We start from the raw sequence: 111,178 nt of genomic DNA, 5'->3' as shown, positions 1-111,178 counted from the left end.
CTTCTCGGCCATCAGCAAGTTCGAGTCGGGTGCACTGCCGGTCCGTGAACCCGAGGTTCTCGCCCTGATGGACCTTTACGGGGTGGAGGGCGAGCAGCAGCGCGCCTCGTTGCTCCGGCTCTCCAAGGAGATCAGCAGGACCGGATGGTGGGAGAAGTACTCCTCCGAGGTCGCTGACTGGTTCATCGACTACATGTGGTTGGAGAGCCGCGCTGATCGCATCCGCACATTCGACATCACGCCCGTCAACGGGCTCGTGCAGACGGCGGCGTACGCGGAGGCATTGTTCCGTGCTGCCAACCCGCATGATTCATCCGCTCAGATCGAACGAGGCGTCGAACTCAGGATGTCACGGCAGGCCATCCTCGACGGTGAGAACGCCGTACAACTCGACATCGTCATGGAGGAGGCCGCCCTTCGGAGGATGGTCGGCGGTCGCGAGGTCATGAAGGACCAGCTCCGGCACCTTTTGGGCTCTTCAGAACGGCCGAATGTCGGGATCAGGGTCGTCCCGTTCGAGGCTGGCGCTCTGGTGAGCCCCGACGGGGGCTTTCGGCTCATCGATATGGAGGACCCCTTCCCTCTGATCGCCTATTCCGTGAGCCCAGCAGGCGGTTTCTACCTGGAATCCGAAGAAGCCGGGCATCTGGCGGCCTTGTACGATCGCTTGCAGGGGATGAGCTTGAGCCCCGAGGACTCGGTCGCGTTCATCGCGGCCTTGGAGAGGAACCTGTAATGAACCGGGACACGTCGGCTGTCACGAACTGGCGCACCAGCAGTTACAGCGCCGATGGCGGCGGGCGATGCGTGGAGGTCGGCTGGCACATCAGCAGCCACAGCCCTGACGGGGGACGCAGCTGCGTCGAGGCGGGTCCCTTCCTGGACGAACCCCAGCGGTTCGCGGTGCGCGACTCCACCCAGCGCGATCTGGGCTACCTCTCCTTCCCCTCCTCGGAATGGTCCGCGCTGCTGCGCGTCTCCTCTTTCTAAGGCCTGCCCCGGGCTCTGACCACGGTCAGAGCCTTCCCCCCACGTCGGCCCGAGAGCCGATCCGCGCCGCCCCATAACCCGAACACGCGCGATCCCGTTCCCGGGAGAGCCATACATCCCTCCCGGGAACGGCAGATGAGGGGTATGGCGGTCATACGTCCGACTGGGCGAACCACGAGAGCACCGACCGCTTGTATCCCTCCGGCATCGTCAGTCGGGGCACCTCGTCCTCGGTGAACAGCCCGGCTTTCTTGTGCTCACTGGAGACCACGACCGGGGCGTCCGAGTCCACGCGACAGCCGTAGGTGACGATGAAGACGCGTTTGTCGACCTGGGTGATGTGGTACATCCACGAATCGAGGATCTGGGCCACCGTGACCGGCCAGCCCGTCTCCTCCTCGATCTCCCGCGCCAGGCACTCCTCCGGGGTCTCCCCCAGTTCGATCTTTCCTCCGGGGAGCTCCCACTCGTCACGCTCGTTGCGCAACAGGAGTACCCGCCCGTCACGGATGACGACACCCTTGACTGAGACGGGGAACGTGCGCGGTGCGTAGGGGGCGTCGGACACGGGAGGGCTCGCTTTCGACATACGGGCTCGATGGTGGTGAAGCTAGCAGGCCTCAGAGATTGCCACGGGCCGCATCGCCTGGCACACGTGAATCTGGGTGGCGCGTACGTGACGACACCTCCCTTCCAGTCGAGATCGATGATCCCTTCGGGCGGCTCCGAGCCGCCCGGCCTCCTGGCGCTGGCAGAGGAGGGCTGAGCCGGACACCCGGGGGAAACACTCGGACCTCCGAACGAAACCGGATGTCCGAGATCTCGGACGCTTTCTCCTCTCAGACCCGGGTGTCCCGCGTCACTTTCTGCTTCGATTCCGGGAATACTCCCATTTCAGAGGCAGGAGGAGCCCCCCGTGAGCGACAACGCGACCGCTTCGAAGGCGGCCGGGACGTGGCGCCTGGTCGTCTACAGCGGTATCGGCATCTTCATGTTCTTCGTCCCCGTGACCGTCGGGGACCGGAACGCCATCCCCCTCGACCATCTGGTCACCCTCCTCCAAGCCGGACTCGGGCCCGCCCTTCCCTACGTGATCTGGTTGGTCATCGCGGCTGGAACCGTGGTCCCGTTCGTCACCGGAGCGTGGCGGCACAGCAGGGTGAAGCTGGTGTTCGCCCTCCTGAACATCGTGGGCCTGGCCGTGGCCTCCATGGTCGTCCTGGACATCGGCCCCGCGTGGTTCATGGGCGACGACCTCGCCCCCTTCCTGTTCAACGCCGTCGCCGTCAACGTCGGACTCCTGGTCCCGGTCGGCGCGGTCTTCCTGGCCATGCTGGTCGGCTACGGGCTCATGGAGTTCGTCGGCGTGCTGCTGCAACGCGTGATGCGGCCCGTGTGGCGCGTCCCCGGGCGCTCGGCCGTGGACGCCGCCGCCTCCTTCGTGGGCAGCTACTCGCTGGGCCTGCTCATCACCGACCGCGTCTACCAGTCCGGGCGGTACACGGGCCGCGAGGCGGCGATCATCGCGATCGGGTTCTCCACGGTCTCGGTCACGTTCATGGTGGTCATCGCCAACACCCTCGACCTGATGGGGATCTGGCTGACCTACTTCTTCCTGACGTTCTTCGTCACCTACGCGGTCACCGCGATCCTCGTGCGCGTCCCACCACTGAGCCGTATCCCGGACGCCCCCTTCCCTGGGGCGACACCGCAGCCCGAGGAGGAGGTCACCGGGAACCGCGTCGGTCACGCCTGGCGGGAGGCGAGGAAGGCCCTGATCGCGGCGCCCTCCCTGCCGCGCAACATGTGGGTGAACTTCGTCGACGGGGTCCGGATGAGCATGTCCATCCTCCCGTCGATCATGTCCGTGGGCACCATCGGCCTGGTCGTGGCGCACTCCACCCCGGTCTTCGACCTGCTGGCCTACGTGTTCGTCCCCTTCACCTGGGTGGTGGGGCTCTCCGACCCCATGCTGGCCGCCAAGGCGCTCTCGGTGGGGATCGCGGAGGTGTTCCTGCCCGCGACCGTGGCCGCCGGTTCCGAGGACCTCGTGCTGCGGCTGGTGGTGGGGGTCGTGTCGGTGTCGTCGATCATCTTCTTCTCCGCGCTCGTCCCCTGTGTCCTGGCCACGCGCATCCCGTTGACGGTGGGGCAGCTCGTGGTGATCTGGTTCCAGCGGGTGGTCCTCAGCGTCCTCATCGCGGGCCCGCTGGCCTACCTACTAGTCGGTCTCTGACCGCAGGAGAGCGGGTTCCCTGACCGCGAGGGCACCGGGTCTTCTGGTGGAATTCGCTCGGTTTCGGCACCACCTGTGATGATCCCGTGCCCATCGCGGTTGGGGCACCCCTCCCCGTCCGCGACCGAGGCTGTCTCCCCTGAGGACCTAGGACGAAGGTCGGCGAGGGGCTTCGGCCTGCGCCTGGATTTCGGACCGTCGCGCCCCCGCCGCTGGCCCGGGGAACGACTGGAGCAACCCCAAGGCCTCACCGCGGCGTTCCCCCGCCTCGTCGAAGTTCCCCTGCCTCGTGAGCGCTGTCGCGAGGTGGGCCAGGGAGAGGGCCTGGGACCACTGATCTCCCCTACCGTGAAAGACCGCGATCGCCTGACGGTGGAACGTCTCGGCGTCCTCCGCACGGCCGAGCGACAGGTAGGCCTCGCCGGTAGCGCCCCAGGCGGCGGCCTGAAGATCCGGGCGGCCCGCCCGTGGGAACAGAACGGCGGCCTGCTGAAGGTGACCGAGCGCTTCGGTTCCCTGCCCACGTGCCAGAAGAATCCGCCCCAGTTCCAGGAGAGCGAGTCCTTCGAAGAGTTTCCCGTCCGCCGTCCCCGCGATGGCCAACGCCCGCTCCACCGTCTCCTGAGCCGAGGCGTGGCGCCCCGCCTGTCGATGGACCGCCGCCAGAAGGGTCAGTGCCTCGGCCTGTTCCAGGGGTTCGTTCGCTTCGGCCAGAACAGTGGCAGCGCGGTTCAGTAGCTCCTCGGCCCGGCTGAGCCCTTCAGGAGCCCCGTGTTCGAGGAGCACCCAGCCGAGGTTACGGGTGAAGGCCCCCACGTACACCGGATCGTCGAGTTGGACCGCCTGTTCCAGCGCCTGCTCGAAGCAGGATTCGGCTTCTTCGAAGCGGTGCGCGAACAGATGGACCACACCCAGCCCGTTGGCCGCCCTGGCCTGGCCGAAGGCGTCACCCCGTTCTCGGAAGGCCACCAACGCGGCGGAGAAGCACTCGACGGCCTCATCCAGGCGATACAGGTGCCGGAAGGCGATCCCCAGGTTGTCGAGGGTGATCGCCTCGCCGTACCGATCACCCGCCGAGCGTGCGGAGGACAGGGCCTGCCGTTGGGCGGGCAGCCACGTGTCCGCCGGTTCCCGGTCGGCGATGAGCATGGTCACGGTCGCGGGGATCTGCCAGGCGATCCTGTGCATGCCGTGACTGTCGGCGATTCGTACGGAGCTGATGAGGTTGTCTCGTTCGGCTTCGTACCAGGCGATCGCCGCCTTGGCCTCGTGGAACTCCACCGCCTCGACCAGCTCGCCCCGGGGTCCGGAAGCCAGGGGTTCGAGGTCCAGGGCCATGCTGTAGGCGGCTGATCCGGTGCGGGCGGCCGCGGCGGCCGAGTGCAGGTACCAACCCAGGACGCGCCGCAGCGCTTCCTTTCGGGCGTCCTCCGGTTCCCCGTTCCTGGCCTGGTCAGCGGCGTAGGCACGCAGCAGGTCGTGGAACTGGTAGCGGTCGTGACCGCACTCCTCCAACAGGTGCGCCCCGGTCAGGACGTCGAGGTACCTTCGCGCGCGTACCGGAGTGGTGGCTGTCAGGGCCGCGGCGGCCTCGACGGAGAACTCGGGGCCCGGATGCAATCCCAGCAGATGGAACATGCGGGCAACAGGTGGCGAGAGTGCGCGGTAGGACCAGGCGAAGACCGTGCGCACCGCGTCCGCCTCATCGGCCTCACCCTCTCCGGGCACCGACAGCGCGTCCCAGAGCCCGGACTCGTCGCGCAGCTCGGTGATCAGGTCGCGCAGTGGCATGTACGGTCGTGCGGCGGCCCGCTCGGCCACGATTCTCAGGGCCAGTGGCAGTCCGGCACACAGCTGGGCGAGTTCGACGAGGTCGGATTCGTCTTCGTCGTTGCGGTGTCCGGCGATGACGGTGCGTAGTAACCGCACCGACTCTGCTGGTGACAACGTCTCCACACTCACGCGGTGCGCCCCTTCTCGTATGACCAAACCAGACATGCGCGTACGGCTCGTGATCGCGACCAGGCAGTTCGCGGATCCGGGGAGGAGCGGTCTGACGTCCTCGACTCCCGCGGCGTTGTCCAGGACGATGAGCACGTGCCGGTCCGCCGTCACGGAGCGGAACAGTTCGGCGCGCGGTTCCTCTCCTACGGGGATGCGATCCAGCGGCACGTCCAGGGCCCGCAGGAAGCGGCCGAGTACGTCCGAGGTCGCGACTCGTGGTCCCGGATCGTATCCGTGCAGGTTGACGTATAACTGACCGTCGGGAAAGTGGTCCCTGATCCGATGCGCCCAGTGAACGGCGAGAGATGACTTACCCGCTCCCGGCGTACCCACGACGAGAGCGATCCGCAGAGCTCCACGCCCCGGGGCCGCGGTGGAGGCGTCCCCCAACAGGGAATCCAGACGCCGTACCTCATCGGTTCGGTTGACGAATCCGCGCAGCTCACCGGGGAGTTGGGCCGGACGAAGCGCGGAGGCCGGTGCCGAGGTGTGGAAGTGCACGCCGCCGCCGATGTCACGCGCTTGAACCACACCGCTACCGGTCGATTTGAAAAGCGCGTTACGGACTTTCGGATCAGGCACCGGATCATGGTCGTGGTGGCTCTGCCCTTGAGTCACATCCGCTCCTGTTTCGCCTCCGCCTGAACCGCCTGGCAGACCTACCCTGACCCCCCAGGCCGAAACCCGCAAGCCGAATCTTCCAATTCTTCAGATACAATCACCATACGCCCCATTATGCCCATCAGGAACGAGCGCTACGAAACTTCTCCTTAGGACCCACTGCGGATGCTATTATCCTTGCGACTGATCGAGCATTCCCCCAGGTTCATGACGTTGAGATATGCGAGGCCTCATGAGAATCGAGTTCGTCGGTGGCACGACCGGGCAGGGCGGTTCACCCCGGTTGTACCGGGATGAGGAGAGCGGCGATTTCATCGTTCAGGGATACGTCATCAGTGATCCGAACGATGTGGATCAGATGAAGATCCCCAGCGGCGAAACTGTTGTCCGGGTCCCGGCCAGCCTGTTCGACCACCTGCCGAAGGACGGTACGAGTGGAGTCTCTTGACGCTGCGGGTTGGGCACGGATCTTCGATGAGTGCCGGGAATCCGCCTACCACCTGGAGATGCGCGACCACTACGCGGTGGCGGAGGAGCAGGCCGACGTCGAGAGGTGGCGGGCCGGCGACTGGGGTCCGGAACAGGACGCGCGGAGCAAAGCCGGCTGGCTCGACCTGATGCGGGCCACCGCCGCGCGGAACGTGCGCCTGCGTCGAGTGCGCGTCGTCTCCGAACCGGTGAGCGAGTACATCCGTTTCGAGCACGAGGGCACACCCCAGAACCTCGGAGCCGGAGAGGATATTCGCTGGCTGCCGCGCACGCGCGCCTCCGGATTGGCGCTACCCGGAAACGACTGCTGGATCTTCGACGGAACAAAGGTTCTGTTCAACCATTTCACCGGGGACGGTGGATGGGTGGGCAACGAGGTCAGCACCGACCAGGACGTGGTGAAGCTGTGCGCTCAGGCGTTCGATTCAGCCTGGAATTGCGCTGTCCCACACGCTGAGTTCATCCTGAAGTGACCGCACATCAGATGACCAGATTCGCCATTCAAGAAGAAACAGGGAGATGTCGACCTCTCTCCGCATTTGCGTGATCTCGTCCGGAGCCGACGAGTTCCGGACCATTCACGCTGCCTGCGCGGACTCAGGCCACCTTTCGGTCGCCTACTTCTACGGACGTTCTCTGCGCTCCGGCGGCCCCAACCTCGACGACGCCGGAGAAACGACCACGGCGATCCTCGGCGCCCTTCCACGGGGAATGGACCTGCTTCTCCCAGGCAGTGTCGAGGGCCTGACTCGGGCGCTGGAAAGCTACCGTCCCGACCTGGTGATCGTCTTCGGTTTCGCGTGGAAACTTCCCCGTTCCGTGCTGGATATCCCCCGACACGGCGTGATCAACGTCCACGTGTCGATGCTGCCGAAGTACCGAGGTCCGGCGCCGCTGCTCTGGGCCATTCGCAACGGCGATCGCACCGGGGGTGTCACCGTGCACCGGATGGACGAGGAGTTCGACACGGGCAACGTCCTCGCCCAAAAGGACGGCGTGCCCTTGGCCGACGACATCACCTGGACGAACTACTGCGCGGACGCCATGCCGGTGACCTACGCGTTGCTTCGCACGGCTCTGGCCCGCGTCGTGTCCGGGGACCCCGGTGATCCACAAGAGCACTCCCTGGCCTCCTACGCGGGGTTCATGGAGGAGGATTTCGCCCGCATCCGCTGGTCCGGCGATGCCCGCACGATTCACGACCAGGTCAGAACCCACCGCTTCATGCGCTCGCGCGAGCACCCGGTAGCCGAGGTCGCCGGTGCTCGGCTCGTGGTGAAGCGCACCAGTATGGAGCCCGCCGAGGGGACGCGGGTCGTGTGCGGAGACGGCGAACCGCTCTGGATCACCGAGTCCCACGAGGCCCCGCCCGTTCCGTGACGCGACGGACCCGTGGATGATCGGGACGAGGTTGGGTTCGGGGATCGCGGAGGCCTCCCCCGGTGGGAAGCGCTGGAGGCACCGCACCTCGCACGTACCCGGGGGCCTGTGCGCGGCAGCACGTTCAGCAACGGATGGCGGGAGCCAACTACAAGTCAGCGGGGGTCGCGCCCCAGGAGGAGCACCGGAAAGCAGTGTCCCGAACCTCCCCTGTGGTGTCGCCGTCCGCGCACCCCCCACGCCCCCGAAGGCAGGCGCTCGCCTTTCCCGCGTCCGAGTGAGCCGGTTCCTCCGAACCGCCCTCCGGTGACTGCCCGGGGCTCTGCCTGCGGTGGGTGCTTCCCCCACCGCAGGCACGTCCTGGAAGGGCTGGTCCTTGAGAACCTCCGTCCGGGCAGCCCTTCCACGGTGTCGTCCACCGTCTCCGGACTCACCGTCACGATCCGCCCCGGGAGGTCGCCAACGTAGCGGGCTCCTCCGACCAGTCATTCTCCGCAAGCACGAGCCCGCGCCTTCCCTGGTCCCGTTCAGTCGTCCCGGTGGACGGCCTGATCCGGGGCGGGCTGGCGTCCCCAGGCCATCCGGCACCAGGGCGGCGACAGCTCCTTGAGATCACCGACCTCCCGGGGAGCGAGGTCGGTGACGTCGGCGGCCTCCTCGTGCCGCGCGAAGACCGTGTCCACGTACCGGTGTCCGGTGTCGGGGGCCACGAACACCACCCGCCGGTCCGGGGCGGCCGCCGCCTCCCAGCGCGCCACCAGGTAGGCGGCGCCCGTGGAGAGCCCCGCGAAGACCGCGTGGCGGCGGAGCAGGTCCGTGCTCCCGGCCAGGGCCGCGTCGAAACCGGTCCAGTGCACCGTGTCGTACAGGGTGTGGTCGACGTTGCCGAAGGGGATGGAGCTCCCGATCCCCGCGATGATGATCTGCGGGTCGGTGACGTGGTCGCTGCCGAAGGTGACGCTGCCGAACGGCTGGACCCCCACGAGCGGGGTGTCCGGGGCGCTCTCCCGCAGGTAGCGGGCGAGCGCCCCGGTGGAGGCTCCCGAGCCGACCCCGCCCACCAGGGTGAGCGGGCCGTCACCGGTCTCCTTGCGGATCTGGTCGGCCACCGCCCGGTAGCCGAGACCGTGGACGACGTCGTGGTACTGCCGCATCCAGTGGTAGTCCGGGTGCTCGCGGAGCACCTGGCCGACCCGCCGCACCCGGCGGTCCTGGTCCAGTCGGAGGTCGTCCGAGGGCGGCATCTGCTCCAGGGTGGCGCCCAGGACCGCCAGCTGGATGCGGAGGGGTTCGTCGATGGTGGTGGAACCGATGATGTGGCAGCGCAGGCCGAACCGGTGGGCGGCCAGGGCCAGCCCGTAGGCGTAGATGCCGCTGGAGCTGTCCATCAGGGTGTCACCGGGGCGGACCACCCCGGTGTCGAGCAGGTGGCGTACGGCCGCGAGTGCGGAGGCCACCTTCATCGACTCGAAGCGCAGGCACAGCAGGCCCCCGCCGAGGTCGATCAGGTCGGGTCTGGCGATGGCTTCGGAAACGTGCTCGTCCAAGGGGGCTCCGCGGTGGTCGAGGGTGGAGGGGCCGGAGTGGGAGGGGTCGAGGCGACCCCGGTGAGGACGGGCCGCGCGGAGGGGACCAGCGGGGTGCCGGACCGCGTGGACGTGGAGAACACGCGGTGGGGGGTGAGCCCCGCCGCGTCGAGGCGGTCGTTGGCGGCCTCAAGGCGTTCCGCGAGGCCGGGGACGGCCGCGTCGAAGAGCACACCGGCCACGTTGCCGCTGTGCGCCACCTGGATGCCCACCGCCCCGCACTCGCGGGCGACCTCCCGCAGCGTGCCCAGCTCCTCCTTGGGCAGCACACGCTGGTTGAGGATGGCGCTCTCGGTGCTGACGTGCCCGACCCCGGCCACGTCCTCCTCGGTGATCGCGGTACGCAGCGCGGCACGCAACCTCTCGTAGACGGCGATGTCCCCCCGTCGTGCGTTCCCCCTCAGGGAGAGGGTGTCGACGGGTTGGCCACTTCCGGTCAGACAGCCCACGACCGCCATCTCCGGTAGCGCGGGGCCCAGCTCCTCCAGGACGCGCCCCTCACGCTGGGCGAACAGCAGGGGGCGGTCACCGAACATCACCGGGTCGCTGGCGCCCTCCGCCGCGACCGCGACGCGGGCCACGGACTCCGGGGACAGCTCCACACCGAGCCCCGCCGCGACCGCGCGCACCGCCGCCGTCACGTCGCTGGTGGACGACCCCATGCCGAGGCCGGGCCAGGCCCCGCCCCGGACGCTGAGGTAGCCGCCCACCGGCGGTACCCCGGCCACGCGCGCGCACTCCTCCACGGCGAGTTCGGCGGCGCGGGCCGCCTTCGCCCGGTCGGGAGGGTCGACGACGACGTGGCGGGGCACCTTCGCGGAGAACGGGGTGAACAGCGCGCGGGTGCGGGGCTCGGCCATCGGCAGGGTGACCAGACCACGGGTGGGGCGTCCCCGCTCGTCCAGGAACACGCCCTGGAGGATCTCGCCGTGGTGGCAGGTCGCCTGTCCAGTTCCTACGGTCACTCTCGGGTTCCTTCTCGGTAGCGGTAGAGGTGGGTGGGTTCGGCGCTGAACTGCGAGAACGGGAAGGGTTCGGCGGAGACCGCGGTGACGCCGGAGCCGAGGAAGGCCCGGGCGACCGCGCTGCCGCTCTGGGCGTAGAGGACCAGCGGCAGGTCCCGTTCGCGGCAGCGCTCCAGGATGCGGTCGAAGCTGCCGTTGCCCAGGGTCATGCCGGTGGCCACGACCGCGTCGGCCTCGGCCAGGACCTCCTCCATATCCGGGCTGACCTCGTCGCCCCACTGGGTGCGGCGGAGGTTGAGGTCGCAGGGCAGGCACCGGCCGCCCCGCTCCCGGATCGCGGCCACGAGGGGGTTGACCACGCCGATCAGGGCGATCCGCCGCCCGTCGGGGTCGGGGAGGAGCCCGGCGATGGCGCGGTCGCGGGCGACGGCGCGCTCCTCGGGGGTGCCGTACGGGAGGGTGACGCGTTCGGCGCGGGGGTCCTCGGAGTGGGGGTGGGCCTGGCCCAGGTAGGCGTCCAACGCGGCGAGCCGTACCGGGGCCGGGCCTCTCAGGAGGTCGGCCAGGGGTCTACCGGACAGGTCCGCGCACACGTCGGGGTCCAGCTGGCCCGGCTCGAAGGAGCAGGCGCCGAAGGCCCGGCCGATCCGGACCAGGACGTACTGGTTGAGGTAGGTGACGTCGCCCCCGGCCAGGCGGGTGCCGTGGTGCACCCAGAACACGCTGGTGGCGACGGGGAGGTCGGGGGTGTCGAGCACCGACTGGTGGAGGGTCGCGAGGTCGAGGGGCTGGGGGTGGCTCACTTGGCGTTCTCCCGGGTGAGGCGGAACAGGTAGGTCAGGACTCCGTCGTTCCAGTCGTGCAGGTGGTGGACGTGCGCGGTGAACCCCTGGTCGACGGCGTGGCCGATGATCCCCCGCAGGTCGGCGGTGTTGGAGGCGACGAAGTAGACCTGACCGCCGGGGGCCAGGAGGTCGCGTTCGGCGAGCTGGGTGAAGAAGGCGTCGGTGACGGGTCGGCCCGCGCAGACGTTGCGGACGATGTCGGGGTCGTCGCTGACGGGCTGGCTGACCGCCGGAGGGTTGAAGGTGACGACGTCGAGGCGCGGCTCGGGTGGGAACCCGGTGAACAGGTCGGAGACCAGCGGGACGAACTCGGTCCCCTCCCCCGCGCCGACGACGCGCCGGTAGTTGTGCTCGGTGGCCGCCACGCTGGCGGGGTGGACGTCGGCCGCGATGATCCGGGCGGCGCCGCGCAGTCCGGCCACGGCCGCCTCGACTCCGAGCCCGACGCCCATGGCGGCGTAGACGCGTCCCCGCACGTCGATGTCGTCGTCGAGGACGCGCTGGTGGATCATGCGGCTGGTCGCACCGGGGAGGAACACCTCGGGCGGGACGTCGAACTCCCACCCGTTCCAGGCGTAGGAGCGCAGGGTGTGCAGGTCGACCTTGGGTTGGTTGAGGCCGATGATCCGTTCGGCCGGCAGGGGCGGGGGCAGCTGGGCGATCCGTGAGGGGTCCACGCGTGGCCTTTCGGGGCAGGGGGCGGCGGTCGGTACGCCCTGGGGGCGCCGGTTCCGACGACCATAGCGAAAACGATTATCGTTGTCACGAGAAGCTCTTCACTCCACGGAGTCGCTGCCCCCTCGGCGCGAGCGCCAACCCCCGCAGAAGCGGACATCCGCCCCGCCGCAGGCCAACCACCCCCAACCCTGGGACCCAGTTTCGCGAAGAGCGGCGCAACTGATAATCGTTTTCAATAGAGTGAGACCCTACACACCCCGAACCGAGATGAGTACTCCTCGTGTCCACGACGCCGAACACGACCCGCCCCCAGGAGCACCGTGGCGCACCGCTGCTCCGGCCGACCTTCGTCCGCCTGTGGTGCGCGACCACCGCGTCCGGCCTGGCCACCTGGGCCATGCCGTTCATCCTGGGTCTCGCGGTCCTACACGGAACGCTGAGCGCGGTGGGGCTCGGACTGGTCCTGGCCGCCCGCACCGCCGGGTTCCTGGTCGCGGTCCCCCTGGGCGGCCTGTACGCCGACCGCCACTCGCGTCGGGCGGTGGTCCTGTGGTCCGGGCTGGCGGCGGCCGCCGCCAGCCCCGTCCTCGCCGCGGGTCTGGGCGGCTCGGTGGCCCTGATGACCGCGGCCGCCACCGTCGTGGGCGTCGGCCAGGGGGCCTGCCGCCCCGCCTTCCAGGCGCTCACCGCCGAGGTGGTGCCCACCGAGGACCGCCAGCAGGCCAATGCGGCCCTGACCTTCTCGGTGCGCGGGGTGACGTTCCTGGCCCCCGGGCTGACCGCCCTGCTGGCCACCGTGACCGGACCCCAGGTGCTCCTGCTGGTCACGGCGGCCCTCTGGCTGGTGGCGGCCCTGCTGCCCCGTGGCGGCGACGTCGCCCCCGCCGAGCGCCCCGCCCGGGCGCCCTTTCACGTGGAGTTCACCGAGGGGCTCACCGAGGCGCGCCGCCACACCTGGTTCCTCGCGGGTCTGGGCGCCCTGACCGTGGTCATCGCCCTGGGCTACTCCGCGACCAACGTCCTGCTCCCCCTGGCCAGCCGCGACCACTACGGGACCGAGGCCGTGCTGGCCGGAGCGCTGACCGCGTACACCGCCGGGGCCCTGGTCGGGGCGGTGCTGGTGGCCCGCTGGAAGCCGCGCGCCCAGGGCTGGTGGGCCCTGTTCGGGCTGGGCCTGTACGCCCTCGCCCCGCTGAGTCTGGTGTTCCCCGTCGGCGGGCTGTGGGTGTTCGCCGCCTACGCCGTGGTGGGCCTCGGCGTGGAGCTGTTCAACGTCCCGTGGTTCACCGCAGCCCAGCGCGAGGTCGCCCCGGACAAGCTGGCGAGGGTGTCGTCGCTGGACTTCCTGTTCGCCTACGGGTTCGCCCCGGTGGGTCTGGCGCTGATCGCCCCCGCCGCCCAGGCCTTCGGGGCGCAGAACGTCCTGCTCACCTGCGCGGTCCTGTGCGTCCTGGCCCCGGCCCTGGCCGCCCTGGCCCCCGGCTCCCGCGACTTCCGCACCCCCCGCCCCTGACCGCGAGACCCGAGACGGGGCGGGGCCCGGGGCACCTCACGACCGCCTCGGCGGGTCGGCGCTCCGTCAGCGACGGCACCAGGTGGCCCAGAGTCGTCCCGGCGTCAAGGCAGACGGTGTGGCCGTCCTCGACCAGGGCGGCGGCGGCCTGGGCCATGGCGCGCTTCTCGTCGGCGGTCACTCGCGCGGTTCCGGGCACCGGGGGCTTGGCGGACCGCCGTTCCGTGACCGGGCCCGGGCCGTCCAGAAGGGCCGTCCCGGCCCCCGTGCGGGCCCGTCCGGTCACCCGCGCGGACCGGGGGCCGGGAGGCGCGGTGGCCGTCCTCGCCGTGGCCGGGGCGGGCGGCGGGCCGTTGTCGCCGTGGCCGGGGCGGGCGGCGGGCCGTTGTCGCCGTGGCCGGGGGTGTTCCCCCGGCCACGGCGGGGGTCAGACGGTGGGGTCGAGCCGCGCCATCTCGTCGGGGACGCTCTGGGGGATCACGATCTCCAGGCTGACCCCGACCTCCTGTATGGCGCGCGCGGACGACTCGGCCAGACGGTCGTCGGTGATCACCGTGGAGAAGCTCTCCAGCGCGGCGACCTTGAAGGTGCCGAACGCACCGTACTTGTCGGCCCCGGCGACCAGAACCGACGAGGACGCGGCCGCCATCGCGGCGCGTTTGACGGCGACCTTGGACCGTGAGGGCGTGGTCGATCCGCGCCCGATGTCCCAGGAACTGGTCGACATGAAGGCCACGTCGATGTTGAACTCCGCGACGGTCGCGGCGGCCATGTCGCCCACCGCCGAACGGTTCTCACGGTCGATCTGCCCTCCGACGAAGTACAGGGACAGGTCGGGGTGGTCGGACAGGGAGGCCGCCGTGGTGAGGTCGTTCGTGATGACGGTGAGGCCGGTGACGCCCCACAGCGACGGCACCAGGTGGCCCAGGGTCGTCCCGGCGTCGAGGTAGACGGTGTGGCCGTCCTCGACCAGGGCGGCGGCGGCCTGGGCCATGGCGCGCTTCTCGTCCAGGTCCACACGGGACTTGTCCAGGTAGGAGGGCTCGGTGCGGACCTGGGAGGCGAGCTCCACGCCGCCGGGGACCGACCGGACCCGCCCCTCCTCCTCCAGGTTCATGATGTCGCGGCGGACCGTCATGTGCGAGACACCGAGGATGTCGCAGAGCTCCTTCACGCTCAGCACACCCGTGCCGCGCAGTTCTCTCAGGAGCAGTTCGCGCCGTTGCGCCGGGATCATCGTCCTCCTTCGAGTGCGTTCACAGGACCATGGTAGCGAGTGTTACCAGATGATACGAGGCGTGATAATTGTTGACTCGCATGTTCCTCTCCTGTTAAACAGGGCGTGTTGCCGTTACGGATGAGGACAGCGTGTCCACCGTGACGTGAGAGAAGGAGAACCATGCAAGCCACCAGCACCACGGGTCCGCCCCCGCCGACCGTGCGCTACGCGATCACCGGGGCACGGGGCGGCTTCGCCCGCACACTGCTCGCCCAGACGCCGCGCATGGACCGGCTGCGTCCCTCGGTCCTGTGCGACCTGGACACCGAGGGGACCGTCGCCCTGTGCGTCGAACTCGGGTACCCGGCCTCCGCGTTGAGGGCGTGTTCCACCCCCGGCGACCTGGCCGCGCTGTCCGGTGACGAGATCGCCGTCATCGACGACGCCGCCCTGCTCGAACACGCCGACTACGACGTGCTCGTCGAGGCCACCGGCAGCCCGGCGGCGGGCACCGACGCCGCACGGCTGGCCATCAGGACCGGACGCCACGTGGTGATGGTCTCCAAGGAGGTCGACTCCGTCTCCGGCGTCGCCCTGGCCGAACTGGCCGCCGAGCGGGGCGTGGTCTACACGCCCGGCATCGGCGACCAGCCCGCCAACCTCATCGAGTGGTACGAGCGCACACGGCTCCTCGGGCTCGACGTCGTCGCCATCGGCAAGTCCGGCGAGTACGACCTCGTCTTCGACCCCGCCACCGGCCGCGTACGCCAGCTGGACCAGGAGGTCCACGCTCCCGAGATGGCCTCCCTGCTCACCCTGGGCGAGGACGTGCCCGCCACCCTCGCCTCCCGGGCCCTGGCCGTCTCCGACATCAAGCGCTCGGCCGCCGCCGACTACTGCGAGATGGGCGTGGTCGCCAACTTCACCGGCCTGGTGCCCGACGTGGAGGCCCTGCACTACCCCGTCGCCCGCACGGCCGAGCTGGCCGACATCTACGCACTCGCGGAGGACGGGGGCATCCTGACCCGGTCGGGTGTCGTGGACGTCTTCAGTGTCCTGCGGCTGCCGGAGGAGGCCTCCTTCGCGGGCGGCGTCTTCGCCGTGGTCCGCACCGGTGACGACGTGTCCTGGTCACTCCTGGCGCAGAAGGGCCACGTCGTCTCGCGTTCGGGACGCTACGCCTGCCTGTACCTGCCCTACCACCTCATGGGCGTGGAGACCCCGCTGAGCGTGCTGGCCGCCGCGGACCACCACCGGGCCGCCGGTTCGCGCCCTCCGGCCCCGCACGCGGTCCTGGCCGGACGGGCCCGCACCGCGCTCCGCGCCGGAACCCGGCTCGACATGGGCGGGCACCACCACGACGTGACCGGCGTGGACCCCGTCCTGCTGGACTCCGCCGACGCCCCCGGCGACGTCGCGCCCCTTTACCTGGCGGCGCACACCACCCTGGCCCGCGACGTGGCCGCCGGTGAGCTGCTGCGCCTGGGCGACCTGGCCGACCCCGAGGACACGCTCCTCGACACCTGGAACCAGGCGCGCACACGCTCGCCCCTGAACACCGGAGAGCAGTGACATGTCAGACGTCTTCACCCTCCTCGCGTTCCTGGGCGCCATCGTCGTCCTCGTGGTCTTCATCGCGCGGTTCAAGGTCCACCCCGTGGCCACGCTGTTCATCGTGGTCGTCGCCCTGGGACTCGTCCTGGGCATGGGCGGCACCGGAACCATCGAACTCGTCAAGGACGGGTTCGGGAACACCCTGGCCAACGTCGGCCTCCTGGTCATCTTCGGCTGCGTCCTGGGCAAGATGCTCGAACTGAGCGGCGCGGCCATGAAGATCACCGAGACGGCCCTGCGGCTGTTCTCGGAGAACAAGGTGCCCTGGGCGATCGCCCTGGCCTCCACGGTGCTCGGCATCCCGCTCATCGCGGACACCGCCGTCGTCATGCTCATCCCCATCGTCTCCGCCCTGGCCTACCGCACGGGCATCTCGATGATGAAGCTCGGCCCGATCCTCTACATCGGCGCCTACGTCATGACCTCGGTCATCCCGCCGGGCCCCGGCCCGCTCGCCTCGGCGTCCCTGCTGGACGTGAGCATGGGCGAGGCCATCCTCTACGGCCTGGCCGTGGGTGTCCCCGGTGTCCTGGCGGCCACCCTCTACCTCTCGCGGATCAAGACGTACGTTCCGCCCAAGCCCGAGTTCGTCGCGCACCTGGCCGACGCCTCCGAGGGCGGGGCCTCGGGGTCGACCGGGTCCGCCGGGACGTCCTCCGACGCCGCCACCGGTGCTCCCGAAGCGCCCCAGGTGGGCCTCTTCGGCTCCCTGCTCCCGATCCTGGCGCCCATCGTCCTCATCGTGGTCGCCTCCCTGACCGCCCCGGTCCTGACGGAGGGCAACTGGTTCACCGCGGTCGTGCTCTTCGTCGGTGAGCCGACGGTGGCACTGTTCCTCGCCTGCGTCCTGGCCCTGCCCCTCTTCCGGGGGCGCTGGCGGGACAAGGCCACGCTCAACGACCTGTTCGAGTCCGGACTGCGCATCGCCGCGATGCCCCTGGCACTGACCGGTGTCGGCGGCGCCCTGGCCACCATCGTCCGGGAGACCGGGGTGGCCGAGAACGTCGCGACGGCCATCGAGAGCACGGGGATGTCCGCGGTCATCATCCCGTTCCTCATCGCGGCGGCCGTGTGCACCATCACCGGCTCCAACATCCTGGGGGTCATGACCTCGGCCGCGATCATGCAGCCGCTCCTGCCCGCTCTCGACCTCTCACCGTTGGTGGTGTACCTGGCCTGCGCGACCGGCGCGCAGATCATGAAGCACGCGAACTCCTCCGGTTTCTGGGTCACCACGACGCTGTCGAACATGACCGTCGGGCAGGGCATCCGCTCCATCGGGGTGGCCTCGGTCATCTCCGGTCTCACCGGGTTCGCCGTCCTGAACGTCATGATCGCGACCGGTCTCGTCTAGAGGGGTGTTCCGTGGGGTCCCCTCCACGGAACACCCTTCCCCGCCGTCTCCCCCCGTCCGTCCACCACCATCGATCCACAGGAGAACCCATGGCGACCCTCGGCGCGATCGCCGACGATCTCACCGGAGCCACCGACCTCGCCATCACGCTCACGTCCGCGGGCTTCCGAACCACCGTCGTCCTGGGAGCGGACGACCACGGTGAGCGGCACACGCTCGACGCCGCGAACGGCGCCGACGCCGTGGTCGTGGCCCTGAAGTCGCGCACGATGCCCGTCGACGAGGCCGTCGCGGTGTCGCTGGACGCGCTGGCGTGGCTGCGCCGGGCCGGGTGTGAACGGTTCTACGTCAAGTACTGCTCCACCTTCGACTCCACCCCGGAGGGGAACATCGGTCCGGTCTCCGAGGCGGTCCTGGAGGCCCTGGGCGAGGAGGTCACGGTCATCGCCCCGGCCTTCCCCGCGAACCGGCGCACCGTCTACCGGGGCCACCTGTTCGTCGGCGACGAACCGCTCGACGAGTCGCCCATGCGCCACCACCCGCTCACGCCCATGACCGACTCGAACCTGCTCCGTCTGCTCGAACCCCAGCTCAGCCGGGGCGCGGACGACGTGGCCCTGGTGCCGTGGCCGGTGGTGTCCCAGGGTGCCGACGCGGTGCGCGCCGCCATCGGCGCGGCCCGGGAGGCCGGCGCCCGGTTCGTGGTCGTGGACGCCCTGCGCGACGCCGACCTCCGGGTACTGGCCGCCGCGACGGACGACCTGCGTCTGCTGACCGGCGGCAGCGCGCTCGCCCAGGGCCTCTCCGGCCCCCGGGCCGACGAGCGCTCGGACTTCACCTTGCCCGACGGTCCGCGCGTGGTGCTCTCGGGCAGCGCCTCCCGGGCCACCCAGGGGCAGGTGCGGCACGCCCTCTCCTCGGGCGCCGGGGTCCGGATCCGCGCCGCCGAGCTGCGGTCGGACTTCGAGGCCGTGGTGTCCGACGCCGTCGCGGAGGCGCTGGCCAGCGAGGCCACCCCGTTCGTCGTGTACGCGACCGCGTCGCCGGAGGACGTCGTGGACACGGCGGACGCTCCGGTGATCGAGCGGGCCCTCGCGGAGATCGCGGAACGCCTGGTGGCCGCCGGGACGCGCGCGCTCCTGGTGGCGGGCGGTGAGACCAGCGGAGCGGTGGTGCGTCGGCTCGGCGTCGGCTCGCTGACCCTGGGCCCCGAGGTCGACCCCGGGGTGGCGTGGATGCTCGGTCACCGCGACGGTGAGGACATCCACCTGATGCTGAAGTCCGGGAACTTCGGCGCCGAGGACCTGTTCGTGCGGGCGTGGGAGGAGGGCGCGTGAACGAGCAGACACGGCGCGCCGCCGAAGAGCTGTGCGCGGCGGGACGCCGAGCCGTGGACCTGGGGCTGAGCCCGGGGTCCTCGGGCAACGTCTCGGTCCGGATCGGCGGCACCGTCCTGATGAGCCCGACCGGGGTCTCCCTGGGGGATCTGGAGCCCGAGGGCCTGTCCGTGCTGGACGACGCGGGGACGCACACCGACGGCCCCGCCCCGTCGAAGGAGTTCCCGCTCCATCTGGAGATGTACCGCAGGTCCGGGTCGGCGCGCGCCGTCGTGCACCTGCACTCGCCGCACTCCACGGCGGCCTCCTGCCTGCCCGCGTGGTCGGCCTCGTCGGCGCTGCCGCCCATCACGCCCTACCTGGTGATGCGTGTGGGACAGGCTCCCCTGGTCCCCTACGCCGCGCCCGGGAGCCACCGGCTGGCCGAGAACCTCGCGAAGCTGCCGGGGAGGTTCGACGCGGCGCTGCTCGCCAACCACGGTTCCCTGGTGGCGGGCGCGGACCCGGGGACCGCCCTGGCCGGGGCGATCGAACTGGAGGAGGCGGCGCGCGTCGTCGTCGCCCTCAGGGGGAGCACGTTCTCGGTGCTCTCCCCCGAGGAGGTCCGGGAACTCACCGACCGCTACGGGACCACCTGGGACGTGTGAGCCCCGGGACGACGGCGGGACGCCCTCGGGGGCGTCCCGCCGTGTCAGGGCTGGACGAGGACCTTGAGGACCTCGCGCCGGTCCATCAGCCGGTAGCCCTCCGGGAGGGCGTCGAGGTCGGAGCCGTGGTCGAAGACCAGGCCCGGGTGGACGTTGCCCTCCAGGATGTCGGGAAGCAGTTCCTCGATGTAGGCGCGCACAGGAGCGGGGCCGCCGGTGAGGGTGACGTTCGCGGCGAACATGGCCGACATCCCGATCGGCCCCTGTTCGTACTGGGGCAGGCCCACGCGGCTGACGGTGCCGCCGGGGCGGACCGCGCCCAGTGCCGTCTCGTAGGCGTCCAGGTGGCCGACGGCCTCGATCACCGTGTGGGTGCCCTCGCCCCGGGTCAGTTCCCGGACCCGCTCCACCCCCTCCTCGCCGCGCTCCGCGACCACCTCGACGGCCCCGAACTCACGGCCCAGGTCGGTACGGTCCTTGTGGCGCCCCATGAGGATGATCTCCTCCGCGCCCCTCCTCCGCGCGGCGAGCACGGACAGCAGGCCCACCGCGCCGTCACCGACGACGGTGACCGAGGTGCCGGGGCCGACCCCGGCGGTCACGGCGGCGTGGTGTCCGGTGGGGTAGACGTCGGCCAGGGTCAGCAGCGAGGGCAGCAGGGCGGACTCCTCCCGCACCGGCAGCCGGACCAGCGTGCCCTGGGCCCGCGGGACGCGGACCACCTCGGCCTGGGCCCCGCTGAGCAGCCCCCCGTCCGCGCAGGAGGTGTGCAGTCCCTCCCGGCACAGTCCGCAGGTGTGGTCGGCGTAGGAGAACGGGGACACCACGAGGTCGCCGGGCCTGACCCAGGTGACCTCGGCGCCGGTCTCCTCCACCACGCCGACGAACTCGTGCCCGGCCCGGACCCCCTCCTCGGAGGCGGCCATGCCCCGGTAGGCGTGCAGGTCGCTGCCGCACACGCAGGTGCGCACCACGCGCACCAGGGCGTCGGTCGGATCGACCAGCTCCGGATCGGGCACGTCCTCCACCCGTACGTCACCGGCGCCGTACATCAGGGCCGCTCGCATCGGTTGCCTCCTTCGGGGTCCGACCCCCTCGGCCGTGACCCATCGTGATCCACTGGTTACGACTGGCAAGATAGCGTGTCGGGGCCCGCCTCGGGGCGGCTTCGGCGGGGTCGGGACGCCCGTGCCGCCGGGTCGTCTGGAGTCCGTCGTCCCCCCGTGGCACGATGAGTCGCGTGACCAGTAGATCCACCTCCGAGCAGCACCTGAGCGACCTCGCGCGCCTGCGCCGTGTCCGGGACCGGATCGACCGGGAGTACGCGCGGCCGCTCAACGTCGAGCAGCTGGCCCGGGACGTCCACATGTCGGCGGGACACCTCAGCCGCGCGTTCAGGCGCGCCTACGGCGACTCGCCGTACTCGTACCTCATGACCCGGCGCATCGAGCGCGCCATGGCGCTGCTGCGGCGCGGCGACCTCAGCGTCACCGACGTGTGCTTCGAGGTCGGCTGCTCGTCCCTGGGCACCTTCAGCACCCGCTTCACCGAACTGGTCGGGATGCCGCCCAGCGCCTACCGGAGGCACGCCGTGGGCGAGGCGGAGGGCATGCCCTCGTGCGTGGTCCGTCAGGTCACCAGACCGATCAGGAATCAAGAAGCGCGGCGGCCCGGCCAGTCGTAGTGTGACCAGCATGGACATCAAGATCAACGCCAGTTTCCTGCCGCACACCGACCCGGAGGCCTCGCTGGCCTTCTACCGGGACGTCCTCGGCTTCGAGGTCCGCCTGGACGTCGGGTACGAGGGCATGCGCTGGATCACGGTGGGCCCGGTGGGTCAGCCGGACACCTCCGTGGTCCTGGAGCCCCCGGTGTCCGACCCCGGGGTCACCGACGAGGAGCGCCGGGTCATCTCGGAGATGATGGCCAAGGGCACCTACGCGTTCCTGAACCTGGCCACCCCGGACCTGGACGACGCCTTCGAGCGGATCGTGGCCGCGGGGGCCGAGGTCGTGCAGGAGCCCACCGACCAGCCCTACGGCGTCCGTGACTGCGCCTTCCGCGACCCGGCCGGGAACCTGGTCCGGATCAAGGAGGACCGGTGACCGGGGAACACCCCGACGCACCGCATCCGGCTGACGTCCACGAACTGATCCGGGTGCACGGGGCCCGGGAGAACAACCTCCGGGACGTCGGCATCGAGATCCCCAAGCGCCGCCTGACGGTGTTCACCGGGGTCTCCGGTTCTGGCAAGAGCTCGCTGGTGTTCAGCACGATCGCCGCAGAGTCGCAGCGGATGATCAACGAGACCTACAGCAGCTTCGCCCAGGGGTTCATGCCGTCGATGCCCCGGCCCGACGTGGACGTGCTCGACGGGCTGACCACCGCGATCATCGTCGACCAGGAACGGCTGGGCGCCGACCCGCGCTCCACGGTGGGCACCGCCACCGACGCCAACGCGATGCTGCGCATCCTGTTCAGTCGCCTGGGCCAGCCGCACGTCGGTTCCCCGCAGGCGTTCTCCTTCAACGTCGCCTCGGTCAGGGCCAGCGGCGCCATCACGGTGGAACGCGGTGACCGCAAGACGGTGAAGCAGACCTTCACCCGCACCGGCGGCATGTGCACCCACTGCGAGGGCCGGGGCAAGGTCACCGACTTCGACCTGCGTGAGCTCTACGACGACTCCAGGTCGCTGTCGGAGGGGGCGTTCACCATCCCCGGCTGGAAGTCGGACGACTGGTGGACCGTGCGGACCTACAAGGCGTCGGGGTTCTTCGACCCGGACAAGCCGATCCGCGAGTACACCGAGCAGGAGATGCGGGACTTCCTGTACCACGAGCCGGTCAAGGTGAAGGTCGAGAAGTCGAACCTGACCTTCGAGGGTCTGATCCCCAAGCTGCGCAAGTCGTTCCTGTCGAAGGACAAGGAGGCGATGCAGCCGCACATCCGGGCGTTCGTGGAGCGCGCGGTGACCTTCACCGACTGTCCCGTGTGCGGCGGGACCCGCCTCAGCGAGGCGGCCCGGTCGTCGAGGATCGGGGGCGTGAACATCGCCGAGGTGTGCGCGATGCAGATCAGCGACCTCGCCGCGTGGGTGCGGGACCTGGACGAACCGTCCGCCGCTCCCCTGCTGGAGGCGCTGCGGCGCACCCTGGACTCGTTCGTGGAGATCGGGCTGGGCTACCTCTCGCTCGACCGGGCCGCCGGAACGCTGTCGGGCGGTGAGGCCCAGCGCACCAAGATGATCCGCCACCTGGGGTCCTCGCTCACCGACACCACGTACGTCTTCGACGAACCCACCGCCGGGCTGCACCCGCACGACGTGGAGCGGATGAACCGGCTGCTGCTGCGGCTGCGCGACAAGGGCAACACCGTGCTGGTCGTGGAACACGAGCCGGACACCATCGCGATCGCGGACCACGTCGTGGACCTCGGCCCGGGTGCCGGAGCCGCGGGCGGCACCGTCTGCTTCGAGGGCACGGTCGAGGGGTTGCGGAGCAGCGACACCACCACCGGGCGCCACCTCGACGACCGTGCCGCCCTCAAGGAGGAGGTGCGCGTCCCCACCGGCCGCTTCGAGGTCCGTGGCGCGGACACGCACAACCTGCGCGACGTGGACGTGGACATCCCGCTGGGGGTGCTCACGGTGGTCACCGGGGTGGCGGGGTCGGGCAAGAGCTCACTCGTGCAGGGGTCGCTGGTCGAGGCGGCCTCGGCCGTGGCGGCGGGGGTGGTGGCCGTCGACCAGAGCCCCATCCGCGGCTCGCGGCGCAGCAACCCGGCGACCTACACCGGGCTGCTCGAACCGGTCCGCAAGGCGTTCGCGAAGGCCAACGGGGTCAAACCCGCGCTGTTCAGCGCCAACTCCGAGGGCGCCTGCCCGGTCTGCAAGGGCGTCGGGGTGGTCTACACCGACCTCGGGTTCATGGCCAGCATCGCCTCCACCTGCGAGGAGTGCGACGGCAGGCGGTTCGACACCTCGGTGCTGGAGTACCGCCTGGGCGGGCGCGACATCAGCGAGGTGCTCGCGATGTCGGTGTCCGAGGCGGCCGTGTTCCTCAGTGAGGGCGAGGCGCGGACCCCGGCCGCGCAGAGGATCCTGGACCGGCTGACCGACGTGGGGCTGGGGTACCTGAGCCTGGGCCAGCCGCTCACCACGCTGTCCGGCGGCGAGCGCCAGCGACTCAAACTGGCCGTGCACATGGCGGAGAAGGGCGGGGTGTACGTCCTGGACGAGCCGACCACCGGCCTGCACCTGGCCGACGTCGAGCACCTGCTGGGCCTGCTGGACCGGCTGGTGGAGTCCGGGAAGTCGGTGATCGTGATCGAGCACCACCAGGCGGTGATGGCGCACGCCGACTGGATCATCGACCTCGGCCCGGGGGCGGGCCAGGACGGCGGCCGGGTGGTCTTCGAGGGCACTCCGGCGGAGATCGTCGCGGACCGCTCGACGCTCACCGGCCAGCACCTGGCGGACTTCGTCGGGGGCTGACGGCGGGGCCGGGACCGGCGGCGCGCCGGTCCCGGCCTCACGCGGTGACCTCCAGGACGCCCATCATGCCCAGGTCCTCGTGGTTCAGGATGTGGCAGTGGTAGACGGTCCGGCCCGCGCCGTGCCGGAGGGGCACGAGCAGGCGGACGGTCGACCCGGCCGGGACGTTCACGGTGTCCCGCCAGGCCCGGAAGGGCTCGGGCGCCCCGTCGCGGTCCAGCACCTGCACCGGGTAGCTGTGCAGGTGGAAGGGGTGGTCACTGCCGTGGTCGTTGACCACCTCCCAGATCTCCAGGGTGTCCAGCCGCGCCTCGGCGTCCACCCGGTCCATGTCGAAGATCCGACCGTCGATCGTGAAGGAGCCGTCGGGGGTGGCGCCGAAGACCACCTCCCTGGTCCGGACCGCGTCCTCCGGGTCCAGCTCCTCGATCGGCAGCAGGTGGTCCGGCAGGGCCACCGGTTCGTGCCCGGCGGGCACCTCCACGACCAGCAGGGTCCGCTGCTCGTTGGCCTCCCCTCCCGGTCCGTAGACCGAGTAGGGGAGGCGGACCAGGGCGAGGCGCCCCTCCCCCAACGTGTCCACGAGGACCTCGGCGCGCTCGCCTGGGGCGAGCAGGACCTCCTCGACCTCCCGGGGGCGTTCGACGGGGCCGACGTCGGTGGTGACCAGGTGCGTCGGCACCGCGGTGCCGTCCTCACGCCGGCATCCCAGGAGCAGGTGGTCGCCGGCGGTGGCGTTGAGCAGCCGCAGCCGGGTGAGCCCCGAGCGCGCGGTGACCCGGGGCTGGTCCACGCCGTTGGCCACGACCTCACGTCCCGACCGGGTGAACATCACCAGTCGGTCGTCGGCCGCGTCCAGCGCGGGGACCTCCCGGTCCAGGGGTCCCTCCACGACGATCGGCCCGGCCAGCCCGGCCAGGGTCTGGCGTTCCACGTCTCCGTGGGCGTGCGGGTGGTACCAGTGCGTGCCCGCGCAGCCCTCCGCGACCCGGAACTCCTGGGCGTGGGACTCTCCCGGCAGCACGTGGTGCAGCGGCTGGTCGACCTCGGGGGTGAGCGGCAGTCCGTGCAGGTGCAGACTGCTGGGCGCGTCGATGGTGTTCTCGAACTCCACCCGAACGGTGTCGCCCTCGCGCACCCTCAGCAGCGGGCCCGGGCTCATGCCGTTGTAGGCCAGTCCGATGCCGGTCGACTCCGCGGCCAGCCGGGCGACCCGGACCCCGTCGGCGCCGGTGGTCAGGGGGACCTCGGGCAGGTCCGGGAGTTCGGGTCGGTCGGAGGGCAGGTCCGGGCCTTCCGCCCGGAGCAGGACGGGCAGGGCGGCCGCCCCGGCGACCGCCGCCCCGGCGGCGGCGAGGAAGGCCCGGCGGGCGAGCGGGGAGGTCCGGGAGACGGGCTCAGTGCTCATGGCCGGTCCCCCGCGCCTGCTCGGTGTCCGCCGCGTCCTCGCCGTCGGTGGCGTTCCCGCCCGGGCCGACCACGATCAGGCTCCCGACCATCCCGTTCTCCTCGTGGTCGCCCACGGTGCAGACGAAGGGATAGGTACCGGCGTCGGCCTCGACGACCACCGTACGGGTCCGGCCGCTGGGGACGGTGGTGTCGATCCCCAACGCTTCGACAGCGAAGCTGTGCGACTTGTCGGTGTCGTTGGTGAAGCGGAAGGCGACGGGCTGGCCCTCCGCCACCCGGAGCTGGCCGGGCTCGAAGCGGAAGTTCACCATGTCGACGGTGGGCAGGGCGGCGACCTCCGCGTCGGTGAGGTCGCCGGTGTCGTCGGCCTGCGGGCTGGCCAGGACCATGCCGAGTCCGAGCACGGCGCCCAGTGCCGCGCCGAGGAGGACACCGATCGCGGACCGGCGGCGTGAGGGGCTTCCGGTGCGTTCGGACCGGTACAGCACGGCGGTGGTCAGGGCGGTTCCGGCGGCGAGGACGGTCAGCGCGGCCACCGCGAAGGGGACGGCGTCGCCGGGTCGTGTCAGGTCGAAGGAGAGTTCGACCGCACGCGTCGGGAGCAGCGCGAGGACGGCCAGGACGGCGGCGACCGGAGCCCATCGCGCGCCGCGCCAGTAGCCCAGGGCCGCGGCCAGGGGCAGGAGGGCCAGCGAGGCCTGCACCGGGTTGACTCCCCCGGCGGTGACCAGGGTGGCGACGAGGGTCGTGGTGGTCAGCACCAGGGTGGAGACGAGAGCCGTCCCCGTGGTGGGTCCGGTCCCGCCGGATGCGTCGGCGCGGGTTTCGGGGGTCGCTGTCATGGCGTCGCCTCTCTGGGTCGGGGGTCGTGCACGGGGTTGCGGACCGCTGCGGGGCGAGGCGACGGTGTCGGGAACAGCTATTGTGTGAGCACTCACTCACACACATGAGCCGAATATGTGCCCGCCTCTCAGCGGGCACGAACGAGGAGGGGACGGCTCAGGCGGACGTCAGGGGACGGACCGCTCCGGCCGCGTCACCCCGTGGATCGGGGGTGGTGGGTCATGCCGTTGGCCAGGGTGCGCGCCCACGGGGCGTCCACCTCGTCCAGGTCGAGGGCGGTGATCAGGTGGCACATCAGGCCCATGGCGAAGAAGTACTGGACCTGGTCGCGGGTGCCTCCCGAGAGCGAGTGCGCCAGGGTGACCGCCGAGGCGTAGCCCTTCCTGAACGCCTCGCGGATCTCCGGGACGTCGGTGGCGCTCTGCGCGTGCACCTGGATCATGAGCAGGTCCCGGTCGGCGATCAGCGCGGCGTAGGCGTCGCCCATCCCCTCCAGGACCTGGGCGGCCGAGCCCCCGAGGGAGCCCTCCGCCCCTTCGCGCAGGGCCTGTTCGACGCGCTCGAAGCACAGCTCCAGCGTCGCCGTGAACAGCCCCAGCTTGCTGCCGAACAGGCGGAAGACATAGGCCTGGGAGATCCCGGCCGCGTCAGCGATGTCGGTCACCGGGGTCGCGTGGTAGCCGCTCTTCGCGAAGGCGGACACCGCGTGTTTCAGGATCAGGACCCGGCGCGCCTCCGCCGTGGAACGCCCTCCGTCTTTCGGACTCATGATTGTGAGTACACACTCACATCCGACTTCTGTCAACCCCCACCCCACCACGGCGGGGTCGGCGCGCCCGCGCGGGGCCCGCCGACCCCTGGCCGGATTCGGTCGCTCAGCCGAGCTTGAGGCAGGCCTGGACCCCCTGGTGGACCGGGAGCCGCAGGGACAGGTACCCGCTGGCCGGGTCGTCGACGTGGTCGAGGAAGTCCTTGTTGATGTCCCGGCCGACGTCGAGGTCGATGTCGTCGACGACCACCAGGGAACCGGGCCGCAGCCGGGGCTGGACCAGGTCGAGGACGGGCAGCCTCAGGGTGGGCCACCCGTCCAGGTGCAGGAGGTCGACCTCGTCGGGCAGGTCCGCCAGCGTCTCCAACGCGTCACCGACCCGGAGCTCGACGATGTCGTCCAGTCCTGCGGCGGCGAAGTTCTCGTTCGCCAGCCGTGCCTTGTCCCGCTGGAGTTCGGTCGTGATCACCCGCCCGCCGCCGTTGTCGCGCACGGCGGAGGCCAGGTAGAGCGCCGAGACGCCGAACGACGCGCCGAACTCCACCACGGTGCGGGCCCCGGCCGCCCGGGCGAACAGGTACAGCAGATCCCCGGCCTCCCCGGACACCGGCATGATGATGTCCTTCGCCCGTTCCGCGAGCTCGGCGGGGCTCAGGTCGAGGGGGAAGTCGGCGGTGACGTCCACCCCGGCCTCCGCGAAGGCCTCCGCCATGTTCTGTCGCCCCTCTGCGGCCCGCAGCCGTTCCAGGGTCGAGACGACCGGTTCCGAGTACAGCGTCGATGACATGGGGACACTCCTTGGGTCGTTGGGTCTCCCGGCACCGACCGGTCACGGAACAGTGAGGGAGGGCTCGGTTCAGGGGATGAGGATGGTCCGCCCCTCCAGCTCCCCGTCGTAGGCGAGGTCGTGGACGGCGGCCAGGTCGGAGATCGGCCGCCGCTCGGCGACGTCGATCCGCAGTTCTCCGGCGTCGACGCGCCGGACCAGCTCGGCGAGCTGGTCGGCGTCGTTGCGCGCGAACACCTGCACCGCGCGGACGCCACGGCCGAGGTCCTCCGGCGGTGCGACCGTGGTGCTGACGAAGGCGCCGCCGTCGGCGACCAGTTCCGCCAGCGCCGCCGTCTCCTCGGGGCCGGTGCGCACCAGGTGCAGCACGATGTCGAACCGCTCCCCGGCCGCCGCCTCCGGAACCGGGGTGGCGGTGTAGTCGATGACGCGCTTCGCGCCGTAGGAACCGACGCGGTGACGACTGCGGGCGCTGGCGGTGGCGGTGACGATGGCTCCGGCACGCGAGGCGAGCTGGACGGCGTACCGACCCACCCCGCCGCCCGCGCCGTTGATCAGGATGTTCTGCCCCGGCTTCAGGTCGGCGTGCTCGAAGAGCGACTGCCAGGCGGTCACCCCGACCGAGGGCAGCGCCGCGGCCTCGGCCAGGTCACCGGTCGTATGGGGCGCCGCGGCCAACGTGTCGGCGGGCACGGCCACGTACTCGGCGGCGGCGCCGGGCGCGGTCATCGGCAGGAACGCCACCACGGGGTCCCCGACCTCCCAGCCGACCACGCCCTCGCCCACCTCGTCGACGACTCCGGCGACGTCGTAGTTGGGGATGTGCGGGAACGCCACCGGGAAGACCTCCTTCACCACCCCGGCGCGGATCGGGACGTCCACCGGGTTGAAGGCGGTCGCGGCCACCTGGACCACCACCTGCCCCCGAGCCGCCACGGGGCGTTCCGCCTCTTCGAGGACCAGGACGTCGCTGTCTCCGTAGGAGTGGAAGCGCATCGCCTTCATGATCTCTCTCCTTCTCTCGCGTTACTTCCCGCCAAGCATGGTCAGGCACCTTTATAAGCGACCCTAATCAAACAAGTCAACCAACCTGACTATTCTGTGCGAGGGAGTCCGGGAACGGACCGGTCCCCGCCCCGGTCCGCCCCGAGCGGTCAGTGGAGCGTGCGGGGCCGCAGTGCCAGGCCACCGGTCGCGTCGATGACCTGACCGGTGATCCAGCGCGCGCGGTCGGAGGCGAGGAAGGCGACCACGTCCGCGATGTCGTCGGGCCGCCCGACCCTCCCCAGGGCGGTCGCCGCGCGGACCCCGGCCTGCGCCTCGGGGGACTCCCGGAGTGAGGCGAACACGTCGGTGTCGGTGATCCCCGGGGCCACGGTGTTCACGGTGACGCCCCGGTGACCCAGTTCCACCGCGAGGCTGCGCCCCATGATGTCCAGGGCGCCCTTGCTCATGACGTAGGCGACCGCGGGCACCGCCGTACGGGCCGCCAGGGTCGAGACGCTGACGATCCGACCTCCGTCGGACAGGACCGGCAGCAGCCGCTTGACGAGGAACAGCGGGGCCTTGGTGTTGACGGCGACGAGTCGGTCGAACTCGGCGGGCGTCAGCTGCTCCAGGGTGCTGAAGCTGACCGTCGCCGCGTTGTTGACCAGGACGTCCAACCGGTCGCGTCCGGCGTGCTCCCGCAGCCCGGAGAGCAGCCCGGCCGCCAGCGTCTCCACGTCGCCGTCCGTCCCGAACTCGGCTCGGACCGCGAACGCCCTACCCCCGTCCTTCTCGATCGCCGTGACCGTCTCCCGCGCGGCCTCGGAGTTGGATCCGTAGTGCACGGCGACGACGGCGCCCTCACCGGCGAGCCGCTGGGCGATGGCTCGCCCGATGCCACGCGAGGCGCCGGTCACCAGCGCCGTCTTCCCGTCGAGTTCCACAGGGGTCCTCCCGTTCGTCATGGGGTCGGGCGCGTGAGGCGCACGGGCAGTCCGGCGTGGGCGTTCATGATGAACGACCCCCGGGGTTCGAGCTCGTCGGGCGCCACGGCCAGGCTCAGGTCCGGGAAGCGCTCGAACAGGGCGGGAAGGGCGATGCCCGCCTCCAGCCGAGCCAGGGAGGAGCCCATACAGAAGTGGGTTCCGAGGCCGAACGAGAGGTGGTCCTTGCGCTCCCGGGTGATGTCGAACGCGTCGGCCGTGGGGCCGTGCAGGTCCGGGTCCCGTCCGGCGGCGGCGTAGGCGATGAGGATGGGCTCCCCGCGAGGGACGACCACGCCGTCGAGTTCGACGTCCTCGACCGCGAACCGGAACGGCAGCTGGGCGATGGGCGACTGGTTCCTGAGCGTCTCCTCCACGACGTCCTCCCAGCCGCGCCGCCCCGTACGGACCAGCTCGTACTGGTCGGGGTGGGTGAGCAGGGCGACGATCGCGTTGCAGAGCAGGTTGGTCACCGTCCCCGAGCCCGCGCTGAGGATCAGGTTCAGCGTGCCGAGCAGTTCGTCCTGGCTGAGCCGGGAGCCGTCCTCCTCGCGTGCCCGGATGAGCGCGCTGGTCAGGTCATCGCCGGGCTCGCGGCGCCTGGCCTCGATGAGGTCCCCGATCGCCCGCTGCCACTGCTCGACGTTGCGCCTGGCCTCCTCGCCGCCGATCCGAGTGTCGGTGTTGGCCTCGCCGCCGCGCAGCACCGCGTCACGGGACTCCTCGGGCACCCCGAAGAGCTCGCACACGACCCGGCCCGGAAGCGGGGTGCCGTACCCGGCCTTGAGGTCGACCGCCTCACCGGCGGGGACGGCGGCGAGGTCGTCCAGGAGGGCGCGGGTGATGCGCTCGACGCGCGGTCGCATGTCCTCGACGCGGCGCCGCGTGAACGCCCGGGAGATCAGGCCGCGCAGCCTGGTGTGGTCGGCGCCGTACGCGGTGGTCATGTTGTCGCCCGCCCAGTCGAGCAGCGGCCAGTCGGGGTCGAGTTGCCCGTTGGCGAAGGCGGTCCAGTGCCGACGCGGGTCCTTGGAGATCCGGGGGTCGGTGAGCACCCGCCGCACGAGGTCGTGGCCGGTGACCGACCATGCCCGGACGTCCCCCGGCAGCACCACCGGGGTCACCGGACCGTGCGACCGGAGCCGCGCCGCCTCCGCGTGGACGTCGGCTCCGGTGCGGTCCAGGACGACGGGGCACCGTCCGGTCGTCTCGGTCGTCATGCCTGCCTCCGGTCAGCTCGCGTCGGCGGTCTTGGTCCCGGAGATCACGATGTGATCCACCAGGTTGCTCACGTAGAAGCGCACGGAGGGCGTGAAACCGGCCTCGGCCATCCAGCCCTCGTACTCCCTCGGGGTGTAGACCATGCCCTCACCGGACGCGACGGCGTGGAAGTAGGCCGACAGTTCGGCGGCGTGCCGGGGACCGGTCTCGTCGTCGTCCTGGAACGGGGTCACCACGAAGATCCCGGCGTTCGGGCCGACCGCCCGCGCGGCCTTCCGCACGACCGCGCGGATCCGCTCCACGGACCAGATCTCCAGGAAGTGCGCGAAGAGCACGCAGTCGAAGTCACCCTCGGGGAACTCGTCCTCGAAGGCGTCCAGGCCCACCGCGCGCACCCGCTCGTCGAGCCCGGCCTCCGCGACACGCTCGTTGGCCTCCTTCGCCACCGTGGGAAGGTCGACGATGGTGATCCGCAGGTGCGGCCACTTGCGGGCGAGCTTGGTCGCGTTGACACCGGTGCCGCCCCCGATGTCCAGCACGTGGTTGAAGGAGGACAGGTCGAGGCTCTCCGCGAGCTCGTCGGACACCTTCTGGCTGAACCCGCCCATGGCGTTGTGGAAGGCGCGCTCCAGAGCCGGGTCGGTGGTCAGCCGCTCGTAGAGGCTCTTCGTGTCCTCACCGAACTCCCGGCGCAGACCCACGTTGCTGTTCTGCCGCAGCGACTCCAGGAACCAGCCCATGGGGCGGTAGGTGATGTGCTGGTGGTACGGGATGAACGCGGCCGGAACCTGGTCGGTGTCGGTCGTGAGCGGCTCGGTGATCTCGCTGTTGCGGTAGCGGTCGCCGTCCTTGCGCACCAGACCGAAGGCGGTGCAGCCGAGCAGCAGGATGCGGGTCGGTTGGTCCTGCATCTCCAGTCGGCGCGCGATCTCGGCCCTGGTCGCGCCGGGCCGCTCGGCCAGGTACGAGAACAGGCCGGACTCGAAGGCGGCGCTCAGGTACTGGAAACGGTAGTGCGCGATGTAGATCGCGCGGAGTTCGTCCTGCGGGTCGACCGTCGGTGCGTCCTGCGTCTGGGTCATCTCGTGCTTCCTCCTGGGTGCGCTGCCGCCTCGGGTGTCGCGAGTGCGACGGATCGGATGGAACGTTGTCAGCCCCCTCTCAAACTTCGATCGAACGCCGCTAGCGGGGCCCAGGGCGCCGCTCGGGTTCGCGGCGTGTGGGCGGGACGCCCTTTCGGTCCCGGAAGCGAACTGTTCGGGCGCCACCGAACGGCCACAATCGGCCAGTTCGCCATTGACCTCCGCTGCGGGGACACGGAACGGCGCATTTCGTCAGGCCAGGGGCGCTCCGGTGTTGTCACACAACTCCGCAGGAGGCTCGTTTCCATTCCGAGAACAGGGACGAGCTGGGAAAACTCATTTTGTTGACAGGTTCGCGGAAACACTTTTAGTCTCTACCAACTGAGCTGGTAGCCAATTCTTGATCCCGCAGTCACCGGAGAGTCTCTTTTTGTGACGTGGAGGTTACTCAAAGTGGTCAATTCCGCACCCGCCGGGACCGAACCCCCGACGGCACCCGCTCCACGACAGCCCCTCCCCCGGTGACGTTCGACGCCGTCGAACGCCTCCCGGTGCACACGGTGCCGATCGGCTCCCTTCTCGACGGGAACTCACCACGGTCGTCCGGACCGAACCGGCAGCATGTCCGGGCACTCTCCCAGGCAGAGGACCCCCTGCCCCCGATCCTGGTCCACCGCCCCACCATGCGGGTCATCGACGGAGCGCACCGCATGGCGGCGGCGCGGCTGCGCGGCGACGAGGAGATCCGGGCGCGCCTGTTCGACGGGCCGGAGGAGGCCGCCTTCGTCATCGCCGTGCACGCCAACACCACCCACGGACTGCCGCTGTCCCTCGCGGACCGCACCGTGGCGGCCGTGCGCATCCTGGCCCTGCACCCCGAGTGGTCGGACCGGGCCATCGCGCGGACCGCCGGACTCTCCGCGTCCACCGTGGGCTCCCTCCGACAGCGTGCGACTGTCGGCTCCGAGCAGTCGAACACCCGCCTGGGCCGCGACGGCAGGCGGCGGCCGGTCAACGCCGCGCTGGCCCGACGCCGGGCGGCCCGGTTCATCAGGGACCACCCGGACTCCTCGCTCCGGGGCATCGCCGACGCGGCCGGGACTTCCACCGCGACCGCCCGGGACGTGCGGCAACGGCTCAGTGCCGGGATCGACCCCGTTCCACCCCGGCTCCAGAGGGCGGAACAGAAGGCGAAGGTGAGCGCGACGACGGCCAGAGACCGGCCCGGGCGCACCCGACCCGATCGGGCCGCCGACCGGCCTCCCGAGGTGATCGTGCCGCTGCTCCGGCGGGATCCCGCGCTGCGCTCCACTGAGACCGGGCGAGCCCTGCTCCGCAGCTTCACCTCCCACATCCGCTACGCCGGGGCCTCCAGCGCCCACGTCGATCGGCTGCCACCGCACTCGCTCCTGCTCGCGCTGGAGGCCGCGCGCGGACTCGCGCAGCTCTGGAACCGCTTCGCCGACGAACTGGAGGAGCGCGCGCTCGGGCACGGGGAGACGGACGCCGTGAGGACGGAGAGCCCTGCGGCGAATTTACCTGAATTAAGGACTCCTTAACACCGACACAACTTTGGCCACGAATCAACAGGGGAATACCACTAACCTTCATAAAGCCCCTTGACGACTTTTCTCAAGGAGCTTGACCACCCTGTGGCCAACGAATACAATGAGCCATGACCAGGTGGCGGAGCAAGAATGGAATCCCCTTGGACACGCCTCCGCTACAAGGACTTCACTCGGAGGCAAAGTGGACATCAAGGTACTTGGACCACTCTCCATCAACCATTCTTCCGGAGAGATTTCACCCAGCGCCCAGAAACCGCGCAAGATGCTCTCCCTGTTACTCCTGAATTATTCTCGGATGGTGCCCAGCGCCTCCCTGATGCGGGAGTTATGGAAGGACTGCCCGCCCAAGACCGCTCCGGCGACCCTCCAGACCTACGTCTTCCGGCTCCGCAAGAAGCTGGCCGAGGCCACGGGCCTGACACCGGCCGAGGTCGCCAACGACGTCCTCCAGACCACCCCGAACGGCTACCGGTTCGTCGCCGCCCTCGGAGACTTCGACCTGCACGCCTACCACCGACTCGGTCAGGCGGGCATCCGGGCCATTGAGGAGCACGACCTCCACGCGGCGGCCGAGGACTTCCGCCTGGCCCTGCGGCTCTGGCGCGGGCCCGCGGTGGCCGACGTGGTGCCGGGTCCGCTGATCCGAGCCGAGGTGGCCGGACTGGAACAGTCCCGGCTGACGATGCTCGACCAGCGCATCGAACTGGAGCTCAGGCTGGGTCGGCACCACGAACTGCTCGGTGAACTGGCGGCCCTGGTGTCCCGCCATCCCTTCCGCGAGGACATGCACGCCCAGTTCATGATCGCGCTGTATCGCTCGGGATACCGCACACGCGCCCTGGAGACCTTCCAGCAGCTCCGTCAGAACATGATCACGGAGCTCGGACTCGAACCCTCCAGCAGGCTCCAGGCCGCCCACCAGGCCGTACTGGCCTCCGACTCCGACCTCGACGGAATGACCGTGATCGCGCTGCCGTGTTCCAACGGACTGCCGGAGCTTCCGGCGATGGCCAGTTCCTTCTGACCCCCGCGGTCCGGTGAGCCGGGGCCCGTCCCCGGTCACCGGACCGGGACCGGCCCCTCCGACACGGCGGCGTCGCAGACCTGGACCGCGTGCCACCGGTGCCACAGCTCCCGTGAGGGCTCACACCCCAGCTCGGCGGCCATGTTCTCGCGGAGCCGGGCGAAGACCTCCAGCGCACCGGCCCGGTCACCGGACCGGTGCAGCGCCAGCATGAACCGGGAGTGCAGCCCCTCGTTGAGGGGGTGCCGGGCGGCGAGCCGCGCCAGACCGCTCAGCATCTCGCGGTGCCGGCCCATGTGCAGGTGCGCGTCGAAGAGGAGCGTCACCGTGTTCAACCGGGACTCCTCCAGCCGCTCCACCGCCGTCCGCAGCAGCCAGCCGTGCCGGACGTCAACCAGCGCCGGACCGCGCCACAGGTCCAAGGCCCGCGTGAACAGGTAGCTCGACTCCACGAGGTCGCCCGCCCGCAGCAGCTCGGCGCCGCGCGTCTCCAGGGAGCGGTACTCGCGCAGGTCGAAGCCGTCCGGCCCCAGGGTCAGCCGGTATCCGCCCTGGCACGTCCGCAGGACCTCCTCGGCGACCACGGCCGTGGAGTACCCCAACCACTCGGCGATCATCACGCGCAGGCGCAGGATGTGGGTCTGGAGCGTGGTCGTCGCGCTGCGCGGCGGCGACTCGTCCCACAACTCCGTCAGCAGCGCGTGGGTGGGGACGACGCGGGACTCGTTGATCAGCAGCAGGGACAGGAGCTGCCTCAGCTTGGGCGCGCTCGGAATGAGGTCGCGCCCCTTCTCGTGGATCGACAAAGAGCCCAGAACCCTGATGTCCATGTTCCCCGTCCCCGTATGGAGTCCGCGATCGCGGACACCGGTTCGCGGCCGACACCCCCGACCGGCCGACCGCAGCGACATTAGCAAGCAGGCGTTCGTGTGTGCGATCAGATCGCGCTGGCCACACACCCGTACAGCGGGGGTTTAGGGGATTTTGAGATCGGACTCGTACGTTCGACGCGCACGGCCGTCAACCAGCACGGAGGTATCGCGGTGATCATCCACACCCTGATCTATCGATTCGCGGAATCGGTGACCGGAGAGGAGCGCGAACAGTTCTTCGCCGAACTGCGCGGGGTCGCCCTGGAATCGGGTCTGGTCACGGGATTCGGCCACGGCGACCACCTCCGGTTGCCCGTGGACGACGACGCCAAGGGCACGACCGCCCACGCCGTGGCCCAGTTCGCCTGTGCCGACCTGGAGACGCTGCGCGCGTTCTCCGAGCTCCCCCACGTGCACGAGCACATCTCCCGCTGGCGGTCGAGGATCGACTACCACGCGGCGTACGCCAACCACGAGGAACTGCTGGGACTGTCGAGCGCCACGGAGGCCAACCCCATGCACCATACCGAGCACACCATCACCGTCGACGCCCCCGCCGACACCGTCTGGGAGGTGCTGGTCGACGTCGAGGGCTACGCCCGGATCTTCCCCCCGACGGAGGACGTGAAGATCCTGGAGGAGTCGCCGGAGCACCAGATCGCCCGACTGGTGGTCGACGTCAACGGCGCGATCCAGTCCTGGGTCTCCCGGCGCGACATCGACTCCGAACGGAGGGTCATCGCCTACCGGCAGCTGGAGAACGCGCCGCTCATGGGCTACATGGGCGGTGAGTGGCGCGCGCTGCCGCTCGGTGAGGCCAGCACCCAGCTGGTGCTGACCCACGACTTCCGCCCCCGCGAACCGGAGAACGGGAAGGTCGCGGGGGTGTACACCTTCGAGGAGGCCGACGCGATGATCAAGGCCGCGGTGGAGCGCAACAGCGTGGCCGACCTCGGCGCGGTGAAGGACGAGGCGGAGCGGCTGTTCGCGGGCGGGGAGCGCGCGGCATGACACGGTTCGTCGATCTGAGCGTGGTGCTGCGGGACACGCCGAGCGAGGCCACCCCGGTGAAGATCGACCTCCTCGACCACCGAGACGGCGCCACCGTGCTCGGCCTGTCACCGACGGACTTCCCGGACGGGATGGCCATCTCCAACGAGACCGTCACGCTGACGACCCACACCGGGACCCACATGGACGCCCCGCTCCACTACGGACCGTTCAGCGGCGGCGCCCCCGCCCGGAGCATCGACCAGGTACCGCTGGAGTGGTGCCACGGTCCCGGGGTCCGGCTGGACCTGCGGCACGTGCCCGCCGGCGAGGGGATCACCGTCGCCCACCTGGAGGAGGCGCTCGACGCGATCGGGCACGAGCTCTCCCCGGGTGACATCGTCCTGCTCTGGACCGGGGCCGACGAGCTGTGGGGCGGCCCGGACTACCTCACCTCGTACGCGGGGCTCACCGGCGAGGGGACCGCCCACCTGGTGGAGCGGGGCGTCCGGGTGATCGGGATCGACGCGTGGGGACTCGACCGCCCCATGCGTTCGATGATCGAGGACTACCGGCGCACCGGCGACCGACGCCACCTGTGGCCCGCGCACATCTACGGCCGGACCCGGGAGTACGTCCAGTTGGAGAAGCTGGCCGGTCTCGGCGGGCTGCCCTCCGCCACCGGTTTCACCACCGTCTGCTTCCCAGTGCCGGTCGGCGGCGCGGGCGCCGGCTGGACGCGTGTCGTGGCCATCGTCGACGAGTCCTGAGCGGGAGGCGAAGGATGGACCCGACCGACCTGGTGGGGACCTGGCGGCTCACGGCGTTCCACGACGTCGACGGGGCCGGGCGGACCGGAGAGGGTCCGCTCGGCCCCGAGCCCTCGGGCCTGCTGATCTACACCGCCGACGGACACGTCTCCGTCAGTATGACCCGGACCGGTTCCGGTCCCGGTCCGCGTTTCATGGGTTACGCCGGACGGTGGTCCCTCAGTGGCGACCACGTCCGGCACCGGATCGAGGTCGCCGCGCGGCCGGACTGGGTCGGCACCGAGCAGAGCCGCCGGGCCGAGCTGGAGGGCGACCGGTTGACGCTGCACGCCGCCACCACCATCGACGGGAGCGAGCGGCGACGCCTGCTGTGCTGGCGGAGGGTCGCCGGGCGCTGAGGCCGCGGCGTCGGCCCGGGCACGTCACGAGGGCCCGGGCCGACGCCGCGCGTGCCTCACGCCGTGGCGGGCTCCGGTCGGGTCATACGGTCCACCAGGTCGGTTCCGTGCTCGGCCGCGACGAACGAGGGATGCCGCAGGACCTCCTGCACGAAATCCCGGGTGGTCCGCACCTGTTCCCCGGAGACCTGGAACTCGTCCAGCGCCCGGGAAAGGCGCCGGATCGCCCGCTGCCGGTCAGGCGCCCACGCGACGACCTTCGCGATCAGGGAGTCGTACTGGGGCGGGACGCGGTAGCCCGGGTACGCGTGCGTGTCGACCCGTACGAAGGGTCCGCCGGGCGGGACGAACTCGGTGAGCGTTCCCGGCGTGGGCAGGAAGTCGCGCCCGGGGTCCTCGGCGTTGACACGGCACTCGATCGACACGCCCCGCGGCCGGACGTCCTCGGCACCCAGGGCGAGCCGTTCCCCCGACGCGATCCCGATCTGCTCCGCGACGAGGTCGACGCCGGTGACCATCTCGGTGACCGGGTGCTCCACCTGGATCCGGCAGTTGACCTCCATGAAGTAGTGCGCGCCGTCGGGGCCGAGCAGGAACTCGAAGGTGCCCGCCCCCACGTACCCCGCCGCGAGGGCGCCCCGGACCGCGTCCCGACCGATGCGCTCGACCAGATCCTCCGGCAGGCCCGGCGGCGGGGTCTCCTCCACCAGCTTCTGGTGGCGGCGCTGCACGGTGCAGTCCCGAACCCCCAGGTGCACGGCGGAACCGTGGGAGTCGCAGAGCACCTGGACCTCGACGTGCCGGGCGGGTTCGAGGTACCGCTCCAGGTAGATCCGACCGTCACCGAAGAGCATCTGGGCCGTGGCGCGCACCTTCCGGTACACACCGGGCAGGTCCGCACGGTCCCGGACCACCTCCATGCCGCGCCCGCCCCCGCCCGCCGAGGCCTTGAGGATCACCGGGTAGCCGATCTCGTCGGCCAGAGCCCGCGCGCGGTCCGCGTCGAGCGGGTCCAGGCCGCCCGGCAGCAGGGGCAGACCGACGTCGGCCATCAGCCTCCGCGCGGAGATCTTGCTCCCCAACCGCGCCATGACCGACGCGGAGGGGCCGATCAGCGCGACGCCGCTCTCCGCGCACGCGTCGGCGAAGTCGGGGTCCTCGGAGAGGAAGCCGTACCCCGGATGGATCGCCTCCGCTCCGGTGCGCCGGGCCGCCTCCAGGACCGCCAGCGAGTTGAGGTAGCTGGCCCTGGCCTGGGGCGGTCCGATGAGCACCGCCTCGTCGGCCGCACGGACCACCGCGGAGTCGCGGTCCTGGGTCGAGTACACCGCCACCACGCGGACGCCGAGTTCACGGCAGGTCCGCGCGACGCGCAGCGCGATCTCCCCACGGTTGGCGATCAGAATCGTGCCGAACACGTGCGCCTCCGGTCAGTTCACGTCGGGTAGGAGTTCGATGAGCCGGTCGCCGTACTCCACCGGTTCGCCGTCCTTCAGCAGGATCGCGCCGACCCGCCCGGAGTCCTGCGCCTTCACCGGCAGCATCAGCTTCATGGCCTCGACGATGGCCACCTGTCGGCCCGCCTCGACGGTCTCGCCCTCCTCGACGAACGGTCCGGCCCCGGGTTCCGGGGCCCGGTAGAAGACGCCGACGCTGGGCGCGCAGATCCAGCGGGTCCCGTCGTCGACGGCTGCGGGCACCGGTTCCGCCGCCGGGTCAGCCGGGGGCGCCTCCCGAGGCGTGGCCGCGCCCGGGCTCGGCCAGACCACCTCGATGTCCACGTCGCCCGCCCGCACGGACACGCGTTCGGGCCGGTGCGGGAGGGTGTCGAGGAGGTCCCGTACCGCCGTGACGATCTCACCGACGCGGGTGCCCGGCCCACCGGGGGCGCCGCCCGCCTGGTGAGCGGTCTCGTCCGGGGACGTCATCGGACCACCTCCCCGAGGGCCGTGACTGGCGGTTCGGAGGGGGCCCCGAAGCGGCGGAACCGGTCGTGGCGGCCCCGGACCAGCTCCTCTCCGGTCAGCGGGTCAAGCTCCCCGAGCGCCTCCCCCAGCGCCCAGCGGATCCGGTCGGCGGTAAGCAGCGGGTCGGCGGCCGCCCCGCCCGGCGGTTCGGGCACGACCCCGTCCACGACGCCGCTCGCGAGCAGGCTGCGCGGGGTGATCCCCAGCGACCTGGCAGCGGCTGGGGCGGCCGCCGGGTCCTGCCAGAGGATCGCCGCGCAGCCCTCCGGGCTGATCACCGAGTAGACGCTCCCAGACAGACTGAGCACCCGGTCCGCGGTGGCCAGCGCCAGCGCACCGCCGCTCCCGCCCTCTCCGGTGAGCACCGCGACCACCGGGACCGCCAGTGTGGTCAGGCTCCGGATGGTCTCCGCGATGACCAGCGCCTGTCCCTGTTCCTCGGCCTGGGCACCCGGGTGGGCGCCCGCGGTGTCCACCAGCGTGAGGACCGGCAGACCCAGCTTGGCCGCCAGCCGCATCACGCGCTGGGCCTTGCGGTAGCCCGGCGGCGTGGCCATGCCGAAGTTGCGCGCGGCGAGCTCGGCGGGGTCGTGGCCCTTCTGCGTCGCGACGACGGCCACCGGGCGGCCGTTCAACCAGGCGGTCCCGGCCACGATCGCGGGGCAGTCCCCCGAGCACCGGTCGCCGTGCAGCTCCAGGAAGTCCGTGAAGACGGCCGCGATGTACTCCAGCGCCGTCGGCCGGTCCAAGGCCCGCGCGGCGCGGACCAGGTCCCACGGGTCCGGTTCCGTGAGCAGCCCGGGATCGCGGACGACACCTCCCGAACGCGGGAGAGCCGGTACCGGCGCGGGCTCCCCGCCGAACGTGTCCGGCTTGGCCCTGGCCCCGACCCGGAGGAGCTTCGCCAGCACGCCGCGCTGTTCCCTTCGGGGCACGATCAGGTCGATGAACCCTCGTTCGAGCAGGAACTCGGCGGTCTGGAAGTGCTCCGGCAGTCGCTGCCGCACGGTCTGCTCGATCACCCGCCGCCCGGCGAACCCCATCCTCGCGCCGGGTTCGGCGATGATCACGTCGGCCAGGGTCGCGAAGGAGGCGGCGACACCGCCGAAGGTCGGGTCGGTGAGCAGGCAGACAGTCAGCACCCCCGCCTCGTCGAGCCGGGCCATGGCCGCGCTCGTCTTGGCCATCTGCATGAGGGAGACCAGGCCCTCCTGCATCCGAGCCCCGCCCGAGGCGGTCACCAGCAGGAAGGGGGCCCGCTCGGCGGCGGCGGTCTCCGCCGCCCGGGTGACCAGCTCCCCCACCGCTCCGCCGAGGCTGCCGCCCATGAACGCGAAGTCCATCACCGCCGCGACCACCGGACAGCCCTCGACGGTGCCTCTGGCGCAGAGCACGGCCTCGTCCATCCCGGTGCGCGCGCGGGCCTCCCGAAGCCGCTCCGCATAGGGCCTGCGGTCCACGAAGTCCAGCACGTCCTCCGTGGGCACGTGCTCCTTGATGGGAACGGCGCTGCCCGGGTCGAACAGCGCCTCCAGGCGGGCCCGCGCGCTCAACCGCCCGTGCGCTCCGCAGTCGGCGCACACCCGTGCCTCACGTTCCCACTTGCGGTGGTACACGGGGGCGTCGCAGCCGCCGCACAGCACCCAGCCCGCCGGATCCGCCCCGGCCCTTCTGATCGTTGGAGTCATCGTGCGCAGATCACCTCGTCAGATCTCTTCGCCGCCCTGCCCGGTGGCGGCCGCGGCCCTGGTTCGACTGACGGTGACGCTATGTATCGGCCCTCGACGACCCCTAGCGCGTGACTCGCGTTCGCGCGTTCCATCGCACCGCTACCGGTCTTCAATGGACGCGGTCGATTCTGGCCGACAGCGGGATCAACCGATCGGCGCCACCGGCGACGCGCAGGGTGACGGCGGACCGGTGATCCACATCGACCGAAGGGGCTGTTCCAATGAGACGGCGAGTCGTCATCACCGGGATCGGCGTCCGGGCGCCGGGCGGAGCGGGGACGAAGGAGTTCTGGGAGTTACTGACGGCGGGCCGCACGGCCACCCGTCGGATCTCGTTGTTCGACCCGTCCAACCACCGTTCCCAGGTCGCCGGGGAGTGCGACTTCGACCCCGCGTTCGAGGGCGTGTCACCGCGCGACCAGCGCAGACTGGACCGTGCGGCGCAGTTCGCCGTGGTGTGCGCGCTCGACGCGGTCGCCGACAGCGGACTCGACCCGCGGACCCTCGACCCCGGCCGGCTGGGGGTCAGCGTGGGTAGCGCCGTCGGCGCGGCCACCAGCCTCGAACGGGAGTACCTGGTCCTGTCCGACAGCGGGCGCCACTGGGTCATGGACGAGGACCACCTGTCACCGCACATGTTCGACTACCTGGTGCCCGCCGCGATGCCGCGTGAGGTCGCGTGGCGGGTCGGCGCCGAGGGACCGGTCACCATGATCTCCACCGGCTGCACGTCGGGGATCGACTCGGTGGCCCACGCCGCCGACATCATCCGCGAGGGCACGGCCACGGCGATGGTCGCCGGAGCGGCGGACACGCCGATCTCCCCGATCGTGGTGGCGTGCTTCGACGCCATCAAGGCGACCACGCCGCGCCTGGACGACCCCGAACACGCCTCGCGGCCCTTCGACGCCACCCGGAACGGGTTCGTGCTGGCCGAGGGCTCAGCCATGTTCGTGCTGGAGGAGTACGAGCACGCCCGCCGCCGGGGCGCCCTGATCTACGGGGAGATCTCCGGCTACGCCACGCGGTGCAACGCCCACCACATGACCGGTCTGCGCAAGGACGGCGCCGAGATGGCCGAGGCGATCACCACCGCGCTGGGCGAGGCCCGGCTCAACCCCGACGACATCGACTACGTGAACGCGCACGGGTCCGGCACCCTCCAGAACGACTGGCACGAGACCGCCGCGTTCAAACGCGGTCTCGGGCGGCACGCCTACCGGGTCCCGGTGAGCTCCATCAAGTCGATGGTCGGCCACTCCCTGGGGGCGATCGGGTCGATCGAGATCGCGGCCTCGGTGCTCGCGCTGACCCACGGGGTGGTGCCGCCGACGGCCAACCTGCGTGAACGGGATCCCGAGTGCGATCTGGACTACGTGCCGCTGGAGGCGCGGGACCAGCGGCTCGACGCGGTGCTCACGGTCGGCAGCGGGTTCGGCGGCTTCCAGAGCGCGATGGTGTTGAGCCGCCCGGAGGTGACCCGGTGAACGCGTCCACGGTGGTCGTCGGCATGGGTGCGGTCACCCCCAGCGGGGTCGGCACCGAGGAGCACTGGCTGTCCGTGTTGGAGGGGCGGACGAGCATCGGACCGGTGACCGGCTTCGACGCCGCACACCTCTCCGTGCGGTTGGCGGGGCAGATCCGGGACTTCGACGTGGAGGCCCGCCTGCCGAAGCGGCTGGTGCCGCAGACCGACCGGGTGACCCGGTTGGCGCTGGTCACCGCCGAGGCCGCGCTGGAGGACACCGGGCTCGACAACGCGGAGATGTCGGACTTCGACACGGGGGTGGTGCTGTCCAACGGCCAGGGCGGTTCGGAGTTCACCCACCGCGAGTTCAGCAAGCTGTGGAACCAGGGGCCGAAGCTGGTCAGCGTGTACGAGTCGTTCGCCTGGTTCTACGCGGCGAACACGGGTCAGATCTCCATCCGGCACGGGATGCGCGGACCGTGCGGCGTGCTGGTCGGCGAACAGGCCGGTGGTCTGGACGCGATCGGCCAGGGACGGCGCAACATCCGGCGCGGGGCACGCGTGATCGTCACCGGGGGCTTCGACTCCGCGTTCGACCCGTGGGGGTTCGTCTCCCAGTACTCGCACGGCCTGGTCAGCCGGGGCTCCGACCCTCGGAGCGCGTACCGCCCGTTCGACCGGGACGTGGACGGCTACGTGCCCGGCGAGGGCGGTGCGGCCCTGGTCCTGGAGGACGGACGGTCGGCGCGGGAGCGCGGCGTATCCGTCCTCGGCGAGGTTGCGGGCTACGCCGCCACCTTCGACCCGCGCCCCGGTTCAGACCGCCCGCCCGCTCTGCGCCGCGCGATCGAGTCGGCCCTGGCGGACGCCGGAGTCCCCACGGTGGACGTCGTGTTCGCGGACTCCGCGGGGCTGGCGGGGCCGGACCGGACCGAGGCGGAGGCGATCAGCGCGGTGCTGGGCCCGCGCCGGGTTCCGGTGACGGCGCCCAAAGCGGGCTTCGGCCGCCTCGGGGCGGGCGGCGGTCCGGTGGACGCCGTGACGGCGCTGCTGACCCTCAGGGACTCGGTGATCCCGCCGACGCCGCACACCGAGAACGTGCCCGACGACTACGGGATCGACCTGGTCACGGGCGCGCCCCGGGAGCGGGCCTGCGCGACCGCGCTGGTCATCGCCCGGGGCCACGGCGGCTTCAACTCCGCCCTCGTGCTCCGCCGGGCGGACGAGAACCGATGGTGATACGACATGGACGAGAGGATCCCTCGATGAGCAAGCTGACGGTGGACGACCTGTTCCAGTTCCTGGCGGAGGCGGCGGGCGACAGTGAGTCCGACCTGTCTCCGGGTGAGAGCCTGGACCACTCCTTCGAGGAGCTCGGATACGACTCGCTGGCCCTGATGGAGACGGCGGCGCTGATCCAGCGCAGGTTCGGGGTCGTCCTCGACGACGAGCAGATCATGGACCTGCGGACCCCGCGCGCGATGGTCGACCTGGTGAACTCCACCCCGGCCGAGCGGGGGTGACGATGGACGCGCCGCGACCCCTGATCGTGGGCATCGGCGGCACGACGCGCGAGGGTTCCAGCACCGAGCGCGCGCTACGCTACGCCCTCGGTGTGGCCAACGAGCTCGACGCCGAGTCGCTCATGCTGGACGCGGCCGGGATCGACCTGCCCGCGTACCGTCCGGACACCGCGCGACGGTTGCCCCGGGCACACCGCCTGATCGAGGCCCTGCGTGCGGCCGACGGCGTGCTGCTCGTCTCCCCCGCCTACCACGGGGGCATGTCCGGCCTGATGAAGAACGCCATGGACTACGCCGAGGACCTGCGCGACGATCCCCGCCCCTACCTCGACGAACGTGCGGTGGGGTGCGTGGCGACCGGGGCGGGCTGGCAGGCCCCGGCCGCCACGCTGGCCCAGATGCGCGCGATGACGCACGCGCTGCGCGCCTGGCCGACCCCGCTGGGCGTGGTCATCAACTCGTCCCTGCCGTGCTTCGACGACGCGGGCGTGCCCGTCTCGCCCTATCGCGAACAGCTGGGCATCGTCGCGGGCCAGGTGGTCGGGTTCGCGCGGCGTCGGCTCGGGAGCCCGGTCCCCCACGCGAGCCCGACCTAGGACCCGCGAACGGGCCCGGGCCGCTCGGTGTCACCCGTGTGGCCCGGGCCCGTGGGCCCCTCCGGTCCGGTCACTCGGCGGGCCAGTGGACGCGCTGGGTGTAGGGTCCGGCGGAGAACTCGTGGCGCAGCATCGCGTGGGAGAGCGCCGCGTGCACGTCACGCCAGGTGCGCTGGAAGGGGTGCCCGTCGGCCTGGACGGACGTGCCGCCCTGCTCGAACATCCGGCGGGTGGCGTCCCGCACGAGGTCGGCCGCCTGGGTCGCGTCGCGGGCGGCGCGTACGACGTCCTCGTCGCTGAGGGAACCGGCGTCGGCGACCGCGCTCGTACGTTCGACGACCAGCCGGGCCGCGTCCAGCTCCGCCGACGACTTCGCCAGGACGTCGCGCAGACCGGGGTGCCGGGGAACCGGCAACCCGTCGCGCTTCTTGGGGCGCAACTCCTCCGCCCACGCGGGCAAGGCCGCCAGGGCGGCGCCGAGCGCGGGGGCCACGAACAGCGGCGGCATGGCGCCCCGGACCGGGACCCGGTACGCGGCCCCCTCCGTGTGCGCGTTGTCGCCCTGGATCACGTTCCTCTGCGGACAGGTGAGGTGGTCGGGGACGAAGACGTCCTCGACCACGATCGTCCGGCTGCCGGTCCCCCGCATGCCCAGGGTGAACCAGGTGTCCTCGATCCGGTACCGGTCCTTCGGAACCGCGCAGAAGATCGGTTCGACGCCGGCCCCCCGCCGGGCCGGGACACAGACCAGGACCCACTGGGCGAAGTCCACGCCACTGACGAACCCCCACCGGCCGCTCACCCGCCAGCCGCCGGCCACCGGCACCGCGTCGCCGGACGGGGGCAGGGCCGACGCGAGCGGGACGTCCGGGCCGTCGGCCCAGAGGGTCCGCTGCCCCTCGTGCGGCAGGAAGGACGCGATCCGTCCGGAGGAGGCGAGGGTCAGCCCGCACCACGACGCGGAGGCGCACCCGCGCGCCACGGCGAGCAACGCTCCCAGCAGGTCCGAGAACGAGGCCCCCTCGCCTCCGAAGGCCTTCGGCACCGACTGCCGGGGGAACCCGGCCGCCACCAGCCCCTGGACGACCCGGGGCGACAGGGCCCTGCGTGTGTCCGCCTCGGCGGCGTGCTCCCTCGCGAGGACGGCGAGGTCCTCTCCGGCCCCGGTCAGGCTGGTCGTGTCCTGCGCCCGCTCCAGCATTCCTGCCTCCCGTTCACGGTCTCTCCCGATGTGGGACGACGTTCGCACGGGGTCCTTGAAACGCGGTGGCGTCTCACTGCAACGCGCCTGTCCCGCCACGGCACCTCGGAGGCGGTCCGTTCCGGGGTCAGTCGGCCGACGGCCCGAGGCGGACCGGCAGGCCGCTCAGGGAGTTGGAGACGAACGACGGGACCGGGGTCAGTTCGTCCGGGTCGACAGCGAGCCGCAGGCCGGGGTGGCGGGCGAACAGGGCGGGCAGGGCCACGGCCGCCTCCATCCGGGCCAGGCGGGCGCCGAGGCAGAAGTGCGGTCCGCCGCCGAACGCCAGGTGTCTGCCGGGCGGACGCGTGACGTCGAACCGGTCGGCGCCCGGGCCGAACCGGGCCGGGTCACGGTTGACCCCGCTGAAAGGCGCCAGGATGGCCTCCCCGGCGGGGATCGTGACGCCGCCGACGGTGACGTCCTCCAGGGGGTACCGGGCCGGGAAGTTCCCGATGGGGGCGTCCCAGCGCAGGGTCTCCTCGATGGCCTCGGCCCAGAGCGCCCCTCCACGGACCAGGGCCAGTTGCTCCGGGTGGGTGAGCAGCGCCTTGGTCGCGTTGACGATCAGGCCGAGCGTGGTCTCGTGGCCCGCGCCGATCAGCATCCACAGCGTGTCCTCCAGCTCCTCGTCGGTCAGGACCGCGCCGTCCTCGGCGTTGACGGCGAGCAGCGCGCTGGTGAGATCGTCCGCGGGTTCGGCGCGCCGCATGCCGATGAGTCGGCCCCACAGCTCGTGGCGTTCGCGCTGGAGCGCCTCGGTCTCCTCTGCGGTCGTGTCGGCGCGCAGGACGCCGTCGACGAGCTCGCGGAACCGGGGCCACCACGGTTCGGGAACCCCGATCAGCTCGCAGATCACCCGCATGGGGAACGGGTAGGCGAAGTGCCGTCGCAGGTCGACCGAACCGTCGGGGTCGACCCGGCCGGGCAGGTCGTCCAGGAGTTCGGCCACGACCCGTTCGACGCGGGGTCGCAGGCGCTCCACCCGGCGCGGGGTGAAGGTGCGGGTCAGCGGTCGGCGCAGGCGTCTGTGCTCGGCGCCCTCGCGCGACATCACGCTGTTGATCCGGATCATGTTGAGCAGGGGCCAGTCCTCGGGGACCTCACCGTCCCGCAGCGCGCGCCAGTGGCGCCAGTCGCGGCTCACCCTGGGGTCGGTGACCAGGTCGGCGAGGAGGGCGTACTCGGTGACCAGCCACATGTGCACGCCGCCGGGGAGCACGGCGCGGACGACCGGCCCGAGCGCGCGTGTCCGCGCCGCCTCGCCGTGGTGGTCCTGACCCGAGGGGTCGATGCGGACAAGGGGAACGTCAGTGGCCGTCGCATCGGTCACGGTGGCATACCTCCTGGGGTCGGGGGCGCGCGGTGCGGCGCGCCTCGCGGAACGCGCTTCCGCGGCCGGCCCCTTCAGGCCGACTTCAACCCGGAATGCTCCTGCCCGACCCTTGAGGAACGGTAGCGCGAGAATGGAATTCGTCCTTTTCGACGCCATGATCCACGTCACCGAGAATTCCTGGTCATTCTGCCGAACCCACCCGCGTGACCTCGCGTCAGAAACCGTGTTCCCCGCCTTTCAGCATGCCCGGATATCCGCAACTGTCAATATTCAGAGCGATACAGCGCGTAGCGACGGGATCCTTTCTCATGAATTCCTCTCCCTTCCCCTCCGCCCCGGCGGACACCACTGGTACGCGGGTGGAGGTGACCCGGGCGTTGAGCCCCACCGAACGCTGGTACTGGGTCGCGGACCAGCTCTCCACCCTCAACGTCTGCGCCCGGGTCCGCGTCGAGGGCGACGTGGACCCCTCCGCCCTGCGCGGTGCGTTGGCCTCACTCCAGGCACGGCACCCCCTGCTCCGTGTGGCCGTCGCGACGGATCGGTCCGGGAACAACCCGCGCTTCCGGCCGACCGACCGCCCCGTCCCGCTGCGCGAGGTACGCCCCTCCGGCGACGACGAGGACACGCGATGGCTGCAGGAGCTGGACGGGCACGAGCTCACCGCGCCGATCGACTGGCGCTCGGGGCCGCTCGCTCGCGCCGTCGTCATCAGCCTGCCGAACGGGGTCCACGACCTGGTCATGACCGTCGCGCACTGCGTCGCGGACGGAACGACCCCGCTCGCACTGCTGCGTCGGTGGGTCCGGCTCGCCCTCGACCCGGCGGAGTCCGCCGCGACCGTCACGAGTCGCCCCGCCCCTCCCCCGGTGGAGTCCCTGTTCCCGGCGCACGGCGTCGGCATCTCCTCCGACGGCGTTCCGGTGGACGGAGCGGACCCGGGCGTACTCCAGCGCGCCGGGGGACGGTTGGAAGCCGAGCGCTTCGTACCGTTCGACCGCCGCCGGACCCGCCTGTCGCACCGGTCCCTGTCGGGCGAGGCGCTCACGGGCCTGACCCGGGCCTGTCGGCGGGAGGGCGTCACGGTGCACGGGGTGCTGGCGGCGGCGATGGTGTCCGCCGTGGCCCGCGACACAGCGGAACCCGCACCCGGGTACTTCACCATCGGCTCACCGATCGGGTTCCGGGACGACCTCGACCCGCCGGTGTCCGAGGACGAGGTCGGCGCCTACGTGTCGGCGCTTCCCTCGTCGGTCCGCTACGAGCCGGACTGCCTGTGGGAGATGGCCCGGACCATCAGCGGGGACCTCGCGGAGCGCAGGCGGCGCGGCGAGCACTTCGCCTCGGCCACCCTCCTGGAACACGGACCGGCCGGGGTCGCGGACAGCGAGCCCTTCGTCCGGTTCCTGGAGGAACACGGGCCGTTCAACTACTTCGTCTCCAACATCGGGAGATTCGACTTCCCCGACAGGGTGGGGGCGTGCCGGATCTCGGGGGCGCAGTTCGTCGGGGGCATCTCGGTGGTCGGCCACTTCGGCGCCTCGGTCAGCACGAGCCATGGCCGACTCACCATGAACTTCACCCACGTGGAGGGCGCGGTCTCCGCCGCGCGGGCCGAGCGCCTCGCCGACGACAGTGTCGACGCCGTGCTGGCGGCGGCGCTCGGCTGACGACCTCAGGGGGTGGCGGGAGGGAGGTTGTGGTTGTGCCGGAAGAGGTTGTCCGGGTCGTGGACGGCCTTGATCTCGGTGAGGCGCTGGTGGTCCTTCGGATCGTAGGCGGAGCTCACCCGCGCGGCGCCCTTCTCCCCGTTCATGAAGTTGAGGAACCCGCCCCCGGTGCCCCACGGGGCCACCGCCTCCAGCAGGCGCTCGTGAGCGGGTCGGATCTCCGTGATGTCGGCCCGCTCCAGCCGGGAGGCGACGTTGAGCAGGTAGCGCGCGTCACGGTTGCCGACGGCGTTGGCGACCTCCGGCGCCTGGGCGAGCCTTCCGCCCAGGTGGCGAAGCTCGACGATGTGCGGCACCGGCGCGTGCGGCCCGGCGAGGTCGAGCACCGCGCGCACCGCCGTGGCGTCGAGTTCGCCCAGCAGGGCGTTGCCCGCCTCGAAGGAGCCGGGGACGACGGGGTCGTTGTGGATCGACGCCCCTTCGGAGTAGGGCAGCTGGCGCAGGTTGTCGATCATCGGGCCGAGCGCGCGCAACGGCGCCACGATGAGCTCTCCGGCGTCGAGGTCGTCGTCGGAGTAGGCGACACGGACGTGGACGACGTGGCGGCCGCGCAGCGGTGCGGGGAGCGCGGGCACGTCGGGGAACGAGATCAGCGCGATGGAGGAGTTCATCGCGTCGGGCACGGTGGCGGTCCAGCGCAGGTAGGCCTCGAAGACCTCCGTGGCCGACTCCCCGGCGAAGAAGAGGCCGCCGCCGTAGATCGTGGAGACCGGGAAGAGGTCGATCTCCATGCCGGTCACCACGCCGAAGTTGTCCCGCCCGCCGCGCAGCGCCCAGAACAGGTCGGGGTCGGAGTCCGCGGTGACGTGGCGGAACCGGCCGTCAGCGGTGACGACGTCGAGGGCGCGTACGTGGTCCGCGGCGTAGCCGAAGCGTCTGGACAACAGGCCGATCCCGCCGCCGAGGGTGTAGGCCACCGCGTTCAACGCCGGGAGGGAACCGGACAGGGGCGCCAGTCCGACGGCGGCCGCCTCGTGGATGACCTGGTCCCACCGCGTCCCCGCGGCCACCCACGCGGTACCGGCTCCGGTGTCCACCCGGACACCGCTGATCCGCGTGGTGGTGATCAGCAGGCCGCCCTCGGCGGCGACGGCGGCCGAGGCGTGTCCGGTGCCCTGGACCGCGACCCCGAGCCCGTGGTCTCGCGCGAAGGACACCGCCGCCTGGACGTCCGCGGGTCCGGTCGCGCCCACGACCAGGTCGGGGCGGTGCTGGCGGGCCAGTTGGGAGCCGGCGCGCTCCTCGTCGTACCGGTCGTCCCCGGGGGCGAGCACCGGCCCGGCGACACGAGCAGTCAGGGCGTCGATCTCGGCGGGGTCGAGGGTGGTGGGCTGCGGGTCGGGACGAGTCATGTTCTTCCCTGCTGTGGGTGGTCGGTGCTCAGGATCGGCGCACGGGTCCGACCGCGCCGAACGCGACGTGCCGGGGGACGGACCCGCGGCGACTCCTACGACTCACGCTTTTCGGGGGGTGTCGGCCCCTCCCTTCAGGAGGGGACGCCTGAGCGAATTGGTAAGATCACCGTACTATCGGCACACCCAAGATTGTCAAGCACCTTGACTATATTGTCGGAGCGGGAGGGCCACCCGGAATGACGACGCGATCCGGGCAACCGGACGAGGAGACCGAGGCCCTGCCTCCACTTCCCAGCCTGCTCACGCGGGCCAAGGACGTAACGGTCGAACAACTCCACCGACGCCTCAACGAGCAGGGGTTCGAGGGCGTGCGCTACCGGCACGGCTCCGTCTTCCGGTTCATCGACCCGGAGGGATCACGGCTGACCTCGCTCGCCGAGCGCTCCGGCCTCACCAAACAGGCCATCGGCGAGATCGTCGCGGAACTCGAACGGGACGGCTACGTCGAGCGGACGGCCGACCCCGCCGACCGTCGGGCCAAGATCATCCGTCTGACCGAACGGGGCCGCCGGGGGCAGGCCGCCGCCGCCGACATCCTCCGGGACCTGGAGGAGCGGTGGGCGCACCGGCTCGGCCAGGAGCGGATCACGGCGCTGCGCCGGACGCTCGCGGAGATCATCGACCTCGACTCCTGACCCCCGCGCTCAGTCCACCGGCACCGCGCGGTGGTGGCGGCCGATGGGGAGCATCAACGGCTTCCCCGAGGTGGGGTCCGTGATGATCTGGCTCTCCATGCCGAACACCACCCGCACCGTCTCCGGGGTGAGCACACGCTCCGGCGGACCCGCCGCGTGGAGCGAGCCCCCGGCCAGCGCGATCAGGTGGTCGGCGTAGCGCGCCGCCAGGTTGAGGTCGTGCAGGACCAGCACGACCGTGGTCCCGCGCGAGGCGTTGAGGTCGGTGAGCAGGTCCAGGACCTCCACCTGGTGGCTGACGTCCAGGAACGTGGTCGGTTCGTCCAACAGGAGCAGGTCCGTGCGCTGGGCCAGCGCCATGGCGATCCACACCCGCTGGCGCTGTCCGCCGGAGAGCTCGTCCACGGGCCGGTCCGCGAGCTCCACCGTCCTCGTCGCCTCCAGGGCCTCCGCGACCGCCTCGTCGTCCTCCCTGCTCCAGCGGGTGAACAACCGCTGGTGGGGGTGGCGTCCCCGGCCCACGAGGTCGCTCACCGTGATGCCCTCCGGGGCCACCGGTGACTGCGGGAGCAGGCCCAGGGTCCGGGCGACCTCCTTGGGCTGCATGCGGTGGACCTCCCGGCCGTCCAGCAGGACCCGGCCGGAACGCGGCGCCAGCAGCCGCGACATCGAGCGCAGCAGGGTGGACTTGCCGCAGGCGTTGGCGCCGACGATCGCGGTGATCCGGCCGGGCGGCACGGCCAGGTCCAGGGAGTCGATGACGTCGCGGTCCTTGTACCCGAGCGTCAGGTCCTCGACGAGGAGCGAGTGGTCCGTGGTCACAGGGAGCCTCCCACGCGGTTGCTGCGGATGATGAGGTAGACGAGGTAGGGGGCACCGAGCACACCGGTGACGACCCCGACCGGGAAGCGGGTCCCGAAGGCGAACTGGCCGCAGAAGTCCGCGACCAGGACCAGGAGCGCGCCCACCAGGGCGGAGGGCACCAGCAGGGAGCCGTCCGAACCCACCAGGCGGGCGGCGATCGGCCCGGCCAGGAAGGCCACGAAGGCGATCGGCCCGGACGCGGCGGTGGCGAAGGCGATGAGCCCGACCGCTCCGACCACCGCCAGGAGCCGGGTGCGGTCCACCCGTACACCCAGGGCCGAGGCGGTGTCGTCACCCAGCTGGAGGGCGGACAGGTTCCCGGCCTGACCCAGGAGCACCGGCGCGATGAGCACCAGCGCGACGACGACCGGCACCGTCGCTCCCCACCCGGCGCCGTTGAGGCTGCCGGTGAGCCAGCGCATCGCCTCCTGGTGGTCCCAGGTGGCCGCGCGGTCGAGGATGTAGGAGGTGATGCTGTGGAGCATGGCCGCGACGCCGATGCCGATGAGGATGAGCCGGGTGCCCGAGACCCCGTCCTTGTACGACAGCAGGTAGATGACCATGGCCACGCCGAGTCCGGCGACGATCGCGAAGACGGACACTCCGGCCCCGTCCAGGGAGAGCACCACGATCGCGAAGGTCGCCGCCGCGCTCGCCCCGGCGCTGATACCGATGATGTCCGGGCTGGCCAGGGGGTTGCGGAGCATGGTCTGGAAGGTGACCCCGGCCAGCCCGAAGCACGCCCCGGCGGCGATCGCGAGCACGGCGCGGGGCAGGCGGAGCCGACCGACCGTGAACGAGGCGCCGGGGACGTCCTGGCCGAGCACGACCCGCGCGACGTCACCGGGCGGGTAGAAGGTCTGCCCCACCATGAGGGTGACGGCGAAGCCGACCACGAGCAGGACGGCGAGGACGACGATCACGGTGTGCCGTCGGCGCGCCCGGCGCGCGCGACCGCGCGTGACGGTCTCGACGGTGGAGATGGTCACAGGGAACGAACCTTCTGACGTCGGACGATGTAGATGAAGAAGGGGGCGCCGACCAGCGCGGTCACGATCCCCACATCGATCTGTCCCGGGCGGGCCACGACGCGGCCGACGACGTCGGCGGCGGTCAGCAGGGCGGCGCCGGTCAGGGCCGAGAACGGCAGCAGCCAGCGGTGGTCGACCCCCACGAGGAGGCGGCACACGTGGGGGATCACCAGTCCGACGAACCCGATCGGACCGGTGACGGCGGTGCTGGCGCCGCACAGCACGACGGAGCCGACCGAGGCGGTGACCCGCGAGATCGCGACGCGTTCGCCCAGGCCCGCCGCGAGGTCGTCGCCCAGTGCCAGCAGGTTGAGGCCACGGGCGGAGAGCAGACACACGACGAACCCGACCACGAGGAAGGGCAGCACGTGGGAGAGGGTCGCGAACGTGCCACCGCCCACGCCGCCGATCTGCCAGGAGCGGACCCCGTCGGCGATGTCGTTGCGGGGCAGCACGACGGCGCTGATGAACGAGGACAGCGCGGCGGAGGTGGCCGCACCGGCCAGGGCCAGCTTCAGCGGACTCGCTCCGCCCCGGCCCAGAGAACCGATGACGTGCACGAACAGGGCCGTGACGGCCGCGCCGACGATTCCGGCCCAGATGAATCCGGTGGCCGTGGCCAGGCCGAGGTAGGCCATACCGATGACGACGGCCAGCGAGGCGCCCATGTTCACGCCCAGGATCCCGGGGTCGGCCAGGGGGTTGCGGGTCACGCCCTGCATGACCGCGCCGGAGACCCCGAGCGCCGCGCCCACGAGCACGGCGAGCAGGGTCCGGGGGATGCGCTTGGCCACGGCGGCCTCGTTGAAGCCCTCGGCCGATCCGCCGAAGGCCGCCACGATGTCGGCCCACTGGACGTCGCGCGATCCGACCGAGACCGAGAGGAACATCAGGACCAGCAGGACCGCGAGGACCACGAGGAGCCAGAGGGGCCTGCCCCGGCGTGGGGGCCGCACGGTGGCGGCCCCCACATCGGTGGGTGACTGTTGGGTGATCACTGCGCCCCGTCAGCGGCCTCGGCCAGGAGCGACAGGTAGTCGTCGAGGATCCACGAGATCGACAGCGGGGTCGGGTTCGCGGCGGTGCCGAGCGGGCTGTCGCCGGGCAGGTTGACCACGGCCGAGTTCTCGACGGCGGGCATCTGCGACAGCAGCGGGTCGCCCTCCAGCGCCTCGACCAGCTCCTCGCCGCCGTAGGTGACGATGACCTCGACGTCGTCGAAGGCGTCGGCCTGCTCGGCGCTGTGGGTGAGGGAGAACTGGTCGGTCTCGGCGGAGGCGGTGGCCACGCTCTCCGGGGTGGCCATCCCGATGTCCTCGAAGAACAGCGCGCGGGTGTCGTGGGTGGTGTAGAAGCTGACCTCGCTGAGGTCGGTGGTGTCCACGTGCGTCATGAACATCGCCGCAGCGCCCTCGATCTGCGGGTACTCGGCGACCGCGGCGTCGATCTCGGCCTCCAGGTCCGCGATGAGCTCGGTGCCCTCGTCGGCCTTGCCGATGGCGGCGCTGTTGAGCTCGATGGTGTCGCGCCAGGAGGTGCCCCATGCGGTCTCCGGGTAGGCGACGACGGGGGCGATCTCGCTGAGGGTGTCGTAGTCCTCCTGGGTCAGGCCGGAGTACGCGGCGAGGATGACGTCGGGCTGGGTGTCGGCGACGGCCTCGAAGTCGATGCCGTCGGTCTCGTCGAAGAGGACGGGGGTCTCGGCGTCCAGTTCCTCGAGCTTCTCCTCGACCCACGGGAGCACGCCGTTGTCGTCGTCGTCACCGAAGGTGGCGGCGGCCATGCCGACCGGGACGACGCCCAGGGCGAGCGGGACCTCGTGGTTGGCCCAGTTGACCGTGGCGACCCGTTCCGGCTCGGAGTCGATGGTGGTCGTACCGAGGGCGTGCTCGACGGTGACGGGGGTCCAGTCACCGGAGGAGGCCTCGCTCTCCCCGGAGGGCGAGGAGGAGCACGCGGCGAGGGTGAGGGGGATGAGTGCGGCGGTGGCGATCGCGGCCAGCCGTGGGGCGCGGGTCATGGTGTCCTTCCGGTGGTGACCAACCCCGGAAACCGGGAGTTAGGTTTGCCTAACCGAATTTAGGGTGCACTCAGTTGGTTCGCAATCGCTCGAAAGGGACATCGAACCTCGCGGAACGGACATTCCGCCGTCACTGGACACGGAACCGCCCGGGGCTCATGCCCGTCACCCTCCGGAAGACCGCGCCGAACGCGCTCGCGGAGTGGTAGCCGACCCTCTCGGCCACCTCCTCGATCTCCTCCCCCACGGAAAGCAGCGTGATCGCGTGCTGCACGCGCGCGGCCGCCGACCACTGGCTGAACCCGAGACCGGTCTGCGCGCGGAAGGCCCGCGTGATCGTACGGGAGCTCACGCCGAGTCGCGCGGCCCACGACGCGAGGGTCGTGTCGTCGGCGGGGTCGGCGCGAACGGCGGCGACGATGGGTTCCAGGAGGGCGGACTCGGGGATCTTCAGCAGCAGCTCGACCGGGGCCGGGGCCAGCAGGTCGAGCACCACCGCCTCGGTCCTGGCGCGCGACTCCCGGTCCAGCCCGTCGGAGTTGAGCCGTTCGAGCAGCAGGCGCAGGAGCGGGGTGACCTCCACCGCGACGGTGGTGTCCGCGATGGCCGGTACCGCGTGCACGCTGAACTGGGCCGCGTGGTGCCAGGTCCCCGCCGGGGTCCACCCCGAGTGAGGCGTCCCGGCCGGAATCCACAGGCCGACCGACGGGGTGATGGTCCACACCCGCGCGCCGGTGGTGGCGGTGGAGGCCCCGCGCAGGTTCCAGAGCAGCTCGTGTGTGGGGTGCGAGTGCTCCTCCCAGTAGGTGTCGCGCGCGATCACCTCGTCGGTACCGTGCACCACGTAGGGAACGTCGATCTCACCCGCCCCGTACGAGGGGAGACTGCGGTTCTCCACCGCACCCGCGCGCCCGCGCACCGCCCTGCCTTGTATGCCCACGTCACCCAGGCTATGCCGGGGCACCCCGCGAGGACCAAACCGGTCGCCGGGCGCCGCGCGCGGCCCCGGGTCAGAACCGGGGTCGGGTGTCGTGCCCGGGTCCGGCGTCCGAGCCGTACCGGGGCCCGGGGCGGGTACCCGCGTGGAACGCGGTCCCGCCCTCGCCGGTGCCGCGCCCGCGCGAGGCGGAGCGGCCCGAGGCGCGCGCCCTGGACAGGAGGAACCCCAGCACCGCGACCACCAGGGCGACCCCGCCCACGACGATGAGCAGACCCACCACGATCCCGATCCCCATGCCCGGCCCCTCTCCGTGGCTCGCGTCCGATACCACGGTATCCGGGCCCCGCCGACCGTACGTTCCGGCGCCAGCGGCTCCGGACGGTCCGGTGGCCGGAGCTCCGACGCGCGGCGCCCGGACCCGCCCGCCGCCGCAGGGAAGCCGCGGGGGGTACCGCCGTCGCGAAGGTCACACGGCGTGGGTCGGGGTGACCACGCGGCCCGCTTCCAGGGCGAGGACGTGGTCCGCGTCCCGCGCCTCCTCCGTGAAGTGGGTGGCGTGCACCACGGTGACGCCCTCGGCGGCGACCTCGGTGACCAGCTCCCGGATCCGGCCCGTGGAGTGCTGGTCCAGCCCGGCCGAGGGTTCGTCCAGCAGCAACAGACCCGCCTCCTGGGCCAGGCCCTGGGCGATGAGGGCGCGTTGGCGCTGCCCCCCGGAGAGCTCCCCCAGCCTCCGGCCGGCCAGGTCCGCGACACCTGCCTGTTCCATGCACTTGTCGACCACGCGGCGGTCGTGCCGGGTGAGCGGGCGCCACCACCCCCGCTGCGCCCAGCGGCCCATGGTCACGGTGGCGCGCACGGTGAGCGGCAGGGTGTCCGGGACCGCGCTGCGCTGCACGACGAACGCGGGGCGGCCGGGCCGCCCCGGGACGACGCTTCCGCTCCGGGGCGCGACCGTTCCCGCCAGGACCCCGAGCAGGGTGGACTTGCCCGCGCCGTTGGCCCCGACCAGGGCGGTGACCGCCCCTTCGGGGATCTCGGCGGTGACGCCCCGGAGGACATCCGTCCCGTCGTAACCCGCGTACACGTGGTCGATCCTCATCCCTCGTGACCCCCGCTTCTGCTGTGTCCGGGTTCGTCTGACCCGACCCGATGTGAAAACGATAATGGTTATCGTTGTAGAGTCTCCCACTATGGAAGCACTGATCGAACCCTTCGGGGTCACGTTCGTCCAGCGTGCGCTCTGGGCGGGGCTCCTCGTCTCCGCCGTCTGCGCGATCGCGGGCACCTGGGTGGTCCTGCGGGGCATGGCCTTCCTCGGGGACGCGATGTCGCACGGCATGCTGCCCGGGGTCGCCCTGGCCGCGCTGTTCGGACAGAGCCTGTTCGTGGGCGCCGCCCTCGCGGCCGGGGCCATGGCCGCCGGGGTCACCGCCCTGAGCCGCTCCCGTCGGCTGTCGCAGGACACGAGCATCGGCCTGCTGTTCGTGGGGATGCTCTCGGTCGGCGTGATCCTCGTGTCGCACTCGGCCTCCTTCGCGGTCGACCTCACCGCCTTCCTCTTCGGGGACGTCCTGGGAGTGCGCGAGCGGGACCTGCTCCACCTGGGGCTCTCCCTCGCGGCCGCACTGGTGGTCGCGGTCATCGGCCACCGGGCGTTCGTCGCGCTGGCCTTCGACCCCCGCAAGGCGCACACCCTGGGCCTGGCGCCGCGCGCCGCGCACGCCGCCCTGTTGGGCCTGGTCACCCTCGCCGTGGTCGCCTCGTTCCACGTGGTCGGCACGCTGCTGGTGTTCGGCCTGCTCATCGCCCCGCCCGCCACCGCGCTGCTCTGGGCCAGGAGCATCCCGGGGATCATGCTCACCGCCGCGCTGCTGGGCGGCGCCGCCACCTATGTCGGGCTGCTCGTCTCCTGGCACTGGGAGACGGCGGCCGGAGCGAGCATCGCGGCCACGGCGGTGGCGTTCTTCTTCGTCTCGGCCCTGGCCTCCGGCCTGCGCTCACGCGGGCTCGCCAGACGACCGGCAGACCCGGAACGCCCCGCACCCCAGCCCTCTGACCTGGAAGGAACGGTGACACCGTGAACCGTCGACACCGCACCGCCGCCCTGGGAGCGGCGGCCCTGATCACCCTGCTGGTCGGCTGCTCCGGCGGCGGTTCCGCCACCGAACCCGAGGCCGCCGAGGAGGAGACGCCCCACGGGTACGTCGAGGGCGCCGAGGAGACCGCCGAACCGCAGCTCCGGCTGGTCGTGGCCGACACCGGCACCGGCCAGGTGCGGCTCCTGGACCTGATCACCGAGGAGGTCACGGAACTGGGCGAGGTCCCGGCGGTGGACGGCCTCACCGGAGACGGCCGCTTCGCCTATCTGAGCTCATCCGATGAAGGGACCACCGAGGTCTTCGACAGCGGCGTGTGGACCGTGGACCACGGAGACCACAACCACTACTACCGGACCGGCTCCGGAGACGTCGGTGCCCTGGACCTCCCCGACCCCGCGCACGTCGTCACCGACACCGCGCTGACCTCGGTCACCACTGACCAGGGAGCATCGCTGCTGCTGGAGAGGGCGAAGCTGGAGGACGGGACGGTCGCCACCACGGACGTCCCGGTCGACGAGGAGACCACGGTCCTGCCCTACCAGGGGGCCCTGGTCGCCGTCGACGCCGAGGGGACGGTCCGCGTACTCGACCGCGACGGCACACCCCAGGCGGACCCGGAGGCGACCTGCACCGACCCCGACTCTGCCGCCGTCACCCGCCGGGGCCTGGTGGTCGGTTGCGCGGAAGGCACCCTCCACGTCACCGAGGAGGACGGCGAACTGAGCGCCGCGACCCTCCCCCACCCCGGTGAGGAACGCGGTGGCCCCTTCCATCACCGATCCGGATCCGCCGTCCTGGCCGCGCTTCCCGACGACGACACCCTGTGGGTCCTGGACCTGGCTGTCCCCGAGTGGCGGGCCCACGAGCAGCCCGGCACCGTGGCCGCGACGGCGACCGGCGAGGAGGGGCCGGTCCTGGTCCTGGCCGACGACGGGACCCTGCGCGCACTCGACCCGGAGACCGGCGAGGAGGAGGCCACCACCGACCTGCTGGACACGGTGGACCCCGAACACCCGCCCACACTCACGGCCGACACCTCCCGCGCCTACGTCAGCGACCCCGAGACCGGGGTCGTCCACGAGATCGACTACGCCGACGACCTCCGTGTGGCCCGCACCCTCGACCCGGGGATCGCGCCGCACCTGATGATCCAGACCGGACGGTGACCGCCATGCTGCCCCGACGCCCCCTCGCCGCGCTCGCGGCCGCCTCACTCGCCCTCACGCTGGCCTCCTGTTCCCCGGAGGGAGACGGCACCGGGGTCGTGGTGACCACCAACATCCTCGGTGACGTCACCGCTCGGATCGTCGGTGACCAGGCTCCGGTCACCGTGCTGATGCCGCCCGACACCGACCCGCACTCCTTCGCGATCTCCGCCCGCGAGGCCGCGACCCTGGAGAACGCCGACCTCGTCGTCCACAACGGCCTCGGCCTGGAGGAGGGCGTCGCCCGCAACGTGACCGCCGCCGAGGAGGCCGGGGTACCCGCCCTGGAGGTGGGTCCGGGCGTCGATCCGCTCCCCTACACCTCGGACGCGAGCGAGGGCGAGCCCGATCCGCACTTCTGGACCGACCCGGCCCGGGTCGGGCTGGCCGTCGACCTGATCGCGGAGCGCGTGATCGAGGAGGTCGACGGGGTCGACGCGGACACCGTGCGCGCCAACGCCGAGACCTACGCGGCCGAGCTGGACGAGCTCGACGCGTGGATGGGCGAGGAGTTCGCCGCCCTGCCCGCCGAGAACCGCAGGCTCGTCACCAACCACCACGTCTTCGGCTACCTCGCGGACCGCTACGACTTCGAGGTGATCGGGGCCGTGATCCCCAGCGGGACCACCCTGGCCTCGCCCAGCACCTCCGACCTCAAGGACCTCTCCGACGCCGTCGCGGAGGCGGGGGTCTCGGCCGTCTTCGCGGACTCCTCCCAGCCCGACCGCCTGGCCACCGTGATGGCCGAGGAGGCCGGGGTGGAGATCGAGGTGGTCCCGCTCTTCTCGGAGTCCCTGAGCCGTGAGGGCGAGGGCGCCGCGACCTACCTGGAGATGATGCGCGCCAACACCGAGGCGATCACGGCCGGACTCCGCGACGACTGAGTCCCGCCCCTTCGACCCACCCCCCAGCCACCCCCCGCACCACCCATCCCCGAGAGAGAAGAAGCATGCGTTCGAACCGCACCACCCGAGCGGCGGCCCTGCCCGCCCTGTTGTCCGCCGGTCTCCTCCTGACCGCCTGCGGAAACGGAACCGACGACGGCGCCGCGGGCGCCGATGAGGAGGGGACCCCGGCCGAGGCCGTGGCCACGGAGCCCCTCGTCACCACCTACGACGGCGGCCTGTACGTCCTGGACGGCCAGTCCCTGGAGGTGGTGGCCGACATCGAGCTGGAGGGCTTCAACCGGGTCAACCCCGCCGGGGACGACCGGCACGTGTTCGTCTCCACCTCCGAGGGCTTCCAGGTCCTCGACGCCGCCGGCGCCGAGCTCACCGACACCCTCTTCCCGGCCGACACCCCCGGTCACGTGGTGCGCCACGACGGCCGGACCGTCCTGTTCGCGGACGGGACCGGGGAGGTCACCGCCTTCGACACCGACGCGCTGGGCGCGGGTCTGCCCGAGGAGACCGACGTCCACACCGCCGAGGAGGCCCACCACGGGGTGGCGGTCGAGCTGGAGAACGGCGAGCTGCTGCTCACCCTCGGCAACGAGGAGGAGCGGGTCGGCGCGCTGGTCCTGGACGCCGACGGGGAGGAGATCGCCCGCAGCGAGGACTGCCCGGGCGTGCACGGGGAGAGCGCGGCCCAGGGCGGGGCCGTGGCCATCGGATGCCAGGACGGCGCGCTGGTCTACCAGGACGGCGCCTTCACCAAGATCGAGAGCCCCGACGACTACGGGCGGATCGGCAACCAGGCCGGTTCGGACGAGTCACCGGTCATCCTGGGCGACTACAAGACCGACCCCGACGCCGAACTGGAGCGCCCCGAGCGGATCGCCCTGGTCGACACCGCCGAGGGCGACCTGGAACTGGTCGACCTGCCCTCCAGCTACACCTTCCGTTCCCTGGGCCGGGGCCCGGCCGGTGAGGCCCTGGTGCTGGGCACCGACGGCGCGCTGCACGAGATCGACCCGGACTCGGGCGAGCTCACCCGGAGCATCGAGCTGATCGACGCGTGGGAGGAGCCGGTGGAGTGGCAGGACCCCCGGCCCGCGCTGTTCGTGCGCGGCGGCACCGCCTACGTGAGCGACCCGGCCACCAGCCAGGTGCACGCGGTGGACCTGGCCTCCGGTGAGGTCACCGGCTCGGCCACCCTGGACGAGGCCCCCAACGAGCTGAGCGGCGTCGCCCACTAGGGATCGTCCGTTCCACCGGTCGGTGGGACGGCCTTCCCTGCGGCCCGGGTGCCCCAGGCGCGAACGCGCGGGGTGTCCGGGCCGTCCCCGTCTCACCGGTTCCGCTTCCCGGTCCGGGCCCGGTCGCCTCGGCCGGATCCGGCCGAGGCCTCAGAGGGCCGCGGGGCCCGTGGAGTCCCGGATCACCAGATGGGTGGGCAGGACCACGCGCTGCGGGGCCGGGTGCGCCGTGGAGAGCGAGCCCTTCCTCAGCAGGAGCTCCACCGCCACCCTGCCCGCCTCGTCCTCCGGACCGGCGAGGGTGGTCAGGGCGGGAACGCACAGGTCGGCGCCGAAGATGTCGTCGTAGCCGACCACGCTGATCCGCCCGGGGACCGCCACCCCCCGTTCGGACAGACGGCGCAGGACACCGATGGCGAGAAGGTCGTTGTGGGCCACCAGCGCGGTCGCCCCGGACACCAGGGCGGCGTCGGCGGCGGCTCCGCCCCCGCTGACCCTGGGCGGGAACGGGCCGAGTCGGGCGACAGTGAGCCCGCGCCGCTCCGCCGCCCCCCTGAGCGCCTTCCACCGTTCGCTGGCGAGCCAGGACTGGTGCGGTCCGGAGAGGTAGACGATCGACCGGTGCCCCAGCGAGGCCAGGTGTTCGATGATCTGCCAGCTCCCCGGGCCGCTGTCGACCACCACGCCGGGAAGGCCGTCGACCTCGCGGTTGACCAGCGCCAGGTTGTGGCTCTGGGCGATCCCCACGGTCGTCTCGTCGCTCATGCGGCTGGCCGCCAGCACGAAGCCGTCCACCGAATGGTCCAGCCGTTCGATCTGGTTGCGCTCGTTGGCCGCCGACTCCTCGGTGTTGCCGAGGATGAAGGTGACTCCCGCCTCGCTGGCCCGGCGTTCCGCGCCCCGGATCGTGCCGAAGAAGTGCGGGTTGGTGATGTCGGGGACCAGCATCGCGATGGTCGCCTTGTGCCCGGACTGGAGGGCCGTGGCCAGGGGGTTGGGCCGGTACCCGAGGCGTTCGGCGACCCGGAGCACGTGCTCGCGCGTGGTCGCGTTCACCCGGCGGGGGTTGCCGAAGGTCCGGGAGACCGTGGAGGCCGCCACGCCCGCCTCGGCCGCGACGTCGTAGATGGTCGTGCGCCTCGGAGTGTTCATCTCGCCCCCTTCCTACCGGAATACGACAACTTTTGGCAATCGCTTGCCACAGCTGTGAACGGATACCTAGAGTTCACAAAAATGTGACACCCACCACGTCCACGGTCGCTGATCAGCGCGAAGCCGTGTCCTCCCGACTGGAGCCGACTGGGATGACCCAACCCCCCGAACCGAACGACACCGGGCCCCCGGGCCCCGTACGGACGGTGGTCCGCTACCTGGAGAGGGCCGAACTCGTCGTCGGAGCCCTCCTGCTCACCCTCGTCTTCACCCTGATGCTCGTCCAGGCGACCCAGCGCCACCTTCCGGTCGCCGGCTGGGTCTGGACCGGCGAACTGGCCAGGTTCGGCCTGGTGTGGCTGACCTTCTCCCTGGCCGGATACCTGGTGGGCCGGGACGAGCACATCACCCTGAAGCTCGTCGACCACGTCGCCCGCGGGCGGTTCCTGCGCGGGGTCTGGGTCCTGGCCAACGTCGTCGTCGCCGCGGTCGCCGCGGGGTTCGTGTTCGAGGCGGCCGAACTGGTCTTCGGTGGTTCCCCGCAGACCACCCCGGCCCTGAACCTCCCCCTGTCCTGGACCTACGTGATCCCCATGATCGGGCTGTCCCTCGCGGCGCTGCGCGCCCTGGCCAACACCCTCCTTCCCGCGCCCCCGGCCCTGGAGTCCACCCCCGAGGAGCGTGCCGAATGAGCGCCGCACTGGTCGTCACCGGCATTCTCGTCCTCCTGGTGCTGCGGGTCCCCGTGGCCTTCGCGATCCTCGGGCCGACCCTGCTCTACATGGTCGTCACGGACCAGTCGACGGGGCTGAGCCTGCGCACGGCGGCGCAGGAGGTCAACAGCTTCCCGCTGCTCGCGGTCCCGCTGTTCGTCCTGCTGGGAGTGGTCGCCAACCGCACGGGGATCGCGGACCGCATCTTCGCCTTCGCCCAGGTGCTGTTCGGCCGGGTGCGCGCCAGCCTGGGCTACGTGAACATCGGCGTCAGCGTCGGCTTCTCGTGGATCAGCGGCACGGCCCTGGCCGACGTCGCGGGCATGGGCAAGATGCTCGTCCCGGCCATGACCAGCCGGGGGTACCCCAGGCGCTTCGCCCTGGGGCTGACCGCCTCCTCCAGCCTCATCAGCCCGGTGATGCCGCCGAGCATCCCCGCGATCGTCTACGCGTCGGTGGCGGCGGTCTCGACCGCCGCGCTGTTCGCCGCCGCCGTGGTCCCGGCCCTGCTCATCGCGGGCGGCCTCGCACTGTACGTCTTCGTCTGGAGCCGCAAACAGCCCCAGCTCGCCGGACGGCGCTCGGCCCCCGGAGAGTTCCGGTCCGCCGCCCTCCGCGTCATCGGTCCCCTGGGGGCGCCGGTCCTGCTGCTCGGGGGCATCCTCAGCGGTCTGTTCACCCCGACCGAGGCCGCCGCCGTCGGCGTGGCCTACGTCCTCGTCCTCGGGTTCTGCTACCGGCGCCTGACCCTTCGCTCCCTGTGGGGCATCGCCGTCGAGACCGCCACCACGGCGGCGTCGATCACCCTGATCCTCGCCGCGTCGGGGCTGCTGGGCTGGGTCCTGGCCCGCGAGCGGGTGCCGCAGGACATCGCCTCGTTCCTGCTCGGCTTCACGGACAGCCCCGTCGTGTTCCTCCTGCTGGTGAACGTGGCGCTCATCCTGATCGGCACCATCCTGGAGCCCATCGCGGCCCTGGTCATCACGGTGCCGGTCCTCCTGCCGATCGCCGTGCAGTTCGGCGTCGACCCGGTCCACTTCGGGGTGATCGCCATCGTGAACCTGATGATCGGTCTGCTCACCCCACCCATCGGCGGCGTGCTCTTCGTCCTGGGGTCGGCGACCCGAACCCCCATGCACGAGGTGTTCCGCGGTACCGCCCCGTTCCTGATCCCGCTCCTGGCGGTCCTCGGCCTGCTCACCGTGGCCCCCGAACTCGTCCTGTTCCTCCCCGGGCGACTCGGCCTCTAGCGACGCCGTCCGCCGGACGCCGCCACCCACGGCACCCCGCCCGCACCCACTCCCCACGCCCCACCGAAAGGCCCCACCATGAACACCGGTCTCCGCGTCGCCGCGCTCCTGCCAGCCGCGGCCCTCGTCCTCACCGCCTGCGGTTCCGGCGACGACTCCGACGGCACCGTCCTCACCTTCTCCAACAGCTACACCGAGGACCACCCGCACACCCGATGCGGCATCGACCTGGTGGCCGAACACGTGGCCGAGGCCGACGCCGGCCTCCGTGTGGACACCTTCCCCGGCAGCCAGCTGGGCGACAACACCGAGACCTTCGCGTCCGTGATGTCCGGCGACATCGACATGGACGTGCAGGGCTCGGCGGCCCTGGGCTCCGCCCACCCGCCGATCGGCGTCTTCGACGCCGCGTACGCCTTCGACGACGCCGACCACATGTTCTCCTTCTTCGACTCCGAGGCCGCCGACGCCGCCAAGCAGGGGTTCGAGGAGGCCACCGGGGCCAAGATCCTCGACGTCTGGTACTTCGGCGACCGGCACTTCACCGCCAACCAGCCGATCCGCACCCCCGCCGACCTCTCCGGCCTGCGGATGCGGTTCCCCGATTCCCCCATCTACCTGGCCAACGCCGAGGCGATGGGGGCCAGCCCGACCACGGTCGCCTTCGAGGAGGTCTACATGGCCCTCCAGCAGGGGACCGTCGACGGCCAGGAGAACCCGATCGCGACCGTCGACGCCGACAACTACTCCGAGGTGCAGTCCCATGTCAGCCTCTCCGGGCACCAGATCGGCTCCCAGATGATCGTGGTCTCGGGGCAGACCTGGGAAGGGCTCTCCGAGGGGCAGCGGGAGGTGCTCCAGGAGGCGGTCAGCCAGGTCCGGGAGGAGAACCGCGCCTGCATCGAGGAGGCGGAGGCGGAGGTCCTCGCCGAGTGGGAGGCCGGCGGCGCCATGGAGGTCGTCGACGACGTGGACGTGGAGGCGTTCCGCACGCAGGTCCACGAGCACTTCCTGTCCACGCTCGAGGGCGAGGAGCTGGAGCTCTACGAGGCCTTCCGGGAGTCGGCCTGACCACGGGGGCCGTCAGGGCCCCGAACGCCACCGGCCCCGTCCCCTCCCCGCACCGCACCGCCCGACACCGGTGCGGCGTGAGCACCCCCTGCCCCGAGAACGGAAACGGAGTCTGACGGACATGCGGCGATCCATCGCCACGGTCTCCCTCAGCGGAACCCTGGAAGAGAAACTGAGCGCGGCCGCCAAGGTCGGCTTCGACGGCGTGGAGATCTTCGAGAACGACCTCGTCTCCTCCCCCCTGACTCCGCGCGAGATCCGCGCCCTGGCCGGGGAACTCGGCCTGACCATCGACCTCTACCAGCCCTTCCGGGACTTCGAGGGCGTGGACGACACCCGGCTGGCGGCCAACCTGAGGCGGGCCGAGGCCAAGTTCGCGCTCATGGTCGAACTCGGGGTGGACACCCTGCTGGTCTGCTCCAACGCGACGGCGTCAGCCATCGACGACGACGCCCTGGCCGCCGCCCAGCTGCGTTCCCTGGCCGAGACCGCCGAACCCTACGGGGTGCGCGTCGCCTACGAGGCGCTCGCCTGGGGGCGCCGCGTCTCGACCTACGAGCACTCGTGGCGGATCGTCGAAGCCGCCGACCACCCCTCACTCGGCCTGTGTCTGGACAGCTTCCACATCCTCTCCAGGGGTGACGACCCCTCGGGTGTCCGGGACATCCCCGCGGAGAAGATCCTCTTCCTCCAGCTGGCCGACGCTCCGCGCATGGACATGGACGTGCTCCAGTGGAGCCGCCACCACCGCTGCTTCCCCGGGCAGGGCGGCTTCGACCTGGCGGAGTTCACCGGCCACGTGATCGCCGCGGGCTACCGGGGCCCGCTGTCCCTGGAGGTGTTCAACGACGTCTTCCGCGCCTCCGACCCGGACCGGACGGCCGCGGACGCCCTGCGCTCGCTGTCCGCCCTGGAGGACACGGTGGCACGGGCCCGGGAGTCCGACGGTCCGGGGCGCGCCCCGGACCCGCACCGGGACGGCCCCGTTCACCTGAACCGGCTCCCGGACCTCGCGCCACCCGGGAACCTGGCGTTCGTCGAGGTCGCGGCCGCTGAACCGGCCGCCGGACGCACCCGCTCGGTGTTGTCGGCGCTGGGTTTCGCGCACACCCGCGACCACCGGTCCAAGCCCGTCGAACTCTGGGAGCACGGGCGCGCGCGGGTGCTGCTGAACTCCGCCGACCCGCGACTCGGGCACACCTGGACCGGCGACGCGGCGGTGACGGCGCTGGGCGTCGAGGTCTCCGATCCCGCCCTGGCCTCGGCCAGGGCGGAGGCCCTCTCGGCTCCGGCCCTGACCCGCCGCCGCGACCCCTCGGAGGCGCGGATACGCGCGGTCGCCGCCCCCGACGGCACCGCCGTCTTCCTGTGCCCGCCCGAGTCGTCCGGTGGGGCGGACTGGACGGAGGACTTCTCGGCGCCCGCGGTCGACCACCGGAGCGACGGAGCGCCGACCCCGGTCACCGGAATCGACCACGTCGGTCTGCACCAGCCGTTCGACCACTTCGACGAGGCCTCCCTGTTCTACCGGACCCTGTTCGGGCTCTCCCCGTCGGAGAACACCGACCTGTCCTCTCCCGACGGGCTGGTCCGGAGCCGGGTCCTGACACGGCCGGACGACCCGGGGGCGGGGCCCCGCGTCGCGCTGAACGTGTCCGTGCTGGGGCGCGGCCCCCAGGCGGACGCCACCGGCGGATCCCAGCACATCGCCCTGGCCTGTGACGACATCGTCGCGGTCGCCCGCGCGATGGTCGCCGCCGGGGAGCCTCCGATCCGGGTCCCCGACAACCACTACGACGACCTCGCCGCCAGGACGGACCTGTCCCCGGCGCGGCTCGCCCTCATGCGCGGCCTGGGCATCCTCCACGACACGGACGGCGCGGGCGAGTTCTGGCACCTCTACACACCCCTGATGGGCGGCCGGTTGTTCCTTGAGGTCGTGCAGCGCGTGAACGGCTACGAGGGGTACGGGGCGGCCAACACCCCGGTGCGGATGGCGGCGCACCGCGCGCGGCACCGTTCGGAGCAGTGGACGTGAGGGGCCCGACGAGCGGCGACGGGACCGTGCGGGCACCGGCCCCCGCCCCCGCCCCCGACGTACCCTCCTTCCTGGTGGGACTGATCGGTTCGGGAATCGGCCCCTCCCTGACCCCGGCCATGCACGAGACGGAGGCCGCCGAGCTCGGGCGCCGCCTGGTCTACCGCCGGATCGACCTGGACACCTGGGGCCTGTCGGCGTCGTCGGTCGGTGAGCTCGTCCGCTCGGCCCCCCGGTACGGGTTCGACGGACTGAACATCACCCACCCCTGCAAGCAGCTCGTCCTCCCCCACCTGGACGGACTCACGCCCGACGCGGCCGCTCTGGGAGCGGTGAACACCGTGGTGTTCGACGGCGCACGCGCGGTCGGGCACAACACGGACTGGTCGGCGTTCGCGCTCTCCCTGGAGCTGGGGCTGCCCGCGGCGCCCAGGCGGAGCGTGGTCCTCCTGGGCGCGGGCGGGGCCGGTGCGGCGGTCGCCCACGCCCTCATGACCTCCGGGGTACGGGATCTGGCGGTGGTGGACACCGACCGGGGCCGGGCCAGCGGTCTCGCCCGGGACCTGACGGAACGGTTTCCCGGGAGGCGGTGCCGGGCGGTGCCGCCCTCGGAGGTGGCCGGGCTCCTGACCGAGGCGGACGGGCTGGTGAACGCCACCCCGGCCGGGATGGCCCACCACCCGGACCCGCCGGTGGCCCCGGAGGTCCTGCGCCCGCACCTGTGGGTGGCCGACGTGGTCTACCGGCCGTTGCGCACCGCGCTGCTCACCGAGGCCGAGCGGATCGGGTGCGCCACCCTGGACGGCGGCGGCATGGCGGTGTTCCAGGCCGCTCAGGCGTTGGAGCTGATCACGGGTCTGGTTCCCGACCACGGCCGGATGGTGGCGCACTTCGCCGCCGTCGCGCGGAGTTGACCGGGGCGGCGTGCCCGGGGCCCGGGGCCGAGCCCCCGGACCCCGGGGGCGGTCCCGCCGTCACTCCTCGATCGGGATCCCCTCCAGCATCCCGAACGGGCCCGCGTTGAACGTGAGCTCGGTGGTCTCCGCCGGGGGCGCGGTCAGGTAGAGGTAGCCGTACTGGGTGGAGCCGGGTGCGGTGGCGGCGGGCCACAGGGGGGACCCCACCCGGTCGATGAAGGACAGGTGGTCGCCGTCGAAGGCCTGGGTGTAGACGATCCCGGTGTCGGGGTCGAAGGCGTTGAACTCGAAGTACGAGCCGATGCCGAAGGGGTTGGTGGTGCTGGGGACGGTGTCGCCCTGGTGGGTGGCCTCGAACCGGGCGACGAGGAACGCGCCGTCGCGGTAGAAGGGGAAGACATCCAGTTCCCAGGAGTGCCGGAGGTCCCCGCCGTAGAAGTACTCCTGCTCCGCCGTGGCGGTGGCGGCGGGCTCGGTCCCCTCGACGTCCCTGAAGGCGGCCGGTTCCCCGGCGTCCTCCGGGGCGATGTCGAGGGTGTCGACCTCGGTCTCCGCCTCCCCGGCCTCCTCGGAGGCGAACTCCTCCTTGAAGCTGTAGGAGATCTCCACCCGCCGGTTCTGTGAGCGGGCCCACGCGTCGTCGTCGCCGCCCTCGGTCTCCACCGGCTCGGCGGCGCCCACGCCCTCCGTCTCGTACTCGTACCCGGCCCCCAGTTCGCCCTCCAGCACGTCCCGGACCGCCTGGGCGCGCTCCTCGGACAGGGTCTGGTTGTAGTCGTCCTCCCCCACGCCGTCGGTGTGCCCGGTGACGGTGATCGGGGGCTTCTCCGGGTCGGCGCGCTCCCGGGTCTCCTCGATGACGTCGGTGAGGATGGTCGCGGCGTCGGAGGTGAGCGTCGCCTCGTCGAAGTCGAAGAGGACGTCCGCGCGCAGGGCCACCGTCTCCTGTTCGGAGTCGCTCTCACGGCCGCTGACGACCGTCTCCACCTGGGAGACCACATCGTTGACGGTGCCCTCCTCCTCCGGCTGACCTCCGGTGACCGGCACGGTCACCGTCTCCCCCTCCTGGGGCCATCCCTCCTCGCGTTCCTCGGGCAGTCCGGACGGGTCGTCGCGCGGCTCGCCGTCGACCACCGGGACCCCGGCGAACTCCCCGATGCCGCCGGGTCCCTCGACGGTCAGCCGCTCCGGGTCGCCCTCCAGTTCGGGGTAGAAGACGACCAGCTCGTAGGTCACGCCCGGCTGCCACAGCTCCTCGCGGTAGAAGTCGGAGATGTCGGCCCCGATGTCGCCGTGGGGGGCGTAGCGGAGCTGCCGGACGGGGTCCAGGATCCGGAACCAGTGGGCGCTCATGGGGTTGTCGTAGGCGCCGCCCTCGATGGTGCGGTCCTCCAGGTTCGTGTACTCGATCGTCAGCCGGGTCATCCCGTCCACGTTGGCGAGTTCGGTGACCTCGACGCGGGCGTCGAGGTAGTCGTCCCAGGTGCCGACGAAACCCTCTCTGACGAAGCCGCCCTCCGGGTCGGCTCCCGGCCCCGGAGGCTCTCCGCCGCCCGGACCGTCACCGCCCGGACCGTCACCGCCCGGGTCGTCGCCGCCCAGGCCGCAGCCGGTGGTCAGCAGGGCGGTCGCCACGAGCGCCGCCCTCATGGACGTGGTGTGGTGTCGCATGGGGGGTACTTCCTTCCGTCGCGGTCCCTCTACCCTTCGACACGGGAAAAGCGTTGCTGGTTCACAACAACGTGTTGGCTTTTTTCGACATGGGTTCCTCCTGCCGGGGAACGTCCGCTCGCGCTGAGCCGCCGCCACCGGGCGGCGCGTGGTGGAGCGCCATGGGATGACCGACCCTCATGAACACCAGCGTCCGTCCGGGTGACCCGACCGCGCCCGGCACGGTGGGCGTCCCGCTGGACGGGGAGGAGCTGCGCCTGGTCGACGACGACGGCGCCGAGGTGATGGACGGCACCTGGTTCCGGACCGGGGACACGGCCGTGCTCGCCCCTGAGGGACGGGTGCGGCCGGTCGGCCGCAGGGGCACCGGCCTCGTCAAGAGCGGCGGGTACGCGATCGGCGCCGGGGAGATCGAGAACACGCTGCTCGCCCACCCGGGAGTGGCGGAGGCGCTGCCCCGCAACGACATGGGCAAGGTCCCAAGCGGGAGCTCGGGGGCCTGCCGCCGGGTCCGTGTACGGCGCGCCCGGACCCGTCACCTGCTCAGAGCTCGACGTCCTCCCCGAACCAGGGCTCGACGATCCGGTCGTAGGTACCGTCGTTGAGCGCCATGTTCAGCCACTGGTCCACGTAGTGCTTGAACACGTCGTCGCCCCGGGGCAGCATGAACGCCTTCTCGAAGAAGTCGAAGGGCTCCTCGGGGTTGACGGCGCACAGCTCCTCGTACTCGTTGGCCACCCACAGCACCTCGGAGGCGTCGGTGGTCATCACGTCGGCGCGGCCCGCGACGATCTCGTCGAAGATCGTGTTGTTGTCGTGCGTGATGAGTTCGCCGTCCGGGTAGTGCTCCTCGGCGAACACCTGGTTGGTGCCGCCGCTGGGCATGATGGAGCGCACCCCGGGCTGGTTGATCTGCTCGATCGTGCGGTAGTCGTCCACGTTCTCGCACAGGGTGATGGGGGTCTTGCCGTCCTCCATGAGCGGGGCGGAGAAGTACACCTGCTGGGATCGCTCGGTGTTGACCGAGATGCCGCCGACCGCGACGTCGCACCCGTCGAGGAAGTCCTCCATCAGGTCGTCCCAGGTGGTCCGGGTCCACTCGATCTCCACGCCGAGGTCGTCGGCCAGGTCCCGGGCCATGTCGACGTCGATGCCGGTGAACTCGTCCGGGTCGGAGTCGAGGAAGGTGAACGGCCGGTAGTCGCCCGTCGTGCACACATGGAGCGAGCCCCGGTCCAGGATCTCGTCGAGCCTGCTCCCCTCCATGGCCGACGTCTCGGGGTGGGCCGAACCGTCGGAGTCCATCCCCGAGCAACCGGCGGCGAGGACCACGGCCAGCGAGGCGGCGGAGGCGGTGAGGACGAGGCGCGGCTTGGCTTGCGTCACTGGCACGTGCGGACTCCCGGCTGCTGTCGAGTGATCCGGGTCATACTAGCCACGGCCCGTGACAGCCCTCGGAGCCGGGTCCCCGGGTACGGGAACGGCCCCGCCGGGCGTGGCGGGGCCGTTCCTCGGAGCGTCCGTTACCGGGACGATCCGGCCGGGGCACCGGCCTCCCGGGGGTCGCCGTCGTCCGCGCCGGGCTCGGAGCCCGCGCCTTCAGCGGTCGCCGCACCGCCGACGGGCGTGGCCGGGGCGAGTCGGTCGCCCTCGATGTCCACGTTGGGGAGCAGGCGGTCCAGCCACTTCGGCAGCCACCAGGTGGCCCGGCCGAACAGCGCCATGACCGCCGGGCCGAGCGTCATCCGGACCAGGAAGGCGTCGATGAGGATGCCCACGGCGAGGACGAACGCGATCGGCTTCAACATCTCCACGTGGCCGAAGACGAAGGACGCGAAGACGCTGATCATGATGGCCGCGGCCGCCGTGACCACGCGCGCCCCCTGGGTGAAGCCGGTGGAGATCGCCGCCATCGGTTCGGCGCCGTGGACGTGGTCCTCCCGCATGCGGGAGACCAGGAACACCTCGTAGTCCATGGCGAGGCCGAAGAGGATGCCGATCATCAGGGTCGGCATGAACGCCAGGAGCGGGCCGGGTTCCACACCGAACAGCCCGGCGCCGTAGCCCCACTGGAAGACCACCACGGTCAGGCCCAGGGAGGCGCCCGCGCTGAGCACGAACCCCAGCGCCGCCTTGACCGGCACCAGGATCGAGCGGAACACGACCGTCATCAGCACCAGGGCCAGGCCGATCACCACGGCGGCGAACACCGGCAGCGCGTCCGCGAGGCGTTCGGAGACGTCGATGGCCATGGCGGCGGCACCGGCCACCACGATCTTCGCGCCGATCTCGTCCTCGATCTCGCCCTGGAGTCCGCGCATGTCGTGCAGCACGTCCTCGGTGGCGGTGTCCGAGGGGCCGGTCTCGGGGATGACCACGATGATCGCCGTGTCCCGCACCTCGCTGAGCTGGGGCGGGAACACCTCCGCGACCCCGTCGACACCCTCCATGCGCTCGGCCACCTCGTCGGCGGCGGCGGGCATGTCCGGCAGACCGGTCAGGTCGGCCACCACGGCGAGCTGGGCGGTGTGCCCGGGGCCGAACTCGTCGCTGATGATCTCGAAGGCCTGGCGCTGTGTGGTGTCCGTCGAGCTGGTCTCGTCGCTGGGCAGGCCCAGGTGCATGCTGCCCAGGGGAAGCAGGAGCGTCCCCAGGACGGCGGTCACGCCGACGATCGCGATGACCGGGCGCTTGATGACCATGCCGATCCACCGCGCGCTCATGGTGCGCTCGGAGACCATCGCCCTCTCCGCCCGGCGGCCCAGCACCGGCAGCCGACCGGCGGTGACCCGGTGGCCGATGAACCCGAGCAGGGCCGGGAGCAGCGTGATCGCGACGAGCACCGCCACCGCGACCGTGACCATCGCGGCCACACCCATGAGGGTCAGGAACGGGATCTGGACCACGGACAAGCCGAGCAGGGCGATGATGACCGTGATCCCCGCGAAGACCACGGCGCTGCCCGCGGTGCCGATGGCGCGGGCGGCCGACTCCGCCGGGTCCCAGCCCTGCGCCACCTGCTTGCGGTGGCGGGAGAGCACGAACAGCGAGTAGTCGATGCCCACGGCGATGCCCAGCATGAGCGCCAGGATCGGGGCCGTGCTGGTGAGTTCGATCAGGCTGGACGAGGCGTAGAGCAGGAGCATGCCCACGCCCACGCCGATCAGCGCGAGCAGGATGGGCAGACCGGCGGTGACCAGGGCGCCGAAGTTGATGATGAGCACCACGAGGGCGGCGACCAGGCCGACGACCTCGCTCGGGCCCATGATGGCGGGCACCTGCTGGGTGATGGAGGGGCCGCTGAACTCGACGTCCATCCCGGCCGCCCGCGCCTCGTCACCGGTGGCGAGGATGGCCTCGACGGTCTCGACCGGGACCTCGCCGTTGCGGAACTCCAGCTGGACCTGGACCATCACGCTGTCGCGGTCGTCGGAGAGCTGCGGAACCTGGTCGAGGACCTCGTCGTCGTCGAAGTCGGGGGCCTCCTCGGCGACGGCGGCGAGCGCCTGCGCCTCGGCCTCGACCATCAGTTCCTCGACGGCCTGCTCGCGGTCGGGGGTCTCCGGCGGAACCATCGCCTCGACCTGTTCGCGCGCGATCTCCAGGGCCTGTTCCTCGCCCTCCGCGATCCCGTCGTCGTACTGCTGGCGGGCGTCCTCCAGGATGCCGTGCGGGCTGAACACCTCGTCGACCCCGGGGATCTCCGCCAGTTCGTCGGCGGTGGCGCGCACCGCGTCGGCGTACTGTTCGTCCTCGATGACGTCGGTGCCGTCGGGTGCGCGCAGCACGGCGGTGACGGACTCACCCGTGGTGGAGAACCGCGCCTCCATCAGGTCGGTGGCCTGTTCCGACTCGGTGCCGGGGATGCTGAGCGCGTCGTTGAGCGGGGCGCGGAACATCAGCGCCGCACCGCCCGCGAGCACCAGGACCAGCAGCCACGAGAACACGACCAGCCATCGTCGTCGGTAGGCGAACCCACCCAGACGATAGAGCAGCCCAGCCATACTCATTCCTCTCAACCCCGACTTACGCTTGCCTTCCAGCTCATACGACGCCGATGAGGCGAACTGCCGAGGATCATGAGAGTTCGATGAGAAGGCCGCTCCACCAGTGAGATCGTCGTCACGTCCGGCGGTCGCGGAGCCCGTGTCGGGGTCCGGCGGTGACGGGAACCGCAGCGTGACCGTGGTGCCCTCGGCGGCGGTGGAGGTGAACTCCGCCTCTCCTCCGTGGGCCCGCATGACGGCGCGGACGATGGGAAGCCCGAGCCCGCTGCCGGGGCGGCCGGACGCGGCGGAGGCCCGGTAGAAACGCTCGAACACGAAGGCCGCGTTCTCCTCGGCCACGCCGGGGCCCTCGTCGGAGACCCCGAGGACCACGCGGCCGTCGCGGCGGTGCAGCCGGACCGTCGCCGGACTGCTGGCCGGGGTGTGCACGCGCACGTTGGCCAGCAGGTTGGAGACGGCCTGGCGCAGTTCCTGTTCGTCCCCGACCACGAGGCCGTCGGCGGTGACCTCGGTCCGCCAGTCCCGTTCGGGCTGGGCGGCGCGGGCGTCGGAGACGCTGTCGGCCACGATCCTGCTGAGGGCGACCACCTCGTGCCGGGGCACGGGGCGTTCGTCCAGGCGTGCGAGGTAGAGGAGGTTGTCCACGATGGCCGCCATGCGCTCGGACTCCTGCTGGGAGCGGGTGATGACGTCCGGGCGCCGGGCGACGTCGACGACCCCCTGGGCCACGAGTTGCAGGTAGCCGCGGATCGAGGTCAGCGGGGTGCGCAGTTCGTGGGAGGCGTCCGAGACGAACCGGCGCAGCCGTTCCTCGGACTGTTCGTGGGCGTACAGGGCGCCGCGCAGGCGGGCGAGCATGCGGTTGATGGACAGGGTGAGGCGGCTGACCTCGTCGGCGGCGCCCGGCGCGGGTTCGGGGACACGGCGTTCCAGGTCGCCCCGGGCGATGGCCTCCGCCGTCTCCACGACGTCGTCCAGGGGGCGCAGGCCCCGGCGGATGACCGCTGTTCCGGCGACCAGCGCGATCCCGAGCATGGCGAGGCCGCCCAGGACCTGGATGGCGATCAGCCGGTGGACGGTGGCGGTGACCGGTCGCAGGGGCTCCCCGAGCAGGACCACGGTGTCCTGGTCGGGCAGGTCCAACACCTTGACCCGGTACTCGGCGCCGTCGTGCTCGACCGTGAACACGCCCTCCGGGGCGCCGTCGGTGTCGATGTCGCGCACCAGGGTGGGGCCCGACCCCTGGAGCCGGTGCACCTTGGGGTGGCTGTCCCCCGGGACCTGGGTGACGAACTCCGCGACGAAGTCGCTCGGAGCGCGGATCTGCTCGACCAGCTGGTCGGGGCTCTTGGCGAAGATGTCGTCCTGGTTGGCGCGGACGAACGAGGCGCTGGTCTCGATGCGTTCGTCCAGCCGGTCCACCAGGTAGGTGCCGAGGAACATGGAGCTGGCCACCGCCACCACGCTCAGGGCGAGGAACATCAGGACGGCGTTGACCACCACCATCCGTCCGCGCAGGGTGCGCCACGGGGCCCTCATTCGGGGTCGCCCTCACGCAGCGCGTAGCCGAACCCCCGCTGGGTCCGGATGAGGTTGGGGCCGTGGGCGCCGAGCTTGCGGCGCAGGTAGCCGACGTAGGTGTCGACGATGTTGGAGCCGCCCGAGTAGCCGTCGCTCCAGACCTCGTCGATGATCTGCGGGCGGGAGAGCACGCGCCCGCTGTTGAGCATCAGGTAGCGGAGCAGGTCGAACTCGGTGCGCGACAACGGCACCGGGTTCCCGGCCCGCCGCACCACGCAGGCGCGCTCGTCCAGTTCCACGTCGGCGAAGCGCAGGACCCCGTCCGCCGGTTCCGGCCCGTTCCCGGGCCGCGTCCTGCGCAGGACGGCGCGCACCCGGGCCACCAGTTCGTCGGTGTTGAACGGTTTGGTGACGTAGTCGTCGCCGCCGTAGGTGAGCCCGGCGATCCGCTCGCTGTGGGCGTCCTTGGCGGTGAGGAAGACGATGCCGAGGTCGGGCCGTGAACGGCGCAGAGCGCGGCACACGTCGAACCCGTCCCCGTCGGGGAGCATGACGTCCAGGACGACCAGGTCGGGCCCGAACGCGTGCGCGGCGGTGTGGGCCTCGGCGGCGGTGGCGGCGGTGCGCACGTCGAATCCGTGGAACTCCAGCACGGTGGCGACCACGTCGAGGATGTTGGGTTCGTCGTCGACGACGAGGATCTTGGCTTGCATGGTCCGTCCATCACAGCCGAAAGGGATGAGAGAGCGATGAGAGCCCAGGTCACGGAGGCGTGGTGGCCTCGAACCCCGGCCCGATGGTAACCCCGCCGCTCCACCCGGACGGCCCGCCGGGGCTCCCCTGGCCGCGGACGCGAAAAACCAGGGGACGCGATCCGGGTTCCCTGTTAGCTTCCAGCACCATGAGCACTCCCACCCCGACGGACTGGCGTTCGGCCAACCGCGCCCACTGGGACGAGCGGGTCCCCCTGCACGTCGCCAGCGACTTCTACGACCTGGACGGCTTCCGTGCCGGAACGGACGCCCTGCGCGACTTCGAGATCGAGGAGGTCGGTGACGTCACCGGCCGCACCCTGCTGCACCTCCAGTGCCACATCGGCCTGGACACCCTGTCGTGGGCACGCGACCACGGCGCGGCGCGCGTGGTCGGTCTGGACTTCTCGGGCCCGGCCGTGCGCAAGGCGCGGGAGCTGGCCGGGGAGATCGGGCTCTCCCCCGAGCGGGCGGCCTTCGTGGAGTCCGACGTCTACGACGCCCCCTCGGTGGTGCCCGAGGAGACCTACGACATCGTCTACACCGGGACCGGCGCGCTGTGCTGGCTCCCGGACATCGAGCGCTGGGCCCGGACGGCGGCGTCGCTGCTGTCCCCCGGCGGCTTCCTGTACCTGGCCGAGTTCCACCCGCTCACGGACGTCCTCGACGACGCGACCGGGACGCGCGTGGTCCGCGACTACTTCGCGAAGGACGCCCAGGAGTCGGAGATGGCGGGGACGTACGCGGACCTGGAGGCCGAGACCGTCCACAACCGCAGCGTCGAGTGGCAGCACCCGCTCGGTGCGGTGGTCTCCGCGCTGGCGGCGGCCGGGCTGCGCCTGGACTTCCTCCACGAACACGACGCCTCGCTCTTCCCCCGGTTCGGTTCCTTCGAGCGTTCGGCGGACGGCTACTACCGCTTCCCGGACACGCACGCCCGCGTCCCGCTGATGTACTCGCTGCGGGCGAGCAGGACCTGACCGCCGGGGCCGACGGGCGCGGACCCGTAGGCCCCTTTTCCCACCCTCGATGGGAGCGTTCCCATTTTTCTCCCGACACCCCCTTGTAACACCACGGAGCGCAACCGTACAGTCGCTTAACACTCGTTCAGCAGAGTGCGCCGGTCCCCTCGCATCCGCGCGAGACCCGCTGCCCCGCGCGTACCGAGGCCCGGCCCCGCCCCCGACCCCCGGAGGACCACCATGGGCCACCCATCGAGCGCGAAGCCACGGAGCGGCGGCACCGTGCGCCGCACCGTCACCACCACCGTTGGCCTGGGAGCCGCCTTCGCTCTCACCGCCACCGCCCTGACCTGGACCGGAAGCGACGTGACCGACAACAGCGAACTGACCTCGACCGACGCCGCACTGGTGTGGTCCGACGAGTTCGACGGCGCGGCGGGCGACGCCCCCGACCCGGCGAACTGGAACCACGAGACCGGCGACCACGGCTGGGGCAACGAGGAGCTCCAGAACTACACCACCAGCCGGGACAACTCCGCCCTGGACGGCGACGGCAACCTCGTCATCACGGCGCGCCAGGAAGCCGACGGCGGCTACACCTCCGCGCGGATGACCACCCAGCACAACGTCGAGCACGCCCACGGCCGGATCGAGGCCAGGATCAAGGTGCCGACCGGCCAGGGCGTCTGGCCCGCCTTCTGGATGCTCGGCTCCGACTTCCCGGACACGCCGTGGCCGGACTCGGGCGAGATCGACATCATGGAGCACATCGGCAGCGAGCCCGGGACCGTCCACGGCACCGTGCACGGCCCCGGCTACTCCGGCGGCGAGGGCGTGGGCGCCTCCTACGACCACCCCGACGGCGGGGCCTTCCCCGACGACTTCCACGTGTACGCGGTGGACTGGACCCCCGACTCCATCACCTGGTCGGTCGACGGCGTGCCCTTCAACACCGTCACCCCCTCCGACGTGAGCGGTGACTGGGTGTTCGACCAGGAGTTCTTCATGATCCTCAACGTCGCCGTGGGCGGCCAGTGGCCCGGGTACCCGGACGAGACCACCCAGTTCCCGCAGGAGATGGTCGTCGACTACGTCCGCGTCTACGACACGGAGTAGCCCTCCCCCTGACACCGGCCGGTGACCGTGATACCCATGGGTATCCGGTACCGGCCGGTATGTTAGGTTCGCCGCATGGACGGCCCACCGGAACCCGCACCCCGCGTACCCCGCGCGGAGGTGCGCCGCCGCCTGCTCGCCGCCGCCGCGCGCGTGTTCGCGGAGCGCGGGTACGCCGACAGCCGCCTGGACGACGTGGCGCGTGCCGCCGGGTTCACCAAGGGAGCCGTCTACTCCAACTTCGGCGGCAAACAGGACCTCTTCGCCGCCGTGCTCAGTGATCGCTCCGACCACGAGTTCGCCTCCGCCGCCCTGGAGCGGTCCGCCGCGCCCGAGGACGCCGTGGTCGCGATCGCCCGCAGGATCGCCCGGCGCGTCACCGAGGACACCCAGCGCGGCCGTCTCGCGCTGGAGTTCGCCGCGCACGCCACCCGCCACGGGCCCACCGCCGTCGCCGTCAGGCGGATGCGCCGCACCCAGCGCGAGACGGTGACCGCGCTGGTCACCGAGCTCACCGAGCGGTACGGGGTCCGGCTGACCGCCAGGCCCGAGACCGTCGCCCTGACCCTGCACTGCCTCACCAACGGCCTGTCCATGGAGCACCTGGCCGACCCCGAGGCCGTGGACGCGCGGACCGTCGAGGCCACCCTGACCACCGCCCTGGCCGGGTTCACGGCCCGCCCCGAACATGAGGAGACCCCATGAACCCGCCGACCACCCGCGTCGCACTCGCCACCGGTGGAGCGCTCCTGTCCCTGGGGCTGCTCGCCGGGTGCGGTGAGGTCGCCGAACTCGGCGAACCGGAGGAGAAGACCTACGAGGACGTGCCCGAACTCCTCATCGTCGAGGTCGACAACGCCGCCCTGGAGATCGTCCCCGACGACACCGACCAGGTCCGGGTGGTCCGCGAGGCCTCGGGCGACGCGGACGGGGACTGGGAGCTGGTCGGAGACACACTCACCCTGGAGACGAGGTGCGGCGCCATCTCCGACTGCCGGGTCGGATACCGGGTGTTCGTCCCGGCCGACACCGCGCTGTCGGTGGAGACCGACAACGGCTCCGTCGGCGTCTCCGGGTTCACCGCCCCGATCGAACTCGCCTCGGCCAACGGGACCGTCGACGTCGCGGACGTCACCGGACCGCTCACCCTGACCTCCGACAACGGCGACATGAACCTCAGCGGGATCGGCTCCGACTCCGTGAGCATCGCCACGGACAACGGCGGCATCGAAGCCGTCTTCTCCGAGGCCCCCACGGAGGTGGAGGTGAGCACCAACAACGGCGTCGCGACGGTCGCGATGCCCGGCGGCCCCTACGCGGTGTTCGAGACCTTCGACAACGGCGAGGTCGTCAACGAACTCCCCACGGACGCGTCCAGCGCCAGCACGGTCACCGCGCGGACCGACAACGGCACGATCACCCTGGTTCCGACCGACTGAACCCGTTCCACCAGCTCCCCGCCCGCCCCTCCCCCGCCCCCGACTCCGGGGACGTTCGGGACCATGCCCTACAATCACCCCCATGTCCGGTCCCACACGTTTTCTGCGCATGGCTCTGATCTCCATGTCGCTCACGAGCACCGATGACGGCCTCTGTCGCCGCCGGTGCCGTCTCCGCGTGCGCTGACCCGACCCGTCTCCCGCGCTCCGACGCGGCACCGGTGTGCCCCTGGCGTCCCCGCGACCCCGTGTCGCCCCACCCCGTCACGTTTGGACACATCCCTGTGACCGCAACACCCACCAAGCCGACCGGAAAATCCGGTTCGGACGTCTCTCCCGCCCTGGCCCTGAAGTGGAACCCCACCCTCTCGGCCCCACCGCCCCAGGCACCCGCCGCCGAACCCGTCCGCTGGTGGCCACTGGGGATCGCGCTGCTCGGCGCCCTCGGCCTGGCCGCCTTCGTCTGGTCCGAACACGGCGCCCTGCCCGCCGTACTGCTGCTCCTGGGCACCGGTCTGGGCTTCACGCTGTTCCACTCACGGTTCGGCTTCACCTCGGCCTGGCGCCAGTTCCTCGCCGTGGGCAACGGCACCGGCCTGCGCGCCCACGCGGTCCTGCTCGGCACCACCGCCACCCTGTTCGCGCTGGTCATCGGTACCGGGACCGGCCTGTTCGGGAACGAACCCGCTCCTTCGGCCGGGCCGATCGGCATCGCCCTGTTCGCGGGGGCGTTCCTGTTCGGGATCGGCATGCAGCTCGGCGGCGCCTGCGCCTCGGGCACGCTCTTCGCCGTCGGCTCCGGCCAGTCCGCCATCCTCATCACGCTCTTCGGCTTCATCGTCGGTTCGCAGATCTACAGCCTCGCCTGGCCGCTGGTCTCCGACCTGCCCGCGATCCCGCCCGTGCTGCTCTCCGACCACGTCGGCTGGGGCGGTTCCTGGCTCGTCACCATCGCGGCCCTGGTCGCGATCGTGGTCGTCACGCGCCTGGTCCAGAACCGGCGCGTCCCGCCGCCCGTGGGCGCCCCGCCGTCCGCTGAGGGAGTGGCGCGGATCGTGCGGGGCAGCTGGCCCCTGGTGGCCGGCGCCCTGGTGCTGGCCGCGCTGGGCACCGCCGTCCTCGTGGTCTCCGGGGGCGCCTGGGGCATCACCTCGGCCTTCAACCTGTGGGGCGCCAAGGCGCTCCAGCTGGTCGGGCTCCAGCCCGAGACCTGGGCGTTCTGGTCCCAGCCGGGCCAGGCCGAACAGCTGGCCGGCCCGGTCCTCCAGGACAAGAACAGTCTGACCAACATCGGCATCATCCTGGGCGCGGCGGTGGCCGCCGGGGCCGCTGGTACCTGGAAGTGGCACACCGGTCTGAGCTGGAACCTGGTGGCCGCCGGTCTGGTCGGCGGGATCCTGATGGGCGTGGGCGCCCGGCTCGCGGGCGGCTGCAACATCGGCGCCTACCTGGCCGGGATCGGTTCGGGCAGCCTGCACGGCTGGCTGTGGGCGGTCTTCGCCCTGGCCGGGACGTGGGCGGGTCTGCGGGCCCGCACGCTCTTCGGGCTCGGAGTGCCCAAGCCCGGCGACAGCGTCTGCTGACCGCCCCGCCGCCGTTCTAGGGTGCCAGGGACACGGAACGGCGGCGGAGGGAACGGTGTGGGAGCGAACGCGGAGCTGACCGAGGAGGTCCGTCAGCGGGCCCGGATCGTCTGGGACTACCAGCGCATGGGCCAGGAACCGCGCCGGTGCGACGTGGCGGTGGTCCTGGGCAGTCACGACCTCGGTGTGGCCACGAGCGCCGCCGACCTGTACCGGCGCGGGTTCTTCCCCCGCATGGTGATCACGGGCGCGAACAGCCCCTCCACCCTCGCACGGTTCCCCCGGGGCGAGGCGGTGCACTACCGCGAGCACGTCCTCGGACTGGGGGTCCCGGACGCGGCGGTCCTCATGGAGACCCGGGCCACCAACACCGGGGAGAACCTCCGGTACTCCCGCGCCCTGCTTGAGGACCGCGGGATCACCGTCTCCTCGGTGATGCTCGTGAGCAAGCCGTACATGGAACGGCGCGCGCACGCGACCACACGCAGGCTCTGGCCCGAGGTGGACACCGTGTGCGCCTCGGACCGGGCCGGGTTCGACGACTACCTGGGCACCGTGGGCGACGACCGGCTCGTCATGGACACCATGGTGGGCGACCTGCAACGGGTGATGGAATACCCGGCTCGGGGGTTCTCGGTTCCGCAGGAGGTCCCCGACCGGGTCCGTGAGGCCTACGCGTACCTGGTCGCGGCCGGGTTCGACGGCCACCTGATCACGCCCTGAGCCGAGGGTTCCGTCCGGACACCGGGTCCGGGGCCTTGCCACGGGCTCCGGGTCGGGGCGCAGATTCGTCCTCGTCACCGGAGCGCCCACGCGGGGGCGGGGTCAACGGCCCCCGCCCCACCGGTCTCAGAACAGGCTTCTGCTGCCAGCCAGGGAGTCGATCCACTGGTGCAGGTGACCCGTCCAGTCCCGCCCGGCACCGTCGTGGTGGTTCACGGTGAAGCGGTGGAAGGTGTCACGGCCCTCGGAGAAGAGCAGGCCCGGCTTCTTGTCCAGCTCCAGCACCACGTCCGCGCCGTGCTCGTCGGTGACCATGGACAGTTCCAGCTCGTTCAGGCCCCGGTAGCGGCTGGGAGAGTGGAACTCGAGCTCCTGGTAGAAGGGCAGCCGCTGCCGGGTCCGCGCGATGTGGCCCCGTTCGAGGTCGGCGTGCTTGAAGGTGAACCCGAGGGAGAGCAGCGAGTCCAGGACCGCGGCCTGGGCAGGGAGGGGCTCGATGGCCACCGGGTCCAGGTCGCCGGGGTCGACCGCGTTCGCCACGTGCAGACGGGTGTTCACGCCGATGTTCATGCGGTGCAGGTGGCGGCCGCGGTGGGTGGTGACGGGGGTCTCCCAAGGCACGAGGAGCTCGAAGGGCACCTGGAACCGCTGTCCGGGGGCCAGGAGCACGCCCTCGCCCAGGCGTACACGGTGGAACTCCATGTCGTTGTTGACCTCGTGGTCCCCGACCTCGGTCTCGACCCGGGCCTGGAGGCCGACGGTGAGCTGTTCGACCCGCTGCTCGACGTCGCCGCCCTCGATGACGACGGTCCCTCGCAGGGAGCCCCCAGGGGTGGTCACGGCCGAGACCAGGGAGGTTTCCACCGAGGCTCCGCCGAATCCGATTCCGGCGAGCAGACGCTTGATGACCACGGATACTTCCTTTTCGTTTCTTCCCGGAGCCTGGGGGCGGGCGCGGGTTCAGGGGCGCTCGGGCGGTTGCCCGAGCGGCGCCGGGGGTGTGAACGGTGGGATTCATGAGAAATCCGGCGCTCTGGGTGGGACGCGGCAGTGGTGGTGCCGGTTCCCCACCGCTGCGGGGTTTCGCGGCCGGGTTCGACCGCCGCGCGCGGACGGCCCCACGGAACCGGTGCGCTCGTCCGTCCCACCCCTCAGCGGCCTTCGGGACCTCGTCCGGGTCCTCAACCGACGGCGGTCGCCTCGACGACGAGCAACCCGGTCCGGTCCCCGCGGTCGGCCGTGCTTGGATACCCTGCTCCGAAAGCGATGAAGGGATCGAGATGGACCAGGTCCAGGACCTACCCGAACGCAGCCGCGAGGTGGCGCGGGCGCTCGACGCGCTGGGAGTCGGCGGACGGGTGCGCGCGCTGCCCGCGTCCACCCGGACCGCCGCCGAGGCGGCCGAGGCCCTGGGCTGCGAGGTCGGCGCGATCGCCAACAGCCTGGTGTTCATGGCCGACGGCGCACCCCTGCTGGTGATGACCAGCGGACGGCACAGGGTGGACGTCACCCTGCTGGCCGAACGCCTGGGCAAGGAGAGGATCACACGCGCCGCCCCGGAACAGGTCCGGGAGGCCACCGGCCAGGCCATCGGTGGGGTGGCACCGATCGGACACCCCGCCCCGGTGGAGACCGTGGTGGATCCGGCCCTGGCGGACTACCCGAGGCTGTGGGCGGCGGGCGGCACCCCCAACACCGTCTTCCCCACCGACCACGCCGAACTGCTCCGCATCACCGGTGGCACCCCCGTCGCGGTCAACTGACCCACCGCCCCTCTCACCGGGCGGCGCGGCTCAGGCGGCGGTGGTCCGCGCTCCCCGGTGAAGCACCCTGCTGGCACCCCAGGCGAGGAGTCCGCAGACCGCCCCGACCAGGGTGCCGGTGACGATACTGCTCAGCGCCGCGAAGCCGCGTGTGATCACCGCGTGGGCGAGGGGCGGGAGCCCGCTGAGGTTGCCGCCGAGGGTCGGCGGGGCGCCGTCCCAGGCCGTGGTCCACAGGATCTGGTGCCCGAGCATCAGGAACACCCCGTACAGCACCCCCACCGCGAGGAGCGTCAGGAAGGGGTTCGGGACCCGGCGCCAGAGCACCACGGCGATCCACACCGTCGGCGGGACGAACACGAACAGGGCGTTGACGAGGGTGCCCTCCTGGATGACCCCGAGATCGTGCAGAACCACCCGGGGAGCGGCCAACAGGGCCAGGGCGACGACGACGGGGAACGGGAGTCCCAACCCGCTCCGGCGGGGCGGGGTGGAACTGTGTGCTGGGTTCATGGCTCCACGCTAGGAGGACCGGCCCCCGCGCGCGTCGTCCCCGGGTCTCGACCGCCTACGTCCGCGGGCGTCACCGCTCACCCGCCCGGGCGTACCCCCGCGCACGTCCTCCCCGGCAGGTCGGGGTGCGGTACGGTCGCCCTGAGCCCCGGGCCCGCGGGCCCACCCCGGGAAGGACGCCCCCACATGACCAGAACCGGCTGGATCGTGACCGCGATCAGTACCGTGGTCGCCCTGATCGTCGGGTTCGGCGCGGGGTGGTGGGTCCAGGGCTCCTCGGCGGAACCGGACCCGCCCGCGCCGCCCTCCCCTCGGAGCACCCACCCCGACGACGTCGAGGAGCGACCCGAGACCGGGTTCGAGCCGGTCGTCGTCGACCTGGACCAGACCCACGACTTCGGTGACGGGTTCTCCATCGGGTTGAGCGCGTTCGAGCGCCGTGTCGAGGAGGGCGGCGTCGATCCGGCCACCGGCGAGGAGGGCGACCTGCCCTACCTGACCTGGACCGTGGAGGTCACCAACGAGGGTTCCACGGCCGTGCCGAGCGGCCTGGTGACCAGGTCGTGCTCGGTGGGCGACCCGCTCCGCGAATCCGGCTCGCCCGCGCTGGGCGACAGCGCGAACCCGCCGGAGAGCCTGGAGCCCGGCCAGTCCGGCAGCTGGGACGAGGACTGCTGGGCCGACGAGGACGACCACCAGATCCAGTACACGGTCGAGTTCCACGACCAGGACTTCGTCCCGCTGTACCCGCCGGTCACCTTCGCGGGAAACGTCGACTGAGACCGGCGGGCGGCGTCCTACCCGGTGAACAGGGCGGCCGCCTGGATCGCGGTGCTCACCACGCCGTAGCCCAGGGCGATGACCACGACCGCCCACAGGAAGAGCGCGGCGCCCTTCGACACCTGGTCACGTGTCCGCTGTTCCATCGGATCCTCCTTCACCGACCCCGACGGGGTCCCTCGGTCTGCTCGGTGGTCCACGGCTCCGTGGCCTCCGGCACTCACACGGGCTCCCGGGACGTGTCGGTGTCCTGCGGCGCCGCCACGGGTGCGGCCTTGGGCAGGGGGCGCACCAGTGCGTTGGCCACGAATCCGACCACCATCACACCCACCATGAGGTAGAGCGAGAAGGTGTACAGGTCGGCTCCGGAGCGGCCCGCGGCCATCTGCTGGTCGGCGATCACGTTGACGATCAGCGGCCCGGCGATGCCCGCGCACGACCAGGCCGTGAGCAGGCGGCCGTGGATGGCGCCGACGTTGAAGGAGCCGAACAGGTCCTTGAGGTAGGCGGGGATGGTCGCGAAACCGCCGCCGTAGAAGGACAGGATGACCCCGGTGACCGCCACGAAGAGCACCACGGAGCTGGTGCCGGCCACGGCGATCAGCACGTAGAGCAGGCTGCCGAGCCCCAGGTAGCCGATGTAGGTGCGCTTGCGGCCGAGGAGGTCGGAGGTGGAGGACCACACGAACCGGCCGAGCATGTTGCACAGGGACAGGAAGCCGACGTAGCCCGCGGCCTCGGCGGGGCCGACCCCGGTGAAGAAGTCCTGGACCATCGGCGCGGCCTGTTCGAGGATGCCGATGCCCGCGGTGACGTTGCAGAACAGCACGATCCACAGCAGCCAGAACTGGCGGGTGCGGAAGGCCCGCTCCACGCTGACGCCCTCGGTGGCGGGGTCCACGGCGGGGGTGCCCGCGGTGTCCGTCGGCGGCTGCCAACCGTCCGGTCGCCACCCGGGCGCCGGGACCTTGACCGTCATCGCGCCGAGCATCATGGCGACGAAGTAGACGGCGCCGAGGATGAGGAACGCGGGGACGATCGCGTCGGCGGGGGTCTCACCGAAGCGGTCGAGGAGCGCGGCGGACAGCGGCGAGGCGATCAGCGCGCCGCCGCCGAAGCCCATGATCGCCAGGCCGGTGGCCATGCCGGGCCGGTCCGGGAACCACTTGATCAGGGTGGACACCGGGGAGATGTACCCGATACCGAGGCCGATCCCGCCGATCACGCCGTAGCCGAGGTAGAGCAGCCACAGCTGGCCGGTGGCCACACCGAGGGCGCCGACCAGGAAGCCGGTGCCCCAGCAGAGACCGGCCACGAACATGGCCTTGCGGGGACCGTTGCGCTCCACCCACTTGCCGCCGAAGGCCGCCGAGAGGCCCAGCATCACGATGGAGATGCTGAAGACCACGCCGATCGCGGTCAGCGTCGTGTCGAAGCGTTCGACCAGCGGGGTCTTGAAGACGCTGAAGGCGTACACCTGGCCGATGGACAGGTGCACGGCGAGCGCGGCGGGCGGGATGAACCAGCGGCTGTATCCGGGCGGCGCGACGCTCTTGTCACGATCGAGAAACGACAGCACTACTCATCCTCATGATTGATTTCCGACCGGAATGCGCTTCCGCTTTCCCGGCTATTCCGGGGAAGCGGCACAAGCATGCGCCATCGTCACACCTTGTGTGACGAGAATCAAATACACGTTCATTGTCGAACGATAGGTTCTGGTTATCGAGGGCCCGGAACGGGCCCCTGGCGGGGATCAGAGGGCGATCCCGGGGACGAGACCCTCCGGGTGGTAGTGGTCCAGCCGCGCCTGGAGGTCGGCGTCGGCGACGGTGTCCAGGAGGGCGCGGGCCAGCACGGGTTCGGGGTCCCGGTCCGCGACGACCAGCCCGATCTGCTTGCTGACCTCGGGTTCCACCAGGGGGATGGCGCGCATACCCTCCGGCACCGCGTGCAGGGACAGCCAGGCGTGCGGCATGACCGCTGACCAGCGGGTCTCGTTGACGAACGAGCACAGGGCGCTCACCGAGTTGGTCTCGACCCTGGGTACCGCCTCGACCCCCGCCCTGCGGAACGCCTGGTCGACGATGCGGCGGTTCTGCATGTCCGGGGACAGCAGGCACAGCGGCACCTCGGCGGCCTCGGCCCAGGTGATGGTCTCGCGGCCGTTGAGCAGCCCCTGCTCGTCGGTGAGCAGGGCGTAGCGCTCCCGGTAGACGGGCTGCTGACGCACGTTCTCCAGGGGCTCGTTGTCGACGTAGGTCAGCCCGACGTCGATCTGGTAGTCGGCCAGGGCCCGCTCGATCTCCTTCGAGGTCATGGAGACCACCGACAGCGTGACCAGCGGGTGGAGCTCACAGAAGGCGCTGGTGATGAGGGAGATGGAGCTCAGGGTGGTCGGTATGGCACCGATCCGCAGACGGCCGCTCAACCCCTCCCGCAGGCTCCTGACGTTCTCCACCAGGATGTCGTGCTCAGCCAGGACGCGCTGCGCCCAGGCGACGATCCGCTCCCCCTCGTGGGTGAACCCGATGAACCGGTTGCTCCGCCTCACGATGGGGACGCGGAACTCGGCCTCGAGCTTGCGGATGGCGGCGGACAGGGCGGGCTGGGACACGTGGCACGCCTGGGCCGCACGGGCGAAATGCCGTTCCTTGGCCAGCGCGGTCAGGTACTTCAGCTGGCTCAGCAACATCGCGCAAGAATACATGTGCGAGGACCCCGGGAACAACAACGCCCCAGTCCTTGATATCGTTCGGCCCATTCAGCGCCATAACTATTCGGGACCTCTGGACAGAGGGCGACTCGGTGAGAGAATTCGAACTGTGACACACCACGACTCGGACATGCCCGACCCCGCCCAGGACGCGCCGGAGGTCGGGCCTCCCAAGGAGAGCGCGGCGGGCATCCCGGCCGTGCTCAACAGCGTGCGCCACGTCAACGACCAGGCCGGCGTGCTGCGCGGGCTGCCCGCGATGCTCGCGGTCAACCAGAAGAAGGGCTTCGACTGCCCCGGCTGCGCCTGGCCGGAGCCGGGCAAGCGGCACAAGGCGGAGTTCTGCGAGAACGGCGCCAAGGCGGTCGCGGAGGAGGCCACCCGCCGGACCGTGGGGCCGGACTTCTTCGCCCGGCACCCGGTCACGGACCTGTTCGAGCGCTCCGGCTACTGGCTGGGGCAGCAGGGCCGCCTGACCGAGCCGATGTACCTGGCCGAGGGCGCCACGCACTACGAGCCCGTCTCCTGGGACCGTGCCCTGGACATGATCGCGGAGGAGCTGCGCGGGCTGGACACGCCCGACGGCGCGGTGTTCTACACCTCGGGCCGCACCAGCAACGAGGCGGCCTTCGCCTACCAGCTGTTCGCCCGCCAGCTCGGTACCAACAACATGCCCGACTGCTCGAACATGTGCCACGAGTCGTCCGGGTCGGCGCTCACCGAGACGCTGGGCGTGGGCAAGGGCAGCGTGTCCCTGGAGGACATGTACGAGGCCGACCTCATCATCGTCGCGGGGCAGAACCCGGGCACCAACCACCCCCGGATGCTGTCCGCGCTGGAGAAGGCCAAGCGGCGCGGCACGCGGATCGTCACGGTGAACCCGCTGCCCGAGGCGGGCATGAAGGCGTTCCGCAACCCGCAGTACGCGCGGGGCCTGGTGGGGCGCGGGACCGAGCTCACCGACCTGTTCGCGCAGATCAGGGTGGGTGGCGACCTGGCGCTCTTCACGGCGGTGAACCGGCTGCTGCTGGAGGCCGACCAGCGTGGTGAGAAGGTCCTCGACCACGGGTTCGTGAACTCGTTCACGCACGGGTTCGAGGAGTTCTCCGAGGCGCTGCTGGCCGAGCCCGAGGACGAGTTCTGGGCCCGGACCGAACGCGACACCGGGCTCTCCCGTTCGCTGGTCGAGGAGCTCACCGCCATGGTGGTGGCCTCGGAGCGGATCGTGGTGTGCTGGGCGATGGGACTGACCCAGCACAAGCACTCGGTGCCGACCATCCGCGAGGTGGTCAACTTCCTGCTGCTGCGCGGCAACGTGGGGCGGCCGGGCGCGGGTGTGTGTCCGGTGCGCGGCCACTCCAACGTGCAGGGCGACCGCACGATGGGCATCTTCGAGCGGCCCGCCGACTCCTTCCTGGACGCGCTGGGCGCGGAGTTCGGGATCGAACCGCCGCGCGAGCACGGGCACGACGTGGTCAACGCGATCCGGGCGATGGCGCGCGGTGAGGTGGGCGTGTTCTTCGCCATGGGCGGCAACTTCGTGGCCGCCTCCCCGGACACCGAGGTGACCGAGGAAGCCATGCGCCGGGTGGGCCTGACGGTGCACGTGTCCACCAAGCTGAACCGTTCGCACGTGGTGACCGGCACCCGTGCCCTCATCCTGCCCGCCCTGGCCCGCAGCGACCGCGACCAGCGCGACGGTGAGCAGCGGTGGGTGACGGTGGAGGACTCGATGGGCCTGGTGCACGCCTCCCACGGCGTGCTCGCACCGCTGTCGGAGGGGATGCGCTCGGAGGTGGACATCGTCCGCGAGCTGGGCCGCAGGGTGTTCGGGAACGACCCGGTGGACTGGGACCGGATGGCCGACTACGACCGGGTGCGCGACCACGTGGCCCGGGTCGTGCCGGGGTTCGAGGACTTCAACGCGAAGGCCCGGCGGCGCGGAGGGTTCGCGCTGCCGCACGCCCCGCGCGACGACCGGCGGTTCCCGACCGCGACGGGGCTGGCCAACTTCACGGTCAACGGCACCTACGCGCCCGAGGTCCCCGAGGGGCGGCTGCTGCTGCAGACGCTGCGCTCGCACGACCAGTACAACACCACGATCTACGGCCTGGACGACCGGTACCGGGGCATCACGGACGGCCGCCGGGTCGTGCTGGTCAACGCCGAGGACGCCGCCGAGCTGGGCCTGGAGGACGGGGCGTACACGGACCTGGTGGGTGAGTGGTCGGACGGCCGTGAGCGGCGGGCGCCGCACTTCCGGGTGGTGCACTACCCCACCGCCCGTGGCAGCGCGGCCGCGTACTACCCGGAGACCAACGTGCTGGTGCCGCTGGACTCCACCGCGGACGTGAGCAACACGCCCACGTCGAAGTCGGTGGTGGTGCGTTTCGAGCCGTCCTCCCAGGTCGGCTGAGTCGGGCGGGCTTTGAGCCCCTGGTGTCCGAGGGCCCCTGAGTATCCGTACTCAGGGGCCCTCCGCCGTGCTGCGGCACCCTGGTGGGACCCGGAACCAAGGAGCACCGTGCGCCACCTCCTCGCCGCCTCGACGGACAACCGTCCCTCGCGCGTGTACCTCGCGCTCGCCGCGGCCGTCCTCGTGGGGACGGTCGTCGTCCATCTCGGCCCGGGTTTCGGCTCGGGGATGCCGGAGCTGGCCCTGGCCGTGTGGCTGCTGCCGTGCGGCGTGTTCTCGGTGCTGGCCTTCTCGCTGCTCGACATGGCCGGGATGCCCGTCGACGCGCAGGCGCCCGTGTTCCTGGTCCTGTTCGTCCTGGGCGCGCTCGGCAACGCGCTCCTCATCGGGCTGGCGGTCCGGTCCCTGGCACGGCGGCGCCGGAGCGCGGGTCACTGACCGCCGGAGCGACGCCACGGGAGGCGGCCCCGGAGCCGCCAGTGGGCGCGCCAGCGGGGGCGCCAGCTCAGCCACGGCAGCCACGGTTCACCCGGCGGGTGCGGGACGGTGGGATCCTCCAGGTCTCCCTGGAGGACGTCCTCGATCTCCTCGAACCTGATCCCCGCGAACACCATGATGTCGGCGGCGACCATCTCCACGGCGAGGTGGGTGGCGTGGGTGACCGGGTCGTCCTCGGGGGCGCCGGTCCCGTAGGCGCGCGCGGCCGTCAGTGCCCGTTCCACCGCCTCCTCCCGGGCCTCACGGCTGCTGAGGTCGTCGGAGAGGATGGTGAGCACGTCGGCCATGTCGGTGACGATGGGTGCCAGCTCCCGTTGTTCCTCCACGCCCATGGCGGTGGTGGTCCGGGCCAGGAAGAGGCAGCTCTCACCGAGCAGGATCAGCCGTTCGATGACCTCGTCCTCCTCCAGCACGGGCTGCGGGTCGCCCCAGCGGATGGTGGAGAGCCGGATCGTGGCCTTGCTGCTCTCGCGTGCCCGGCTGAGTTCGGCCATGGGCCGGCTCAGGTCCCCGAGCCGGTTGACCACCTGTTCGCTGGAGGTCTCCCCGTCCTCCAGGGACCGGCCGACCAGGGCGAGCATGGTGGCCATCTCGTTGAGCGCGTCCTCCTCGATCCGGCGGAGCAGGGCCACCAGCCGCGCCGGGAAGAACAGCTGGCTGAAGGCGAGCGCCACACCGGCGCCGATGAGCGCGTCCACGAGCCGGTCGATGCCGGGGCTGGCGCCGCCGACGAAGATCGTCGTCAGGATGGCGCTGGCGGCGGCCTGGCCGATGATGATCCGTTCGGCGTTGATCGCGGCGGCCACCGTCATGGCGCACGCGGTGGCCAGCACCATGGCCACCTCGTTGAGGTCGGTGACCAGCAGGCTGAGCTCGCCCGCGAGGATGCCGATGAACACGCCCATGAGCAGGCGCAGGGCCTGGGCACCGCGTTCCCCTCCGGAAGCGTTGAGCGCGATGACGGCGGCGATGGGCGCGAAGAAGGGCCGGTGGTCCTGGACGAGGCCACCCGCGATGGTCCAGGCCAGCGTGGCGGCGATGACCGCGAGGACGATCAGGGAGGCGTTGGCCGACAGGCGCGCACGGACCTCCGTCGCCACGGCCCTGATCCTGCTCCGCGGGGTGTGGCCCTCAAGGGGCAGCTCTCCCATGTTCTCCTCACCGACGAAGGGACACGCCTTCGGGGGTGGGGGGCCGCCGGTTCCATTGATACCGGCCGGGAGGCGAGAAGTGTGGTTACCGTGCCCGGTGTTTCGCGTCGGAGCGGACCCGGGGCGTCCCTCCGCGCGGGGCCGCCCGTACTGTGTCGCCATGCCGACGATCTACCTGATCCGCCACGGTAAGGCCTCCCCCGAGGCGGCGGACTACGACGAACTGAGCCCCACCGGACACGAACAGTCCCGTCTGGTCGGGGCCGAACTGGCCCGACGCGGGCTGGAGCTCGGGCCCGTGGTGAGCGGCACCCTGCGCCGCCAGCGGCAGACCGCCGCCACCGCGCTGGCCGGGCTGGGCGGGCTGGGAGTGGAACCCGTGCCGGACCCCCGGTGGAACGAGTACGACCACCTGCGTCTGCTGGAGCGCCACACGACCGGGACCGGCACCCTCCAGGAACGGCTGGACGCCTCGCTGCACGCGTGGACGGCGTCCGAGGCGACGGGCGAGGGTTCCTGGACCGCCTTCCGTAACGGGGTACGGACGGCGTTGGACGAGCTCGCGTCCTCGCTCGGCAGTGGCAGGACGGCGCTGGTGTTCACCTCGGCCGGGGTGATCGCGACCGCCTGCGCCTCCCTGATGCGGGCGCCGGATCCGGTGTTCGTCGCGATGAACCGGGTGGTGGTCAACGGGTCGGTGACCAAGCTGGTGCACGGGCGCGGCGGGACCCGGCTGCTCTCCTTCAACGACCACGCGCATCTGGAACACGGCGGACCGGAGCTGATGACCTTCCGCTGAGCGGCGCTCCCTCGCCCCCGTCCCGTACCGACCAGTCGGTTCCGAGCTCCGCGCGCCCGTGTGCGAGGTCGGGCCCGGCAGGGCATCCTGGAGGGCATGACCGAACACCCCGCCTCCGACGCCGTCCCCATCCCGGGTTCCGTCCCCCTCCCGGGCTTCGGCCCCGTCCCACGGGTCCGGCCCGCCCCGCAGGCCGAACCCGCCCAGGAGCCCGCTCAGGAGCCCGCCCCCGAGGTCCGGCACCTCGCCGCCACGCTGCGCCGCCGCCGGTCCGAACTGGCCGACGCGAAGGCGGCCCGGATCGGTGACGGCAGCATCGTCCACGAGCTGACCACCCGGGTCTGGGTGGGCGTGGAGATCCCGGCGGTGGTGTGCGCGGCCGCCGACGACCCCATGCGGCTGCGCCCGTCCACCAGCCCGGTGACGTGCCTGCGGTGCAGGTCGAGGCGGTCGGGCTCCGGGGGCGAACAGGTCCCCGGCCAGGAACTGCTGTGGAACTGAGGGGTCAGCCCCGGGCGGCCCGTTCCGCCGCGCGGGACAGGACCGCGCGCAGACCGAGTTCGTAGCCGAGGATCCCGCACCCCGCCACGTACCCGGCGGCGACCGGCGCGGTGACGGAGGTGTGGCGGAACTCCTCGCGGGCGTAGACGTTGGAGATGTGCACCTCGACCACGGGCGCCTCGATCGCGTCCACGGCGTCGCGCAGGGCGATGCTGTAGTGGGCGTAGGCGCCGGGGTTCATCACCACACCGGCGTAGTGCCGGGCCGCGTGGACGTGGTCGACCATGCCGCCCTCGCTGTTGGACTGCGCGCAGACGACCTCCACACCCAGTTCCCTTCCCAGGGCGGTCACCCGTTCCTCGACCTCCGCGAGGGTGGTGGTTCCGTACTGCCCGGGGTCTCGGGTACCCAGCAGGTTGAGGTTGGGGCCGTTCAGCAACAGCACGGTGGGCGTGTTCTCGGGCATGCTCGGTTCCTGGCCTCGACTCCGGTTGGTGGGACCAGCGTAGACCCCGACCACCCGGACGGGAAGCCGGACCGATAGCATACCGACCAGTCGGTTGATCACTCTGGGAGGCAACCCGTGGCGTCCACCCTGCTGTCCAGGCGCGACCTGCAGTTCCTGCTCTACGAATGGCTCGACGCCGAGGCCCTCACGGAGCGGCCCCGGTACGCCGACCACTCGCGGGAGACCCTCGACGGCGCCCTCGAACTGGCGGAACGCGTGGCCACCGACCACTTCGCCCCGCACAACAAGACCAGCGACGCCCACGAACCCCGCTTCGACGGTGAACGGGTGCACGTCATCCCCGAGGTCGGCCGGGCCCTGAAGGTGCACGCCGAGACCGGGCTCTCCTCCCTGGCGATGGACGCCGCCGTGGGCGGCGGCCAGCTCCCCCGGGTGGTCTCCAGCGCCTGCGACGCCTACTTCCAGGCAGCCAACCCGGGTACGGCCGCCTACCCCTTCCTCACCTCGGGCAACGCCTCCCTGCTCCTGGCCCACGGCTCCCCCGAGCAGATCGACACGTTCGTCCGGCCCATGGTGGAGGGGCGCTTCACGGGCACGATGTGCCTGTCCGAGCCGCACGCGGGAAGCTCCCTGGCCGACATCACCACCCGCGCCGAACCCGACGGCGACGGCGCGTACCGGCTGTTCGGCAACAAGATGTGGATCTCCGCGGGCGACCACGAGCTGACCGAGAACATCGTCCACCTCGTCCTGGCCAGGATCCCCGGCGGACCGCCCGGGGTCAGGGGCATCTCGCTGTTCGTCGTGCCCAAGTACCTGGCCGACGGGGAGCGCAACGACGTCGTCACCGCGGGGCTCAACCACAAGATGGGCTACCGGGGCACCGTCAACGCCCTCCTCAACTTCGGGGAGGGCCGCCACACCCCCGGCGGGGCACCCGGCGCGGTCGGTTCCCTGGTGGGCGAACCGCACCAGGGGCTGCGGTACATGTTCCACATGATGAACCACGCCCGGATCGGTGTGGGCGCCGGGGCGACGGCGGTCGGCTACACCGGCTACCTGAAGTCCCTCGCCTACGCCCGTGAACGGCTCCAGGGCCGTCCTCTCGGCGCGAAGGACCCCGGGCAGCCCCAGGTGCCCATCATCGAGCACACCGACGTCCGCCGGATGCTCCTGGCACAGAAGAGCTACGTGGAGGGCGCGCTGGCCCTGGTCCTGTACTGCGCCCGGCTCGTCGACGAGGAGGCCAGCGGCGAACCCGAGTCCGCCCGGAGGGCGCACCTGCTCCTGGACGTGCTCACGCCGATCGTGAAGAGCTGGCCCTCGCAGTGGTGTCTGGAGGCCAACAGCCTGGCCATCCAGGTGCACGGCGGGTACGGCTACACCCGCGAGTACGACGTGGAGCAGCACTACCGGGACAACCGGCTCAACGCCATCCACGAGGGCACGCACGGCATCCAGGCCCTGGACCTGCTGGGCCGCAAGGCCGTCCTGGACGACGGGGCCCGCCTCTCCCTCCTGGTGGAGACGGCCCGCGCCGCCGTGGACGAGAGCACCGAGACCGAGTACGCCGAGCTCCTTTCCTCCGTTCTGGACCGCATGACCGAGGCCACCGCCGCCGCCTGGTCCGACGGGGACCCGGCGGCGGCGCTGGCCAACGCGACCCCCTACCTGGAAGCGGTCGGCCACGTCGTGGTGGCCTGGATGTGGCTGGAACAGCTCACGGCCGCCCACGGCAAGGAGGGCGCCTTCTACGAGGGCAAGCGCGCCGCAGCCGCGTACTTCTTCCGCCACGAGCTACCCCGTACCGAGGCCTGGTTCACCCTGGTCGCCTCCCGTGACCGCACGGTCCTGGACACCTCCCCGGACGTTCTGTAGACGCGCGGGGACGTCGAGAACGAACACGTGGCCGATGTCGGCTTCCTCGAACCCGTAGTCGGCGTTGGCCACGCGCATGCGCTCCGGGGTGACCTCGACGATCCGCACCGTCACCGGTTCCGCCCGCCCCGGCAGGGTCATGCACCAGAGCTCGGCCAGGGAGGCCAGGCCCACGTCGTCCAGAACGGCCCGTGCGTCGTGTTCCGGAGCCGCGCGACCGACGGGGTGGCCGAACGGGTTGACCGGCACGAAACCATCGCCCTCGGGTCTCAGGTATCCCAGGACCTCCCCGTCCTCCTCCCGGCGGTGGGCCGTCCAGTGCGCGGGGATCACGTGCCCTCCCCCAGGTGCTCGGCGAAGACCTCCATGGCCTCGCGCTGGTAGTCGGCCAGTCCGGGCTCGACGCTCTCGTACACCTCACGCCACGGGCCGTCCTCCGCGTAGACCCGCCCCAAGTGGGCGAAGGCCTCCGCGTCGGGTGTCCACATCACGCACACCCGCCGGTAGTGCACCTCGACCTCCGCCTGGACCGGTGGCGCCGCCACCGGCGTACCCGCCCTCAGGAAGGCGGCCATCCGGCCCATCGCCTCCGCCGTCTCCGCGCGCATCCGCTCACCGTCGACGGAGGTCATGGCCTCCCGGGCCTGTTCCCACTGCTGCGGCCACTCCACCCGGGCCCGCTCGGAGTAGTGGGCGGTGTCGAAGCCCTCGAAGAGCTCCTCGGGTCTGCTGGTCACGTCGTTCTCCAAGGCGTCGACCGTGCGACGCACGGTGTCGACGAGGACGCTGAGACGGTCCCGCTCGGCTTCGAGGTCGCACAGGTGCTGCCGGAGCGCCTCCGCCTCGTCCTGCTCGGAGTCCAGGACCCGGCGGATGTCCGCCAGTCCCAGACCGAGCTCACGCATGACCAGGACTCGTTGGAGCCTGCGCAGTTCGCGCTCGCCGTACCGGCGCAGCCCGCCCGGCCCGGTGTCCTCCGGGATCAGCAGACCGACATGGTGGTAGTGGCGCAGCGTCCGGGAGGTCACCCCGCTCATCCGGCAGACCTCACCCATCGACCACGACATCCGTCTCCCCTCGTCCGACCGGACCCTCCGGCCACAAGAACGAAGCTAGACGTTGACGTCACGTCAACCGCAACCCTCTGTCCACAACGAGGGGCACCCGTGCATCGCGGACGCCCCGGCCCCCGTGACGGTCAGCTCTTCTTCAGGGTCCTGCCGCCCAGAAGGAAGGCACTCACCACCAGTGCCACGCTGAGCACGATCATCAGCGGCGTGCGCAACGTGGGCAGGGGGTCCTCGAACTTGATCAGCATGAGAAGCAGGAACAGAACGCCGACCAGCACCATGTGGAGGTAGGGCAGGCCGGCGCTTCTCTCGGAGCGGGGTTCCTCGGTCATGCACATCTTTCAGGGTGAGGGGGGAGGAGTCCCGGACCGCCTCTCCCCGCGCGGGACGGTTCGTGCGCCATTCCTGGGGCAGGGGGCCGACGCACCCGGGAGGAAGGGTACATGCCACCCTCACCCAGGCCTCCGGAAGCGACGCCGCCCCATTCCCCGTGCGCAGAGCTCCCGGGCCACGCGGACATCCGCCCACTGCCGCCCTTGTCGCCGGGCTCCGCAACCAGGCCACCCGGTTCGGGCAACTCGCGGACCTTGATTCGGATATGCCTTCCAGCCTCCACGTCTTCGCAGGTCACATGGGTTTCCGTGCCTGGGAGGCCGGGGACTTTCGGGGTCGTAGACATCCGATCACGGGGCGGCACTCTGGCGTTCGAGGCTTCTCCCGCCCCACGCGTAGGAACGGAGACGGACATGATTGGGCTCAAGCAGGGTGACGAGGGCGAGAAGGTGGCCTACCTTCAGGAACTGCTCATCGCCTCGGGGCATCTGGGCACGCCTCCCAACGAGCACCTGGAGGCTGACGGCAAGTACGGCTCCAAGACGGTCGCGGCGGTTCGCAAGGCCAGGGAGGCTCAGGGGTCTCCCAACCCCGGAACGCCGATCACCGGCACAGCTGGAGCCCAGGTCATGACCGAGTTCGTGCAGAAGGTGTCAGGGGTGAAGTAGCGCGCCCGTCCCGTTCCGGGCACGTCGCACCTCGTGCAGCCGAGCGCTGCGCGAGGTGCCTTGTTACAGCTCCTGGTTCCACGCGCTCGTACTCCCAGGCCGTATCACGCGACTCCGTCTTCGCCGCCCGCACCCCTGGGCGACCGTCACAGCAGCCGAACCGGTCATGCAGCCGCCCCGCACACGGGCAGAGGAGTACGCCGCCGAAGCAGTTCGCACAGATGAGGGCGCTCAACTACGCAGCCGGATCCTTCTCAGCGGCCCATGCTGGTCCATCCCCGCGTGCGCGGGGCTCACGGCGGTGGTCCCAGCTCGACGGGTGGGAGGACCGGTCCATCCCCGCGTGCGCGGGGCTCACCACCCACTGGTCCCGAGGCCGCGGCGCCTTCCCGGTCCATCCCCGCGTGCGCGGGGCTCACAGTAAACGACCTGGGACAACGCGGGCCGTTATCTCCGCTTGATATTTCGCCCGACGTCCTCTTGCGCACATCCTGGCAGACATCAGGGCCGCGATACCAGCGGTCTTGGTGGTCATCAGATCGCCTCGCGGCGTTGCAGGTAGCTGAAGGCCGCCCATCCGGGCAGCACCGGGAACCAGAAGGTGAGCACCCGGAACAGCAGCACCGCGGGCAGGGCCACGTCGGCGGGCATCGCGGTGACCGTGGTGAGCCCACCGATCAGGGCCGCCTCGACCGCGCCGAGCCCGCCCGGGGTGGGCGCGGCCGAGCCGATGGCGTTGCCCGCGAGGAAGACCACCGCGACCGCGACCAGGCTCACTTCGAGTTCGGGCCCCGCGAAGGCCAGGACCGAGAAGTGCAGGGACAGCACGAAGGCCACAGTCAGCAGCAGTGTGCCGCCCACCCCCAGAACGAGGCTGGCGGGGCGTTGGAACAGGTCCAGCAGCTGCGGCAGCACCCCGTTGAGGTACGGGCGCAGGCTGGAACCCACGGCCCTGCGCAGGCGGGGGTGCAGCAGGACGGAACCCACGCTGACGGTTCCGATGATGACGATCACCGTGACGGTCGGGGACGGCGTGAAGCCCGTCCAGTACGAGGTACCGGTGAGGTACGCGCAGACCAGGAGCAGCGGCACATGGACCAGGAACCCCACCAACTGGGTGAGGCCCACGGCGGACAGGGACAGCGAGGTGGGCACCCCGGCCTTGATCACGTACCGGCTGTTGATCGCGATCGAGCCCAGCCCGGCGGGGGCGGCGATGCGCACGAAGGACGCCGCGTACTGCACCAGCACCGTTCGCCAGAAGGGCAGACGTGCCGGAACGAAGCCGATCAGCACCATGGCGGCGGCGACCATGCAGACGGTGGCCATGGCCAGGGCCGCCAGGGTCCACGCCGGGTCGGCGTAGCGGATGGTGCCCAGTTCGACCCCGGAGAGCTGGTAGACCAGCACGAGTCCGACCAGGGTGACCACCACGAAGCTCACGATGGTGCGCGGGCGCATCCGCTCCAGGCGGGCGGGTTCGGTGGGGGCCTCGGGAGCGACGGCCGCGATGTGCCGCCGCAGGTCCCCCATGAGCGAGCGGTCGGCGCGGCGCAGTGCGGCGCGGAGTCCGTGGGGCAGGCCCGCGGGTTGCAGCAGGGGGAGGATGTTGGCGGTGGCGGACACGCCCAGGGCCCTTACCGCGGAGGACACCGCGCGGTCGGCGCCCACGTGCAGTGCCAACAGGGTGACCATCGCGGCGGTGTCCAGGGCGGTGCGGATCGGGGGCGCCGCCACGACGCCTCGGTCGACCCCGGTGAGCGAGGCGGTGACCGGCCGGGGTTCGGCGTGCGACAGCACGCCCACCGTGGTGCCGTTGAGGTCGCCGTGGGCGACGCGGCGCCGGTGCAGCAGACCGAGTTGGCGCCAGAGGTCGTCCAGCAGGGCGTCGCTGGTCCGGTCCGGGTCCAGCGTGTCCAACCCCTGGAGGCGGGAGCGTTCGCGGGCCAGGAAGATCGTGCCGGGGGTGAGTTCTCCCAGCGCCAGGACACGGGGGGCGTCCACCCCCGCCTCGCGGGCGGCGGTGCTCATGAGCGCGGCGTGCTCGGCGCGTCTGCGCGCTCCGTAGAGCATGCGCGGGGCGACGGGGCCGCGTAGGAGGAGGAGGTCGCGCAGGCGCAGCCAGAACCCGCTGGTGTTCTCGGAGTTGAGCACGGAGAGCTCGATCTGGCGACCGTCCGCGAGGTCGGCCAGGTAGAGGGAGTCTCCCTCCCGGTCGGTTCCGGCGGGGGTGATCCGGTCCGCGGTCATGTCGAAGCGGCGGAGCTCGGCCTGGATGAGCCCGGTGGCGGGAGGTGGCACGCTGGCGCCGATGGCGTAGCGGCTCAGGGCGGCGCAGGTGAGGCCGACGAGGATGGTGAACAGGACCGCGAGGATGCTGGTGACCCCGGCCATCACCGAGGTGACCGCGATCGCGGCGTTGGTGCCCCACAGCAGGGAGCGCACCCGGGGCTGTCCGGTGGGCATGGTCCGGGCGAACGCGATTCCGGCGGCGACGTAGCCGAGGGTGGCGGCGGTCAGGACCTCGTCGGGCACCCCGGGCAGCGACTCGGCGCTGTAGGTGGCGTTCTTCAGGACGGAGTTGACGTAGGACGTCATCGCGTAGGCCGCCACCGCGGCGACGATCGCGCGGGTCAGGTCGCGTAGCTCTCCGACGAACAGCGTGCGCAGGACGACGTAGGCGATCAGGACGATGAGCAGCAGGTTGGCGCCGAGCGCCGCGCCGAACAGCAGCCACGACGGGATCACCGCGCGGAGCTGGGTGGCGTCGTCGGTCGGGGCGCCGTCCGAGATGGCGTTGCTCACGAGGAACAGGACCACGCAGACCAGGAGCAGTCCGGCGACGCCGACGAGGAGGTCGACGGGGCTGCGCGGGGCCTTCGCGGTGGTACGGCCGGGGGTGGGGGCCGGTGTTTCGGTCGGGGTTGTCGTCACGGAACAAGCCTGCCGGACCCGTGCGGATTCGGACGGCAGGGGTGAGGGTGTTTCGTCCTGCCCGTTCCACGCGACGACGCCGCCGGGGTGGTCCCCGGCGGCGCCGTGTGCTGGGTCAGCCGCGCTGGTAGCGGCGCTGGAAGCGCTCCACCCGCCCCGCGGTGTCCACCACGCGGGCGTTGCCCGTGTAGAAGGGGTGGCTGGCGCTGGAGATGTCGACGTCGATCACCGGGTAGGTGCGGCCGTCCTCCCACTCGACGGTGTTCGCGCTGCTCCGCGTGGACCGGGTGAGGAAGGAGAAGTCGGCCGCCTTGTCGCGGAAGACGACGTGACCGTACTGGATGTTCTTCTGCATGGAGCCCTCCCTGCGTCAGCGTTCCTCTCGGAACCGGGTGTGGCGGTGGAGCCGGGGGTCGTACTTGCTGAGGACCAGGCGGTCCGGGGTGTTGCGGCGGCTCTTCCGGGTCACGTAGGTGGTCCCGGTGCCCTCCGTGGACCTGAGCCGGATGACGGGCCGGACGTCGTTGCGTGCCATGGGCGCCTCCTTGGGGTGACAGGCCTTCCAACCAAGCGATAACCGTTTTCATTCCCATGAAAACACGACACCGCCACGGGGCGCCACATACCCGAATACGCAGGAAAAACTACGTATTGTAATTACCTCAATGCAAAGAGTGCTCACCGGTCGGAGGAGAACCATGGAACACGGACCCAACCGTCGTCAGGTCCTGCGCGGCGGAGCGGGGCTCGGGGTCCTGACCACGGCCGCCCTGTTCGGCGGCTCCTTCCACCCCGCCCTGGCCGCCCCCGACACCGGATCGGCCCCCGCCTTCACCGAGGTTCCGGTCTCCCACGCCGACGGCGTCACCGTCCCGCCCGGGTACACCGCCCGTGTCCTGCTCCCGTGGGGCGCGCCGCTGCACCGGGGCACCCCGTACTGGAGGGCCGACGCCTCCGACACCGCGACGCAGGCCGCCCGGCAGGTGGGCACCGGCCACAGCGGACTGACCTACGTGCCCCTGCACCCCGGCCACGACGGAGGGCGGCGGGGACTGCTCGTGATCAACCACTCCTGGGCCGACCCCGTCCTGCTGCACGCGGACGGAGGGCGTTCGGCCACCTCGGAGCGGACCGACAAGGAGATGGCATCCCTCGGGGTGACCGTGGCCCGCGTCGAACTGACGGACGGTCGCTGGAGGGTGATCGACGACGAACTCAACCGGCGGCTCACCGCCACCTCCCCCACCGTCCTGTCCGGGCCGCTCGCCGGACACCGGAGCCTGGAGACCCCCACCGACCCGGCCGGGATCATCGGCGGCACCGCTCACGCCAGCACCCCCTGGGGGACCTACCTGACCGGCGAGGACACACTCACCGACGTGTTCGGGACCCGAACCCAGGGCTGGTCCCCCACCGAGTCGCAGCGCCGCTACGGGCTCACCTCGGGCGAGGCCTCCTACGGCTGGCACACCCACGTGGGACGCTTCGACCTGGCCGGTGGTCCCAACGAGGCACACCGGTTCGGCTGGACCGTGGAGATCGACCCCCTGGACCCGTCGGCGGTCCCGGTGAAGCACACCGCGATGGGCAGGATCGCGCACGGAGGCGCGGCCGTCACCGAGTCGCGCGGCCGGGCGGTGGTCTACATGAGCGATCCCACGCACCTGTACAAGTTCGTGGCCGAGCACCCCTGGCGCACCGTGAACGGCCGGAGCCCGGGCCCCCTGGACGAGGGCGTCCTCCACGCCGCCCGCCTGGACTCCGAAGGGCTGGGTGCCTGGCTCCCGCTGGTGCACGGACGCTCCGGGCTGACCACGGGCGACGGCTTCGCCGACCAGGCCGACGTGCTGTTGAGGGCCCGTGAGGCCGCCGACGCGGTGGGCGCCACCGAGCTCCGGGGGCCGGGGACACCGGCCGTGCACCCCGTGACCGGGACGGTCTACCTCTCGGAGGCCTCCGCCGACGGCGGCCGCGTACTGTCCTGGACCGAGGGCGCCAGCGACCACGGTGCGACCCTCTTCTCCTGGCAGGAGTTCGCACGGGCGGGCGGGACCGCATCCGACCAGGAACGGGGCGCAGTCTTCGCCTCCCCGGGCGGGGTCCACTGCGGTGAGGACGGCCGTCTGTGGATCCGGACCGACGTGGTCCGGCTCGGGGACACCTCCGGGGACGCGCGCGAACTCGTGGGCAACAGCGCCCTGCTGTGCGCCGATCCGGAGAGCGGCGAGGTGCGACGGTTCCTCACCGGCCCGTCCGGTTGCGGCATCGCGGGGACGGCGGCCAGCCCCGACCAGCGGACCCTGTTCGTGACGGTGCAGGGACCCGGGTCGGCCGCGCCCGGGCTGGGGGAGCCCACGGTGGAGGACCCCAGCGCGCTGAGCAACTGGCCGGGGTTCGATCCGGCGGGCCGACCCCGGTCCGCGGTCGTGGTGGTGCGCAAGGACGACGGCGGGATCATCGGGACCTGATCCGGTCACCGGGGTGGGGCAGGCACGTAGCCGGGGGTGGGGCGTCCCGTCTGTCCGCCACCGAGCGGTCGGGCGTACGTTGGGCCCGTGAGCGAGCAGACCGACACCCCGGCGCCCGGCCCGCCGGATCCGCGACGGGCGGGCTCGGCGCGCACCCCGCTGGAGGCGGTGCGCTCGCGGCGCTTCCCGCTCTCGTCCTGGCCGTGGCGGAGCCTGGGGTACCTGGCCTCGACCGTGCTCGTCGGAACGGTGCTCGCGGCACTGATCTCCCCCATCACCTTCCCCCTCCTCGCGTTGGGCACGGCCGTGGAGGAGATGGCGGTGGGCCGGGACCAGCCGACCTGGCTCCTGATCGCCCTGCTGGCCGCCGGTCTCGCGCTCCTGCTGGCCTTCGGCCCCCTGGTCGCGGTGCCCGTGGCACGTCTGGAGAGGTGGCGGCTGCGCCTGGTCCACCCTCCGGTAGCGAGCGCGCCCCGGCCCACCGGGCGGGGCGTGCTCGCCTGGGTCCGCGCACGGTACACCGAGCCCGCCACCTGGCGCGCGTTCGCCTACCTGCTCCTGCTGGTCACGGTGGTGGACGCGGTCAGCTGGAGCGTGCTGTACCTGTTCCCCGCCCTGGGCGCCTACCTGATCGCCACCCCGGCGACCACCGCTCTGGGACGGACCGTCACTCTCTTCCCCTGGGCGTTCGACGATCCGAGGAGCACCCTTCCGCTGGTCCTGGCCGGAGGGGTCCTTCTGCTGGTCACGCCGTACGTCGCCGCCCTCACCGCGCACGCGCACGCCGTGCTGGCGCGCCTGCTGTTGGAGGACCGCGGCGCCGAGGAGCTGCGGTCGGAACTGGTCGAGGTCACCCGGTCCCGCGCCCGCCTGGTGGACGCCTTCGAGACCGAGCGCCGACGCATCGAACGCGACCTGCACGACGGAGCCCAACAGCAGCTCATCTCCCTGGCCATGCAGATCGGGCTGGCCCGGATGGACGCCCCGCCCGGAAGCGACATGGAACGCGCCCTCACCTCCCTGCACGGACAGGCCAAGGAGATCATCGGCTCCCTGCGGGAGATCGTCCACGGCATCCACCCCAAGGTCCTCAGCGACCGGGGACTGCCCGCGGCCCTCCCGGAACTGGCCGACCGCTCCCCCGTCCCGGTGCGCGTCCGCGTGGACCTGCCCCGACGTCTGCCCGCCCATCTGGAGAGCACGGCCTACTACGTGGCCGCGGAGTCGCTGGGCAACGTCGCCAAGCACGCCGGTGCCACCACGGTCCGGTTGAACGCCGCTCTGGACGGTGACACGTTGGTGCTGGAGACCGTCGACGACGGCCGGGGCGGGGCCGATCCCGGACGCGGTACGGGGCTGACCGGGCTGGCCGACCGGGTCGCCGTCGTGGGCGGCCGTGTCCTGTTGTCCAGTCCGGCCGGTGGACCCACGCGGCTGAGAGCGGAGATCCCTTGTCCCCCATCCGGGTAGTACTGGCCGAGGACGGCGCCCTGCTGCGTGAGGGCCTGGCCGGTCTTCTGCACAGGTTCGGGTTCGAGGTGGCCGAGGCGGTGGGTGACGCCGAGGCCCTGGTGGAGGCGGTCGCCGCACACGGGCCGGACCTCGTGGTCACCGACATCCGCATGCCGCCGGACTTCGGTGACGAGGGCCTGCGCGCCGCCGTCCGGTTGCGCCGCGAACGCCCGGGCCTGCCCGTCGTGGCGCTCAGCCAGTACGTGGAGTCCAGCTACGCGGCTGAACTCCTCGACTCCCACGACGGCCGGGGCATCGGCTACGTCCTCAAGGAGAGGGTGGTGGACGTGGCCGACTTCGCGGACACCCTGCGCAGGGTGCACCGTGGCGGGACGGTGATCGACCCGGCCGTCGTGCGTCAGCTGGTCCGGCGCCGCAGCACACCCCTGGAACGCCTCTCCGAGCGCGAACGCGAGGTCCTGGCGCTGCTCGCGGAGGGGCGCTCCAACACCCGGATCGCCCGGGACCTGGTGATCTCCGAGCCCACCGTGGGCAAGCACATCGGCAACATCCTCGCCAAACTGGACCTGCCGCCGGAGGGCACCGACGTCGACCGCCGCGTCATGGCCGTGCTCACCTACCTGCGGGAACGACCCGAGTGACGCGGCGGTTCAGGGGGTGAGGACGTGTTCGGTGAACCGGCCGCAGGAGCGGAACCCCAGGCGGCGGTAGACGGGCTCGCCGTCGGCGGACGCCTGGAGGACCGCCACGCGGTGTCCCTCCCTGCGGGCGGTGTGGAGCGCGGCGAGTGTCATGGCGCCGCCGTGGCCGCGTCGGCGGTGGCTGGCCAGAGTGGCGATGTTGTAGATCCCGGCGACCCCGGCGTGCAGGAACACCTCGGCCGAGCAGACCGGTCGGCCGTCCGCGTACCCGACCAGGTAGCGGGCCGGGGACCCCTCCCTCAGGGCCCGTGGCGCGGACAGGGCGAAGAAGCGGCGTACGGTCTCGGCCGGTGGGGTCCAGTTCGCGGCCACGACGGCGGCGTGGTCGGCGAGTTCCTCGGGCGTGCGTGCCCGGCGGATGTCCAGTCCCGTGTCGGGAACCGCCGGGAGGGAGTCCAGCTCCGCCCACATCGCGGTCTCGTGTTCGGACGCTGGCAGCCCGGCCGCCGCCAGGTGGTCGGAGAGGTCCGTCGGCCGCGAGGCGGGCCCCACCCACCAGGAGAAGGGGCGGCCGGTGCGGGTCAGGGACCGGACGGTGTCGGTGATCCTGGCCCCGGCGTCGGCGTCGGTGAAGCGGGCCGAGGCGACGATGTTGAAGGTGTCGTCGTCCAGACCGCTGTCCGCGACCCGGAGGTCGCCGGGCTCCGCGACGGTGGCTCCGTCCAGGTCCCGGTGCAGGTGGCAGGCGTGCTCCGCCAGGTTCCGCTCCATCCGGTCCAGCAGGTCGATCTCGTGGGAGTGCTCCATGACTCACGATCCCAGCACGGATCCGCGCGGATCGCACCTGGTTTCCGCTTCCAGGGGGAGCCCTTCCGCTCATGGCCTGACGCCGGGCCCGAACCCCGTCCAGCGCAGCTCGGGAGGCAGGTGCCCCATGTCGTTGTAGTGCAGGAGTGTCGGCGCCACCCCGTCCCGGTGGTCGATCGCCGTGACCCCGGTGTTGGCGCAGTTCAGCCCCAGCCACCGTACCGGCGGCGCGTCGAGGGCGTGGCGTACCAGCCAGGCCACGGGGTAGGCGTGCGTGACCAGGACCTCGTGGGTGACGGTCGCGGACGGGCACGCGAACCTCCTGGTCAGCGCGTCGGCGCGGGCCGCCCCTTCAGCGGCCTCGGCCTCCTCGAAGCCGTCGAAGAACCCGGCCCACTCCGGCGGTACCTCCTTCGGCACGTGGGGGATGTGGTCGATCAGTTCCTCCGCCACCCGCACGGGAACCCCGGGAAGTCGCTCCCCGATGATCCCGGCGCAGCGCTCGGCCCGGGGCAGGGGCGAGTGCCACACCGTGTCGATCGGTAGCCCGGCCAGGCGCTCCCCCACCAGCTCCGACTGTCGCACGCCCGTCTCGGTCAGTTCTCCGAACGGGTCCGCCGCTCCGTGCCGCACCGCGTACACGTGCCGAGTCGCCATCGCCACCCCTCCCAGGAAAGGGGTTCAGGATACTCACATCATCCAGATGTCATCAACATGTGAATTCGGCGTCCGCGTCAGGCGCGCACCAGTGACTCCGGGGAAGGCGGTGCGGCGAGCAGCTCCTCGGGCGCGGTCAGGTACCAGGCCTCCAGGGTGAGTTCGCTGAGCTCCGCCAGGTCGATCCCGTCCAGGTGGACCACCACCCAGCCGAACCCGCCCGCCGTGAACTGCTCCTCGAACACCTCGGGCCGCTCGGCGACCAGCGCCGCCTGCTCGATCAGGGTCTGCTTCAACCCCACCGTGGCGGTGCGCGGCCACAGGTAGCCGAAGGGCCGCCCTCGCACACGGAACGTCGTGTAACGCTCCGAGTCCTGACCCTCACACTCCGGAAGCGCGTGCACCAACCGCAGGAACCGCTCGATCTCAACAGCCATGAGACGAGAGAACCACACCCCACCGACATCACCGCACCGGCCCGCACCGCCACCCCGGGGGAGTCGCGTCCGCCGAACAGGAGGCGCCCCGGCCCGGGGAATGCTCGGGCCGGGGCGCGTCGTGTCTCAGCGCGCGCTCATCAGCGGATGTTGACGTCGACGCAGGCGTAGAAGGCGTTGCCGGTGTCCGCCACGTTCCAGCGGGCCAGAACGGTCTGGCGTCCGCTGTAGCCGGAGAGGTTGACGTTGTGGCTGAAGTTCGCCGGCGGCCGGGCGCCGTTGTCGTTGAAGCTGGCGATGCGGTTGCCGTTGATGAAGTACTCCCACGTGGAGGTGGAGTGACGGGCGGTGATCGTCCAGTTGAAGGTGGCGTTGGTGCCGACGTCGGCCACGCGCCAGCCGTAGTTGTTGTCGTCCAGCTCGGCGAAGCGCGAGTTGCCGCCGGAACAGCTCATCAGGCCCTTGGGGCCCTCGACGCTCTGCGGCTCCCAGCGGATCTGGCCGCAGTCCACCACACCGGCGGCGCACTGGGCCTGGCGGCTCTGGGGGTTGGAGATGTATCCGTGGGCGCTCGCGGTCCCGGCGGGCATGAGGGTGAAGAGGAGGGCGGTGGCGGCGGCCACGGCGGCGGTGTTGCGGAGCTTGGGGAACTTCATGAGGTCTCGCCCTTCTGGGGGTCACGAACCCGGAGCACACCCGGGGTCGTAGCGGGGGACCCGGACGGTCGTCCGGCCCAGGACTGCTCGGTTCGCGTCCATGGGGGTCGAACAATTCCCTGTGTTCGCGAGTGTCGGTGCCGACAGGAATTCGGAAATTCTCGGTCATTCCTCAACCTGTTGCCGAGCAGAGTAAGCAGCCCCCAATTCCCTCGTCAAGGCCCGTTTCGACCTTGGAACCGGGTACCACAACGGACGCGCGTCGCTGGTACTGCCAGGGCTTCGGCCGGACGAACCCCCAAACTGGAAAGACTCTTATCAGATCCTCGACTGGTCTACTGAAAGCCCTGCGGTATTCTCTTCCCGAACGTCTTCGAGAACAGTGAGAACTGTCCTCGAAGACAGATTCCCTTCCCTTCGCCGGAAGCGTCGCACCTCGACACCACCGGCACTGGGCGGCGTGGAGGGCCACACGACCCCCAGGCCGCCGCGGCCTCCCCTGGAGAACGCCGCACGGCCGCGCCCCACCTCTCGCGCGAGGTCCACCCACGTCGACGCGAGAAGGAACGCGCCATGTCCCACTCCACGGGCACCCGGAGGTCGACGCCCCCTCCCCGTCACCTCCTCGTCCTCCTGGCCGCGGTCTCGGTGCTCCCGGTGACGGCGCACCTTCCCGCCCTGCCGGAGATCGCCGCCGCCTTCGGCACCAGCTTCGCCCTGGTCAACCTCTCGATCGCCGGATACGCGATCGCCACCGTCACAGCCGAGGCGGTCTCCGGGGCCCTGTCCGACCGGTACGGTCGCCGTCCCGTCGTGCTGGTCTCCCTCACGGTCTTCACGCTCGCCTCCCTCGGCTGCGCGCTGTCGCCCACCATCGAGGTCTTCCTCTTCTGCCGGATGTCCCAGGCTGCCGTCGCCGCCTGTTTCTCGGTCGCGATGGTCGCCCTCAAGGAGACGTCGGACGGGGGCGACGCCGTCCGGAACATCGGATTCGCCGGAACGGGGTGGGCGCTCGCCCCCGTGCTCGGCACCACCCTGGGCGGAACCCTGGGCGACCTCTTCGGTTGGCGTTCGATCTTCCTCGCTCTCGCGGTCATCGGAGGAGGGCTTCTCCTGGTGTCAGTGCGACACATGAGGGAGACCTCCGTCAGGGCGAACCGGCCCCGGAACGACGCCCGGTCCACCCTCCGGAGCGTTCTCCGCTCGCCCCGTTTCTGGGCCTACTCCCTCTGTATGGCCTGCTCCACGGGAACCCTCTACGTCTTCCTGGGCGGCGCGCCCCTCGTGATGGACCGGTGGTTCGGCGGCTCGGGGGGCGCCCTGGGCCTGTACATGGCCCTGGTCCCGATCGGGTTCGTCCTGGGCAGCCACCTCGCGGGAACCCTCGGCACCCGGATACCCCGAGGCCGACTGCTCGTCCTCGCGCGGGCCCTGACCTGTGTGGGCCTGGTGGGCGGTCTCGTGATGGCGGCGTCCTGGGACATCCGGCCGCTGGTCCTCTTCACGGCCTGCGCGTTCGTCGGCGTGGGCAACGGACTGACCATGCCCGTCGTCAACACCGGGGTGATGTCCGAGCACGAGGACCTGGCCGGGACCGCGCTCGGCCTGTCCGCGGCGACCTCCATCGGCGGCGGAGCACTGATCTCCTCCGCGGTCGGCCCGGCCCTCGCCGGCACCGACTCCGCCGGGGACCTCCTGCTCCTGCTTCTGGCACCGGCGACCCTCGCCCTGGTCGCCGCGCTCCTCGCGGCGCGGGTGGACCGGACCCCCGTCGCACACCACGAGTGAAGCGGTACGTCAGGTCTGCGGCCGCAGCGGCAGCGGGCAGGCGTCCCCGATCAGGCGGCACACCAGGACCAGGGCGGCCAGGGCCGCCGCCGCCACCATCAGGATCTGGCCGAAGGGCGCGGGAAGCTCCTGGGTGAGCACGAACACGCCCATGACCAGGACGAAGATCCCGAAGCCCCGGCGCAGGGCGGCCTCGGGGACCCGGGGTGTCAGGAGCGCGCCGAGGAGCGAACCGGCCACCGCGACCGCGCTGATCGCGGCGACCAGGGCCCAGTCCGGGCTCACCGTCGTCAGGTAGCCGGTGAGCCCGGCGAAGGACTTCATCGCGATCACCAACAGGGAGGTGCCCACGGCCGCTGGCATGGCCAGACCGCCGAGCAGCACGAGGGCGGGCACGACGAGGAAGCCTCCCCCCGCCCCGACCAGCCCGGTGACCGCGCCGACCACCAGACCGTCGAGGACGATCCGCCGCAGGGGGAGCGCCCCGGATGCGGCGCTCCCCTCCCCGCCCCGCCGCCCACGGACCATGGTCACGGCGGTCGCGACCATCATGAGCGCGAACGCGACCATCAGCAGGGTGCCCGGCAGGTGTCCGCCGACCAGCCCGCCCAGCAGGGCCCCGGCCATGCCCGCCGCCCCGAAGACCAGCCCGGTCCGCCAGTGGACGTTCCCCGCCCTGGCGTGGGCGACCGTGCTGACCAGCGAGGTCACGCCCACCACGAACAGGGACGCGGCGATGGCCTCCTTCGGTTCCATGCCCGCGACGTAGGTGAGCAGGGGAACCATCAGGATGGACCCGCCGCCTCCCAACAGCCCGAGGGCGAGCCCCACCACCACGGCGAGGGCCAGGGTCAGGACGATCTGGTACTCCATGTTGACTCTTCCTTCGTGATCCGGCGCCCAGAGCGTCGACCCCGACCCGTTCCGGTCAGGCCGTGGGCTTCCCGTCGCTCGCCCAGTCCGCGTATCCGCGGTCGAGTTCGGCCACGTCGTAACCGGCACGTCTCAGGGCGGAGGAGACCACGGAGCTCCGGAGGCCCGATCCGCAGTAGCTGACGATGGTGGTGTCACGCGGCAGCGCGTCGAGGTTCCACAACACACGTCCCGCGCTGAGCCGCGTGGAGCCCGGAATGTGCCCCTCCGCGTACTCACCCCTGCTGCGCACGTCCAGCAGGAACCCGGCGTCGAAGTCGTCGAGCTCCTGCGGGGTGACGCGCGACGGCACGCTCTCCGG

At 71.4% G+C, this 111,178-nt stretch carries 108 protein-coding genes (2 of these 108 running past the window's edge); 53 read left to right on the top strand and 55 right to left on the bottom strand.

The window, feature by feature from the left end; genetic code table 11:
* A protein-coding gene (locus AC0VYL_RS12175) for a helix-turn-helix domain-containing protein (protein ID WP_475483181.1) crosses the window boundary here: on the top strand, window positions 1–736 show its 3' portion. The gene continues 113 nt to the left of window position 1, outside the view; the window shows 736 of its 849 coding nt (coding positions 114–849); its start codon lies beyond the left edge, outside the window; it ends in the stop codon at window positions 734–736.
* A complete protein-coding gene (locus AC0VYL_RS12170) occupies window positions 736–990 on the top strand; it encodes a DUF397 domain-containing protein (RefSeq protein WP_475483180.1) in 255 nt (84 codons plus the stop codon). The genes AC0VYL_RS12175 and AC0VYL_RS12170 overlap by 1 nt, the downstream gene beginning before the upstream one ends.
* A 151-nt stretch (window positions 991–1,141) precedes the next feature.
* Here the strand turns inward: AC0VYL_RS12170 and AC0VYL_RS12165 are convergent, their stop codons facing one another.
* Window positions 1,142–1,579 (bottom strand): NUDIX hydrolase, encoded by a 438-nt coding sequence (locus AC0VYL_RS12165; protein ID WP_475483179.1) that lies wholly within the window; start codon window positions 1,577–1,579, stop codon window positions 1,142–1,144.
* Window positions 1,580–1,906: 327 nt separating this feature from the next.
* Between AC0VYL_RS12165 and AC0VYL_RS12160 the strand changes: the two genes are divergently transcribed.
* Complete coding sequence (locus AC0VYL_RS12160; protein ID WP_475483178.1) at window positions 1,907–3,226, top strand: YjiH family protein; 1,320 nt, start codon at window positions 1,907–1,909, stop codon at window positions 3,224–3,226.
* A gap of 147 nt (window positions 3,227–3,373) precedes the next feature.
* On the opposite strand, the gene AC0VYL_RS12155 is transcribed toward AC0VYL_RS12160, so the two are convergent.
* Window positions 3,374–5,188, bottom strand: a complete 1,815-nt coding sequence (locus tag AC0VYL_RS12155) for a tetratricopeptide repeat protein (RefSeq protein ID WP_475483177.1) — start codon at window positions 5,186–5,188, stop codon at window positions 3,374–3,376.
* Between the two features lie 895 nt (window positions 5,189–6,083).
* Between AC0VYL_RS12155 and AC0VYL_RS12150 the strand changes: the two genes are divergently transcribed.
* Genes AC0VYL_RS12150 through AC0VYL_RS12140 form a run of 3 tightly spaced genes read left to right on the top strand, consistent with a single transcriptional unit; the run spans window position 6,084 to window position 7,720 of the window.
* The gene (locus AC0VYL_RS12150) at window positions 6,084–6,299 is read left to right on the top strand and encodes a hypothetical protein (protein WP_475462845.1); all 216 of its coding nucleotides are present in this window, start codon (window positions 6,084–6,086) and stop codon (window positions 6,297–6,299) included.
* The gene (locus AC0VYL_RS12145; protein WP_475462844.1) at window positions 6,286–6,813 is read left to right on the top strand and encodes a DUF6879 family protein; all 528 of its coding nucleotides are present in this window, start codon (window positions 6,286–6,288) and stop codon (window positions 6,811–6,813) included. The genes AC0VYL_RS12150 and AC0VYL_RS12145 overlap by 14 nt, the downstream gene beginning before the upstream one ends.
* Window positions 6,814–6,859: 46 nt before the next feature.
* Window positions 6,860–7,720, top strand: coding sequence for a methionyl-tRNA formyltransferase (locus tag AC0VYL_RS12140; RefSeq protein WP_475462843.1), 861 nt, complete (start codon window positions 6,860–6,862; stop codon window positions 7,718–7,720).
* A gap of 527 nt (window positions 7,721–8,247) precedes the next feature.
* On the opposite strand, the gene AC0VYL_RS12135 is transcribed toward AC0VYL_RS12140, so the two are convergent.
* Genes AC0VYL_RS12135 through AC0VYL_RS12120 form a run of 4 tightly spaced genes read right to left on the bottom strand, consistent with a single transcriptional unit; the run spans window position 8,248 to window position 11,793 of the window.
* Window positions 8,248–9,267, bottom strand: coding sequence for a pyridoxal-phosphate dependent enzyme (locus AC0VYL_RS12135; protein WP_475462842.1), 1,020 nt, complete (start codon window positions 9,265–9,267; stop codon window positions 8,248–8,250).
* Window positions 9,225–10,271 carry a GHMP family kinase ATP-binding protein gene (locus AC0VYL_RS12130; RefSeq protein WP_475483176.1) on the bottom strand — a complete coding sequence of 349 codons (1,047 nt, stop codon included), beginning with the start codon at window positions 10,269–10,271 and terminating at the stop codon, window positions 9,225–9,227. Before AC0VYL_RS12130 ends, AC0VYL_RS12135 begins: the two co-directional genes overlap by 43 nt.
* Window positions 10,268–11,074, bottom strand: coding sequence for a Rossmann-like domain-containing protein (locus AC0VYL_RS12125; RefSeq protein WP_475483175.1), 807 nt, complete (start codon window positions 11,072–11,074; stop codon window positions 10,268–10,270). Before AC0VYL_RS12125 ends, AC0VYL_RS12130 begins: the two co-directional genes overlap by 4 nt.
* On the bottom strand, window positions 11,071–11,793 hold the full coding sequence (locus AC0VYL_RS12120) for a class I SAM-dependent methyltransferase (protein WP_475483174.1): 723 nt from the start codon (window positions 11,791–11,793) through the stop codon (window positions 11,071–11,073). Before AC0VYL_RS12120 ends, AC0VYL_RS12125 begins: the two co-directional genes overlap by 4 nt.
* A gap of 281 nt (window positions 11,794–12,074) precedes the next feature.
* On the opposite strand from AC0VYL_RS12120, the gene AC0VYL_RS12115 reads away from it, so the two are divergent.
* Window positions 12,075–13,307, top strand: coding sequence for an MFS transporter (locus tag AC0VYL_RS12115; RefSeq protein WP_475483173.1), 1,233 nt, complete (start codon window positions 12,075–12,077; stop codon window positions 13,305–13,307).
* Here AC0VYL_RS12115 and AC0VYL_RS12110 read toward each other — a convergent pair.
* Window positions 13,222–13,488 (bottom strand): hypothetical protein, encoded by a 267-nt coding sequence (locus tag AC0VYL_RS12110; protein WP_475463044.1) that lies wholly within the window; start codon window positions 13,486–13,488, stop codon window positions 13,222–13,224. The genes AC0VYL_RS12115 and AC0VYL_RS12110 overlap by 86 nt on opposite strands.
* A 246-nt stretch (window positions 13,489–13,734) precedes the next feature.
* Window positions 13,735–14,544, bottom strand: a complete 810-nt coding sequence (locus tag AC0VYL_RS12105) for a DeoR/GlpR family DNA-binding transcription regulator (RefSeq protein ID WP_475462837.1) — start codon at window positions 14,542–14,544, stop codon at window positions 13,735–13,737.
* Between the two features lie 162 nt (window positions 14,545–14,706).
* Here AC0VYL_RS12105 and AC0VYL_RS12100 point away from each other — a divergent pair, with 162 nt between their 5' ends.
* The 4 genes from AC0VYL_RS12100 to AC0VYL_RS12085 all read left to right on the top strand — a co-directional run bounded on the left by AC0VYL_RS12100 (window position 14,707) and on the right by AC0VYL_RS12085 (window position 19,478).
* Window positions 14,707–16,098: a homoserine dehydrogenase gene (locus tag AC0VYL_RS12100; RefSeq protein ID WP_475483172.1), complete on the top strand. Its 1,392-nt coding sequence runs from the start codon at window positions 14,707–14,709 to the stop codon at window positions 16,096–16,098.
* A 1-nt stretch (window position 16,099) separates the two neighbouring features.
* Complete coding sequence (locus AC0VYL_RS12095) at window positions 16,100–17,494, top strand: GntP family permease (RefSeq protein ID WP_475462835.1); 1,395 nt, start codon at window positions 16,100–16,102, stop codon at window positions 17,492–17,494.
* Window positions 17,495–17,583: 89 nt separating this feature from the next.
* Entirely contained in the window at window positions 17,584–18,831 is a 1,248-nt protein-coding gene (otnK, locus tag AC0VYL_RS12090) for a 3-oxo-tetronate kinase (protein ID WP_475483171.1), read from the top strand.
* On the top strand, window positions 18,828–19,478 hold the full coding sequence (locus AC0VYL_RS12085) for a class II aldolase/adducin family protein (protein WP_475483170.1): 651 nt from the start codon (window positions 18,828–18,830) through the stop codon (window positions 19,476–19,478). The genes otnK and AC0VYL_RS12085 overlap by 4 nt, the downstream gene beginning before the upstream one ends.
* Before the next feature lie 44 nt (window positions 19,479–19,522).
* Here AC0VYL_RS12085 and AC0VYL_RS12080 read toward each other — a convergent pair whose 3' ends face one another.
* A complete protein-coding gene (locus AC0VYL_RS12080; protein WP_475462832.1) occupies window positions 19,523–20,545 on the bottom strand; it encodes a zinc-binding dehydrogenase in 1,023 nt (340 codons plus the stop codon).
* A gap of 164 nt (window positions 20,546–20,709) precedes the next feature.
* On the opposite strand from AC0VYL_RS12080, the gene AC0VYL_RS12075 reads away from it, so the two are divergent.
* From AC0VYL_RS12075 to AC0VYL_RS12065, 3 genes are read left to right on the top strand one after another with little or no spacing between them, the layout of a single operon-like run.
* Window positions 20,710–21,162 carry a helix-turn-helix transcriptional regulator gene (locus AC0VYL_RS12075; protein WP_475462831.1) on the top strand — a complete coding sequence of 151 codons (453 nt, stop codon included), beginning with the start codon at window positions 20,710–20,712 and terminating at the stop codon, window positions 21,160–21,162.
* Between the two features lie 10 nt (window positions 21,163–21,172).
* Window positions 21,173–21,583 (top strand): VOC family protein, encoded by a 411-nt coding sequence (locus AC0VYL_RS12070; protein WP_475462830.1) that lies wholly within the window; start codon window positions 21,173–21,175, stop codon window positions 21,581–21,583.
* A complete protein-coding gene (locus AC0VYL_RS12065) occupies window positions 21,580–23,970 on the top strand; it encodes an ATP-binding cassette domain-containing protein (RefSeq protein WP_475483169.1) in 2,391 nt (796 codons plus the stop codon). Before AC0VYL_RS12070 ends, AC0VYL_RS12065 begins: the two co-directional genes overlap by 4 nt.
* A 37-nt stretch (window positions 23,971–24,007) precedes the next feature.
* Here the strand turns inward: AC0VYL_RS12065 and AC0VYL_RS12060 are convergent, their stop codons facing one another.
* From AC0VYL_RS12060 to AC0VYL_RS12025, 8 genes are all read right to left on the bottom strand, one after another.
* Window positions 24,008–25,378 carry a multicopper oxidase family protein gene (locus AC0VYL_RS12060; RefSeq protein ID WP_475483168.1) on the bottom strand — a complete coding sequence of 457 codons (1,371 nt, stop codon included), beginning with the start codon at window positions 25,376–25,378 and terminating at the stop codon, window positions 24,008–24,010.
* Window positions 25,368–26,222, bottom strand: a complete 855-nt coding sequence (locus tag AC0VYL_RS12055; RefSeq protein WP_475483167.1) for a cupredoxin domain-containing protein — start codon at window positions 26,220–26,222, stop codon at window positions 25,368–25,370. The genes AC0VYL_RS12060 and AC0VYL_RS12055 overlap by 11 nt, the downstream gene beginning before the upstream one ends.
* A 194-nt stretch (window positions 26,223–26,416) precedes the next feature.
* Complete coding sequence (locus AC0VYL_RS12050; protein ID WP_475462826.1) at window positions 26,417–26,992, bottom strand: TetR/AcrR family transcriptional regulator; 576 nt, start codon at window positions 26,990–26,992, stop codon at window positions 26,417–26,419.
* Between the two features lie 106 nt (window positions 26,993–27,098).
* Complete coding sequence (locus tag AC0VYL_RS12045; RefSeq protein ID WP_475483166.1) at window positions 27,099–27,779, bottom strand: O-methyltransferase; 681 nt, start codon at window positions 27,777–27,779, stop codon at window positions 27,099–27,101.
* A gap of 69 nt (window positions 27,780–27,848) precedes the next feature.
* On the bottom strand, window positions 27,849–28,784 hold the full coding sequence (locus tag AC0VYL_RS12040) for an NADP-dependent oxidoreductase (RefSeq protein WP_475462824.1): 936 nt from the start codon (window positions 28,782–28,784) through the stop codon (window positions 27,849–27,851).
* A gap of 149 nt (window positions 28,785–28,933) precedes the next feature.
* Window positions 28,934–29,710 carry an SDR family oxidoreductase gene (locus AC0VYL_RS12035; RefSeq protein WP_475483165.1) on the bottom strand — a complete coding sequence of 259 codons (777 nt, stop codon included), beginning with the start codon at window positions 29,708–29,710 and terminating at the stop codon, window positions 28,934–28,936.
* 17 nt (window positions 29,711–29,727) lie between these two features.
* Window positions 29,728–30,969, bottom strand: coding sequence for a cytochrome P450 family protein (locus AC0VYL_RS12030; RefSeq protein ID WP_475462822.1), 1,242 nt, complete (start codon window positions 30,967–30,969; stop codon window positions 29,728–29,730).
* 12 nt (window positions 30,970–30,981) lie between these two features.
* Window positions 30,982–32,052, bottom strand: a complete 1,071-nt coding sequence (locus tag AC0VYL_RS12025) for a methyltransferase (RefSeq protein ID WP_475462821.1) — start codon at window positions 32,050–32,052, stop codon at window positions 30,982–30,984.
* Window positions 32,053–32,573: 521 nt separating this feature from the next.
* Between AC0VYL_RS12025 and AC0VYL_RS12020 the strand changes: the two genes are divergently transcribed.
* A complete protein-coding gene (locus tag AC0VYL_RS12020) occupies window positions 32,574–33,611 on the top strand; it encodes a ParB/RepB/Spo0J family partition protein (RefSeq protein ID WP_475483164.1) in 1,038 nt (345 codons plus the stop codon).
* Window positions 33,612–33,720: 109 nt separating this feature from the next.
* The gene (locus AC0VYL_RS12015; protein WP_475483163.1) at window positions 33,721–34,644 is read left to right on the top strand and encodes an AfsR/SARP family transcriptional regulator; all 924 of its coding nucleotides are present in this window, start codon (window positions 33,721–33,723) and stop codon (window positions 34,642–34,644) included.
* Between the two features lie 35 nt (window positions 34,645–34,679).
* Here AC0VYL_RS12015 and AC0VYL_RS12010 read toward each other — a convergent pair whose 3' ends face one another.
* Window positions 34,680–35,474 (bottom strand): AfsR/SARP family transcriptional regulator, encoded by a 795-nt coding sequence (locus AC0VYL_RS12010; RefSeq protein ID WP_475462819.1) that lies wholly within the window; start codon window positions 35,472–35,474, stop codon window positions 34,680–34,682.
* Window positions 35,475–35,687: 213 nt separating this feature from the next.
* Here AC0VYL_RS12010 and AC0VYL_RS12005 point away from each other — a divergent pair, with 213 nt between their 5' ends.
* From AC0VYL_RS12005 to AC0VYL_RS11995, 3 genes are read left to right on the top strand one after another with little or no spacing between them, the layout of a single operon-like run.
* Complete coding sequence (locus tag AC0VYL_RS12005; protein ID WP_475462818.1) at window positions 35,688–36,527, top strand: aromatase/cyclase; 840 nt, start codon at window positions 35,688–35,690, stop codon at window positions 36,525–36,527.
* Window positions 36,524–37,276: a cyclase family protein gene (locus AC0VYL_RS12000; protein ID WP_475462817.1), complete on the top strand. Its 753-nt coding sequence runs from the start codon at window positions 36,524–36,526 to the stop codon at window positions 37,274–37,276. The genes AC0VYL_RS12005 and AC0VYL_RS12000 overlap by 4 nt, the downstream gene beginning before the upstream one ends.
* 14 nt (window positions 37,277–37,290) lie before the next feature.
* Window positions 37,291–37,674 (top strand): lipocalin-like domain-containing protein, encoded by a 384-nt coding sequence (locus AC0VYL_RS11995; RefSeq protein ID WP_475462816.1) that lies wholly within the window; start codon window positions 37,291–37,293, stop codon window positions 37,672–37,674.
* A gap of 56 nt (window positions 37,675–37,730) precedes the next feature.
* On the opposite strand, the gene AC0VYL_RS11990 is transcribed toward AC0VYL_RS11995, so the two are convergent.
* The 3 genes from AC0VYL_RS11990 to accD are packed head-to-tail and all read right to left on the bottom strand — an operon-like array spanning window position 37,731 to window position 41,329.
* The gene (locus tag AC0VYL_RS11990) at window positions 37,731–39,092 is read right to left on the bottom strand and encodes an acetyl-CoA carboxylase biotin carboxylase subunit (RefSeq protein WP_475462815.1); all 1,362 of its coding nucleotides are present in this window, start codon (window positions 39,090–39,092) and stop codon (window positions 37,731–37,733) included.
* A gap of 12 nt (window positions 39,093–39,104) precedes the next feature.
* Complete coding sequence (locus tag AC0VYL_RS11985) at window positions 39,105–39,602, bottom strand: acetyl-CoA carboxylase biotin carboxyl carrier protein (protein WP_475483162.1); 498 nt, start codon at window positions 39,600–39,602, stop codon at window positions 39,105–39,107.
* On the bottom strand, window positions 39,599–41,329 hold the full coding sequence (accD, locus tag AC0VYL_RS11980) for an acetyl-CoA carboxylase, carboxyltransferase subunit beta (RefSeq protein ID WP_475462813.1): 1,731 nt from the start codon (window positions 41,327–41,329) through the stop codon (window positions 39,599–39,601). The genes AC0VYL_RS11985 and accD overlap by 4 nt, the downstream gene beginning before the upstream one ends.
* 263 nt (window positions 41,330–41,592) lie before the next feature.
* Between accD and AC0VYL_RS11975 the strand changes: the two genes are divergently transcribed.
* From AC0VYL_RS11975 to AC0VYL_RS11960, 4 genes are read left to right on the top strand one after another with little or no spacing between them, the layout of a single operon-like run.
* Window positions 41,593–42,858, top strand: a complete 1,266-nt coding sequence (locus tag AC0VYL_RS11975; RefSeq protein WP_475462812.1) for a beta-ketoacyl-[acyl-carrier-protein] synthase family protein — start codon at window positions 41,593–41,595, stop codon at window positions 42,856–42,858.
* A complete protein-coding gene (locus AC0VYL_RS11970; RefSeq protein WP_475462811.1) occupies window positions 42,855–44,078 on the top strand; it encodes a ketosynthase chain-length factor in 1,224 nt (407 codons plus the stop codon). The genes AC0VYL_RS11975 and AC0VYL_RS11970 overlap by 4 nt, the downstream gene beginning before the upstream one ends.
* A 26-nt stretch (window positions 44,079–44,104) precedes the next feature.
* Entirely contained in the window at window positions 44,105–44,362 is a 258-nt protein-coding gene (locus tag AC0VYL_RS11965) for an acyl carrier protein (RefSeq protein ID WP_475462810.1), read from the top strand.
* A 2-nt stretch (window positions 44,363–44,364) separates the two neighbouring features.
* Window positions 44,365–44,958, top strand: coding sequence for an NADPH-dependent FMN reductase (locus AC0VYL_RS11960; RefSeq protein WP_475483161.1), 594 nt, complete (start codon window positions 44,365–44,367; stop codon window positions 44,956–44,958).
* A gap of 70 nt (window positions 44,959–45,028) precedes the next feature.
* Here AC0VYL_RS11960 and AC0VYL_RS11955 read toward each other — a convergent pair whose 3' ends face one another.
* Both AC0VYL_RS11955 and AC0VYL_RS11950 read right to left on the bottom strand, forming a co-directional pair.
* The gene (locus tag AC0VYL_RS11955; protein WP_475462808.1) at window positions 45,029–46,159 is read right to left on the bottom strand and encodes an acyl-CoA dehydrogenase family protein; all 1,131 of its coding nucleotides are present in this window, start codon (window positions 46,157–46,159) and stop codon (window positions 45,029–45,031) included.
* Window positions 46,160–46,286: 127 nt separating this feature from the next.
* The gene (locus tag AC0VYL_RS11950; RefSeq protein ID WP_475483160.1) at window positions 46,287–47,531 is read right to left on the bottom strand and encodes a cytochrome P450 family protein; all 1,245 of its coding nucleotides are present in this window, start codon (window positions 47,529–47,531) and stop codon (window positions 46,287–46,289) included.
* A 380-nt stretch (window positions 47,532–47,911) separates the two neighbouring features.
* Here AC0VYL_RS11950 and AC0VYL_RS11945 point away from each other — a divergent pair, with 380 nt between their 5' ends.
* The gene (locus AC0VYL_RS11945; protein WP_475483159.1) at window positions 47,912–49,204 is read left to right on the top strand and encodes a phthiocerol/phthiodiolone dimycocerosyl transferase family protein; all 1,293 of its coding nucleotides are present in this window, start codon (window positions 47,912–47,914) and stop codon (window positions 49,202–49,204) included.
* Window positions 49,205–49,209: 5 nt separating this feature from the next.
* On the opposite strand, the gene AC0VYL_RS11940 is transcribed toward AC0VYL_RS11945, so the two are convergent.
* Entirely contained in the window at window positions 49,210–50,616 is a 1,407-nt protein-coding gene (locus AC0VYL_RS11940; protein ID WP_475462805.1) for an FAD-binding oxidoreductase, read from the bottom strand.
* Window positions 50,617–50,855: 239 nt separating this feature from the next.
* On the opposite strand from AC0VYL_RS11940, the gene AC0VYL_RS11935 reads away from it, so the two are divergent.
* Window positions 50,856–51,314: a MarR family winged helix-turn-helix transcriptional regulator gene (locus AC0VYL_RS11935; protein ID WP_475462804.1), complete on the top strand. Its 459-nt coding sequence runs from the start codon at window positions 50,856–50,858 to the stop codon at window positions 51,312–51,314.
* A gap of 9 nt (window positions 51,315–51,323) precedes the next feature.
* Here the strand turns inward: AC0VYL_RS11935 and AC0VYL_RS11930 are convergent, their stop codons facing one another.
* The 7 genes from AC0VYL_RS11930 to aztA form a co-directional block, all read right to left on the bottom strand.
* Window positions 51,324–52,136: an ABC transporter ATP-binding protein gene (locus tag AC0VYL_RS11930; RefSeq protein ID WP_475462803.1), complete on the bottom strand. Its 813-nt coding sequence runs from the start codon at window positions 52,134–52,136 to the stop codon at window positions 51,324–51,326.
* Window positions 52,133–53,167, bottom strand: coding sequence for a FecCD family ABC transporter permease (locus AC0VYL_RS11925; RefSeq protein ID WP_475462802.1), 1,035 nt, complete (start codon window positions 53,165–53,167; stop codon window positions 52,133–52,135). The genes AC0VYL_RS11930 and AC0VYL_RS11925 overlap by 4 nt, the downstream gene beginning before the upstream one ends.
* On the bottom strand, window positions 53,164–54,207 hold the full coding sequence (locus AC0VYL_RS11920; protein ID WP_475462801.1) for a FecCD family ABC transporter permease: 1,044 nt from the start codon (window positions 54,205–54,207) through the stop codon (window positions 53,164–53,166). The genes AC0VYL_RS11925 and AC0VYL_RS11920 overlap by 4 nt, the downstream gene beginning before the upstream one ends.
* Window positions 54,204–55,229: an iron-siderophore ABC transporter substrate-binding protein gene (locus AC0VYL_RS11915; RefSeq protein WP_475462800.1), complete on the bottom strand. Its 1,026-nt coding sequence runs from the start codon at window positions 55,227–55,229 to the stop codon at window positions 54,204–54,206. Before AC0VYL_RS11915 ends, AC0VYL_RS11920 begins: the two co-directional genes overlap by 4 nt.
* A 130-nt stretch (window positions 55,230–55,359) precedes the next feature.
* Complete coding sequence (locus tag AC0VYL_RS11910) at window positions 55,360–56,169, bottom strand: helix-turn-helix domain-containing protein (protein WP_475483158.1); 810 nt, start codon at window positions 56,167–56,169, stop codon at window positions 55,360–55,362.
* A 70-nt stretch (window positions 56,170–56,239) separates the two neighbouring features.
* The gene (locus AC0VYL_RS11905; RefSeq protein WP_475483157.1) at window positions 56,240–56,464 is read right to left on the bottom strand and encodes a hypothetical protein; all 225 of its coding nucleotides are present in this window, start codon (window positions 56,462–56,464) and stop codon (window positions 56,240–56,242) included.
* Window positions 56,465–56,635: 171 nt separating this feature from the next.
* Window positions 56,636–57,271 carry a zinc ABC transporter ATP-binding protein AztA gene (aztA, locus tag AC0VYL_RS11900; protein WP_475483156.1) on the bottom strand — a complete coding sequence of 212 codons (636 nt, stop codon included), beginning with the start codon at window positions 57,269–57,271 and terminating at the stop codon, window positions 56,636–56,638.
* A gap of 91 nt (window positions 57,272–57,362) precedes the next feature.
* On the opposite strand from aztA, the gene aztB reads away from it, so the two are divergent.
* The 4 genes from aztB to aztD all read left to right on the top strand — a co-directional run bounded on the left by aztB (window position 57,363) and on the right by aztD (window position 61,613).
* Entirely contained in the window at window positions 57,363–58,253 is an 891-nt protein-coding gene (gene aztB, locus AC0VYL_RS11895) for a zinc ABC transporter permease AztB (protein WP_475483155.1), read from the top strand.
* A complete protein-coding gene (locus AC0VYL_RS11890; protein WP_475483154.1) occupies window positions 58,250–59,437 on the top strand; it encodes a YncE family protein in 1,188 nt (395 codons plus the stop codon). The genes aztB and AC0VYL_RS11890 overlap by 4 nt, the downstream gene beginning before the upstream one ends.
* A 5-nt stretch (window positions 59,438–59,442) precedes the next feature.
* Window positions 59,443–60,360 carry a zinc ABC transporter substrate-binding protein AztC gene (gene aztC, locus AC0VYL_RS11885; protein ID WP_475483153.1) on the top strand — a complete coding sequence of 306 codons (918 nt, stop codon included), beginning with the start codon at window positions 59,443–59,445 and terminating at the stop codon, window positions 60,358–60,360.
* 65 nt (window positions 60,361–60,425) lie between these two features.
* The gene (aztD, locus tag AC0VYL_RS11880) at window positions 60,426–61,613 is read left to right on the top strand and encodes a zinc metallochaperone AztD (RefSeq protein WP_475483152.1); all 1,188 of its coding nucleotides are present in this window, start codon (window positions 60,426–60,428) and stop codon (window positions 61,611–61,613) included.
* A 150-nt stretch (window positions 61,614–61,763) separates the two neighbouring features.
* Here aztD and AC0VYL_RS11875 read toward each other — a convergent pair whose 3' ends face one another.
* Window positions 61,764–62,765, bottom strand: coding sequence for a LacI family DNA-binding transcriptional regulator (locus AC0VYL_RS11875; RefSeq protein ID WP_475462792.1), 1,002 nt, complete (start codon window positions 62,763–62,765; stop codon window positions 61,764–61,766).
* 152 nt (window positions 62,766–62,917) lie between these two features.
* Between AC0VYL_RS11875 and AC0VYL_RS11870 the strand changes: the two genes are divergently transcribed.
* The 5 genes from AC0VYL_RS11870 to AC0VYL_RS11850 all read left to right on the top strand — a co-directional run bounded on the left by AC0VYL_RS11870 (window position 62,918) and on the right by AC0VYL_RS11850 (window position 68,751).
* Entirely contained in the window at window positions 62,918–63,457 is a 540-nt protein-coding gene (locus AC0VYL_RS11870; protein ID WP_475462791.1) for a TRAP transporter small permease, read from the top strand.
* Window positions 63,454–64,728, top strand: coding sequence for a TRAP transporter large permease (locus tag AC0VYL_RS11865; RefSeq protein WP_475462790.1), 1,275 nt, complete (start codon window positions 63,454–63,456; stop codon window positions 64,726–64,728). The genes AC0VYL_RS11870 and AC0VYL_RS11865 overlap by 4 nt, the downstream gene beginning before the upstream one ends.
* Before the next feature lie 78 nt (window positions 64,729–64,806).
* The gene (locus AC0VYL_RS11860; protein WP_475483151.1) at window positions 64,807–65,799 is read left to right on the top strand and encodes a DctP family TRAP transporter solute-binding subunit; all 993 of its coding nucleotides are present in this window, start codon (window positions 64,807–64,809) and stop codon (window positions 65,797–65,799) included.
* Window positions 65,800–65,920: 121 nt separating this feature from the next.
* Window positions 65,921–67,837: a TIM barrel protein gene (locus AC0VYL_RS11855; RefSeq protein WP_475483150.1), complete on the top strand. Its 1,917-nt coding sequence runs from the start codon at window positions 65,921–65,923 to the stop codon at window positions 67,835–67,837.
* The gene (locus AC0VYL_RS11850; RefSeq protein ID WP_475483149.1) at window positions 67,834–68,751 is read left to right on the top strand and encodes a shikimate dehydrogenase; all 918 of its coding nucleotides are present in this window, start codon (window positions 67,834–67,836) and stop codon (window positions 68,749–68,751) included. Before AC0VYL_RS11855 ends, AC0VYL_RS11850 begins: the two co-directional genes overlap by 4 nt.
* A gap of 60 nt (window positions 68,752–68,811) precedes the next feature.
* Here the strand turns inward: AC0VYL_RS11850 and AC0VYL_RS11845 are convergent, their stop codons facing one another.
* Window positions 68,812–70,425 carry an OmpA family protein gene (locus tag AC0VYL_RS11845; protein ID WP_475483148.1) on the bottom strand — a complete coding sequence of 538 codons (1,614 nt, stop codon included), beginning with the start codon at window positions 70,423–70,425 and terminating at the stop codon, window positions 68,812–68,814.
* A 179-nt stretch (window positions 70,426–70,604) separates the two neighbouring features.
* On the opposite strand from AC0VYL_RS11845, the gene AC0VYL_RS11840 reads away from it, so the two are divergent.
* Window positions 70,605–71,030, top strand: a complete 426-nt coding sequence (locus AC0VYL_RS11840) for a hypothetical protein (protein ID WP_475483147.1) — start codon at window positions 70,605–70,607, stop codon at window positions 71,028–71,030.
* On the opposite strand, the gene AC0VYL_RS11835 is transcribed toward AC0VYL_RS11840, so the two are convergent.
* The 3 genes from AC0VYL_RS11835 to AC0VYL_RS11825 all read right to left on the bottom strand — a co-directional run bounded on the left by AC0VYL_RS11835 (window position 70,969) and on the right by AC0VYL_RS11825 (window position 76,666).
* Window positions 70,969–71,817, bottom strand: coding sequence for a transporter substrate-binding domain-containing protein (locus AC0VYL_RS11835; protein WP_475483146.1), 849 nt, complete (start codon window positions 71,815–71,817; stop codon window positions 70,969–70,971). The two genes, AC0VYL_RS11840 and AC0VYL_RS11835, sit on opposite strands and share 62 nt — an antisense overlap.
* Before the next feature lie 131 nt (window positions 71,818–71,948).
* Window positions 71,949–75,971 (bottom strand): MMPL family transporter, encoded by a 4,023-nt coding sequence (locus AC0VYL_RS11830; RefSeq protein WP_475483145.1) that lies wholly within the window; start codon window positions 75,969–75,971, stop codon window positions 71,949–71,951.
* Window positions 75,968–76,666, bottom strand: a complete 699-nt coding sequence (locus tag AC0VYL_RS11825; protein ID WP_475483144.1) for a response regulator transcription factor — start codon at window positions 76,664–76,666, stop codon at window positions 75,968–75,970. The genes AC0VYL_RS11830 and AC0VYL_RS11825 overlap by 4 nt, the downstream gene beginning before the upstream one ends.
* A 188-nt stretch (window positions 76,667–76,854) precedes the next feature.
* On the opposite strand from AC0VYL_RS11825, the gene AC0VYL_RS11820 reads away from it, so the two are divergent.
* The 6 genes from AC0VYL_RS11820 to AC0VYL_RS11795 all read left to right on the top strand — a co-directional run bounded on the left by AC0VYL_RS11820 (window position 76,855) and on the right by AC0VYL_RS11795 (window position 82,528).
* Complete coding sequence (locus AC0VYL_RS11820) at window positions 76,855–77,685, top strand: class I SAM-dependent methyltransferase (RefSeq protein WP_475483143.1); 831 nt, start codon at window positions 76,855–76,857, stop codon at window positions 77,683–77,685.
* A gap of 222 nt (window positions 77,686–77,907) precedes the next feature.
* Window positions 77,908–78,783 carry a glycoside hydrolase family 16 protein gene (locus tag AC0VYL_RS11815; RefSeq protein ID WP_475483142.1) on the top strand — a complete coding sequence of 292 codons (876 nt, stop codon included), beginning with the start codon at window positions 77,908–77,910 and terminating at the stop codon, window positions 78,781–78,783.
* A gap of 75 nt (window positions 78,784–78,858) precedes the next feature.
* A complete protein-coding gene (locus AC0VYL_RS11810; RefSeq protein ID WP_475462779.1) occupies window positions 78,859–79,488 on the top strand; it encodes a TetR/AcrR family transcriptional regulator in 630 nt (209 codons plus the stop codon).
* Entirely contained in the window at window positions 79,485–80,222 is a 738-nt protein-coding gene (locus tag AC0VYL_RS11805; RefSeq protein ID WP_475483141.1) for a DUF4097 family beta strand repeat-containing protein, read from the top strand. Before AC0VYL_RS11810 ends, AC0VYL_RS11805 begins: the two co-directional genes overlap by 4 nt.
* 284 nt (window positions 80,223–80,506) lie before the next feature.
* Window positions 80,507–81,805 carry a YeeE/YedE family protein gene (locus tag AC0VYL_RS11800; RefSeq protein ID WP_475462777.1) on the top strand — a complete coding sequence of 433 codons (1,299 nt, stop codon included), beginning with the start codon at window positions 80,507–80,509 and terminating at the stop codon, window positions 81,803–81,805.
* Window positions 81,806–81,862: 57 nt separating this feature from the next.
* The gene (locus tag AC0VYL_RS11795) at window positions 81,863–82,528 is read left to right on the top strand and encodes a YdcF family protein (protein ID WP_475483140.1); all 666 of its coding nucleotides are present in this window, start codon (window positions 81,863–81,865) and stop codon (window positions 82,526–82,528) included.
* Between the two features lie 126 nt (window positions 82,529–82,654).
* On the opposite strand, the gene AC0VYL_RS11790 is transcribed toward AC0VYL_RS11795, so the two are convergent.
* Window positions 82,655–83,440 carry a sporulation protein gene (locus tag AC0VYL_RS11790; RefSeq protein WP_475483139.1) on the bottom strand — a complete coding sequence of 262 codons (786 nt, stop codon included), beginning with the start codon at window positions 83,438–83,440 and terminating at the stop codon, window positions 82,655–82,657.
* Window positions 83,441–83,808: 368 nt separating this feature from the next.
* Here AC0VYL_RS11790 and AC0VYL_RS11785 point away from each other — a divergent pair, with 368 nt between their 5' ends.
* On the top strand, window positions 83,809–84,291 hold the full coding sequence (locus tag AC0VYL_RS11785; RefSeq protein WP_475483138.1) for a YbaK/EbsC family protein: 483 nt from the start codon (window positions 83,809–83,811) through the stop codon (window positions 84,289–84,291).
* A 30-nt stretch (window positions 84,292–84,321) separates the two neighbouring features.
* Here AC0VYL_RS11785 and AC0VYL_RS11780 read toward each other — a convergent pair whose 3' ends face one another.
* Window positions 84,322–84,804, bottom strand: a complete 483-nt coding sequence (locus tag AC0VYL_RS11780) for a hypothetical protein (protein WP_475483137.1) — start codon at window positions 84,802–84,804, stop codon at window positions 84,322–84,324.
* Between the two features lie 186 nt (window positions 84,805–84,990).
* Between AC0VYL_RS11780 and AC0VYL_RS11775 the strand changes: the two genes are divergently transcribed.
* Window positions 84,991–85,584, top strand: coding sequence for a hypothetical protein (locus tag AC0VYL_RS11775; protein WP_475462772.1), 594 nt, complete (start codon window positions 84,991–84,993; stop codon window positions 85,582–85,584).
* Window positions 85,585–85,601: 17 nt separating this feature from the next.
* On the opposite strand, the gene AC0VYL_RS11770 is transcribed toward AC0VYL_RS11775, so the two are convergent.
* The 3 genes from AC0VYL_RS11770 to AC0VYL_RS11760 all read right to left on the bottom strand — a co-directional run bounded on the left by AC0VYL_RS11770 (window position 85,602) and on the right by AC0VYL_RS11760 (window position 88,279).
* Window positions 85,602–85,730: an MFS transporter small subunit gene (locus tag AC0VYL_RS11770; RefSeq protein WP_475462771.1), complete on the bottom strand. Its 129-nt coding sequence runs from the start codon at window positions 85,728–85,730 to the stop codon at window positions 85,602–85,604.
* A 74-nt stretch (window positions 85,731–85,804) separates the two neighbouring features.
* Window positions 85,805–87,163 (bottom strand): L-lactate MFS transporter, encoded by a 1,359-nt coding sequence (locus tag AC0VYL_RS11765; RefSeq protein ID WP_475462770.1) that lies wholly within the window; start codon window positions 87,161–87,163, stop codon window positions 85,805–85,807.
* 177 nt (window positions 87,164–87,340) lie between these two features.
* Window positions 87,341–88,279 (bottom strand): LysR family transcriptional regulator, encoded by a 939-nt coding sequence (locus AC0VYL_RS11760; protein WP_475462769.1) that lies wholly within the window; start codon window positions 88,277–88,279, stop codon window positions 87,341–87,343.
* Window positions 88,280–88,430: 151 nt separating this feature from the next.
* On the opposite strand from AC0VYL_RS11760, the gene AC0VYL_RS11755 reads away from it, so the two are divergent.
* Together AC0VYL_RS11755 and AC0VYL_RS11750 are read left to right on the top strand one after the other, a co-directional pair.
* On the top strand, window positions 88,431–90,716 hold the full coding sequence (locus AC0VYL_RS11755; RefSeq protein ID WP_475463040.1) for an FdhF/YdeP family oxidoreductase: 2,286 nt from the start codon (window positions 88,431–88,433) through the stop codon (window positions 90,714–90,716).
* Between the two features lie 108 nt (window positions 90,717–90,824).
* The gene (locus AC0VYL_RS11750) at window positions 90,825–91,154 is read left to right on the top strand and encodes an SCO4225 family membrane protein (RefSeq protein ID WP_475462768.1); all 330 of its coding nucleotides are present in this window, start codon (window positions 90,825–90,827) and stop codon (window positions 91,152–91,154) included.
* On the opposite strand, the gene AC0VYL_RS11745 is transcribed toward AC0VYL_RS11750, so the two are convergent.
* Complete coding sequence (locus AC0VYL_RS11745; RefSeq protein WP_475483136.1) at window positions 91,148–92,365, bottom strand: FUSC family protein; 1,218 nt, start codon at window positions 92,363–92,365, stop codon at window positions 91,148–91,150. The genes AC0VYL_RS11750 and AC0VYL_RS11745 overlap by 7 nt on opposite strands.
* A gap of 160 nt (window positions 92,366–92,525) precedes the next feature.
* Between AC0VYL_RS11745 and AC0VYL_RS11740 the strand changes: the two genes are divergently transcribed.
* Window positions 92,526–93,164 carry a histidine phosphatase family protein gene (locus AC0VYL_RS11740; protein WP_475483135.1) on the top strand — a complete coding sequence of 213 codons (639 nt, stop codon included), beginning with the start codon at window positions 92,526–92,528 and terminating at the stop codon, window positions 93,162–93,164.
* Between the two features lie 96 nt (window positions 93,165–93,260).
* On the top strand, window positions 93,261–93,665 hold the full coding sequence (locus tag AC0VYL_RS11735) for a hypothetical protein (RefSeq protein ID WP_475462765.1): 405 nt from the start codon (window positions 93,261–93,263) through the stop codon (window positions 93,663–93,665).
* A 4-nt stretch (window positions 93,666–93,669) separates the two neighbouring features.
* Here the strand turns inward: AC0VYL_RS11735 and aroQ are convergent, their stop codons facing one another.
* Window positions 93,670–94,131 (bottom strand): type II 3-dehydroquinate dehydratase, encoded by a 462-nt coding sequence (gene aroQ / locus AC0VYL_RS11730; RefSeq protein ID WP_475462764.1) that lies wholly within the window; start codon window positions 94,129–94,131, stop codon window positions 93,670–93,672.
* Between the two features lie 117 nt (window positions 94,132–94,248).
* Between aroQ and AC0VYL_RS11725 the strand changes: the two genes are divergently transcribed.
* Window positions 94,249–96,012, top strand: coding sequence for an acyl-CoA dehydrogenase (locus AC0VYL_RS11725; protein ID WP_475483134.1), 1,764 nt, complete (start codon window positions 94,249–94,251; stop codon window positions 96,010–96,012).
* Here AC0VYL_RS11725 and AC0VYL_RS11720 read toward each other — a convergent pair.
* The 3 genes from AC0VYL_RS11720 to AC0VYL_RS11710 form a co-directional block, all read right to left on the bottom strand.
* Window positions 95,932–96,345 (bottom strand): hypothetical protein, encoded by a 414-nt coding sequence (locus AC0VYL_RS11720; RefSeq protein WP_475483133.1) that lies wholly within the window; start codon window positions 96,343–96,345, stop codon window positions 95,932–95,934. The genes AC0VYL_RS11725 and AC0VYL_RS11720 overlap by 81 nt on opposite strands.
* A complete protein-coding gene (locus AC0VYL_RS11715; protein WP_475462761.1) occupies window positions 96,342–97,079 on the bottom strand; it encodes a MerR family transcriptional regulator in 738 nt (245 codons plus the stop codon). The genes AC0VYL_RS11720 and AC0VYL_RS11715 overlap by 4 nt, the downstream gene beginning before the upstream one ends.
* Window positions 97,080–97,210: 131 nt before the next feature.
* On the bottom strand, window positions 97,211–97,414 hold the full coding sequence (locus AC0VYL_RS11710; RefSeq protein WP_475483132.1) for a hypothetical protein: 204 nt from the start codon (window positions 97,412–97,414) through the stop codon (window positions 97,211–97,213).
* A 414-nt stretch (window positions 97,415–97,828) separates the two neighbouring features.
* Between AC0VYL_RS11710 and AC0VYL_RS11705 the strand changes: the two genes are divergently transcribed.
* The gene (locus tag AC0VYL_RS11705) at window positions 97,829–98,083 is read left to right on the top strand and encodes a peptidoglycan-binding domain-containing protein (protein WP_475483131.1); all 255 of its coding nucleotides are present in this window, start codon (window positions 97,829–97,831) and stop codon (window positions 98,081–98,083) included.
* 534 nt (window positions 98,084–98,617) lie between these two features.
* Here the strand turns inward: AC0VYL_RS11705 and AC0VYL_RS11700 are convergent.
* From AC0VYL_RS11700 to rpmG, 3 genes are all read right to left on the bottom strand, one after another.
* Entirely contained in the window at window positions 98,618–101,017 is a 2,400-nt protein-coding gene (locus AC0VYL_RS11700; RefSeq protein WP_475483130.1) for a lysylphosphatidylglycerol synthase domain-containing protein, read from the bottom strand.
* Between the two features lie 115 nt (window positions 101,018–101,132).
* On the bottom strand, window positions 101,133–101,372 hold the full coding sequence (locus AC0VYL_RS11695; protein WP_475462757.1) for a type B 50S ribosomal protein L31: 240 nt from the start codon (window positions 101,370–101,372) through the stop codon (window positions 101,133–101,135).
* A gap of 15 nt (window positions 101,373–101,387) precedes the next feature.
* Window positions 101,388–101,552: a 50S ribosomal protein L33 gene (rpmG, locus tag AC0VYL_RS11690; RefSeq protein ID WP_475462756.1), complete on the bottom strand. Its 165-nt coding sequence runs from the start codon at window positions 101,550–101,552 to the stop codon at window positions 101,388–101,390.
* A 163-nt stretch (window positions 101,553–101,715) separates the two neighbouring features.
* Here rpmG and AC0VYL_RS11685 point away from each other — a divergent pair, with 163 nt between their 5' ends.
* From AC0VYL_RS11685 to AC0VYL_RS11675, 3 genes are all read left to right on the top strand, one after another.
* The gene (locus AC0VYL_RS11685; RefSeq protein WP_475483129.1) at window positions 101,716–103,485 is read left to right on the top strand and encodes a PhoX family protein; all 1,770 of its coding nucleotides are present in this window, start codon (window positions 101,716–101,718) and stop codon (window positions 103,483–103,485) included.
* Between the two features lie 87 nt (window positions 103,486–103,572).
* Window positions 103,573–104,955, top strand: a complete 1,383-nt coding sequence (locus AC0VYL_RS11680; RefSeq protein ID WP_475483128.1) for a sensor histidine kinase — start codon at window positions 103,573–103,575, stop codon at window positions 104,953–104,955.
* A complete protein-coding gene (locus AC0VYL_RS11675; RefSeq protein WP_475483127.1) occupies window positions 104,937–105,599 on the top strand; it encodes a response regulator in 663 nt (220 codons plus the stop codon). The genes AC0VYL_RS11680 and AC0VYL_RS11675 overlap by 19 nt, the downstream gene beginning before the upstream one ends.
* Window positions 105,600–105,608: 9 nt before the next feature.
* Here the strand turns inward: AC0VYL_RS11675 and AC0VYL_RS11670 are convergent, their stop codons facing one another.
* The 4 genes from AC0VYL_RS11670 to AC0VYL_RS11655 form a co-directional block, all read right to left on the bottom strand.
* Window positions 105,609–106,406 carry a GNAT family N-acetyltransferase gene (locus AC0VYL_RS11670; RefSeq protein ID WP_475483126.1) on the bottom strand — a complete coding sequence of 266 codons (798 nt, stop codon included), beginning with the start codon at window positions 106,404–106,406 and terminating at the stop codon, window positions 105,609–105,611.
* Between the two features lie 69 nt (window positions 106,407–106,475).
* Complete coding sequence (locus AC0VYL_RS11665) at window positions 106,476–107,063, bottom strand: histidine phosphatase family protein (RefSeq protein WP_475462751.1); 588 nt, start codon at window positions 107,061–107,063, stop codon at window positions 106,476–106,478.
* A 77-nt stretch (window positions 107,064–107,140) separates the two neighbouring features.
* The gene (locus AC0VYL_RS11660) at window positions 107,141–107,500 is read right to left on the bottom strand and encodes an MmcQ/YjbR family DNA-binding protein (protein WP_475462750.1); all 360 of its coding nucleotides are present in this window, start codon (window positions 107,498–107,500) and stop codon (window positions 107,141–107,143) included.
* Between the two features lie 140 nt (window positions 107,501–107,640).
* Window positions 107,641–108,156 (bottom strand): lytic polysaccharide monooxygenase auxiliary activity family 9 protein, encoded by a 516-nt coding sequence (locus AC0VYL_RS11655; RefSeq protein ID WP_475462749.1) that lies wholly within the window; start codon window positions 108,154–108,156, stop codon window positions 107,641–107,643.
* 573 nt (window positions 108,157–108,729) lie between these two features.
* On the opposite strand from AC0VYL_RS11655, the gene AC0VYL_RS11650 reads away from it, so the two are divergent.
* Complete coding sequence (locus AC0VYL_RS11650) at window positions 108,730–109,944, top strand: MFS transporter (protein WP_475483125.1); 1,215 nt, start codon at window positions 108,730–108,732, stop codon at window positions 109,942–109,944.
* 9 nt (window positions 109,945–109,953) lie between these two features.
* Here the strand turns inward: AC0VYL_RS11650 and AC0VYL_RS11645 are convergent, their stop codons facing one another.
* Window positions 109,954–110,817, bottom strand: coding sequence for a sulfite exporter TauE/SafE family protein (locus tag AC0VYL_RS11645; RefSeq protein ID WP_475483124.1), 864 nt, complete (start codon window positions 110,815–110,817; stop codon window positions 109,954–109,956).
* Window positions 110,818–110,872: 55 nt separating this feature from the next.
* On the bottom strand, window positions 110,873–111,178 hold the 3' end of the coding sequence (locus AC0VYL_RS11640; protein WP_475483123.1) for a rhodanese-like domain-containing protein. The gene runs 1,089 nt beyond the window's last position; only the last 306 of its 1,395 coding nucleotides appear in the window; its start codon lies off the right edge, out of view — the gene reads right to left on this strand; it ends in the stop codon at window positions 110,873–110,875.

Source organism: Nocardiopsis sp. iso_238, assembly GCF_056173325.1.
This window is presented reverse-complemented; position numbering and strand designations above follow the sequence as displayed.

Coding starts and splice junctions, on each gene's coding strand:
- AC0VYL_RS11825 (WP_475483144.1), bottom strand. CDS start 76,666: ATGCAAGCCAAGATCCTCGTCGTCGACGACGAACCCAACATCCTCGAC.
- accD (WP_475462813.1), bottom strand. CDS start 41,329: ATGACTCCAACGATCAGAAGGGCCGGGGCGGATCCGGCGGGCTGGGTG.
- AC0VYL_RS12100 (WP_475483172.1), top strand. CDS start 14,707: ATGCAAGCCACCAGCACCACGGGTCCGCCCCCGCCGACCGTGCGCTAC.
- AC0VYL_RS11650 (WP_475483125.1), top strand. CDS start 108,730: ATGTCCCACTCCACGGGCACCCGGAGGTCGACGCCCCCTCCCCGTCAC.
- AC0VYL_RS11715 (WP_475462761.1), bottom strand. CDS start 97,079: ATGTCGTGGTCGATGGGTGAGGTCTGCCGGATGAGCGGGGTGACCTCC.
- AC0VYL_RS11975 (WP_475462812.1), top strand. CDS start 41,593: ATGAGACGGCGAGTCGTCATCACCGGGATCGGCGTCCGGGCGCCGGGC.
- AC0VYL_RS11735 (WP_475462765.1), top strand. CDS start 93,261: ATGACCGAACACCCCGCCTCCGACGCCGTCCCCATCCCGGGTTCCGTC.
- AC0VYL_RS11810 (WP_475462779.1), top strand. CDS start 78,859: ATGGACGGCCCACCGGAACCCGCACCCCGCGTACCCCGCGCGGAGGTG.
- AC0VYL_RS11740 (WP_475483135.1), top strand. CDS start 92,526: ATGCCGACGATCTACCTGATCCGCCACGGTAAGGCCTCCCCCGAGGCG.
- AC0VYL_RS11805 (WP_475483141.1), top strand. CDS start 79,485: ATGAACCCGCCGACCACCCGCGTCGCACTCGCCACCGGTGGAGCGCTC.
- AC0VYL_RS12095 (WP_475462835.1), top strand. CDS start 16,100: ATGTCAGACGTCTTCACCCTCCTCGCGTTCCTGGGCGCCATCGTCGTC.
- AC0VYL_RS11955 (WP_475462808.1), bottom strand. CDS start 46,159: ATGCTGGAGCGGGCGCAGGACACGACCAGCCTGACCGGGGCCGGAGAG.
- AC0VYL_RS11875 (WP_475462792.1), bottom strand. CDS start 62,765: ATGAACACTCCGAGGCGCACGACCATCTACGACGTCGCGGCCGAGGCG.
- AC0VYL_RS12050 (WP_475462826.1), bottom strand. CDS start 26,992: ATGAGTCCGAAAGACGGAGGGCGTTCCACGGCGGAGGCGCGCCGGGTC.
- AC0VYL_RS11655 (WP_475462749.1), bottom strand. CDS start 108,156: ATGAAGTTCCCCAAGCTCCGCAACACCGCCGCCGTGGCCGCCGCCACC.
- aroQ (WP_475462764.1), bottom strand. CDS start 94,131: ATGCCCGAGAACACGCCCACCGTGCTGTTGCTGAACGGCCCCAACCTC.
- AC0VYL_RS11660 (WP_475462750.1), bottom strand. CDS start 107,500: ATGGCTGTTGAGATCGAGCGGTTCCTGCGGTTGGTGCACGCGCTTCCG.
- AC0VYL_RS12075 (WP_475462831.1), top strand. CDS start 20,710: ATGAGTCGCGTGACCAGTAGATCCACCTCCGAGCAGCACCTGAGCGAC.
- aztA (WP_475483156.1), bottom strand. CDS start 57,271: ATGAGGATCGACCACGTGTACGCGGGTTACGACGGGACGGATGTCCTC.
- rpmG (WP_475462756.1), bottom strand. CDS start 101,552: ATGGCACGCAACGACGTCCGGCCCGTCATCCGGCTCAGGTCCACGGAG.
- otnK (WP_475483171.1), top strand. CDS start 17,584: ATGGCGACCCTCGGCGCGATCGCCGACGATCTCACCGGAGCCACCGAC.
- aztD (WP_475483152.1), top strand. CDS start 60,426: ATGCGTTCGAACCGCACCACCCGAGCGGCGGCCCTGCCCGCCCTGTTG.
- AC0VYL_RS12060 (WP_475483168.1), bottom strand. CDS start 25,378: ATGAGCACTGAGCCCGTCTCCCGGACCTCCCCGCTCGCCCGCCGGGCC.
- AC0VYL_RS12170 (WP_475483180.1), top strand. CDS start 736: ATGAACCGGGACACGTCGGCTGTCACGAACTGGCGCACCAGCAGTTAC.
- AC0VYL_RS11665 (WP_475462751.1), bottom strand. CDS start 107,063: ATGGCGACTCGGCACGTGTACGCGGTGCGGCACGGAGCGGCGGACCCG.
- AC0VYL_RS11755 (WP_475463040.1), top strand. CDS start 88,431: ATGCCCGACCCCGCCCAGGACGCGCCGGAGGTCGGGCCTCCCAAGGAG.
- AC0VYL_RS12055 (WP_475483167.1), bottom strand. CDS start 26,222: ATGACAGCGACCCCCGAAACCCGCGCCGACGCATCCGGCGGGACCGGA.
- AC0VYL_RS11995 (WP_475462816.1), top strand. CDS start 37,291: ATGGACCCGACCGACCTGGTGGGGACCTGGCGGCTCACGGCGTTCCAC.
- AC0VYL_RS11865 (WP_475462790.1), top strand. CDS start 63,454: ATGAGCGCCGCACTGGTCGTCACCGGCATTCTCGTCCTCCTGGTGCTG.
- AC0VYL_RS12105 (WP_475462837.1), bottom strand. CDS start 14,544: ATGATCCCGGCGCAACGGCGCGAACTGCTCCTGAGAGAACTGCGCGGC.
- AC0VYL_RS11645 (WP_475483124.1), bottom strand. CDS start 110,817: ATGGAGTACCAGATCGTCCTGACCCTGGCCCTCGCCGTGGTGGTGGGG.
- AC0VYL_RS11905 (WP_475483157.1), bottom strand. CDS start 56,464: ATGGGGATCGGGATCGTGGTGGGTCTGCTCATCGTCGTGGGCGGGGTC.
- AC0VYL_RS11915 (WP_475462800.1), bottom strand. CDS start 55,229: ATGACCCGCGCCCCACGGCTGGCCGCGATCGCCACCGCCGCACTCATC.
- AC0VYL_RS11940 (WP_475462805.1), bottom strand. CDS start 50,616: ATGACTCGTCCCGACCCGCAGCCCACCACCCTCGACCCCGCCGAGATC.
- AC0VYL_RS12040 (WP_475462824.1), bottom strand. CDS start 28,784: ATGAAGGCGATGCGCTTCCACTCCTACGGAGACAGCGACGTCCTGGTC.
- AC0VYL_RS11705 (WP_475483131.1), top strand. CDS start 97,829: ATGATTGGGCTCAAGCAGGGTGACGAGGGCGAGAAGGTGGCCTACCTT.
- AC0VYL_RS11785 (WP_475483138.1), top strand. CDS start 83,809: ATGGACCAGGTCCAGGACCTACCCGAACGCAGCCGCGAGGTGGCGCGG.
- AC0VYL_RS12010 (WP_475462819.1), bottom strand. CDS start 35,474: ATGGACATCAGGGTTCTGGGCTCTTTGTCGATCCACGAGAAGGGGCGC.
- AC0VYL_RS12030 (WP_475462822.1), bottom strand. CDS start 30,969: ATGACGACCGAGACGACCGGACGGTGCCCCGTCGTCCTGGACCGCACC.
- AC0VYL_RS11870 (WP_475462791.1), top strand. CDS start 62,918: ATGACCCAACCCCCCGAACCGAACGACACCGGGCCCCCGGGCCCCGTA.
- AC0VYL_RS11670 (WP_475483126.1), bottom strand. CDS start 106,406: ATGGAGCACTCCCACGAGATCGACCTGCTGGACCGGATGGAGCGGAAC.
- AC0VYL_RS11710 (WP_475483132.1), bottom strand. CDS start 97,414: ATGACCGAGGAACCCCGCTCCGAGAGAAGCGCCGGCCTGCCCTACCTC.
- AC0VYL_RS11770 (WP_475462771.1), bottom strand. CDS start 85,730: ATGGAACAGCGGACACGTGACCAGGTGTCGAAGGGCGCCGCGCTCTTC.
- AC0VYL_RS11775 (WP_475462772.1), top strand. CDS start 84,991: ATGACCAGAACCGGCTGGATCGTGACCGCGATCAGTACCGTGGTCGCC.
- AC0VYL_RS11935 (WP_475462804.1), top strand. CDS start 50,856: ATGACGACGCGATCCGGGCAACCGGACGAGGAGACCGAGGCCCTGCCT.
- AC0VYL_RS11745 (WP_475483136.1), bottom strand. CDS start 92,365: ATGGGAGAGCTGCCCCTTGAGGGCCACACCCCGCGGAGCAGGATCAGG.
- AC0VYL_RS11695 (WP_475462757.1), bottom strand. CDS start 101,372: ATGCAGAAGAACATCCAGTACGGTCACGTCGTCTTCCGCGACAAGGCG.
- AC0VYL_RS11985 (WP_475483162.1), bottom strand. CDS start 39,602: ATGACGTCCCCGGACGAGACCGCTCACCAGGCGGGCGGCGCCCCCGGT.
- AC0VYL_RS11855 (WP_475483150.1), top strand. CDS start 65,921: ATGCGGCGATCCATCGCCACGGTCTCCCTCAGCGGAACCCTGGAAGAG.
- AC0VYL_RS12140 (WP_475462843.1), top strand. CDS start 6,860: ATGTCGACCTCTCTCCGCATTTGCGTGATCTCGTCCGGAGCCGACGAG.
- AC0VYL_RS12150 (WP_475462845.1), top strand. CDS start 6,084: ATGAGAATCGAGTTCGTCGGTGGCACGACCGGGCAGGGCGGTTCACCC.
- AC0VYL_RS11820 (WP_475483143.1), top strand. CDS start 76,855: ATGAGCACTCCCACCCCGACGGACTGGCGTTCGGCCAACCGCGCCCAC.
- AC0VYL_RS11780 (WP_475483137.1), bottom strand. CDS start 84,804: ATGAACCCAGCACACAGTTCCACCCCGCCCCGCCGGAGCGGGTTGGGA.
- AC0VYL_RS11685 (WP_475483129.1), top strand. CDS start 101,716: ATGGAACACGGACCCAACCGTCGTCAGGTCCTGCGCGGCGGAGCGGGG.
- AC0VYL_RS12080 (WP_475462832.1), bottom strand. CDS start 20,545: ATGCGAGCGGCCCTGATGTACGGCGCCGGTGACGTACGGGTGGAGGAC.
- AC0VYL_RS12025 (WP_475462821.1), bottom strand. CDS start 32,052: ATGACCCAGACGCAGGACGCACCGACGGTCGACCCGCAGGACGAACTC.
- AC0VYL_RS12070 (WP_475462830.1), top strand. CDS start 21,173: ATGGACATCAAGATCAACGCCAGTTTCCTGCCGCACACCGACCCGGAG.
- AC0VYL_RS12165 (WP_475483179.1), bottom strand. CDS start 1,579: ATGTCGAAAGCGAGCCCTCCCGTGTCCGACGCCCCCTACGCACCGCGC.
- AC0VYL_RS11830 (WP_475483145.1), bottom strand. CDS start 75,971: ATGAGGGCCCCGTGGCGCACCCTGCGCGGACGGATGGTGGTGGTCAAC.
- AC0VYL_RS12045 (WP_475483166.1), bottom strand. CDS start 27,779: ATGTCATCGACGCTGTACTCGGAACCGGTCGTCTCGACCCTGGAACGG.
- AC0VYL_RS12015 (WP_475483163.1), top strand. CDS start 33,721: ATGAGCCATGACCAGGTGGCGGAGCAAGAATGGAATCCCCTTGGACAC.
- AC0VYL_RS11965 (WP_475462810.1), top strand. CDS start 44,105: ATGAGCAAGCTGACGGTGGACGACCTGTTCCAGTTCCTGGCGGAGGCG.
- aztB (WP_475483155.1), top strand. CDS start 57,363: ATGGAAGCACTGATCGAACCCTTCGGGGTCACGTTCGTCCAGCGTGCG.
- aztC (WP_475483153.1), top strand. CDS start 59,443: ATGCTGCCCCGACGCCCCCTCGCCGCGCTCGCGGCCGCCTCACTCGCC.
- AC0VYL_RS12000 (WP_475462817.1), top strand. CDS start 36,524: ATGACACGGTTCGTCGATCTGAGCGTGGTGCTGCGGGACACGCCGAGC.
- AC0VYL_RS11760 (WP_475462769.1), bottom strand. CDS start 88,279: ATGTTGCTGAGCCAGCTGAAGTACCTGACCGCGCTGGCCAAGGAACGG.
- AC0VYL_RS11860 (WP_475483151.1), top strand. CDS start 64,807: ATGAACACCGGTCTCCGCGTCGCCGCGCTCCTGCCAGCCGCGGCCCTC.
- AC0VYL_RS11840 (WP_475483147.1), top strand. CDS start 70,605: ATGAACACCAGCGTCCGTCCGGGTGACCCGACCGCGCCCGGCACGGTG.
- AC0VYL_RS11845 (WP_475483148.1), bottom strand. CDS start 70,425: ATGCGACACCACACCACGTCCATGAGGGCGGCGCTCGTGGCGACCGCC.
- AC0VYL_RS11815 (WP_475483142.1), top strand. CDS start 77,908: ATGGGCCACCCATCGAGCGCGAAGCCACGGAGCGGCGGCACCGTGCGC.
- AC0VYL_RS11960 (WP_475483161.1), top strand. CDS start 44,365: ATGGACGCGCCGCGACCCCTGATCGTGGGCATCGGCGGCACGACGCGC.